The sequence below is a fragment of the Parerythrobacter lacustris genome (assembly GCF_024626475.1).
GTDB classification, from domain to species: Bacteria; Pseudomonadota; Alphaproteobacteria; order Sphingomonadales; family Sphingomonadaceae; genus Parerythrobacter_A; species Parerythrobacter_A lacustris.
Genome location: NZ_JANKHH010000007.1, coordinates 169956 through 284055, shown reverse-complemented (window position 1 = coordinate 284055; position 114100 = coordinate 169956). Strand labels below are relative to the sequence as shown.

The window sequence follows — 114100 nt, the reverse complement described above, 5'->3', positions numbered from 1 at the left end:
TTCGCGCTCGAGGGCAATGATCTCGCGCTCCGCGAGACGAACCTCGCTCTTCACCGCATTGACCCGAAAAGTAAGCAGGACGAAGCCCGCGACGCAAACGGTCAGCACCACGGCCCATCCGATCTGTCGCAAGCGGGATCCTGCCGCGATCATGCCGCCTGCCTCGCAGGCTCGGCGGTACGAATGGCTGAACGCAGGGTCGAGGACCGGGCGCGCGGATTGCGGGAAATCTCCGCTTCGGTCGGGCGAATGCCCTTCGATACACGCTTATAGACGGGCTTTGCTGCATCGACTTGCGGCAGGTGGCGCGAACCGCCAGCAACCGCCGAAGCATCGCGCAGGTAACGTTTGACGATCCGGTCTTCCAGGCTGTGGAAGCTGACCACGGCGAGGCGCCCACCTTCGCGCAGCAGGTGCTCGGCGGCGACGAGCCCCTCTTCGAGTTCGTCGAGTTCGCCGTTCACATGGATGCGAACCGCCTGAAAGCTGCGCGTTGCCGGATCCTTCGGCGCGCCGGCGCGGTAACCGAGCGCCTTGCGAACGACGCGCGCCAGGTCGCCGGTGGTCGAAAGCGGTCGGGCGGCAACGATCGCACGCGCGATGCGGCGGGACTGGCGCTCCTCGCCATAGCGATAGAGCACATCCGCGATGGCCGCCTCTTCGGCTGTGTTGAGGAAGTCGGCGGCGCTTTCGCCTTCCTGACTCATTCGCATGTCGAGCGGACCATCGCTGGAAAAGGCGAAACCGCGTTCGGTCTGGTCGAGCTGCATCGAGGAGACGCCGATGTCCATCGTCACGCCGTCGACCCGTGCGATGCCTGCTTCGGCAAGGCTGGCGACCATCTCGGAGAAGCGACGGGGATGGAGCACGAGGCGCGGGGGCTGCTCGTTCGTCTCGGGCCAGGTCCGGCCAGCGGCGATCGCGTCAGGGTCGCGGTCGAAGGCGTGCACGGTCGCGCCTGCGTCGAGCAGCGCACGCGTGTAGCCGCCGGCCCCGAAAGTTGCATCGACGATCACGTCGCCAGCCTGCGGATCGAGCGCGGCGATCACTTCGTCGAGGAGGACGGGGATATGCGGCGCGCCGGTCATTTCTTCTTCGACTCGTAGTCGGCGATCAGCGCATCGCACGCGGCCTTGGCGGCTTCCCATTCGTCACCCATCCGGCCGAGTTCGATCGGGTTCCAGATCGTGAAAAAGCGCCCGCCGCCGCGAAAGAAAAGCCCTCCATCTACATTACCGACCTTGGTCAGGAACGCGGGCATGACGAAGCGCCCGCTGTCGTCGAACGGCACCTTCTCGAAGCCGAACAGCTGCGAAGACCGCTCGTCATAGTCGAATTCGCGCCCTGCATTGAGTGCGGCATCGTACTCGCGGTCGAGTTGCTGCTGGAGTTCATCTTCGCGGTTGAGACCGAATCCGACGAGGCACTTCCATTTGGGGTGCTTGTCGAGGCACAGGACGCGGTTGCCGCCACTCGCCTCCTTCACCGCCTTGCGGAACAGCGGAGGCAGCGCGTAGCGGCTCTTTTCGCCTGCGGGCGAATAGGCCTGACCGCTGTAACTGACCCGCACTTCCGGCACTGTTCCCCGTTCCCCTCGACCGAACCTGCTCGCACACACGCCTTCCCCGCTGCCACCTGCGCAGCCGCGCGGGTGGCTAGCCTCGCCGTCGCGAGACTCGGCAAAAGACAACCTGTCCGATGGAAGGCGGTATTAACCCGCGAAAATGCGGGTTTAAAGGGAAAATTAAGGGAAATCTCGGGAAAAACTGCTAAACTTATGATCTATATGTATTTTCTTCCCTAACATCCTGCCGCAAGCCAAACCCTGAACGCTCGGAAACGCCAATCTTCCCGTCATTTCCCGCGCGCACGGGATCCTCCGGTTCGACGCATCCCGTGAAATCCCATGCCGGCATCATTGCGCGAAAGCCGAGTCGAGCAGAGCCTCCAAGCCTTCGCTATGCCCGGACTCTTCGGCGCGCTCGACTTGAAGCAATGCGGCATCGGCCAGAATCAGCGCCTGCCCCTTGCCGATCTGGCAAAGCGCTACCAATCCATCGTTCCCGATAGCACAGTTCGCCGCCTTCTCCGGGTTCTTCGCATCGATCAGTTTGCCCGGAAGTTCGACGACGATGCGGGCTTCGACCGGAGCGGCGAGCATAACCGTCCGGACACCTGTCTGCTGATCCGGATCGAATTGCAGGGAAAGTCCCCACCGCGCCAACAGCGGATCGAGCATGGCGATATCCTGCGGGCGGCGCCTGTCACCCAGCGCGAAATGGCTGTGCTCGGTCAGCATCGGATCGGACAGGATGAGCGCACGGCCGCCTTCGCGCAGCCAGCTGTCGAGCGCCACGAGATCGGCAGGCGGCAACGCATGCGGCTGGGCAAGCAAGAGCAGATCGAGTTTCTCCAGCGCAGGTGAAGGCGTGCCGTTGCCCATTTCGTCCGAGAGAACATCGAGCGGCACGAGCCGATAACCGACCTCGAGTTCGGTCCGCACCCAGTGCGGCGGGCTATCGCCCGAAAGCATATCCTCGATCGAACCCTCTTCGGGCCAATAAACCGGAAGCGAAGTCACCAACCCGAGCGAAGGCTTGTCCTCTGCGCCCCGGGCAAGCAGCCAGGCAGCGGCACTTCCGGCGCACAGCATCGCCAGCATACCCAGCGCAAGCTTACTGCGCAGCACCGCTTTCACGCGCATCGGGAGGGCTGGTCGGTGTTGCCCCGGCGCCCGGACCGGGCGAAGTCGGAAGGTCGGGCACGACACCGGCTTCGGCCAGCGGATCGTTCTTCGGGGCCTCGCCGGTTGCCGGCTCTACCGTAGCGGCTGCCTCGGGTACGGCGCTGGCTTCGCTTTGATCCGCCCGGGCAAGAATGGTGTCGGCCAGCGCGACAAGCAGCACCATCGCGGCGATACCCGACAATCCGATCTGCAAGCGATGTACCGTCTCCGAGCGCTTTCGCGCAGCAAGCGGGGCAAGGCTCGGCTCGGGTTCGCGCGGTTGCATTGCGCGTTCGAGGAAGGAATTCGCCATATCCCCAAGGCTACAGCCCCGGCGGCTCCAGTCAATTGCGTATGCTAGTCGGACAGCCAGTCGAACACTGGCAGGCCCTTCTGCTGCAACCACGCCGGATTGTAGAGCGAGGACAGGTAGCGGAACCCGATATCGCACAGGATTGTCGCCACCCGCGGATTGTCGCGCCCCTCGGCAACTAGCTGCTTGCCTAGCTCGACCGCGCCAGCGACGTTGATCCCGCTCGACAGGCCGAGGCACAGACCTTCCTCGCGCAGCAGGCGGGATACCCACTGCAAACCTTCTTCGTCGGAGATACGGAACTGCGTGTCAATCGGTGCACCCTCGAGATTGCCGGTTATCCGCCCCTGCCCGATCCCTTCGGCGACCGAGGAACCTTCGGCCTTGAGCTCGCCATGAGCGTAGTAGTTGTACAGCGCGGCCCCGTGCGGATCGGTCAGCGCAACGACCACCTTCTCGTCAAGTTCCTTGAGCCCCATGCCGACCCCGGCAATAGTGCCGCCGGTCCCCGCCGCACAGGTGAAGCCGTCGATCCGGCCTTCAAGCTGCTCCCACAACTCTTTCGCGGTACCCTCGATATGCGCCTTGCGGTTGGCGGTGTTGTCGAACTGGTTGGCCCACACCGCGCCCTCGGTCTCTTCCGCGAGGCGGCGCGAGGTGTGGACGAAGTGGTTGCAGTCGGCGAACTTGGTCGGCGGGACCAGCACCAGCTCCGCCCCGAGCGCGCGCAGTGTGTCCATCTTCTCGCGCGACTGGTTGTCGGGCATGACGATGACGGTTTTGTAGCCCAGCGCATTGGCGACCAGCGCGATCCCGATCCCGGTATTGCCAGCGGTCCCTTCGACCACCGTCCCGCCGGGCTTCAACTCGCCGCGCGCCTCTGCATCGCGGATAATCCACAGCGCCGCCCGGTCTTTCACCGAGCCACCGGGATTGGCGAATTCGCACTTCCCCCAGATCTCGCATCCGGCGGCCTCGCTCGGCCCCATGAGCAGGACAAGCGGGGTGTTGCCGATCAGGTCGATGGTATTCGCGCGCTTGGCAGGAGCAATCATGCAGCTGAACTAGGTAGCGGCCACCTCGGGTGCAACGCAAATGCGCTACACCGGCTGCAAATCAATCTTCCGGTGCGATCGTGACCTTCAGCCCGTCCAGTTCCGGGGTGAACGGCAGCTGGCAGCTGAGGCGCGAATTGGCCTCGCGATGGTCGGACGATTCGAGCAGGTCGTCCTCGTCTTCGCTCATCGCCGGCAGCTTGTCGACGAAGGCCGGGTCGACATGCACGTGGCAGGTGGCGCAGGAACAGCAACCGCCGCACAGCGCGAGCAGCTCGTCGAACCCGTTGTCGCGGATCGCTTCCATCACGGTCAGCCCGTCGCCAACCTGGACTTCGCTTTCCTCACCGGCGCGGTCGACGACAATCAGCTTGGGCATGGTGGCTTTGCTTTCCGTTTGCTTTCGACCAAAAGGCCATCGGACCGCGCAGCTAAGGAATGACTGCGGGTTTGGCAAGAGACGGGGTAGCAGCATGGGTTTGAGCGCCGAAGCATTGCGCAGCGGGATCGATCACGTGGCGGCGATCGAGCCGGGGATCGCCCGCGCGCTGGACCTGGTCGGCTATCCCGAGCCGCGCATCCGCCCGACCGGATATATGACCCTGCTGCGCACCATCGTCGGCCAGCAGGTCTCGGTCGCTGCGGCGAGTTCGATGTGGAACAAGCTGGAGGCCGAACTGGGCGAGAATTTCACTCCCACCTGCCTGCTCAAACGCGATTTCGACACGCTGCGCGCCTGCGGCTTGTCGCGCCAGAAACAGGGCTATGCCCGCTCGTTGTGCGAGCTAGTCGAGGGCGGCGCGCTCGATTTCGACAGCCTGCCCAAAGACGACGAGGAGGCGATCGCCCAGCTGACGCAGATCAAGGGTATCGGGCGCTGGTCGGCGGAAATCTACCTCTTGTTCGCCGAGGGTCGGCCCGATATCTGGCCGGCGGGGGACCTCGCCGTGCAGGCCGGGATCGGCAAGATCCTCGGCCACGAAGAGCGCCCGAGCGAGAAGGCCACCCGCGCCCTCGCCGACCCGTGGAGCCCCCACCGCGGCGCCATCGCGATCCTCACCTGGCACAGCTACAACAACCCGGCGCTCTAGCCCTGCAACTTCATGGTTTCCCTCGTCATCCGAAGGGGGTGTTGACACTTGTGACACTGACTCGCCGGTTCTGTCATAACCTTGCCGGTCATCCTGTGTTATAGGCCGTTCATCGATTCATGATGGCAAGCTTGCTTTGCAGTTTGCAAAGGTCGCTTGTCAAATCAACGGAGGGAATTCCATGATACGTCGCACCACCGGCAAGTTTCTCGTCACCGCCGCCTCGCTTGCGCTGGCCGCAACCGCCCCCACATCTGCGTGGGCCGACAATCACGCCGCTCAGCTTGCCACACACGGAGCATCGATGAACCACACTGCCGAAGCCGCCGCCATGATCCCGCGCGAGGCGCTGTTCGGGAACCCGACCAAGGCCGGCGGGCAGATCAGCCCCGACGGAAAATGGCTCAGCTGGCTCGCCCCGAAGGACGGCGTGCTCAACGTCTGGCTCGCTCCGGTCGCCGACCCCGATGCGGCGAAGGCGATGACTTCGGCCACCGACCGCCCGATCCGGCAGTATTTCTGGGCCCCCGACAGCCAGAGCCTGCTGTATATTCAGGACAAGGGCGGCGACGAGAATTTCCTGCTCTACGGCATCGATATTGCGAGCGGTGAAGAGCGGACGCTGACCCCGTTCGAGAAGACCCGCGTGCAGGTGTTCGGCACCTCGCAGACGATCAAGGACAAGATGCTCGTCGGGCTGAACAACCGCGATCCGCGCTTCCATGACGCGCATCTGCTCGATCTCAAGACCGGCGAGCTGACGCTGGTCCAGCAGAACGACGGCTATGCCGGGTTCCTGGCGGACGACAACCTCAAACTGCGCATGGCGCTGCGGCCCAATGCGGCGGGCGGGATGGACTTCTTCCCGATCGAGGGCGGCACGATCGCGGCGGAGCCGAGCGGCAGCACCGGGCTGGAAGACAGCCTGACCACCCAGCCCGCCGGCTTCACCACCGATGGCAAGACGATGTACTGGATCGACAGCCGCGGGCGCAACACTGCCGCGCTGATCGCGGAGGATGTCGCGACCGGCGAGCGCACGGTGATCGCCGAGAACGACAAGGCGGACATCAGTGGCGCGCTGGCGAACCCGAAGACGGGCAAGATCGAAGCCTACAACTTCAACTACCTCAAGAGCGAGTGGACCGCGATCGACCCCGCGATCAAGGCCTCGCTCGACTGGCTCGACAGCCAGCTCGAGGGCGAGTTCGGGGTCCAGTCGCGGACCGAGGACGACACCAAATGGATCATCGGCAACGATCCGCTGATCGCACCCAGCCAGACCTTCATTTACGACCGTCCGACGGGCACGCTGACCAAGTTCTACACCTCGCGGCCCGAGCTTGAGGGCGCGCCGCTGCAACCGATGCACCCGCTGGAAATTACCAGTCGCGACGGGCTCACCCTGCCCTCCTACCTGACCCTGCCGCCGGGCAGCGATGCCGATGGCGACGGCGTGCCCGAGGCGCCGGTGCCGATGGTGCTGGTGGTGCACGGCGGCCCATGGGCGCGCGACGGTTACGGCTTCAACAGCTACCACCAGTGGCTCGCCAACCGCGGCTATGCAGTGATGAGCGTCAACTTCCGCGGCTCGACCGGGTTCGGCAAGGCGTTCATCTCCGCTGGCGACCTCGAATGGGGCAAGAAGATGCACGACGACCTGATCGATGCGGTCGACTGGGCGGTCGAGCAGGGCGTGACGAGCGAGGACAAGGTCGCGATCATGGGCGGCTCCTACGGCGGCTATGCCACGCTGGCCGGGCTGACCTTCACACCCGAGACCTTCGCCTGCGGGGTGGACATCGTCGGCCCGTCGAACCTCGAGACGCTGCTCCAGTCGATCCCGCCCTATTGGGAACCGCTGATCGCCCAGTTCCACGAGCGGATGGGCAACCCCAACACGCCCGAAGGTCTGGCGATGCTGAAGGAGCGCAGCCCGCTCTATTCGGCGGACAAGATCACCAAGCCGCTGCTGATCGGCCAAGGCGCGAACGACCCGCGGGTTAACAAGGCGGAGAGCGACCAGATCGTCGAGGCGATGAAGGCGGCGGGCATCCCCGTCACCTATGTGCTGTTCCCCGACGAAGGCCACGGCTTCGCCAAGCCGAACAACAACATCGCCTTCAACGCGGTGACCGAGAACTTCCTCGCCACCTGCCTCGGCGGGCGGGCCGAGCCGATTGGCGGGACGGTCAAGAGCTCGACGGCCGAAATTGTCGAGGGCGCGGATTTCGTGGCCGGCCTGTCCGAGGCGCTGGCCGACTGACATCAGTGTTAATAGCTGACAAGCACGCCGCGCAGGGTTACCAGCTCTGCGCGGCGATGTTTTTTGGAGGGGACGGACGGCCATGCGCAAGGCTATTTTCATCACCGGCGGCGGCTCGGGCATCGGGCGGGCCATCGCGCAGAAATTCGCGAAGGAAGGCTGGTTTGTCGGCCTCGGCGATATCAGCGAGAGCGGCATGGCCGAGACCGCGCGGCTGATCGGGGAAGGCAACTGCTTCTCCACCCCGCTCGACGTGCGCGACCGTGCTGCGTGGGACGATGCGCTAAGCGCTTTTTCTGCGGCGGCAGGCGGGCGGATCGATGTGCTGGCCAACAATGCCGGTATCCCCATCGGCGGCTCGCTGAGCGAGAACAGCGTCGACGAGATCACCCGCTGCCTCGACATCAACTTGAAGGGCGTGCTGTTCGGCGCCCAGGCGGCGCTCCCCTATCTCAAGGCGAGTGCTCCCGGATCGTGCCTGCTCAACACCGCCAGCGCGGCGGGCATTTACGGCAGTGCGGGCGGATCGGTCTATTGTGCGACCAAGTTCGGCGTGCGCGGGATCACCGAAAGCCTCGACGGCGAATGGGTACCGTACGGGATCAGGGTCTGCTCGCTGATGCCGAGCTTCATCGACACCCCGTTGCTCGACATGGTGCCCAACGCCGGGACCAACGAGCATATCCGCGCCCGGGTGCAGCAGTCGGGGCTGGAGATCACCCCGGTCGAGGATGTCGCCGAGGCGGCATGGGACGCGGTGCATGGCGACAAGCTGCACTGGCCGGTCGGCAAGACCGCCAAGCGCATCGCCTTCGCCACCCGCTGGATGCCCGGCCGGGTGCGCAAAGAAGCGCGCGGGCGCGGCATGATCCAGTTGCTGGGGGAATAGGACCTATCGCTGCGCGCGCTCGCGCAGCGACTTGCCCGCATCGCTGAGGAACGGCTCGAGCTCCTCCCACGGAAGCAGGATTTCCTCTTCGCAGGCGGTCATCACATGCGGGAAATCGGGCTGGAACAGGATCCCCTCCCGCCGGATCTGGTAGCTCCACCATTGCTGGTCGAGCGCGTAGCCCGAGCATTCGTCCGGCTCGCCTTCATACTCCGGCCAGCGGGCGACGATCAGCTCGCGCAGCGGCTGTTGCATTGTCTTGAGCTGGTATTCGTCGGCCGCGATGCCGCGCTCGTTGAACCAGTCGGCGGGGTCGAGCTTCGCTCCGGTCTGGCGGTCGAAGGTGGCGTATTCCTGCCAGTAGTTGGGATGCGCCCCGCCGCAGTAATCGCCCTGACTGCGGGTGAGCGAGAGCAGTTCGGGATTGGCGAACACCGGGGTGACGCCCATGTCGTAGTCGCCATCCACGCCGTGCACGGCGAGTGCGCCGGCCATGCACTGGATGTATTCGTCTTCGGTCGTCCCCTTGGGCATTTTCTCTTCCACCCAGGCGAGGATCGCCGCATCGCCGGGCTGGCTCGGCTCGAAGATGAAGCCTCCGATCGCGACCTCGGGGAAATGCTTGGGCGCTGTGAATTGCAGCTCGGTGTAGACCAGCCCGTCGATCGTTTTCCCCGTACGGACGAACTCCGGCTTCACCACCCTCGGCTGGAGAAAATTGGCCGAGGCGCAGGGCGACCACGCATCCTCGCCGCCTTCGGCTACCCGGCCAAGCGCTATCGGCAGCGATTTGTCGCCCCCGGTCCAGGTCCCCCGGATGGTGTCCGCCTCGATGGCATCGAGCTGCCACAGCGGCTTGGGTTCGCCCGGGCCGGTCCGCGCGAACCCGCCCTCGCTCCATTCGGCGGGCGGTGTCTCGCTGCCGAGATCGATCGGCACGAGGTGTTTCAGATAGTAATAGCTGCCCTGCCCGCCCCTGCCGTACCGCGTATCGAGGCAGGCGACGATCGGATAGCTGCCGATGGTGCCTTCCCACACCCCGACCCATTCCGGTTTGGGTTCATCCTCCTGCGCAAGCGCGGGCGCTGGCAGCGCTACCACCAGCAGCGCGGCGAGCCAGCGCGTCATGGCACCATCGCGTCGATCGCTGCGGCCATTGCGACGTCGCGCACCGACAGCCCGCCTGCGTCATGCGTGGTCAGGGTAATCTCGACCTTGTTATAGACGTTGAACCATTCGGGATGGTGGTCGTGCTTGTCGGCGATCAGCGCGACCCGCGTCATGAAACCGAAGGCCTCGTTGAAATCGGCGAACTGGATGGTCCGATCGATCGCCTTGCCCTCGCGCGACAGGGTCCATTTGGGATGGGTGGTCACCAGCGCATCGCGTTCGTCTGCGGTCAGTTCGGCGATGCTCATTCGTGTCTCCTTGTCGCTGCAAGACGTTTCGCCTAACGCTTCGCTCCATGCAAGAGTGCAGCCTAACCGCGCGTGAACTGGCCTGTCGGCGCGGGGACCGGCTGCTGTTCCGCGGGCTTGAGCTTGCGCTCGTTCCGGGCGACGCGATCCACATCGCCGGCCCCAACGGGATCGGCAAGTCGAGCCTGATGCGCATCCTCGCCGGATTGATGCAGCCCTATGCGGGCAGCGTCGAGCGGACCGGCAGCATCGGGCTGGTCGACGAACGCCCCGCGCTCGACGAACATGCCCCGCTCGGCAAGGCGCTCGGCTTCTGGCAGCGGATCGACGGTGCGGCGGACAACGAATTCGCCCGGCTTGGCCTCGCCGATCTGCTCGACGTTCCGGTGCGCTATCTTTCGACCGGGCAACGCAAGCGCGCGGCCTTCGCCCGCCTGCTCGGTCAGAGCGCGCCGATCTGGCTGCTCGACGAGCCATTGAACGGGCTGGACCGCGATGCGGTCGCGCTGGTCGAACGGATCGTGGCCGAGCATTACCACGGCGGCGGTATAGCGGTGATCGCCTCGCACCAGGCGATTGCAATCGAGGGCGGGAAGACGGTCGCGATCGAGGATTTCGCGAAGTGATCGTCCGCCTCCTCCTGCGCGATCTGTCGCAACTCCTACCCGGAGGCCGCCGCGGCGGGAGCATGCTGCCGCTACTGTTCTTCCTCGCGGTGGCGATGCTCTATCCCTTCGCGGTCGGCCCCGATGCACCGCTGCTGGCGCGGACCGGCGGCGGGGTGATCTGGGTCGCGGCCCTGCTCGCCAGCATCCTCCCGCTCGACCGGCTGGTCGCGCCCGATTTGGAGCAGGGCGTGTTCGACCAGCTCGCGCTGCGCGGGGTGGCCGAGGAAGTGGTGATCGCGGTGCGCGTGCTCGCCCACTGGCTGAGCTTCGCCCCGCTGCTGCTGCTGGCGAGCGTGCTGGCGGCTGCCTTGCTCAACCTGTCGGGCGAGACCCTGAAGCTGGTGCTGGCGGGATTGCTGGCCGGCACCCCCGGCCTCGCCGCCATCGGCGTGACCATCGCCGCGCTGACCGCCGGTTTGCGCACCGGCGCGGCGCTCTCCGGCTTGCTGCTGATCCCGCTCGCGGTGCCGGTGCTGATCTTCGGCGCAGGCGCGCTCGAACGGGCGGACTACGGCGCGATAGCGCTATGCGGCGCGATCAGCCTGGTGCTGGTGGCGATCGCACCGTTTGCAGGCGGCGCCGCGATCAGGGCCGCGCGGGAGGGTTAGTGGCCAAGAGGAGACCATTTGTTGACTGGCTTTAATCACTACGCAAATTGCATGTGTGGCTGGTGTATTGGCGGATATCGGGGACACCGAGTCGCTAAACCTGCTCCTGTTCAAAAACCGCCAAAAGTCACCTTTAGCAGCATCACAATTCCGAATGCACGATGCCCAGTGTGCGGCGATATAGTGTTCTTCTATCAGAACGGATTTGGAAGCAGGGTTTTCTTCGATGATCTGGGCCCACCGTGGCCCAAGCATCCGTGCACTGACAACTCAGATCATCTAAGTCCGCGAGGTCAAATTCAGATTATCCCCGCTGAAGAGCGAATGCGTTCAAGCCCAAAATGGAAAGAGGGAGATTGGATCGCGCTGAGGTTAGACAGGCTAATAATAGAAGAAGAATGGGTCTTGATGCGCTGTTACGAATTGGAAAGCGGAGACCTAGTGAGGGTGCTCCTTGCAAAGACAATTTCTCCATGCCAAGATTTCCCTATTTTCATGAGATCTTGGGACACCAGCGGCACGACAGCAATTGAGTACATAGACAATGAGCTTGAAACCCAAAAAACATCGGGATATCAATTCTCCCTATGGTTCATGAAAGCACCGCCGGAATCTTAAGCGAGTTTGTTGGCTCGACTTAATAATCCCCCGGCTTGTTCCACCCCTTCGGGCTGCCGGTGAAAATCTCGTTCCCCGTCTCGGTAATCCCGATCGAGTGTTCGAACTGCGCACTCAGGCTCTTGTCGCGCGTCACTGCGGTCCAGCCGTCGCTCAGCAGCTTCACCCATGGCTTGCCGAGGTTGATCATCGGTTCGATGGTGAAGAACATGCCGGGCTTGAGTTCCGGCCCCGTCCCCGCTTTCCCGGCGTGGACCACCTCGGGCGCGTCGTGGAACAGGCGCCCCAAGCCGTGGCCGCAGAATTCGCGCACCACGCCATAACGATACTGCATCGCATGCCGTTCGATCGCCGCACCGATATCGCCCAGCCGCGCGCCGGGCTGGGCTTTCTCGATCCCGATCATCAGGCATTCGTAGGTCACCTCGACCAGCCGCCGCGCCTTCAGAGGCACGTCGCCGACAAGGAACATGCGGCTGGTGTCGCCGTGCCAGCCGTCGAGCAGCGGAGTGACATCGATGTTCACGATGTCCCCGTCCTTCAGCACCTTTTCGCTCGGAATGCCGTGGCACACCACGTGGTTGATCGAGATGCAGCAGCTGTGGGCATAGCCGCGATAGCCCATGGTCGCGGGCACCGCGCCGCCCGCCAGCGTCAGTTCGCGCACCTTGTCGTCGAGCTCGGCGGTGGAGACACCGGGCTGCACCAGCGGGGTGATTTCATCGAGGATGCGCGCGGCGAGCTGGCCCGCCTTGCGCATACCCTCGAACCCCTCCGGCCCGTGGAGCTTGATGGTGCCGTCGCGGTGGATGGTGTCGCGGCTGTCGATCAACTGATATTCGGTCATGCCCGCCATGTAGCGAGCCACGCTCCGAATTGCGAGCTTGGAACGCGGGAGCTTTCCTCTATCTGTGTCGCATGACCGATTTCACCACCCTGATCCAGCCCGACCGAGGGCAGGACGCCACGCCAATCCATCTCGTCAATGCCGACGTTTTCGCCGACTGGGCCAAGACGCTTTCGGGCGGACAGCGCGCTGCGCTCAAGGCGCAGAAGTTCGATGGCGGCGGCTACCAGGTCGGGATCGTTCCCGATGGCGATACATGGTTCGCGGTCGGCGGGGTGGCCAATCCGGAGAAACTGTCGAGCTTGTGCCTCGCGCGGCTGGCCGAGGTGCTGCCCCAAGGCACCTACCGGCTCGCCAATGCCGAACCCGGCCCCGCGCTGCACGGCTGGCTGACCGCGCAATACCGCTTCGAACGCTACAAGAAGGATGAAAAGGCGCAGGGGCCGCGCGTGCTGGTGACCGGGCAGGTCAAGGCGATTGAACCGGCGGTGGCGGAGGCGAGCGCGGTCGCGCTGGTGGCAGACATGGTCAATACTCCGGCGGAAGACATGGGCCCGGCCGCGATCGAAGCCGAAGCGGAAACCATCGCCAAGCGCCACGGGGCGACCTTCACCGTCACCAAGGGGGACACGCTGGAGCAGGAGTACCCGATGGTCCATGCGGTCGGCCGCGCCGCTGCGCGCAGCCACGCACCGCGCATGATCCGGATGGAATGGGGCAATGAAAAGCACCCCAGGATCGCTATCGTCGGCAAAGGGGTGGCGTTCGATTCCGGCGGGCTCGATATCAAGACCGCAGCGGGCATGTTGCTGATGAAGAAGGATATGGGCGGCGCGGCGCATGCGCTGGCGCTGGCCGGCCTGGTGATGGGCGCGAAACTGCCAGTGCGGCTGCACGTGCTGGTCCCGGCGGTCGAGAACGCGATATCGGGCAACAGTTTCCGCCCCGGCGACGTGCTCAAATCGCGCAAGGGGCTGACGGTGGAGATCGGCAACACCGATGCCGAAGGGCGGCTGGTGCTCGGCGATGCGCTGACCCGCGCGAGCGAGGATGCACCCGAATTCATCGTCGATTTCGCTACGCTGACCGGCGCGGCGCGGGTCGCGCTTGGCCCGGAGTATCCCGCGTTGATGACCCGCCGCGACGAAACGGCGCAGGAACTGATCGCTGCGGGCAAGGCGCATGACGACGAGGCGTGGCGAATGCCGCTGCCCGAAGCCTATCGCGAATGGCTCAATTCCGACATCGCCGATATGAACAACACTCACACCACCGGCTTCGCCGGGGCGAGTGTCGCCGGCTTGTTCCTCGACCGCTTTGTCGCAGAAGGCATCGACTGGGCGCATTTCGACACCTTCGCCTGGCGGCCCGTCGCCAAGCCCGGACGGCCCAAGGGCGGCGCGGCCTATGGCCTGCGTGCGGCGTTCCATATGCTCAAGGCGCGCTACGGCAAAGCCTAGCGCATGGCGTGAACTTGCCCTTAGGCTTTCCAGCGGATAAGCGCGCGCATCCGCTTGTGCGGGCCGTGCAACAGGGGCAGACGTTTCCGCCGTGAGTGACGTGACGCAATACCAGGTTCCGACCGGGCAGCTCGGCCTGTCCGGTCCGGTTGCGCGCCCCGCTCCGGGCACGCTGCCGCTGCGCGGCGACATCGCGCATATTGCGCTGGCCGACCGCTATCTTGTGCCGCATTACGCGGTGCCGCAGGTCCGCTCTGTCGGCGAAGAGGCGGTGACCCTGCGCCTCAATCCTGGCGACGATGCCGATCCCGTAACCGAGCTTGCGGCAGGCAGCCGGTTCGAACTGCTCGATACCGCCGGTGCGTGGTGCTGGGGCGCGGTCGGCCCCGAAGGGCCGAGCGGCTGGCTGCCCGCCGCCGCGCTCGCTCCGCTCGGGCAGTGACGACCTCGGTCTTTATCGACGGGGCCGAAGGGACCACTGGCCTCGAAATTCGCGACCGACTGGCCGGGCGGAGCGAATTTTCCGTGCTCGCGCTCGAAGGCGATGCCCGCAAGGACATCACAGCGCGGCGGCAGGCGATCAACGACTGCGATATTGCGATCCTGTGCCTGCCCGACGACGCGGCGCGCGAATCCGTCGCCCTGATCGAGAACGATACGACCCGCGTGATCGACGCCTCCAGCGCCCACCGTGTTGCCGAAGGGTGGACCTACGGTTTCCCGGAGCTGGTCGGGCGCGAGGCAATCGCCGATGCCCGCTTCGTCAGCAATCCGGGGTGCTACCCGACCGGATTTCTCGCGCTCGTCGCGCCTTTGGTGCGCATGGGGCACTTGCCCGCCGACTGGCCCTACACCGTCAACGCGGTGTCCGGCTATTCGGGCGGAGGCAAGGCGCTGATCGCGCGGTTCGAGGCCGAGGGCGCGCCTGCCTTCCGCGCCTACGGCTATGATATGGCGCACAAGCACCGCGCGGAAATGAAGCTCCATGCCGGGCTGGTCCACGAGGTGATCTTCGCCCCTTCGGTCGTCCCCGCCTATCGCGGGATGGTGGTCGAGGTACCGCTCCACCTGGGGGCGATGGCAGGCGGGCCGACCGCCGATACCCTGCGCGCCGCATTACGCGAATTCTATACCGGATCGCCGATGGTCTCGGTCGCCGAAGGTCCCGCACCCGCAGAGCTGCTGCTCGAGCGCGACGCCCCGCCGAGCGACCGGATGGAGCTGTTTGTATTCGGCAACGAAGGCGGCTGGCACGCCCGGCTGGTCGCCCGGCTCGACAACCTCGGCAAGGGCGCGAGCGGTGCGGCGGTGCAGTCGCTCAACCTGATGTGCGGATTGCCGGAGGAAGCCGGTCTGTCGCTGACTGCCTAATTATTGGGCAAGCTTTGCCGCAAATCCGGGCAAGCGCAGCACCTCGTCACTTGCGTGCGGCCCTTTAAACGGCAACCCTGGCACAGCGAGTCGGAGAGATTCGCAGCAAGCGCTCGAAGCCGGGGAACGCGGCCAGTTTGGCACGCTTCTTGGATAAGCTTGGGTATCGAAAAGCCGCCGTGCCGACCCGCCCTGCGGAGTCGGCCCGAGGCGCAGGGGCAAGGCGGTGCGCCGCCAATTCCCGCCGGAAGAAGAGGGACCGCGTGAAAAAGATCGAAGCGATCATCAAGCCCTTCAAGCTCGACGAGGTGAAGGAAGCGCTGCACGAAGTCGGCGTTTCGGGTATCACCGTGACCGAAGCCAAGGGGTTCGGGCGGCAAAAGGGTCACACAGAGCTTTATCGCGGCGCCGAATATGTCGTCGATTTCCTGCCAAAGGTTAAGCTCGAGGTCGTCGTCCCGGACGCGATGGCCGAGCAGGTGGTCGAAGCGATCGCCGCCGCCGCGCAGACCGGGCGGATCGGCGACGGCAAGATTTTCGTCTCCCCGATCGAAAGCGCGCTGCGCATCCGCACCGGCGAGAAGGACAACGACGCGATCTGAATTCTCCCCCTCCCGCCCGCGGGAGGGGCCGGGGGCAGGCCGGAAACGGCCACCACCGGACTTGCCCACCCCTAGACCCTCCCGCATGCGGGAGGGGGACTGACAAAGGAAGACTCAATGGCCAAAGCAAAAGACCTGGTTAAGCAAATCGCGGATGAAGGCATCGAGTGGGTCGACCTTCGCTTCACCGACCCCAAGGGCAAATGGCAGCACCTGACCATGGTCGGCAGCGTGATGGGCGAAGACGAGTTCGAGGACGGGCTGATGTTCGACGGTTCCTCGATCGCCGGATGGAAGGCGATCAACGAGTCCGACATGATCCTCAAGCCCGATCTCGAGCGGGTTTATATGGACCCGTTCAGCGCGACCCCGATGATGATCGTGTTCTGCGACATCGTCGAGCCTTCGACCGGCGACTGGTACAGCCGCGACCCGCGCACCACCGCCAAGCGCGCCGAGAACTACATGAAGACGCTGGGCATCGGTGACACCGTCTATGTCGGCCCGGAAGCCGAATTCTTCATGTTCGACGATGTCCGCTTTGAAGACGGCTACGCCGGTTCGGGCTTCGCGATCGACGATATCGAACTGCCGACCAACACCGGCAAGGAATACGAGAGCGGCAATCTGGCGCACCGTCCGCGCGCCAAGGGCGGCTATTTCCCCGTCGCGCCGGTCGACAGCGCGGTCGACATCCGCGGCGAAATGGTCGCCACGATGCTCGAAATGGGCCTGCCGTGCGACAAGCACCACCACGAGGTCGCCGCCGCGCAGCACGAGCTGGGGCTGACCTTCGGCAAGCTGGTCGAAACCGCCGACCGCATGCAGATCTACAAATATGTCGTGCACCAGGTCGCGCATGCCTATGGCAAGACCGCCACTTTCATGCCCAAGCCGATCAAGGACGATAACGGCAGCGGCATGCACACCCACATGTCGATCTGGGACAATGGCAAGCCGACCTTCGCGGGCAATGGCTATGCCGGCCTGAGCGACAACTGCCTCTATTACATCGGCGGGGTGATCAAGCACGCCAAGTCGCTCAACGCCTTCACCAACCCGACGACCAACAGCTACAAGCGGCTGGTCCCGGGCTTCGAGGCACCGGTGCTGCTCGCCTATTCGGCGCGCAACCGCTCGGCTTCGTGCCGCATTCCCTACGGCGCGGGCGAGAAGGCGAAGCGCGTCGAGTTCCGCTTCCCCGATGCGATGGCCAACCCCTACCTCGCCTATGCCGCGCTGCTGATGGCCGGCCTCGACGGGATCCAGAACAAGATCCATCCGGGCGAAGCGATGGACAAGAACCTCTACGACCTGCCCCCGGCAGAGCTCGCCGATGTTCCGACCGTCTGCGGAAGTCTGCGCGAGGCGCTCGAGAGCCTCGAAGCGGACCACGAATACCTGCTCAAGGGTGATGTGTTCACCAAGGACCAGATCGATGCCTACGCCGAGCTGAAGTGGGAAGAGGTCTCGCGCTGGGAAACCACCCCGAGCCCGGTCGAGTTCGACATGTATTACAGCATGTAACGAGCGATTGCTGGTAGCACTCGAAGGCCCCGGCAGGAGCGATCCTGCCGGGGCTTTTCGTATTCGGTCCATGGACTTGTGCGGCAAGTTTCGCCTTGCGCTGGCGTGAAGCAGGGGACACAAACAAACGGACATTTGCGGGAGGGGACACTGCATGCGAGCCTATCGGAATCTCTTTGGAGCGGTCGCTGCGGCGGCTTTGGCGTTCCAGAGCCCTGCCTATGCCCAGAGCGGCGAAGCGATCGCCGCGCTGATCGAACAGGGCAAGGCGGGCGAGGCTGAAACGCTCGCGCGGCAGGCGCTCGCTGCCGCGGAAGCCGCCAGCGGCAGGCAATCCGCCGAGGCTGCCGAGGCCCAGCTCACTCTGGCCTATGCGCTTTTCGCGCAGGAGAAATGGGACGCATCGATCGCCGCGATGGAGCGCCGCGCGGCAATCTATGAAGCCATCGCCGGTGCGGATAGCGAGCAGGCGGTCTCTGCGGTGAGCGACCTGACCAGCGCTCTGATCGCCGTCGCCGACCGCGCCGAAGAAGCAGCCGATTGGACCCTTGCCGAGGCCTCGCTCGAGCGGATCGTAACGCTTTATGCAAAGTTCCGCGAGCCTTCCGATCGCGATGCCATCGGCTACCGGCGGCGGCTTGCCACTGCAATCAAGAATCAGGGTCGTCCGGTGGATGCCGAACCGATCCTGCGCCAGACGCTCGATCTCGCCGAGTCCACTTACGGTTCCGGCGACAAGCTGACTCTCGACCTGATCAACGACCTTGGCCGCACGCTCGAAGCGCAAGGGAAGCACGATCTCGCGGGCGAACTCTATGCCGAGGCTTTGGAAGCCGGCCGCAAGGCCTTCGGCCCCGACGATCCCGGTGTGCTGGTCTACGCCCAGAACATGGGCGCTTCGCTGATGTACCAGCAGCAGTTCGACGCGGCATTGCCGGTGATCAAGGACACGCTCGAACGGCGTACCCGCGTGCTCGGCCCGGACGCAGCGCATACGCTGTTCAGCATGTCCGACATGGCGACCGTATTGACCTTCAAGGGCGATGCCGGTGCTGCCAGGGCGATCTGGGAAGACCTGGTCCCGCGCAGCGAGCGGGTGTTCGGGCCCGAACATCCCTATACCGCGCAGATCCGCAACGGCTACGCGCTCTATCTGGATCGTGCGGGGAATGATCCGGCGAAGGCGCTACAGGAAGCGCAGCTCGCCGCAGATCTGGTCCGCGCGCGGCGCGAAGTCGTGGGGCTGGACCCGCGCGGCCAGCGTACGCTCGCCACCTTTACCGAGGAAGATGCGTTCTATTTCGAATTGTGGCTCCACACCCTGCACCAAGCGGGGCAGCAGGAAGGTCTGCCGCAGATCAACCGGATCGTGCTGTTCTACGAAGCGATCGGCGCGATTCAGGAGGCGATGGAAAGCCCTGCCAATATGGCGGTGATCCGACGCGCCGCCGAGCGTGCGGCAGAGGTCGAAGGGCCAGAGCTAGCCGCGCTCGCCAAAGAACGGCAGGAACTCAGCCAGCAATGGCAAAACCTTGCTGTGACCCGCTCGACGCTGATGAGACAGAACGCCGACAGCACACAACTGACTCAGGTCGAGGGCGAACAGGGCAGACTGGAAACGGCGATCAAGGCGATCGACGCGCAGTTCCTCGAGAAATTTCCGCAGTTCTTCAATCTCCTGAGACCGCGTCCGGTCGATGCGCCGGACCTCCAGCAAATGCTCAAGGGGCGCGATGAAGCCGTGCTGATCGTGCTGCCGACGGCGCTTGGCACACATATCATGGCCATTTCCGGCAGCGACATGGACTGGCACGTCTCAAACCTGCCCGCGAGAACGATCGACGAGGTCGTCCGGCGGCTGCGGTGGGATCTGGGTGCCTCGGTCGAAGCGACGCCGGAAGAAAAGGCTGAATGGATCGCCGAGGGACAGGGCCTGGGCCCCTACCCGTTCGACCGGCGGCTAGCCTGGGCACTTTACAACCAGATTGTTGCGCCGGTCGAATGGGTGCTGGAAGGCAAACGCCATGTCTTCGTCGTCGCTGGTGGCAGCCTCTCGGCCCTGCCCTTCAGCGTGCTGGTGACCGACGAACCGCAGGGGCTGGACGGCGATCCGGCCGCCCTGCGCGCCACCGGATGGCTGGCGGACAAATATGCGCTGGCGCAGCTTCCCTCGGTACAATCGCTCGCCTTGCTGCGGCAATTCGGCAGCGACAGCGATGATGCCGATGGCTTCATCGGCTTCGGCGACCCCACCCTCACAGGGGTGGCGCAGCCCCGTGGCGGAGGCCAGGATGTGCGCGGGGGAACGCGTGACGGCGGCGCAATCCGTGCGATCGGCTTCAGCCAGGCCTATGTCCCCTCAACCGACGCCGACGGATTGCCCAAGGTCAATATCGAGGCCCTGCGCGGGATGGCGCGGCTGCCCGGGACGGGAACCGAGCTGGAGGCCATGCGCAAAGTGCTGGGCGCACCCGCCAGTGCCATCATGACCGGTGACCGGGCGACCGAAGCCGCCGTGAAATCGGCGGACCTGTCGAAAGCCGCGATCGTGACCTTCGCGACCCACGGGCTGCTGGCCGGCGAAATCGACGGATCGAGCGAACCGGGCCTCGTCTTCACTCCCCCAAAAACCGGGAGCGCGTCGGACGACGGGCTGCTCACCATGACCGAGATCGCCATGCTGCGGATGAACGCGCGCTGGGTCATCCTGTCGGCCTGCAACACCGCTGCGGGTGACGGCAGCGCGGGAGCATCCGGCCTGTCGGGCCTCGCCAAGTCGTTCTTCCTAGCCGGGGCACAAAGCCTGCTCGCGTCGCACTGGCCGGTGCGCGACGCGGTGGCGGCGGAGCTGACTGTCGGGGCGATCTCGGCGCAGCGGGACAACCCTGCGCTCTCGCGCGCCGAAGCACTGCAAAAGGCGATGCGCGATATCCGCAACGACGCCAGCCACGACACCGACAAGGACACATGGGCGCATCCCAACGCCTGGGCCCCGTTCACGCTGGTGGGGGATGTCGAGTAGCAGGCCGCTCGCTCAGCGCGGCATCAGCATGCCGCGCTTGCCGACCACGATAAAGGCGGCGACCATTGTCAGCGACCAGAACATGGTCAGCCAGTCGAGCGGTGCGGGGCCGTTTGCGAATCCGAGATGCGCGGCCAGCGCCCAGCCGCCCCCGAAGAGGCCCACGAGGCCCAGCGCCATGGCTCCTGCCTCATGGCCAAGCGCGCGCATCAGTTCGTCCTGGTATCGATTGGAAACGAGCGAGAGGACCACACCGATGACCAACAAGCCGATGGTGGTAGCCAGCGCGGCAGCAGGGGCGAAAATCCCCCCCGGCCCGCCCAGCGCAGCAATCGCCAGCGCCGCACCAAACGCAAACATCGTTGCAGCGCTATAGCCCAGCATCGGGCGCTGCTCCTCAATCTCTTCCGCATCCTCGACATTGAGGAATGCAGCCCCGGCCTTGGGACGTGCCAACCCGACCCCGATCGCCAGGCCGACGATCACATAGAGCATGCCCACTACTGCCGCGACCGTTTCCGAAAAGCCCAACGCGCCGAGCGCGCCGTTCTCGGCAAGGTGCAGAAATCCGAAGGTGGCGGCAAATCCCACAACCGCACCCAGCGCCGACGATAGCAGCACTTTCTTCCACTTCCGGGGCTTTGTCGCAGCTTCGCTTGTCATCGTCGTCATCCTTCCGGCTCCCACTGGTCGATGAACAATTCGGGCACGCTGACCGAAAAGAGCTTCGCCATGCGCAGCGCAAGCGGCAGCGACGGATCGTATTTGTCCGTCTCCACCGCATTGATCGTCTGCCGCGAAACGCCCAGCCGGCGGGCGAGTTCGCCCTGGCTCCAGCCATGCCGTTCGCGGTAAATCTTCACATGGTTCTGCACCGAATCATCCAGTTACCTGTAAAGAGCTCTTTACTGTAAAGACCTCTTGTCAGTCAAGAGCTCTTTACAGCCTTCGTGAGCAGCCTTTCAGGGTTCTGCAAGAACCGCACTGGCCTGCCATTTTCTTGTGTGACGAACACGCAAGGCACTGGAGCCTCGCTGGGGGCCGGTCCGGTCATTCCGGTCAGCCTGACGAAGATAATCGCACTGGTCAGCCGAAACGATTTTCCTACACGCGAAAAATCTGCATGATGCCTTCGCCTCTCGACCCCGCAGGAGGCAGCATGACAATTCCTCAGAACCACCGATCGATTTTCGACAGCATTCGCGACCTTGTGGCGCGCGGGATGCAGGTGGCCCACTCCGTTCAAACCGCTGACATCGGGTCGGAGACGCCGGTTACGGATAAGGCGAAAGATGATCCGCCAACCAGCAGCAAGCACCGAGCCGTTGGCCCGCAAGGCATCGCTCTGATCAAGCGGTTCGAAGGCTGCGCGCGGCTGCGGACCGACGGCATGGTCGAAGCCTATCCCGACCCCGGGACCGGCGGCGATCCGTGGACCATCGGCTGGGGCTCGACCGGCCAAGACCAATACAGCGGCGGGAGGATCGGTCCGGGCACCGTCTGGTCGCAGGAGCAGTGCGACGCCAGACTCGGGCGTGACCTGGTCCGCTACGCGAACGACGTGGATCGCGCCCTCGGCGACGCGCCGACCTCGCAGCAGCAATTCGATGCGCTTGTCAGCTTCCACTACAACACCGGAGCTATCGGCCGGGCGACACTCACCCGCCTCCACAAGGCGGGCGAAGTTGCCGTAGCGGCGCGCGAGTTCGCGCGCTGGAACAGGGCAGGTGGGCGCGTGCTCAAGGGCCTCGTGCGCCGCCGCGCGGCGGAAGCGGCGCTCTATCTCGCTCAGTAATCCCGGCTGATCTCCGCCCGCACACTTTCACGCCCGATGGTCGAGACCGAGGCGAGCAGGGACAGCCAGCTGGTTACGCGGAACTCCACCTCGGTGGCGCTGTAGCCGCGCCCGTCGGTGACGATTTCGACGTAGAACCTGCGCCCGAAGTTCTTGCCCACGGCAACCCCGGTACCGCGCCCGAGCGCAGGATCGGCGGCGACGATGCGCAAGCGGTCGAGCCCGATCGCGCTGCGCAACTGGTTGATCGGGTCCAGCCCTGCACCCCCGCGCAGCGATGCAAGCGCGGTGCCGAGCTGGAGTGCGTCGGTCGCCGAGAGTTCGGTAATCGATCCGCCGAACAGCAGGCGGGAGAGGATTTCCTCCTCGGGCAGAGCGGGCGAGGAGGTGAAGGTGATCTCGGGCGATTGCGCATTGCCGCGCACCGCCACCGTCACATCGATCCCCTGCCGGTCGGTCTCGGCAAGGATGTCGAGCCGCGGATCGATCGGCCCGCTGGCGTCGAAAGCGATCCCGCCACGGGTCAGTTCGAAGCGTGTGCCGGCGAAGCTGTACCAGCCGCGCACGACCTGCGCCTCGCCGCCGATGCGCGGATCGTCGGTCGTGCCCCGCAGGGAGATATTGGCCGCCCATTCGCTGTCGAGACCCATTCCGTCGACATTGATGCCGCCGCTGGTTCGGGCATCGATGAGGTAGCGCCATGGCGAAGATCGGGCGCGTGGCGGACGAACGTCGGCGGGAAGATTGATTTCGCGCGTGCGGATCTGCGGCAGCCGCGTCGCACTGGATGCCGTTCCCAGCCGCCAGCTTGCCTCGTCGACCGAAAGCCTTCCTGCAATCGTGCCCCCGATACCGTTGCTGACGATCCGCAGCGGCCCGGTGACGGTGGCCTCGAGCCCGTTGGCATCGACCACCTTCGCGTTTCGCGCCGCTATGCGGATATCCATCTGCGGCCCTCGTTCGCCGAGGTTAGCGAGATCGATAGTTCCGCTGCCGGAGACCGTGCCGCCGCCAACGGTCTCGCCCGCGAACCGCGTGAGGCTGAGGCGGGAGCCGGAGAACCGCCCGCGCGCGCTGACATTGCGCACATCGGTCCCCGAAATCAGGCTCTGCACCCGCAAATTGTCGCTCGCCAGGGTTCCGTTGATGCGCGGGTTGGCGAGCGTTCCGGTCGCATTGGCCGACACCGCGAGCGGCCCGGTCAGGTCGAAGCCCTCGATCGCCGCGAGCCGCCACAGCGCATCGGCAGGGCCGTTGTAGCGCAGTTGCGCAAACAGCCGCCCGGTCCGGAGCCGCTGGGCCAGTCCGCCCGCCCGCGGCATGTCGCTGATGCGCGCTTGCACCCTTCCGCTGCGTGTGCCGCCCTCCTCGAACACCGCGCGCGCGGCGAGTTCGCTTTGCGACAGCTCGGCAACCAGCGCGAGATCGACCGGACGCGACGTCAGGACAAGGCCTGACCGGGTCAGGCCGTCGACGGTTACCCGCGCGCTGCCGGTCGGCAAACCACCCGCCGCCGCACTGTAGTCGACCGTGCCCGAAACCGTTCCGCCCAGACCGATATCCGCCACCGCCAGATCGACCAGCGACAGCGGCATGTCGAGCATCTGGAGCGTCAGCGTGGTCGAGCCGCCGCCGAACGCGCCGGAGAATATCGTGCCGCCCTCGCCATAGGTCAGATAGCTGCGCTCGATCACATACCCGCCGTCGTCCTGCACCCGGATCACCGCGCGCCGGGGCAAGCGGATCGCCTGGTCGCCGAAATTGCCTTGCCCGGCGATGGCAATGCTGGCCGGTGTGACATCGGCCTGGAGCTGCATGGCAAAGCGGCTGCCCCGGCGACCGGTGACCGAGGCCGTGACATCGCCCGTTCCGCCGCGCAGGTCTGCCTTTGCCGCCAGCCTGCCAAGGAACAGCTGGCCAAAGTTGACGCCTTCGGCATAGATGCTGCCTTCGATCAGCGTATCGCGCGAGAGCGCGCGCCTGCCCGGGATGAACCCCCGGCCCTCGATATTCGCGCGCGCGATCTGCACCGGTATCGATCCGCCGAAGCTGGCGTTGTTGGCGTTGAAGTCGATGGCGAAGCCTTGCCCGCCGTCGCGCGCCGCTAGGCCGATCCGCCCGTCGAGACCGCCGCCACTCACCACCAGCCGCCCGTTCGCGCCGTCGCCCACCAGGGTCAGCGTGCCGCTCACCCTGCTCTTCCACACATCGAGGCGCTCGATGGCAATCCGGCTCGGCCCGCCTTCTGGTGCGATGAATTCGAGCACGCCGTCGAACGGTCCGAGCAGCGACTGCCCGCGGGTATCGATCGCGAAGCCCTCGGCGCTCGGGGCAATCGCCACACGAACGTCTTCCAGACCCGCTGCGGGCAAGGGTGAGGCGAACACCAGCACCGCGCGCGGCCCGTCCCCGCCCAGCTCGGCTTCGACGGTGAACGCGCCATAGTCTGCCTGTTGACCCCGCCCGACGATCGCCGGCTGCCCGTTCGCGACCGAACCGCCGAGCGTCATGCGCAGCTTGTCGGATACTAGCGATGTATCGGAGAAGCGGATCGGTGCGTCGCCCGCGAGCGCGACATTGCCCTTGATGGCAATCACCGGGCCGGCAAGATTGACGATGGTGCCGTTGGTTACCTCGGTGATCCGCGCGTCGACCCCGACATCGAGCCGCCACGGCAGCCGGTCGCGCAGAGCAAGCCGGATCCGGCCTGTGCCGCTAAGCGATCCGATGTTCCGCAATTCGAGGCCGCGGACGCTTACCGGTCCGGCAAGCGCGTAGTCCCCGGCCGCTGTGTCGCCCTGGAGCGAGAGCGTAGCAGTCGCATCGGGGAAGGCGATCCGGAGATCGTCGGAGAGCAACTCGCGCCCGGTGAAGAGCATTATGCCCCCGATCCGGCCGTTGGCGAGTTTCGGGTCCGCCCATGCATTTCCTGTCGTGACCCTACCTACGCTGCCATAAAGCGGGAGCAACCAGCGCGACCCGTCGTATGTCGCCACTCCCTCTTGCGAGATATCGCGCAGCTCGGTCGAGCCGGAAACCAGCCGAGCAATCACCAGGTCATGATTGACTGCAAGATCGCGAAACGCACCATCGACCGTGCCCGAAAGACGGGTGCCCTCCAGCCGCAGGCTCTCCCCGAACAACTCGGGATCGAGCAATTGGGCAGCGAATTGCACTTCGTCGACCTCGTTGTTTGCAAGATCGATCGCGCCTTCGGTTCGCAGGTCCAGTGCGGCACTCTTCAGCTTCAACTGCCCGTCGAGCACATTATCGGCAAGCGTTCCAACTGCGCCGAACGACAGCACCGGACCCAGCGCATCGCCTGCCAGGCCATCGATAGCACCGCCCGGCCGCAATTGGCCGAGCAGGCCATAGCGACCGGCGCGGTTCTTGATCGTGAATCCGAGAAACCGCTGGCCGTCGCGGCGGGCCACGAAGGCACCATCCCACTTGCTCCAGGTTCCATCCCCCACCAGCCGGGCCGTGTAGCCGGCGTCCGCGCCGATCAGCCCCGCCAGCACGCCCCCCTTGGGCGCGCGATAGTCGAGATCGGCGTCGAACCGATCGCCGTCGGGTTCGGCTGCGAGCGCGAGCCTGAAGCTGTCCCTGCCTCCGAACCGTCCTTCCCCGCGCAGCGTGACCAGCCCCTGGCGGATGTTCGCATCTGCCGTGAGGTCGAGCGGATGGGCTCGGTCGTCCACTATACCTTCGGCAATGGTGATTTTCCTAAGTTCGAACCGGTCGATGCGGATATCGAAATCGGGCAGGGTCGGCGCGTCCGGATCGCCGGGCACGAGTTCGGGCAGGCGCGACAGGCGTCCGCGTTCCGCCACCAGCTTGCGCACATCGAGCCCCGACCACAGCCAGCTGAGCGGTCGCCAGTCGACTTCGGCACGGGGGATGGTGAGAAACTCGCCCTTCGGGTCGGACAGCACCACATCGTGCAGCACGGCACTTCGGAACACGTCGCCTTCGATCCGCCCGACCTCGATGCGCAGGCCCGAAGCAGGGGCAGCTGCCGCAATCTGGTCGGCGATGAAGCGCTTGCCGATCGGCGTATTCAGGAACACCAGCCCGGCGGCAATCAGCAGGACGATGCTCAGCAATACCCCGCCGGTCCAGCGCAGCCAGCCGCCACGCTTCCTTCGCGCCGCCGGCAATTCGCCTTTCGCAGGGGTCAGCTCGTCATCGGCCATCGGTCAGAATGCCTGGCCAAGCGAGACATAGACTGCCACCGGACTGTCGAACAAAGGATTGCGATTGAGCGGGACGCCGACATCGACCCGGATCGGGCCGAAACCGGTCTCATAGCGCACGCCGACCCCGGCACCGTAGCTAATGAAACGAAAGTCGGGGGTCGATCCGAGCGAGACCGAACCCGCGTCGAGGAATGGCACGACCGACAGCGCGCCATCGAAAAAACCAGTCCCGATGCGCGCTTCAATCGAGGCTTCGACCAGCGAGCCGCCACCGGTCGGCTCACCCAGGTCGTTGCGCGGGCCGACCGCCTGGTAGCCATAGCCGCGGATCGACCCGCCGCCGCCGGCATAGAGCCTGCGCGAGGGCGCGATGCGATCGATCGGCGCGCCCTGGATGGTCGCCGCCCGCAGTCTGCCTGCCAGCACGATATCGTCCCCTACCAACTGGTAGGAGCTCGCGTCGGCTTGCAGACGGACGTAGTAGTCGCTGCTGCCTGCGCTGCGCGAAACCTCGGGCGCGACAAACCCCGTCAGGCGGAAGCCGCGCTGCGGATCGAGCAGCGAATCGGTGGTGTCGATCATCGCCCGGCCGAAGACCGAACCGACGAAATAGGTCTGCCGCGGCCGGGGAATCCCGCCGATCACCCGGTTCCGCTCGTCGGTCGCGAGTATCTCGGCACCCAAGGCCCAGCTGAATGGCTTCTGGAACAGCAGGTTCGACAGCCGTTCGTAACTGCCGCGCAAGGCCACGGTTCGCGCATCATAGGCTTCAGTGTCGACCGCCGAAGCATAGGCATCGATGGTCAGCACCTTATCGCGGCCGCCGAAATTGTTGCGTTTGAAGCTGACGCCGCCCAACTGCTCGCGCGTACCCAAGATGCCGCGCACCTTGAGCGCGCCTTCGGGCGGGAACAGGTTGCGATGTTCCCAGCTCGCCTCGACCCGGAAGCCTTCCTCGCTGCCGTAGCCGATCGCCCCCGCGACAGTGCGCAGCTTGGCCTGGGTCATCGCGACATCGAGCACCACTTCGCCCGGCGTGCCCGATGTCGGCGGGGCGACTTCACGCGGGGTGACCGTCACCGACGACACGAGCCCGGTGGCAGTGACGGCCCGGCGCAGGTCGAGCTCGAGACTGCGCTGGTAGATGTCGCCTGTCTCGAAGCGGCCGATCGTTTCGAGGTGCTCGCCCGAAAGAAAATCGGGCAGGTTGGAGTTGACCCCGGCGATCACATATTTGCCCTTGGGCCGGACTGCCATGGTCAGGTCGCCGCGCGTCTCGCGATGGTCGATCAGCAATTCGGGGGCGTCGATCTCGGCAAAGGGATAGCCAGTTTCGCCCAACGCCTGATCAAGCGCGAACTGCTGTTCCACGATCCGGTCGCTCGACAGCGGATCGCCGGTTTCGATGGCAAAGGTCTCCCGCAAGGCCGGTCCGTCGGGAGCGGTCGACAATTCACCGAGGTCGATCTGCCCAAATCGGTAGCGGACGCCCGGAACCACGTCGAACCGGACAACCGGGCCGCCATCGGCATCCGGCTCTCCCGTCTCCATGCCGCCGACCGAACGTATGACCTGCGAATCGTAATAGCCATAGACCCGCAGCAGTTCGATCAGCAGTTCCTCGTCCGCTCGCGCGCGGGCGGCAAGCTGGGCTGCATTGGAATCGCCGTTCTCCAGCGCCTCGATCGTCGAAAGTCCGTCGAAGCGGTCGACGAAAGCATCCCGTTCGGGAAAGAACTCCGTGTCCTGCGGCAACGCAAGGACCAGCTGGCTGTTCACCTCGATCAATTCGGAATCGGGCAGCATTGGCAGCAAGGGCACCGCCTCGAGTGCCATCTGCGCATCGGGATCGGCGGCCGGAGGCTCGAAGGGTGGCAGCTCGACTTCGTCCGGCCAGTCGAGATCCATGTCCGCCAGTTCGTCCATCGGCGCATCGGGGTCGAGTTCGGTCAGGTCGGCTGCGGGATCGGCTACTTCATCGGCAGCAGGTGGCGAGCCATCGAACTGCGCCGCCCAGGCTTCGGGATCTTCGACCGCGCTGTCGGGAATTAGGTCCTCGAGCGTCGGGTCGGCCGACTGCGCTTGCGCGGCAAGCGGAGCGGCCAATGCCGCGAAACAGGCGGACAGCAGGAGCTTGCGCAGAGGGCCGCGCTCCGAACTACTGAACGAAGCTGTGGCTCTTGCCGCTGCTGGATTCGGCGTGCTCGGCATTTCCGCCAGCGAAGACCTTGCGAACGAGCGCCGCCTGCTCGTCGCCGGGCATGCGCTCCCACCCTGCCCGGGTGAGCCGTTCGATCGGGCGATAGCGGATCTTGTACTGCATCCGGTCGGACCCTTCGACCCAATATCCGAGATACACGTATGGCAGGCCCTGCTCAGCCGCGCGCCGAATGTGATCGAGAATGATGTAATTCCCAAGTCCTGACCTTACTTCATGCTCCGGGTCGTAGAAGCTATAGATCATCGACAACCCGTCACCCTGCCGATCGGTCAGGCACGCACCCACCAGGCGCCCCTGTTGCGACCCGTCGGAAGGCTCACGATATTCGGTCACATAACTCGTGACCGGCGTGTGCTCCACCATGTCGGCATAGTCCATCTCTTCCATCGAAGCCATACCCCCGTCGGGGTGGCGCGAGCCGAGATAACGCTGCAACAGCTCAAACTGTTCCTCAGTCGCCCAGGGGCGGCATTCGGTGGTGACGAGATCGCTGTTGCGGCGCAGGTTGCGACGCTGGGTGGTGCTCGCCCCGAATTCCCCGGTAACGACGCGGACCGAAACGCAAGCCTGGCAATCGGCACAGCTGGGACGATAGGCAACCGTCTGGCTGCGGCGGAATCCGATTCTGCCGAGCGCCTCGTTGAGCTGGTCGGCATGGGGCCCCTTGAGCTCGGTGAATACTTTCCGCTCGGTCCGGCCCGGCAGGTACGGGCACGGCGCAGGTGTGGTTACGAAGAACCGGGGAAAGCGGACGGGTGCCGACACGAGCGTTGCCTGGTCCTCTGCTGACAAGAATCGTCGGACGACGGGAGGCAGCGTTATGCCCGCGGATCGCCTGCGGTAAAAGTCCCTTAACCATCAATCATGGTTTACAGGCGATTACTTTGCACAGTGCCCCGGCGAACCGAGGGCTCCCGGCGGATCAGTTGAGTTCGACCATGCTGACCGAATATCCCGCCCCGCGCAGTGACGCGATCAGCGCATCGAGTTGCTCGCGATCGCGTGCTTCGCATTCGATATCGGTGATCAGCCCCTTCGCGGGAAGACTCGTGAAAATGCGCTGGTGATAGATCTCGATGATGTTGACGTTGTGCTCATGGAACAGCTTCATCACCTTGTAGAGTGCACCGGGCCGGTCCTGCAGGGTGACCCTCAGCCGGGCGAGCCGACCCGAGCGGGCAAGATCGCGCAAAAGCACATTGGCCAGCAGGCGGGTGTCGATATTGCCGCCGCACAGCACCAGCCCGACCTTCTTGCCCTCGAACCGCTCCGGGTAAGTGAGCAGCGCGGCGAGCCCTGCGGCGCCGGCCCCTTCGACCACCGTCTTCTCGATCTGAAGCAGCAGACTGACGGCTTCCTCGAGGCTGGGTTCGTCGACCAGCACGATATCGTCGACCACCTGCTCGATGATCTGCTGGGTGAACTTGCCCGGTTCCTTGACCGCGATGCCTTCGGCCAGCGTGTCGCCGCCGCAGGGCAGGTTCTCGCCCTTGTAAGCATTCCACGACGATGGATAGAGCCGCGCTTCGACACCGATCACCTCGACCGGCGGATGCTGCGCCTTCGCAACCGTTCCCATGCCGGAGATAAGACCTCCGCCGCCGATCGGCACGACGATGCAATCCAGTCCGGGCGCGTCTGCGAAGAGTTCGAGAGCAACGGTACCCTGCCCCGCAGCGACATCGGGATCGTCGAACGGATGGACGAAGGTCAGCCCGAGTTCTTTCTCCAGCAGCCGAGCATGCGCGGAAGCCTCGTCGAAAGTCTCGCCCTCGAGCACGACCTTGCCGCCGACAGCCTCGGTCTGCATCACTTTCACGGTCGGTGTCGTGCGCGGCATCACGATGGTGACGGGCACGCGGAGGCGCCGCCCATGATAGCTCAAACCCTGCGAGTGGTTGCCGGCCGAAGCCGCGATGACCCCCCGGCTGCGCTGCTCGTCAGTCAGCAGCAGCAAGGCGTTCAGCGCCCCCCGCTCCTTGTAGGCGGCGGTGAATTGCTGGTTCTCGAACTTGAGCCAGATGTCCGCGCCGGTGATTTCCGACAGGGTGATGCTGTGCAGCGTGGGTGTGTGGACGACCGATCCGGCAATGCGCGCTGCCGCAGCGCGCACATCATCGAGGGTCAGGCTGGCGGAAACTTGCTCGGTCATGGCCGCGCGCCCTAAGGGAAAAGGCCGGTTGGGGGAACCGAATCTTGCCTTGCCCGAGGTCAAGCATTTGCATCCTGTCCAAACTGCCTTACTCCGCCGGTTCGAAATCCCGATTGTTGCCTATAGGATCGCCCCCATGACACGCCTGCTTGCGGCCGTGACCGCTTCCGTCATCGCTCTCGCCGCCGCCCCAGCCGTGGCCGATACGCTGGTCGACAACATCGAAGGCATCCGGATCGACGAAGACGGCAAGATCGACCGCTTCACCGGCATCTGGATCGACGACGACGGGCGCATCCGCCAGATTCTCGATCGGGGCGACAAGCGACCTGCCGGTGCCGAATACAGGGTCGACGGCAAAGGGCAGTTCGTCATTCCGGGGATGATCGATTCACATCTCCATGTGATGGGCCTCGGGCTATCTGCCCTGACCCTCGATCTCAGCGAGACCGCTTCGCTGGAAGAGGCGCAAGCAAAGATTGCGCAATATGCAGCGGACAATCCCGGACGCCCGTGGATCCTCGGACGGGGCTGGAACCAGGAGAAATGGGGGCTTGGCCGCTTCCCTACGGCCGCCGAGCTCGACGCCGTCGTCAGCGACCGCCCGGTATGGCTCGAACGCGTCGACGGGCACGCTGGCTGGGCCAACAGCCGCGCGATGCAGCAGGCGAAGATTACCGCAGAGACGCTATCCCCGGCGGGAGGGCGGATCGAGCGGCTCGCCGGATCCAGGCAACCCTCGGGAATCTTCGTCGATGCAGCCAGTTCGCTGATTCAGGCGGTCGTGCCCGAGCCGACTCCGACCGACCGCGATATCGCGCTGCTGAAGGCGCAGCAGATTCTGCTCGGCATGGGTATAACGGCAGCCGCCGACATGGGGACCACGATAGAGGACTGGCAGGCCTACCGGCGGGCAGGAGACAACGGCTCGTTGCAGATGCGGATCATTTCCTACGCAGCCGGCACCGAAGCGATGGAACTGATCGGCGGCCCCGGTCCGTCGCCCTGGCTTTACGACGACCGCCTGCGCCTCAACGGAGTGAAGCTCTATCTCGACGGTGCGCTGGGATCGCGCGGGGCATGGCTCAAGCGCGACTATGCCGACGATCCGGGCAATACCGGCCTGCCGCTGCAGACCGCAACGAGATTGCGCAATCTAATGAGCCGTGCCTCGCTGGACAATTTCCAGATCGCTGTGCACGCCATCGGTGACGCAGCCAATGCGGAAATCCTGCAAGCCGTCGGCGAGCTCAGCGAGAGTTACACAGGGGACCGACGCTGGCGAATCGAACACGCACAAGTCGTCGATCCGGCCGACATCGCGAAGTTCGGGGAGCATGGCATTATCGCCTCGATGCAGCCCGTTCACCAGACTTCGGACCGGCTGATGGCCGAACAGCGGCTCGACGAGGCGCGGCTGAAAGGCGCATATGCTTGGCAATCGATCAGGCAGACGGGTTCGCGGCTGGCGTTCGGGTCGGATGCGCCGGTCGAATCGGCAAATCCCTTCCACGGCCTTGCGGCGGCCTTTTCGCGCACCGGCCCGGACGGTCAGCCGTTCGGCGGGTGGAGGCCCGAAGAACACGTACCGCGCGAGGAAGCGCTTGCCGCTTTCAGTGCCAACGGGGCCTATGCAGCATTCGCCGAGGGACGATTCGGGCGCCTGGTGCCCGGAGAAAGGGCGGATTTCCTGATCGTCGACAGGGATATCATGCTCGCGCCGCCCGGCGATTTGCGCGACACCCAAGTGCGGCAGACGTGGGTCGGGGGCCAGTTGGCTTTTTCAAACGAGAGCCGTTAAGCCAGCAACGACTCATCGCGCCAATCGTTCATCCTGCCGAAAAAATGCTGCGTTTGCGAACCGTTAATCGAATTGTAACCTTCGCCTCGCAATGGAGCAACTAAGTGGGAACCATACTGGAATCAGTGGGTTTGGAAGGCGGACGGTTTTCCGTTCGGACATAGATTAACTGCGATAAGTGTTACAATTCGGTAACATATCGGACATTCCGTTACCATCTAGGGGCTTGCCACCAGCAGCCCGTTGCCGTATCGGAATTGAGTGTTTTGAACTAATAAGAGCTCTGAGGAGACCAAATCGATGAAGTTCCGTAACCTACTCGCCGCGACCGCGGCAGTCTCGCTGGCGGCATCGCCGGCTCTCGCACAAAGCGGGAATGCCGACCGTGCCTCGGCGCCGGCCGCCAAGGAAAACCGGCTCGGCGGTAGCGGAGACGGCAGCGGCGCAGGGATCATCCTTGCGCTTCTCGCAGCCGCAGCCATCATCGCCGGCATCGTCATTGCCGCTGGCAACGAAGACGACACTCCCACCAGCCCGTAACGGCTGACGGAAACCGAGTTACGAACGGGGCCTTCGGGCCCCGTTTTTGTTTGTGCGGCGATTTTTGTGCCGGGCCGCGGGCCTGTGGCCACTGCCAAACCCACTTTCTGTTACGGTTCGGTCGAACCGTCCCCGTCTGTGCTGTCAGCCGCTATGGCATCGTCCGTGATCCGCCGCCGCTCCGTGATTCGCATGAACAGCAGGGACCCTTCGAACAGCAGCAGCAATGGTATGGCCAACAGTATCTGCGAGCCGGGATCAGGCGGCGTAATGATGGCTGCAAGGATGACGATCCCGACGATGACATAACGCCGCGCACCTGCCATTTGCTTGCGTGAGACAATTCCCGCCTGATTGAGCAGGATCAGCAAGACCGGCATCAGGAAACTGATTCCGAATGCCAGGATGAACTGCATCACCAAACCCAGATAGTCGTTTGCCGCCGGGAGCGCTTCGATCGTCACTCCTCCCGCTTCGCCCTGAAATCCCAGGAACCATTCGAACGCGGTCGGCATCACGACGTAATAGGCCAAGGCCGCACCGAGGGTGAAGAGGATCGGAGTCGCCACCAAAAACGGCAGGAAGGCCTTTTTTTCCTTGGCATAGAGGCCAGGCGCAATGAACGCCCAAAGCTGGTTCGCAATGATCGGGAAGCTGATGAAGAAGCCAGCAAACAGCGCGACCTTCAGCTCGACGAAAAACACTTCGTAGAGCTTGGTGAAGATCAGCTGCGCCTTGCCTTCGGGAAATGCCGCCTTGAGCGGCTGGAGCAAGAATCCGAGGATATCATCGGCAAAGTAGAGGCTGATCGCGAAGGCGAGGCCCAGAGCTATGACGCAGCGCAGCAGCCTGCCGCGCAGCTCGATAAGATGGTCGATCAGCGGAGCCTGAGTCTCATCGATATCGGAAAGCTTGAGCGCCATCCCTACTCGTCACCCACGGGGGGCTTTGTCGGAGTAGGATTGGCTGCAGTTTCCGCCGTATCGATGGCTGCTTCGGCAGATGCTGACGTGGCCTCCGGCAGCGGAGCCATCTCGTCCTTCGGCGTCTGCGCCATGATTTGCGCGTTCTGCTCCTTCCACTTTCGCTCCATCTCTTCCAGCTCGGCCTCGCGCACCATGGCATCGAAGCCAGCCCGAAAATGCGCGGAAGTGCGGCGAATCTTACCGACCCAGCGGCCGGCTGCGCGCAAGGCTGCGGGCATGTCCTTCGGTCCGATGACGAGGATCGCGACAACCACGATTACCAGCAGTTCGCTTGCGCCGATTTCGAACATAAGCGGCGACTCTCGCCGAGGTTAGCGCGGAGTGTCGGAGCTATCGGGCTGCTTCACGGGATCGACAGTGCCATTTTCCGCTGGCCCCTCGATCCGCGGTGACGGCGCGGCAGACTTGCTGTCCGTATCCGCCACGCCCTCTTTGAAGCTTTTGATTCCCTTACCGAAATCGCCCATCATTTCGGAAATCCGCCCACGCCCGAACAGGACGAGGATGACGAGGGCGATGATAATGATCTGCCAGGGGCCGAGCGACATGGTGCACCTTTCGAATAAGTCGGAAGCAATATAGGGACTATCGGGGGCGAGCGCCAGCGGCGCTTCTAAGTGCCGTGTCGCAATTCGTCGTCTTCGCTATCGTCATTCGGCGGCTGGGCAGCATCATCGACAGCGGAATCCTCGATCATCATCGCGTCGAACGCATCATCGACCGGATCGAGCAGGCCGGAGGCGCGCAGTTCATCGAGGCCAGGAAGGTCTTTGCGCGATGAGAGGCCGAAGTGCTGGAGGAAGTCGGGCGTCGTGGCATAGATCACCGGGCGGCCGGGCACCTCGCGCCTGCCAGCGACTCGCACCCAGCCGGCCTCCATCAGAACATCGAGCGTTCCCGCCGATGTCTGCACCCCGCGGATCGATTCGATTTCCGCGCGGCTGACGGGTTCGTGATAGGCGATAATCGCCAGGACTTCGGTCGCCGCGCGGCTGAGGCGGCGCACCTGCTCGCGCTCGCGCCGCAGCAGGTGGGCCAGATCGGGCGCGGTCTGGAAATGCCACCGCTTGGCCCGCTCGACCAGCTGGATACCCCGCCGCGCATAATGCGCTTGCAGCGAGCCGAGCGCATCGCGCACCGCGCCGACTTCCGCATCGCCAAGGTGACCGGCGATCGCCTCTGCGGTCATCGCTTCCTCGGTGGCGAACAGGGTCGCTTCGACCGCGCGCTCCAGATCGTCGGGCACCGCGCTCATGCGGTCACCCTGCGCAGGCGCATCGGTCCGAACACCTCGTCCTGGGCAATCTCCGCCTTGCCGAGCCGCGCCAATTCCAGCGCTGCAACGAAACTCGACGCCATAGCGGAGCGCCGCAGGCGCGGGTCGGCATGCGGCGGAAGGAACTGCTCGAGCGTCATCCAGTCGAGCGTCACGCCGAGCATCGCCGATACCCGCTGGAGCGCGCTGTCGAGCGTCATCACCGGGCGTTCGCGCACCATGTGGATCGCCGGGGCCGTCCGCGCCTTGACCCGGCCATAGCCCTGCACCAGCGCATACCAGTCACACTGCCACAGGATTTTGCGATCGGTGCGCAGCCCCTCCGGTGCAGCCCGCAGAAAGACATCGCGGCCGAGCCGGTCGCGCGCCAACAGCCTTGCCGCCGCCTCGCGCATCGCGCCGAGGCGTTGCAGACGGAGCTGGAGACGCATTGCGAGTTCTTCGGGGCTCGGGTCCTCCTGCTCTTCCTTGGGCAGGAGCATGGCCGATTTGAGATAGGCCAGCCATGCCGCCATCACGAGATAGTCTGCTGCCAGTTCGAGCTTGAGCGCCTCGGCGGTCTCGATGTAGCCGAGATACTGGTCAACCAGCGCGAGGATCGAAATAGCGCGCAGATCGACTTTCTGCCGCCTTGCGAGGTCGAGCAGCAGGTCGAGCGGGCCTTCCCACCCGTCGAGTTCGAGGTAGAGAGGATTGTCCTCGGACGCAGCGGGTGCCTCGACCCAGTCCTCGTCCGACGAGCGGCCGGTACCGGAAAGCATCAGCGGTTCCCCGGTCATGCCGCCTGCTCGACCAAGGCAAGCAAGCTGTCCCGCTTGGCGAGGAGTTCGTGCTTGTCGGATGCAGCGGCAGAAATGCGGGTGTCCGCGAGCGCCGCATCAAGCCTCGCTGCGGTCCTGTCGCTCATGCCCGGCAAGCGTTCGACGATGGCGGTCATGTCTTCAATCTTGGCCCAGCAATTGAGCACGATATCGCATCCGGCGGCGATGGCGCGCTCCGAGCGTTCGGGAACGGTGCCGTCGAGCGCTTCCATGTCGATGTCATCGGTCAGCAGCAATCCGTCGAAGCCGATCCGCTTGCGGATGATTTCCTCGATCACAAAGCTCGAAAGCGTGGCCGGGTTCTCCGCATCCCACGCGGTGAACAGCAAATGCCCGGTCATCCCGATCGGTGCCGAATTGAGCGCCTTGAACGGGGCGATATCCTGTTCCAGTTCTTCATCGCTGGCGGTAACGGTCGGCATTTCCTTGTGCGTATCGGTCATGGTCCGCCCATGGCCCGGCATATGCTTGATGCATCCGGCCACCCCGGCCCGCGCCAGCCCGTCGAGGATCGCTCTGCCCAAGGCCGCGACCTGCATCGGTTCCGAACCCAGAGCGCGGTCGCCGATCACGTCATGCGCGCCCGGTTGGCGCACGTCGAGCGGAGGATGGCAGTCGACCGTGATGCCGGCCTGCGCGAGTTCGATGCCCATAGCCTCTGCATTGGCCCGCGCCGCCTCGATCGCGCTTGCAGGAGCAAGGCGGTACAGGCGGTCGAATGCTTCGCCCGAGGGAAACCCCGACCAGTGCGGCGGCCGCAGTCGCGCCACCCGGCCGCCTTCCTGGTCGATCGAGATGAGCAGACGTTCACGCCCGTGTATGCTGCGCAGATCGTCGGTCAGCGCACGCAGCTGGTCCGGCGTTTCGCAATTGCGGCCGAACAGGATATAGCCCGCCGGGTCCGCCTCGGTGAAGAAGGCGCGCTCATCGGCAGACAAGGTCTTACCGGCAATCCCGAAGATGGCGGGCGTCATGGGGCCGAGCGTCGCATCTCGATGCGGGCGAAGCAAGCAGGCCTGCCTCGCGCATGTGGAAAATCAGGCGGCGGTCACGGCTTGACCTGGCAGGCGATCCCTTCGGCCTTCAGCGCATTGCACAATGCGCGGGCCGAGGCGAGGTCGCCCCCCACTGCCTGAAGCCGGTAAACTGTGCTGCCATCGACCTGTGCCTGTTCGACGCGATGGCTGACGCCGGACAGTCGCGCGCTCTTGCGAGTGAGGGTCGCCCATCCCGCTTCCGCACTCTCGCGCGAAGAGAATGCGCCAACCTGAACGCCTACGCCGCCGGCCGATGCCGCCTGCGTGGCAGTCGCAGCCGGCTTCCCTGTCGTGCTGACAGCTGCATCGATGCTCGGCTTCGGATCCGATCCGTCTGCCAAGCGGCCTTCGCGGGTTTCGCCTTCGCCCACTGCCGGGGCGACATTGCCAGTGCCTTCGAACTGCTTGCCCCCGGCATCATCCGGCCGTTCCTTGATCGGGCCAGCCGGTGCTTCGATGGTGCTCCCGTCGGCGACCAGCTCGGGATCGGGCCCGCGATTGTTGAAGAGCCAGAACCCGACCGCACCGAGCCCGATGACGAGCAAGCCGAGCATGGCGATCCCGATCAGCCGCCCGGTATCGTAGCCGCCCTCTTCTTCATCTTCATAGTCGGAATCGAGCCATGGCAGGCTTTCCTCGTCATCGGCGAGTTCGAGTTCCTGCTCCACCACATCATCCGCAAGATCATCGTCATTGCGCCCGTCGATCATGCTCATGACCTACATCTCCTCCACGGCATCGACCCCGAGCAGGGCGAGCCCATTGCGGATAACCTGCCCTATCTGGGTCGCGAGGAAAAGCCTCGCACCGGTCAATTCAACATCCTGTGTCAGGATGACCCGCTTCGTCGGGTCGTCATTGCCGAGGTTCCAGAATGCATGGAAGGCTCCTGCGAGGTCGTACAGGTAGAATGCGATCCGGTGCGGCTCGCGCGCCTTGGCTGCTGCTTCCACGATACGCGGGAATTGTGCGGCTTCCTTAACCAGTGCCAGTTCCTCTGCGCCGAGGCGATCGAGCGAGCCATCGGATGGGCCGATCCCCTCCACCGCCGCCTTGCGCAGGGTCGAGTGAATGCGCGCATGGGCATATTGCACATAAAACACCGGATTGTCCTTCGATGCCTCGACCACCTTGGCGAAGTCGAAATCCATCTGCGCTTCGGGTTTGCGGGTCAGCATGGTGAAGCGGACCACGTCCTTGCCAACTTCCTCGACCATATCGGCGATGGTGATGAAATTGCCCGAGCGTTTGGACATCTTCACCGGCTCCCCCGCCCGCATCAGCTGGACCATCTGCACCAGCTTGACGTCGAACGGGATCGGCTTGCCCTCTCCCTCCGACAGCGCAGCAACGGCGGCCTTGATCCGTTTGACGGTGCCCGCGTGGTCTGCCCCCCAGATATCGATCAGTGCATCGGCGTGCTCCGCCTTCTGCATGTGATAGGCGAGGTCAGCGCCGAAATAGGTCCAGCTGCCATCCGACTTCCTGATCGGACGATCCTGATCGTCACCGAACCGGGTCGAGCGGAACAGCGGCAGCTCGACCGGCTCCCAGTCTTCCGGGGTCTTGCCCTTGGGTGCCTCCAGCACGCCGTCGTAGACCAGTTCGTGCTGCCTGAGCCATGCCTCCGCCGCTTCGGGCTTGCCCGCTGCCTGCAGCGCGGCTTCGGACGAGAACAGGTCGTGGTGGATACCGAGCAGAGCAAGGTCCGACTTGATCAGCTCCATCATCTGCGCGACCGCTTCGGCGCGGAAGACCGGCAGCCACTCGTCCTCGGGCCGGTCGCGGTAACGCTCGCCCAACTCCTTCGCGAGGTATTGACCGACCGGAACGAGGTAATCGCCGGGATAGAGGCCTTCGGGTATCTCGCCGATATCCCCGCCCAGCGCTTCGAGGTAGCGCAGGTAGGCCGAACGGGCGAGCACATCGACCTGGCCGCCGGCATCGTTGACGTAGTATTCGCGGGTGACCGCATAACCGACATGTTCGAGCAATGCGGCAAGCGCATCGCCGACAACTGCGCCGCGGCAATGGCCCATATGCATCGGTCCCGTCGGGTTGGCCGAAACATACTCGACATTGACCCGCGATCCGCCGCCGATGGTCGAACGTCCGTAGTCATTGCCCAGCGAGGCGATTGCCGCGAGTTCCTGCAACCAGATTCCGCGCGACAGACGCAGGTTGATGAAACCCGGCCCGGCAATTTCCGCGCTCTCAACCGAAGGATCGGCGACGAGCTTCTCGACCAGTTTACTTGCCAGGTCGCGCGGGTTGGTGGCGGCGGGCTTCGCCAGCACCATGGCGGCGTTGGTCGCCAGATCGCCGTGCGAAGGATCGCGCGGCGGTTCGACCGTCACATTCGCGCGCGAGACGCCCTGCGGCAATGCGCCATCGGCCTCGAGCGCATCGAGCATGGCATGGATTTTCGCTGCGAAACCGGCGTGCAGGGTGGTGGTATCGGACATGCAGGCGCGCCTAGCCGAATTGGCCGGAATCGCAAGCTTTCAGCAGGCGCGGGTCGCCCTCAGCGCGTGGCGTTGTAGGCCAGCTGGTCTTCGGTCAGCTGGAAACCGATGAGCAGTTCGAAAGTCGCACGGTCGAGCGCGGCGCGAACCTGCGGATCGGCCAGCGGGTCGAGCGCGGCGTCGGGGTCGCCCGCCTTGCGTTTGCGAGTGATGCGTTCGCGAATGTCCGCCGGCAGCGTCGCCGCCGCGCGGTTGACGAAGGCCCCGGCTTTGCCTTGGGCGCGGGCGCGAGCCTGCCCGTCGGCGAACTGGACCGTGACCGAACCGATGCGCTTGGCCTGCACCGCCGATCCGCCCTGCAAAACGGTCGAGAAATAGGGCACCGTCACCGTACGCGCGCCGCGCGGGTCGCTGCGGCTGACCAGGATATCGAAGCTCGCCTCGGTATAGACGTTTTCGGCGCTGTCGCTGCAATTGCTGCGCAGATTGGTCATCGCGGCGGTGAAATCGACATTCGCGGCGCTCTTGTCACCAGCCTGTCGAAACACCGTTACATCGCCCGTGTAATCCGGAATGCCGACCGCCGGGCACGCCGAGCGGATCGCGGTAATGCCAACCCCGTCACCGACAACGAGTTCCCCTTCGCTGGCACACCCGGCCAGCGCGACTGCCATGATCGATGCAGAGAGGATTTTGCGGCGCACGGTCATTACGGGAGGTCCTTCGAATTTCGCTCGGCATGGCCCTAGCGGCCCTCGCGAGGCTGCGCTAGAGGCTTGGACATGAATGCCCCCTTTCCGTCCGAAACGACTGCGGTCGACAAGCCGCCTCTGAAAGTTTTGATCGCCGCGCCGCGCGGGTTTTGTGCCGGCGTCGACCGTGCGATCGAGATCGTCGAGCGCGCGCTGGAGCGGTTTGGGCCGCCGGTCTATGTCCGTCACGAAATCGTCCATAACCGCTATGTGGTTGAGGAACTGCGCGCCAAGGGTGCGGTGTTCGTCGAGGAGCTCGATGAAGTGCCCGACGATGCGCCGGTGGTGTTCAGCGCGCATGGGGTTCCCAAGTCGGTTCCTGCCGAGGCCGAGCGACGCAAGCTGTTCTACGTCGATGCCACATGCCCGCTGGTCAGCAAGGTCCATCGCCAAGCCGAACGCCAGATCGAAAAGGGCCAGCACATCATCTTCATCGGCCATGCCGGCCACCCCGAAGTGATCGGGACGATGGGGCAGGTGCCCGAAGGTCGGATGACACTGGTCGAAACGGTCGAGGATGTCGCCGGGCTGGACCTGGCCGACGATAGCAATCTCTCGTTCCTGACCCAGACGACGCTGTCGGTCGATGACACGGCGAAGGTGGTGGAAGCGCTCAAGGCGCGCTTTCCCTCGATCGTCGCTCCGCGGGCGGAAGACATCTGCTATGCCACTTCGAACCGGCAGGCTTCGGTCAAGGAAATCGCGCCCAGCTGCGACCTTGTGCTTGTCATCGGTTCGCCCAAGAGCTCGAATTCGCTGCGGCTGGTCGAAGTGTCGGAAAAATGCGGTACCGATGCCAAGCTGATCCAGCGCGCTTCGGAGATCGAGCCCGAGTGGCTCGAGGGCGTCGGTACACTCGGGCTGACAGCGGGCGCATCGGCCCCGGAAAAGCTCGTCCGCGAAGTGATTGAGAAGCTCGGCGAGTGGCGCGTGGTCGAGGAACAGACCCTGGTCACCACGGAAGAAAAGATGGTGTTCAAGCTCCCGCGCGTCCTGACCGACTGACTGCCGTCTCATGGCAGTCTATACCCATCTTTCGGCGGAAGACCTGGCCGCACTGATCGCGCAGTACGATGTCGGCGAACTGGTATCCGCCAAGGGTATTGCCGAGGGTGTTTCCAACTCCAACTGGATCCTGGAAACGACAGGGCAAGACGGCAACGGGGCCCGGTTCATCCTGACGATGTACGAACGGCGCATCGACCTCGCCGAGCTGCCGTTTTTTCTCGACCTGCTCGATCACCTTTCGTCGCACGGCCTTCCCGTGCCGCACACGATCCACGACCGGCACGGCGCATCGTGGCGAATGTTCGATCAAGACAAAGCGGTTGCCCTGATCGAGTATCTGCCGGGCGTGTCCGTCGATCGGCCGACGCCACAGCAAGCCCATGCGGTCGGGGCATCGCTGGCACAAATGCATATTGCGGCCCTGGAATTCGGAGAGACCCGCGAAGACAAGCTGAATGTCCTCCACAACCTGACAGCGCTCCAAAGCTGCCGGGAAGAGCTGGCGCACATCGATCCCCGCCTGCCGGAGATGATCGAGCGTGGCCAGCGAATCTGTCGCGACTGGCCGACATCGCTTCCCGAGACGATCATTCACAGCGACCTGTTTCCCGACAATGTCCTGATGCTGGGCGAAACGGTCACTGGCCTGATCGATTTCTACTTCGCCTCCAATGGGGCCATGGCCTACGATCTGGCGGTGACCCATGCGGCCTGGTGCTTCGACCGGGACGGGTCGAAGTTCCACGCCGATGTCGGCGACGCGCTTATGCAGGGCTATCAATCGGTGCGGGCGCTCGAACCGCGCGAGAACGCCGCCATGCCGATCCTCGCGCAAGCGGCCTGCCTGCGCTTCGTCGCCAGCCGTGCACAGGACTGGATCGATACGCCGCCCGATGCCCATGTCACCCGCAAGGACCCGATGGACTTTGTCCGACGGTGGGACGTTTACGCCGAAATGGGCGATCGTCTCTTCGCCTGACCGCCAAGAGCCGCTACACCGCGAAACTCATGAAACAGGTAGAGATATTCACCGACGGGGCGTGCAAAGGCAACCCGGGGCCCGGCGGCTGGGGCGCGATCATGCGGATGGGCCGCCACGAAAAGGAACTGTCGGGCGGCGATCCCGATACCACCAACAACCGGATGGAACTGACCGCCGCGATCGAGGGGCTCAACGCCCTCACCGAACCCTGCGCGGTCGATCTTTATTCGGACAGCAAATACGTTCTCGACGGCATCACCAAGTGGGTCCACGGGTGGAAGAAGCGCGGCTGGGTCAATGCGAGCAAGAAGCCGGTGCGCAATTCCGACTTGTGGCACGACCTGATCGAAGCCGCCGCGCGTCACAAGGTCGATTGGCATTGGGTGAAAGGTCATGACGGCCACCCCGAAAACGAACGGGCCGATGCGCTCGCCAGCGCCGAAGCGGAGAAAGCCCGAACATAGAGCGGGCGCGGAATCGTTCCGCGCCCGCCCGGTCTATCCCGTCATGCCGGTTCAATCGGTCGCGTCGACCACTTCTGCGCCGGGGCCGTTCTTCAGGATGGATTCGATCGCGTTCTTGGCACTCGCCTTCGAGCTGTAGCCTTCGGTCCACCAGATCGTTTCCGAATTGTAGATGAAATAGGAAACGAACTCGCCCTTCTTGTTCTTACGTATTTCGAAACGATGCGCCATCGGCTCTTCTCCTGTCGAACGACCCGCCCGCAGTCTAACCTCTCGCTGGCAGAAATCTAGCCGAAGCGCGTCGGCAGATAGAGCGATTGGTCGATCATTCGCACCGCCCCGGACGGCGAGCGGCTCAGCAGGATGTCGGCCATCAGCATTGCCGCTGCCGGGGCGGTCTGGATGCCGTAGCCGCCCTGCCCGGCGAACCACGCAAAGCCCTCGACCGCACCGTCGAAACCATAAACCGGTGCGCGATCGGGTGCGAAACTGCGCAGCCCGGCCCATTTGCGCTCGACCCGCCTCACCTTCCAGTCGACCACCTGCTCGAACCGGTCGATCGCTTCGGCCACCGCCAGTTCTTCGGGTGCAGCATCGTGCGGAATTGTCGGCGTCTCGTCGTGCGGGCTGAGCCAGACCCGGCCATTGTCGGGCTTGAAATAGAAGCCGCCCGATATGTCGAGGACCAGCGGCAGGTCGGCGGGCGCGGATGGCTCCACATCGATCTGCACGACGGTGCGGAGGAGCGGGTTGATGCCGAGTGGTTTCGCTCCCGCCAATTGCGCGACCGGATCGGCCCAGGCGCCTGCGGCGTTTACGAGGATCTGCCCGCCGAACTCGCGGCCGTCCTCGCAGCGGAGTTGCCAGACGTCGGACCTGCGCTCGGCGCGAGCCAGCCGCGCTCGCAGCGCAATCTCGGCCCCTCCCCGTCGCGCACGCGCCAGATAGTGAGCATGAAGTCCCGCCACATCGATATCGGCGCAGGCCGGTTCCCACACTGCGTCGCACCAATCATCGCGCAGTCCCGGCACCCGCTCAAGCAATCCCGAGCGGTCGAGCCGCTCGATGGTGACCCCGGTGTGGCCGAAGCGATCAAAGAAGGCGTCGATCTTGAGCCGGTCACCTGCCCGCCCGACATAGAGCGCACCGCGCGGGCTTAGGAAGCCGCCCTCGCGCAGCATCGCCCCCGAGGCGAGCGTCAGCGGAACAATCTCAGGTCCGCCATAGCACTCCTCCCAGAATGCTGCAGAGCGGCCTGTGGTATGATAGCCGGGCTGGTCTTCCGCTTCGAGCAGCAGGACGCGCGCATCGCCGACCAATTCCGCCGCGAGGCTCGCGCCCGCCATCCCGGCCCCGACAATGGCGAAATCGAACTGCCGCATGGTCAAGCGGACTTTGCCATCCCGTCGAGAAACGCATCGATTTCGCCCAAGGCGCGATCGCGCACCGGGTCGACCTCTCGCAGGATTTCATGGTGGGCTTCCTTGCCGAAGCGGACCAGCCGGGCATTGGGCAAGCGCGCGGCGGCCCGTTCGATGGCCTTTATCGCGACCAGCTTGTCGTTCGAAGTGCCGAGGATCAGGAGCGGGGTCCGCACCTTCTCCAGCGCCCCGTCGCCGAAGATCACCTGCATCGACGCATATCCGCGCTCCACCCATCGCCAGCTGCCCGGGCCCATCACGATCTCGGGACGTGCCTCGCGCCACCACAATTCGTCGGAATACCGATCCTTGTCATGCGTCAGCAGATTGATCCGCCCGACCGGAATTTCGCCCGGCTTCTCGCTCCATTTCCATGCCGGCCGCGCCGGATCGCCGCGCCGCATGATTGTCTGCGCGATCGAGCGCATCACGCCGAGCGGCAAGACCGTACCGTAAAAGCCCAGCATCGGCGCGACCAGCATCGCGCCATCGGGATCGACCGCGTCTTCCACCAGTGCGCGCAGGATCAAATGGCCGCCCATCGAGTGGCCGGCCAGCACGTGCGGCCCCGGAGTCTCCGCCTTCCATTCGGCCCAGAACCGGCAGAGGTCCGCGATCCAAACAGAATAGTCTTCGATGTGCCCTGTCACCGGATCATTGCCGAGCCGGCCCGATCCCGCCTGCCCGCGCCAGTCCATCGCGGTGACCCGCCATCCGCGCGTGTGCCAATAGCCGAGCGTCTCGAGATACTTCTCGTAATTGTCCCCCCGACCGGGGAAGAACAGGATCGATCCCGGCGGCGTGGCCGAACCCGGCCAGTCGATCCGCCGGATCGGGTGTCCGTCGGCGGCGTGCCACAGGCTCTCGCTCGCCGCTGCAGTGATTGCGCGGCGATCGAATTCGCTCCCCGCCGCATCATGCTTCACGGCGGCTTCCCCGGCTTGGCTAATGCTGACCTCCTGCGGTTGGTTACTTTTTGGTAAGCCCTGTTCTGTAGCACCGCTCCCATAGGGGACCTTTGGGGGCAAGAATGCTGGGCGAATATCTCCACTACGGACTGCTGCTTGCCTTGGCAATCGGGCTGCTTGTCGCCGCGTTTACCGACATTCGCCGGCGCCAGATCGATAACTGGCTGACCGCCGCCATAGCCCTTGCCGCGCCGCTGTTCTGGTGGTCGAGCGGTCTCGCCCTGTGGCCCGACGTCGCGATCCAGTTCGGCGTGGCACTTGCCGCATTTGCAATTCTGGCAGGCCTCTTCGCGCTGCGCATGATGGGCGGAGGTGATGTCAAATTGCTGACCGCACTCGCGCTATGGATCGCGCCCGGCCTGTTCCTCAAACTGATCATCATCATGGCGCTGCTCGGCGGAATCCTGACCATCGTCATGGGTGCATGGCACGTCATGCGCCGCCAGCGCGACAAGCTCGCGATTCCCTATGGCGTCGCCATCGCCGCTGCGGGCCTGTGGGTCCTCGGCACCGACTACCTGCCTGCGGCAGGCGCAGCCGCCGGATTCGGGTGAACCTGATTTTAACCACTCGCCACGTAAGCGACGCAATCACAATTGCCCGCAATCCCGCCGGGCCGAATTAAGGGGGCTTGAAAAGCCATGGACAGGAAAAAGCTGGTTCTGCTGCTCGGAGCGCTGATCATCGCGATCGGCACCGCCATGGCGGCACGGAGCATGTTTGCAGGAGCCGCCGCGCCGGAGGCCGAGGCTGCACCGCCCGTCCCCAAGGGGCCCAAGGTCCTTGTTGCACAGCGCAGCCTGCCCGTTGGCACGATCATCACCGCCGATGCAATCAGCTTCCAGCAGTGGCCGGAAGAGCTGGTCCAGGATGCCTATTTCATCGACGGTGAATCGGATGTCTCGCAATTGATCGGGACGGTTGTCCGCTTTCCCATCACTGCGGGCGAACCGGTGACGCAGGGCTCGCTGGTCAAGCCGGGAGACCGCGGCTTCCTCGCCGCTGCCCTCGGCCCGGGCATGCGTGCCGTCACCGTCCCCGTTTCGGACAAGACCGGCGTTGCCGGCTTCGTCTTCCCGGGCGACCGCGTCGACCTCGTCCTCACCCAGTCGGTCAAGGGCGACGAAGACACGTTGCGCGCATCGGAAACCATCCTGTCCAACCTGCGCGTCCTTGCGACCGACCAGTCGACCACCCAGGACACCAATGAAAGCGGCGGCACCGTCGTCCGCACCTTCCGTACTGTCACGCTCGAAGTAACCCCGCGCATCGCCGAGAAGATCGCGGTTGCACAGACGATCGGTACGCTCAGCCTCTCGCTGCGCTCGATTTCCGACAACCAGAGCGAGCTCGAGAAGGCGATCGCCTCGGGCGATATCAAGATCCCGGACAACGCCACGCCCGAGCAGGAAGAAAAGATCCTGCGCGCCGCCATGTCGCGTCCGATCGACAAGAGTACGACTTACACCACCGGTGGCGACGTGTCCCGCTTCCAGCGCTCGAGCATGCCGCCGAAGGATACACGTTCGATCGGTGGGAATACCGCCCCGATGGGTCCTGCACCACAGGCAGCCGCCCCGTCGTCTCCCGTGCCGCAAGGCCCTTCGGTTCGCGTGACCCGGGGCAAGACCACGACCGAAGTTCCGGTCAGTGGCGGCAGTAACCTGGTCAGCCAGCAGCGCAAGGGCGTGCAGGACGCAGCCAGCGTCATGCCTGCCGCGCAAGCCACCGTGATCCGTTGAGGCGCGACATGAACAACATCGCAATCACCCGCATCGACGCCGCCATGACGAAGGCAATCCAACCGAAGGGCAGGACTATGAAACGCCGTCTCACCGCAACAGTGCTGCTCGCCAGCCTGGCCATGGCGCCGCTCGCCGGAATTCCGGCTGGCACTGCCACCGCACAGTCGGTCGTTAGTCCGCAGCAGGAAATCGTCCTGTCGATCGGGCGCGGCGAACTGGTCAACGTGCCGGGTGCCATGGCCGACGTGTTTATCGCCAACGACGCGATTGCCGACGTCCAGGTCAAGTCGCAGCGCCAGCTCTATGTGTTCGGCAAGGCCGGCGGCGAAACAACAGTCTATGCCAGCAACGCCCGTGGCGACATCGTGTGGTCGGCCAATATCCGCGTCGGATCGAACATCGGCAGCGTCGACCAGATGCTTGCCCTCGCGATGCCCGAAGCGCAGATTTCGGTCGCAACCATGGGTAGCAACACCGTCCTGCTCACGGGTACGGTTGCCGCCCCCGAGGACGCAGCCGAGGCCGAACGCCTCGTGCAGGCCTTCATGGGTGACAATGCCAATGTGATCAGCCGCCTGAAGATGGCGACGCCGCTTCAGGTCAACCTGCAGGTGCGCTTTGCTGAAGTCAGCCGCTCGCTGGTGCGCAACATCAGCTCGAACCTGGCGACCGCCGATTCGACCGGCGGCTTCCAGTTCGGCGTGACCAACGGCCGCGGCATCAGCGGCCCGCAATGGACGCCGGGTGGACCGGTCGGTGTCGGTGTGACCGAAGGCGCGGAAGGAACGACTGTCATCACCGGAAGCGGTGGCGGCACCACTATCGCCGGACTCGGACGACTGCTGGGTCTCGACCTGCTGGGCACGCTCGACGCGGGCGAAACGCTGGGTCTTGTGACCACGCTGTCGCAGCCCAACCTGACCGCACTGTCGGGCGAAACCGCAGACTTTCTTGCCGGTGGCGAATTCCCGATCCCGATCAGCCAGGGCCTTGGTGCAACGGCGGTCGAGTATCGCAAGTTCGGTGTCAGCCTGGCTTACACCCCGACAGTGCTGGCGAACGGCCGGATCTCGATCCGGGTCCGGCCCGAGGTGTCCGAGCTTTCGAGCCAGGGTGCGGTGACGCTGAACGGCTTCCAGATCCCTGCCCTGACGATCCGCCGCGCGGAAACCACGGTGGAACTGGGTTCGGGCCAGAGCTTCATGATTGCCGGCCTGATGAGCAACAATGCGCAGAACACGATCGACAAGGCACCGGGTGTCGGGGACATTCCCATCCTGGGCAATCTGTTCCGCTCGCGCTCGTTCCGCAGGGGCGAGACCGAGCTGGTGATCGTAGTGACCCCCTATCTGGTCAAGCCGGTCGACGGCAACCAGATCAAGTTGCCGACCGACGGCTTCAACTCCGCCAATGCGCTCGAGGGTCTGCTCGGCTACCAGCAGACCACCGAAGGCCCGGTTTCCGAACGTCCGGTTCCTACCGTGCGTGACAAGGACGCCCCGCCGCCTGCAGTGTCGCGGATCGATCCGGCGGCGGTCCTGCCGCCGGGCAGTTCCAGCGAACGCAGCGCCAAGAACGGCGAAACCAAACCCAACGGCGAACGCCAGGCCGATGCCTCGGCGGCTCCCGGCTTCAGCCTCAAGTGAGAAAGGTGAGTACAATGCAACTTGCACGGAATCGCAAATTCGCAGGCGCGCTCGCCCTCTCGCTCGGCCTTGCGCTGGGTGCGTGCGGCGGCATGCCCACCAACCCGAGTCTCTACAGCCTCAAGCAGCCGGTCGTCGAACGGACCAATTTCACCTTCGACGTTCAGGCGGGCGGCGGCGGGCTGAGCATTCCCGAACAGCAGCGGCTGTCTGCGTGGTTCGAAGCGATGGAACTGGGCTATGGCGATCGCCTGTCGATCGAGGATCCGATGATGAGCGCGGTAACGCGCGAAGCCATCGCCAAGCTTGCCGCACGCCACGGTGTGCTGCTGAGCGAGGGTGCTCCGGTTACCGCAGGCTATATCCAGCCCGGCAGCGCCCGGATTGTCGTGACCCGTTCGAGCGCATCGGTGCCCGGTTGCCCCGATTGGTCTGCTTCGTCTGACATGAACTACAACAATGCGACTTCGCCCGGCTACGGTTGCGCCACCAACAGCAATCTGGCGGCGATGGTCGCCAATCCGGAAGATCTGATCACCGGTCAGACCGGCAGCGGCACCACCACGGTATCGACGTCGAACAAGGCGATCGGCAGCTATCGCGAGCAGGCACCGACCGGCGAAGGCGGCCTGACCCAGAACAGCACGAACAGCGGCGGAGGCAACTAAACCATGAACGCTCCCTGGAAACCGGCTGGCGCGGGCAACCGCGATCCGTTCGCCGCCTATATCTGCGACGAGGCCGCGCTCGATGTGCTGCGCCCGGTCGTCATCGAAATGGGCTGGCAGCCCGAGAAGTGCAACAAGGGCGGTCTGCGCAATGCGGTCCAGTCGCTGTCGGTCTCGGCCAGCCCGAACATCCTGATGGTCGACCTGTCGGAGAGCGGCGATCCGCTCAATGACATCAACGCGCTGGCCGAGGTTTGCGAACCCGGCACGGTGGTTGTGGCGATCGGCCAGGTCAACGATGTGCGCCTGTACCGCGATCTCGTATCGAGCGGCATTCACGACTACCTGCTCAAGCCGCTTTCGGCCGGGCAGCTGCGCGATGCACTGAACCAGGCACAGGCGGTCTTTGCTGCACCCCGCGCGAATGACCCGGATACCGCCAAGCGGCACATCTCGACGGCAGTCGTCGGGACTCGTGGCGGCGTCGGCGCATCGACGCTGGCGACCTCGCTGGCGTGGATATTCAGCGCCGACAAGAAAATGCCGACCGCCTTGCTCGACCTCGATGTCCACTTCGGGACCGGCGCGCTCGCGCTCGACCTGGAGCCGGGCCGCGGCCTGACCGATGCGATCGACAACCCCAGCCGTATCGACGGCCTGTTCATCGAACGCGCCATGATCCGCGCAAACGACAATCTCGCGATCCTCTCTGCCGAGGCACCGATCAGTGCCCCGCTGATGACCGACGGTTCGGCGTTCCTCCAGTTGGAAGAAGAATTCCGCGCTGCGTTCGAGATGACGATGGTCGACTTGCCGCGCAACATGCTGATCAATTTTCCGCACCTGCTTGCCGACATCAACGTCGTTGTGCTGGCGACCGAAATGACGCTCGCTTCGGCGCGCGACACGATCCGCATCCTGTCCTGGCTCAAGACCAACGCTGCCCATGCGACGCCGCTGATTGTGGCCAACAAGGTGCAGGGCACGATTTCGGAGATCAGCAAGGCGGACTTCGAAGCCTCGATCGAACGGAAGATCGACTTCTCGATCCCCTACGACATCAAGGCGGCGGCCAATTCGGCGAAGCTAGGGCAGACGTTCGTCGACGCCAACCGCGGGGCCAAGGCCACTTCGGTCATCAAGCAATTGGCGGATCGCATCCTCGGGGCTTCCGAAGAGGCAGCCGAAGACGACAGTCCGGAGAAGAAATCTTTGCTCGGCGGGTTCGACCTCAAGTCGCTCCTCGCAAAGAAGTCTTCGAAGGGCGCAAAAGTCGCCGCTCAATAGCCCGGGTGCCGGTGCATTTCCGTCAATCGGAGAGCGCCGGCAGGATCAAGAATTGAACGAGTAAGGAAAGGCAGGTCGAGCGCATGAGCATCCTACAGCTCCTGCTGTTTGGTGGCGGACTGATGGCTTTCATGGTCATCGGTTACACCGCGCTGTCCGGCCCTTCGGCCGCGAAAGAGAGCCAGCGCCGGCTCCAGTCGGTCCGTTATCGCCATTCGCAAAGCACCGACACCAAAGTCGAATCGCAACTCAAGAAAGCGATCGCCGCGCGCAAACCGAAGACCTTCAAGATGGCCGGCGCGGGTTCGCGCTCCGAAGCCCTGGCCGGACGTCTTGATCGTACCGGCAAGGGCTGGACGATCACCCAGTACATCTACGCCTCGCTTGGCCTGACAATTGGTATCGCGCTGATCGTCTACCTTCGATCGGGAGCCTTGCCGCTTTCGCTTGGCATCGGGGCGGTGATCGGTGGCGGCTTGCCCCACCTGGTGGTCAACCGCTTCATCAAGAAGCGCACCAACGATTTCAATGCCAAGTTCCCGGATGCGATCGAACTGCTGGTCCGCGGTCTGCGTTCGGGCCTGCCGGTGACCGAAACGCTCGCCGTAGTGGCGCAGGAAGTGCCCGGCCCGGTCGGGCTCGAGTTCAAGGGCGTCGTCGAGCGGATCAAGATCGGCCGCTCGATGGAGGAATCTCTCCAGGAAACCGCAGACCGCCTCGGAATCCCGGAATTCAATTTCTTCTGCATCACCCTCGCGATCCAGCGCGAAACGGGCGGCAACCTCGCAGAGACACTGTCGAACCTCGCCGACGTGCTGCGCAAACGCGCGCAGATGAAGCTCAAGATCCGCGCGATGAGCTCGGAATCCAAAGCCTCGGCCTATATCGTCGGCGCGCTGCCCTTCATCGTTTTCGGGATGATCTGGTGGATCAACCCGGGTTACGTCGGCGGCTTCTTCGAAGACGATCGCCTTATCGCGACCGGCCTTGGCGGCATGGTCTGGATGGGCATCGGCGCCTTCATCATGGCCAAGATGGTCAGCTTCGAAATCTGAGTCGGGGACACAGAACATGATCAGTCAAGGTTCCGGACCAACGCTCCTCGGTTTCGATGTCATCTTCGTCGGCACGATCCTCGCAGGCGTAGCTGCCCTGGCGGTGATGCTGGCAATCTATGCCGCCATCACGGTCAAGGACCCGATGGCCAAGCGGGTCAAGGCGCTCAACGAACGGCGCGACGAGCTCAAGGCGGGCATCGTCAAGTCGCAAGGCCGCAAGCGCACCAGCCTCGTTCGCAAGACCGAAGGCACGGAGAAGATGAAGGACACGCTGAAGGGCATGAAGGTCCTCCAGCAGAGCCAGGTCGAGGTCATCCAGCAAAAGCTGGCGCACGCCGGGTACCGCAACAAGGAACTCGCGGTGATGGTCATCGCGGCCCGCATGGTACTGCCGATCGTGCTGGGGATCGGTGCCTTCATCATGTTCTATGTGGTCGAAATCTATCCCGACTGGCAGATGAAGCGTGTCGCCGCGCTCGGCTTCGCCGTATTCATCGGCTACAAGGGTCCCGAACTGTTCCTCAAGAACAAGGCAGGCAAGCGCACGACCGAAATCCGCAAGGGTCTGCCCGACGCGCTCGACCTGCTGGTCATCTGTGCCGAAGCCGGCCTGACCGTCGATGCCGCGTTCAACCGCGTGGCCAAGGAACTGGGCCGGGCCTATCCCGAACTGGGCGACGAGTTTGCGCTGACCGCAATCGAACTGTCCTTCCTCAGCGAACGCAAGATGGCATTCGACAACCTTGCCTATCGTGTCGACCTGGAATCGGTGCGCGGGGTGGTCACCACCATGGTGCAGACCGAACGCTACGGTACGCCGCTCGCATCGGCGCTGCGCGTGCTGTCGGCCGAATTCCGCAACGAGCGCATGATGCGCGCCGAAGAAAAGGCCGCGCGCCTCCCTGCGATCATGACGGTGCCGCTGATCCTGTTCATCCTGCCGGTGCTGTTCATCGTCATTCTCGGCCCGGCGGCCTGTTCGATCAGCGATGCGTTTGCGGCGAAGCCGGGGCGCTAGCCAAAATTACCCGACCCCAAAGGGCAGTGGTTCGGCCCCGGAGCCTCGATCAGGCTTCGGGGCCGAATTGCGTCGCCTGCTCGCGAATTCGCCCGAGGATGTCGCGAAACGCATCTTCGCGCTCGACACCCAGCGCTTCCAGCAGGCTCGCTTCGATCGCGCGCGCGCGCGGTACGATCTTGCCGTGCATTGCCACGCCCGCTTCGCTTAGCTCGAGCATGTGCGAACGTCCGTCACTGGGATTGGGCCTGCGCCGGGCCAGATCGCGATCCTCCAGCACCTTGCACGCGCGGTTGACTGCCACCTTATCCATCACCGTGCGTTCCGCCAGTTCGCGCTGGGTCAGCGCGCCAGCATCCCCCAGCATGGCCATGACCCGCCACTCGGTAACCTTGAGCCCGAACTCACGGTGATAGACCTGCGCGATCCGGTTGCTCACCGCATTCGACGCGACCGATAGCTGGTACGGCAGGAAGGTCGCAAGATCGAAATCGGAGGCGTCGGCGTTGCTCATCGCACCGGTTACTAAGGAAACCGGTTTCGATGGCAAGCGCTCATCCGGCGACTTTTGCCGCGCAAACTATTCGTATCCCGGCTCGTCCCACCAGGGATAGAAATCGGGCATATCGGCGGAGACCGTGTCGGGATAGGCTGGGGCGCGCTTTTCGAGGAAGCTTGCCACGCCCTCTTTCGCGTCGTTGCTCCGGCTGAGGCGATAGATCGCACGGCTGTCGATCCGGTGCGCATCCATCGGGTGCCCCCCTGCCCCGATCCGCCACAGCATTGCACGGGTCATCGCGACCGATACTGCCGAGGTGTTGTCGGCGATCTCGCGGGCAATGCCGATAGCCGCGTCCATCAGTTCGGCCTGCGGATGGACCGAGCGCACAAGGCCAGCGTCGAGCGCTTCCTGCGCATCGAAAATCCGCCCGGTCATGCACCATTCGAGTGCTTTCTGCATCCCGACCAGCTTGGGCAGGAACCAGCTCGACGCGGCCTCGGGCGTAATCCCGCGCCGCGCGAATACGAAGCCGAAACGCGCGTTGTCCGAACACAGGCGGATGTCGAACGGCAGTTGCATGGTCGCGCCGACACCCACCGCAACGCCGTTGCATGCCCCGATCAGCGGCTTTTGCGAATTGAACAACCGCAGGGTCAGCCGCCCGCCCCCGTCGCGTACGCGCTGGTCCGAAAGGTCTTCGACCGGGTTGGGATCCGAGAATACGTGACCTCCGCCTTCGGGCGTCAGGTCGGCCCCGGCGCAGAAGGCCCGGTCGCCATGGCCGGTCACGATCACCGCGCGGACGCTGTCGTCGGCATCGGTCACGTCCAGCGCCTCGATGAATTCCTGCATCATCGTGCGAGTGAAGGCGTTCATCTTCTCCGGCCGGTGCAGCGTTATGGTGGCGATGCCATCGGCAATGTCGAGCTTGATCTGGGTGAAGTCGGACATGTCTCTCTCCTTTTCCTCCCCATGAACTGGTCATGGGGAGGTCGCAGCGCGAAGCGCTGACGGAGGCGCAAGGCGAAACCAGCCCCTCCACCACCAAGCCTGCGGCTTGGCGGTCCCCCTCCCCATCGCAAGTCGATGGGGAGGATATTCTTCAGCGCGGCGCCATGCGGATCGCGCCGTCGAGGCGCACGTCCTCGCCGTTGAAATAGCCGGTCTCGATCATGCACATCGCCAGTCTGGCGTATTCTTCGGGATAGCCGAGGCGCTTGGGGAACGGCACCGATGCGGCCAGCGCTTCCTTCACCTGCGGCGGCGCGGCGTTCATCAGCGGGGTGTTGAAGATGCCCGGCAGGATGGTGTTGACGCGGATGCCTTCGCTCATCAGGTCGCGCGCGATCGGAAGGGTCATGCCGACGACGCCGCCCTTCGACGCCGAATAGGCCGCCTGCCCCATCTGTCCGTCTTCCGCCGCCACCGATGCGGTATTGACGATCGCGCCGCGATCACCGTCTTCGCTCAGCGGGTCGAGCGTCAGCATGCCCGCCGCCGACTTGGCGATGCAGCGGAAGGTGCCGATCAGGTTGACCTGGATGATGAATTCGAACGCCGACAGCGGGAAGTGCTTGATGCTGCCGTCTTCCTTGCTGCGGCTGGCGGTTTTCATCGCGTTGCCGATCCCGGCGCAGTTGACGAGGATGCGTTCCTGCCCATGCGCTTCGCGCGCCTTGGCAAAACCGGCATCGACGTCTTCCTCGCTGGTCACATTGACCTTGCAGAAGATGCCGCCGAGCTCGGCGGCGACCGCCTGGCCCTTTTCCTCGTTCATGTCGAAGATGGCGACTTTCGCGCCCTTCGCGGCAAGCGCGCGGGCGGTTGCTTCGCCAAGGCCCGATGCGCCACCGGTGACGACGGCCGGGGTATTGCTGCTGACTTCCATTGTTCTCTCCAAACTGTCCTTCGGGACTCGGGCATGCGCCCTCGCTCCTCAGGATGAACGGGCTTCGAGACGCTCGGGCTTGCACCCTCGTTCCTCGGGATGAGCGGGTGTCCAATCCTACCTCCGCTCATCCTGAGGAGGTGAGGACATAGTCCGAGCCGTCTCGAAGGACGGGTTAGAGCGCCTCGATAATCGTGACGTTGGCGACACCGCCGCCTTCGCACATCGTCTGCAGGCCGTATTTCTTGCCGCGCGCACGCAGGGCGTGGACCAGCGTCGCCATCAGCTTGGTGCCCGATGCTCCCAGCGGGTGGCCGAGCGCGATCGCGCCGCCGTTGACGTTGAGCTTTTCCGGATCGGCTCCGGTGTGCTTGAGCCAGGCGAGCGGCACAGGTGCGAAGGCCTCGTTGACTTCATACAGGTCGATGTCGCCGATTGTCATGCCCGCACGCTCCAGCGCGCGGTCGGTCGCGAACAACGGTTCCTCGAGCATGATCACCGGGTCGCCGGCAGTCACAGTCAAATTGTGGATGCGCGCGAGCGGGGTCAGGCCATACTGCTTGAGCGCGCGTTCCGACACCACCAGCACCGCGCTCGATCCGTCGCAGATCTGGCTGCTGGTTGCAGCGGTGATCGTGCCTTCCGGGCTGAGCAGCTTGACCGAGGAGATGCTTTCCAGCGTCGCATCGAAGCGGATGCCCTCGTCCACCGTGTGCATCGCGCTGCCTTCGGACGTTTCCACCTCGACCGGCACGATTTCGGCCGCGAACGCTCCGCCCTGCGTGGCCTCAATCGCCTTATGGTGGCTCGCGAGCGCAAAGCGGTCGAGGTCATCCTTGGTGAAGCCGTGCTTCTTCACGATCATCTCGGCCCCCATGAACTGGGACCACTGGATGCCGGGGTATTTCTCCTCGAGGCCGGGCGATTTGTAGTTCCCCAGCCCTTCCTTCATGTGGAACATCGCAGTCGAGCCCATCGGCACGCGGCTCATGCTCTCGACCCCGGCCGCGATCACCACATCCTGCGTGCCGCTCATTACCGCCTGCGCGGCGAACTGTACCGCCTGCTGGCTGGAGCCGCACTGCCGGTCGATCGTCACCGCGGGAACGCCCTCGCCGAGACGCTTCGCTGCGAGCACCGCGTTGCGTCCGACCTGCATCGCCTGCTCGCCGCCCTGGCTCACGCAGCCCATCACGACATCGTCGACCGCGCCTGCTTCGAGCCCGCTGCGCTCCATGATCGCGTCGAGCGACCGGGCGGCGAGATCGACCGGATGGACCCCCGCGAGACGTCCCCCGCGACGCCCTCCGGCGGTGCGTACGGCTTCGACGATATAGGCTTCGGGCATCGGGGGCTCTCCTGCAGGACTCGGAAATCGCGGTTTCCGTTTGCGTAAGCGTTAAGCGCCGCCCTCGGGGTGGTCAAGCATCAAGCGATCCGGCGTGCGGGATGGCGTGGGGGAGAGTTCCGACGTTCCCTCTTGCGGGTCAAGGCGGGATGCCTATCGTGCCCGGGCAATGGAAAAGCCACTCTTCGCAATCAATCCTGCGCTCGACCGGGCCGCGCTGGCGGACCGCTTTGCCTGCAATGGACGCATTCAGGTGCGCGATGTGCTGACCCGCGAGACTGCGGAAGAAGTCCGCCTGATCCTGCAGCAGCACACCCCCTGGGGGCTCGCTTTCAAGGCGGGTGACGGCCCCGGGATCGAGCCACAGCAAGTGCTGGCGCAGGAAACCCGTTCGTCTGAGGGCCAACAGAAAATCCAGCAGCTTTACCGACAAACCGACGATGCGGCGCGTGGGGGCGACTATGCCTTTCGCTATGGCCAGTACTCGCTGGTGCAGGCGGTGCAGGAAGGCTGGAACCCGGGCGGACCGCACGAACTGCTGCTCGAACATCTCAACGCGCCGGATTTCATGGATCTGGTGCGCGAGATCACAGGCCTGCCCGAACTCGTCAAGGCCGACGGGCAGGCGACGCTCTACGGGCCGAACCACTTCCTTGCCAGCCACAGCGACAGCCACGTCGCCGAAGGCTGGCGGATCGCCTATGTGCTCAATTTCACGACCGACGAATGGCAGCGCGACTGGGGCGGCTATCTCGTCTTCTACGATGCGGATGGCGATATCGTCGAGGGCTTCCGGCCCCGTTTCAACGCGCTGAATATGTTCGCTGTGCCGCAGGATCACGCGGTGCTCTATGTCCCGCCGTTCGCGCCGGTGGGCAGGTTCGCGATTACAGGCTGGTTCCGCGACCGGTGAGCGGACTGTCGCCTGCCCAGTGGCGCGACCGCGCGCTGGCTGCGCTGCAGGCCGGGCGCGGCGAAAAAGTTCGCCAGATCCTCGCCGCCGCCGCGAGCGAACACCCGCTGGATGCAGCGCTGCACAACAGTGCGGGCAACATATTGCTCAAGCTCGGAGACAAGACCCAAGCCGAGGTACAATTCCGAGCGGCGGCAAGCCTCGCACCAACATCGGTCGAGTTTGCCGTGAATCTGGCCATTACCTTGTCCGGGCTCGGCCGACACACGGAAGCCGTCGCCGTATTGCTGCCTGTCGAAGCGCAGGGGCGCGCGAATGCCGTCTATTGCTCGACCCGCGGGACAGTCGAACGCGGCGCGCACAACCCTGCGGCAGCTGCGCTATGGTACGATCGCGCGCTGGCCATCGAGCCCAAGCGCGCGAAGGCTTTGCACGGTCGCGCCAGAGTGGCAATCGAACGCGGCGAAAGCGATGCACTGGCGCGTGTCGACCATGCCTTGTCGGTCAATCGGAACGATGCGGACCTGTGGCTTGCCCGCGCACAGACGCTCGACGTGATGGGGGATATCGCCGGTGCCCGAAACATTGCCGAGCAGTTGGTGGAGGCGATGCCGCAGTGGGACGAGGGCCTGAAGCTGCTGGCGCAATTGCGTCTGGCCATGGGCGAAGCGAACTTCGCGTCGCATTATGAGCGGGCAATGGAACGCGTCACGGATGACCGGTCGATCCCGATTGCCTGGGCCAACATCCTCGCCGGTCTCGATTTTCATGCCGAAGCCGCTGACGTGGTGGCACAGGCGCGCAGGCGCTTCCCCGATGACGAGCAATTTGCCCTGCTCGAGGCGATCCATTCCGGCGCGTCGGGAGACGACGACAGGGCAGATCACATCTACGCCCGGCTTGCGGTCCAGTCGCCAGATAGGTGGCAGCAGGAAGCGCGCCACCGGATCAGGCGGGGTGAATACGATCGTGCCGCAAGCCTGCTGGACAAGGCCATCGCCATCCGACCGGATGCGATCTTTCCCTGGGCACTGCGCGGTATTGTCTGGCGGCTTGCGGGCGATCAGCGCGCAGAATGGCTGCACCATCAGCCCGGGATGCACCGGCTGCGCCCGCTGCACGATGCGGAAAAGGTGCTCCCGCCGGCGATCGAGCTTCTGCACCGCCTGCATGACAATTCGCCCATGCCGCTCGGCCAGTCGCTGCGCGGTGGGAGCCAGACACGCGGGCTGCTGTTCGACCGGGTCGAGCCCGAACTGGCGGCGCTACACGATGCGATCTTGGCGACGGTGGAGCAGCATCGCCGCGAGATGCCGCCGGTCGACCCCGATCATCCGATTTTGCGCCATCGCGACAAGCCGTGGCACATTTCCGGGTCGTGGTCGGTGCGCCTGTCGGGGGGCGGCGACCATCACACGGCGCATATCCATCCGCAGGGGGTCATCTCCTCGGCGCTCTACTGCCTGCTCCCGCGCGCGCGCGGGGAGGATCCGCAAGCGGGCTGGCTGGAGCTCGGGCGCCCTCCGCCCGACCTGCGACTCGATCTCGGACCGATCGCGACGATCGAGCCGGAGGAAGGGCATCTCGCGCTGTTTCCGAGCACGCTCTACCACGGCACGCGCCCGTTTGCTGGGGATCGACGGATGACGGTGGCATTCGACGTCAGTCTGGCGCATGGAGCCGCTCCATGAGTGTCGACCACCGCAGCGCATGGAGCGATTTCTGGGCGCAGAACCAGCAGTCGGGCAGTGGGTGTCTGCCCAAGGCGTGGCAGGGCATCGATACGGCCCAGCGCGAGGCATGGGCCGGTTTTGCTCGCAAACTGCCGAAGAACGCGCGGGTGCTCGATCTCGCCACCGGTGATGGCCTGGTGTTGCGCTGGTTGGGGGGTTTCCGGAGCGATCTCTCGCTCCTCGGGGTCGATCTGGCCGACCGTTTGCCCGCTGCGCCGCGCGGGACGAAGATACGTTCGGGCGTCGCCATGGAACGGCTGCCCTTGCCCGACGGGCGCTTCACTGCTGTCGTCAGCCAGTTCGGGTTCGAATACAGCGACCTGCCGAAATCGGCCAGGGAAGTCGCACGGGTGCTGCGCAAGGACGGCATCGTCGGCCTGATCACCCATCGTCAGGATGGGCCTATTCTGGCCTACAACCTCGACCGGCAGGAGCAGATCCGGTGGGTTCTCGAGGATTGCGATCTACCCGCTATCGCCAGGCGCAGCCTCTCGATGCCGGGTCTCGGGACGAGGACGATCCCTCCGGCGATCACGCAGGCCCCGGTGGAGGGCGCCAAGCGGTTCGGCCCGCAATCGGCGGCATGGGAGATTGCCGAGGCGATCCGGCAATCGCTGGTGCTCGGCCAGCGCGACGCGCCCGGGAATGTGATCAAGCTGATCGAATCCATCACTGCCAAGGCGGGCAACGAATTGGCGCGCATCGCTTCGCTCGAGGCGGCTTGCCGGCAAACCGCCGACGAGGCGAAATTCGCCGCGGCGCTCGAATTGGCTGGTCTGCAAGAGATCGAGCGATCACCGCTCCACGACCGCGCATACCCGGCACCCTTTGCCGATTTCCGGCTGATCAGGCACCGCTAGTAAGACCGTTCAGTACGCTGTTGAGCCGGTTGGGCCGCCACTTCACGGAATTGACAACCCGGTTGCATCGCTTGCGGGCAGAGCGCCTCGTCCCTTCGCACTCTCGCACTTCTGTCATTCCCGCGAAGGCGGGAATCCATGAAACTGGTTGCACTTTGGATCCCCGCGTTCGCGGGGATGACAGAGTTTGAGATGGACCCAATGGCCACAGAAAAAGGGCGGCAGACCGAAGTCCGCCGCCCCTTTCTTTGCGTTGCTTCGTAACGGAGCGTCTTAGAACTTGACGCGAGCCGAAGCGAAGAAGTCGCGACCGATCACGTCGTACGTGCCAGGATAGGTGTTGGCCTGTTCCTGGTTCGAACCGATCACCGGCGGTGCCTTGTCGAAGATGTTGCTGACACCCATCGAAAGCGTCAGGTGCTCGTTCGCTTCGAACGAGAAGGTGAGGTCGAGATAGTCGGCCGCCGGGAGACGCTCGACAATGAAGTCGGTCGCATCGTCGTCGTCGTCAACCCCGCTCACATGGCGCCAGCGCACCGAGGTGGTCAGCGGGCCGTCGATGAAGGTGAAGCGGCTGGTCCACTTCCACTTCGGGGTCGGCTCGCCACAGGTCAGGCCGAAGCGGCCTTCGCACTCGTTCACATCAGGCAGACCGACGATCGGGATGAAGTAGGAATCATGCGTGTAGGTCCCGAGGAACGACACGTTGAAGTCCTGCTCGCCCGTATCGGTCAGCAGCGAGAACGGGATCGTGGTCGAGTAGTTCATCTGAACGTCGAGACCCGCAACGCCGAGCTCGGCGATGTTGGCGTTCGAGATCAGCGGCGGATTGTCGACCGTGATGCTGCCCGAACCGTTACGCACGGTCGAACCCGCACCGTTCGGGAAGAACGGCGAGCAGATGCCGGCATTGGCGTCCTGAACCTGCTGGAAGCAGACGTTCAGGGCGTTCTGCAGACCGCCGCCCAGCGCGGAAATCGCATCGTCGATCACGATGTCGAACCAATCGGCAGTGACCGTCAGACCCGGGATGAAGCTCGGCTCGAGCACGACACCGACCGTCCAGGAGTCCGAAGTTTCCTCAGACAGGTTCGGGTTACCGCCGAACAGCGCCGGGATCTGCGAGTTGCCGAGCTGGAGCGCGAGGCCCGATCCGACCGCACCTGCCGGTACCCCGTTGGAGATACAGAACTGGCCGATTGCCGAAGTCGGGGTCACGCCAGCAGTACCGCACGGGTCCTGAGCAGGCGGGAAGCCGATCGACTGTCCACCGAACAGCGTGGCCACGTTGGGCGCGCGAATTGCACGCTGATACTGGCCGCGCAGGGTGATGTCGGGGATCGGAGCGAACTCGATGCCGCCGGCATAGGTCCACACACCGCCAACCGCGTCGAGCGAGTAGTCGGAGTAACGGGCCGCACCAGTCAGCTCCAGACGCTCGATACCCGAATCGGGCCCGAGGATCGGGATGTTGAGCTCGGCGAACACTTCCTTCGCATTATACGCACCTGCGGTGGCCTGACCGGCGTTGAAGCCGATCACGTCGCCCGACGAGAGCGCGGTGTCGGGAATGAACTCCGAACCCTGCTTGCGGTATTCGGCACCGATCGCGAAACCGATGTCGCCACCGCCCCAGCCGAGATTGCCGAGGAAGCCCGAAACCGAAGCGTTGGCCACTTCGAGCGTCGAGATATCGCCATTCTGCGCAAGGATCGAGATCTGCTCGACCATCGCCGGAGTCAGCGTGTTGGGACCGAAGACGTTGATCGCCGGGCCCGAACCATCGAGACCGCGCTGGAACGCCGAACGCGAGATGTTGCCCGCCTGAACGTTGGCATTACGCGTACGTGCATACATGTAATATGCATCGTAGTTCAGCCAGTCGGTGATCTCGCCACGCACGCCGCCGAGAACGCGGAACGCGTTACGCTCGTCGAGCGTGTTGCGCGAACCGGTTTCGGTCACACGCCGCTGGAAGAACGCATTGATCACGCCCGGCTGGAGGGCTGCAGCCGCAGCACCAGAGTAGAGCGGAGTCAGGCCGTTTGCGATACGTGCGGCGTTGGCAGCCGTTTCGCGCTGGTCGTAGGTCACCAGTTCCTGGAACGCGGCAGCCGAAAGGAACGGCTGAATGGTGGCCAGGTTGAAGTTGAACGAGCCGGTAACCGGAGTTGCCGCCAGTTCCTGCGCCACGCGGTTGTTCACGAACGACACTTCGGTGTAGAAAGTGTGGCCGTCCTGGAACTCGTAATCCGCGAAACCGCCGAGCAGGTAGCGCTCTTGCGGGATCTGCAGATAGTTAGCCGGAGCGTAGTTGTACGACAGGCCCGTGCCATTTGAGAGCACACCCGGGGTCAGGAAGAGACCGTTGTCGATCAACAGGCCCGCGCCTGCCGGAAGCGTCGTCCCAGGCCCGGTGCCGTTAGCAACCGTAAAGTTGGTGGCGACGTTGAAGCGGCCGTCAGGAGTCGTCGATGAACCCAGCGGAATGAGGCTGGTTGCACCATCGCCCAGCGCTTCGCGCGAGAAACCGCGATCCGACTGGAAGACCGACGAGCGGTTGTAATACTCGGCATAGACCGTGACGCTGCCGCGACCATCGTCGAATTCGGTGCCGATAGCGCCGTGCATCCCGTAGCGATCGCCGTCACCGCGTTCGGTGATCGAATACTGAGCGCCGAGTTCGACGCCCTGAACGCTCTTGAGACGGAAGTTGACGACGCCCGAAAGCGCGTCCGAACCGTAAACCGCCGAAGCGCCGCCGGTCACCACGTCGACGCTGTCGAGCAGGAACGAGGGGATGGTGTTGAGGTCGACGATCTGGCCGGTATCGTAGAACATCCAGCGGCGGCCGTTGACCAGCACCATGGTGCGGGTCGCACCGAGGCCGCGCAGGTTCAGCGTGGCAGTGCCGGTGCCGGGGTTGTTCGAGTTCGAGGTGAAGCCCGGAACAACCTGCGGGAGCGTGTTGATCACGTTCTCGACGTTGACGGTACCCGAAAGTTCGAATTCCTCGCTATCGACGACTGCGATCGGTGCGGCGGTTTCGACATTGACTCTGCGAGCGATACGCGAGCCGGTGACGACGATGAAGTCATCTTCCGACGCGCCGGCGTCATCCTGCGCATAGACCGGCTGGGAAACCATGGCGCCTGCCATGACGGTCCCGGCCAGCAGCGAAGCCTTGGTAAAACGGTTGGACATTCCAATCCCCTTGTTCATGCACGCCACCGTGGCGCGCATAGTGATAGGTACGAAGTTCAGGCGCGAAGCCCGAATGTGCGCGGTCTAGGCCAAAGCCCGCCACTTTCGCAATCTTCCAGCGCCGTTCATGGCAGGGAAACGCGAGTGTGTGTCTTTCCTGTTACAGTTGGCGGAACGCGCGCGATCTGTCAGCTAGGCGGCCGTGAAACCGGCATTGGCGAGGAGTGACATTGTGCGCATTCGGAGACCCGTTCTAGTCGCGGCGGCGACAGTTGCAGGCATTGCTTTCATGGCACCCGCTATCGGACAGGACGATGCTGCCGCTCCGCCTGCCGTCAATTATCTGGAAAACCTCAAGCAATGCCAGGCGATCGAAGCCGATGCGGACCGGCTGGCGTGCTACGATCAGGCGGTCGGGCGCGTGGTGACGGCCTCGGAAGAGGGCGAGGTGCGACTGGTCGACCGCGAGGATGTTCAGAAAACGCGCCGCCGCCTGTTCGGCTTCACCATCCCCGACCTGGGAATTTTCGGGGGCGACGACGAAGGCGATATGGCGATGCTCGAATCGACCGTAAAGCGGGTGGTTTCCATCCGCCGCGACACGATCGTGTTCGAGATCGAGGAAGGCAGCATCTGGCAGATCGACGATGCCCCGCCGCGCGTCCTTCGGCGGCTGGATTCTGGCACGCCGGTGGTGTTCAAGAAGGCTGCGCTGGGTAGTTATTTCATCCGGGTCGATGGCCAGACGGGGGTCAAGGGCAAGCGCATTCAGTAGCATCCGCGCGATTTCGCGCAGGGGTGTGTCGCAGGCTGCGCTGCTGGCCTCTCAAGCGCGTAGCCGTCTGGCCCGGCTGGCAATTATCAGAGGCCTACAATCTCGTGGCAGATCCCCGAACGCAAAGCGGCCCCGGACCGAAGTCCGGGGCCGCCTGCTTTCAGACCATCAGGTCAGGCTTAGAACTTGACCGAAACCGTGCCGAAGAACTCGCGCCCGTTGAGGTCGTAGCCGTTGCCGATCGGAATGTTGTTGATCCCGAACACTTCGCTGGTGTCGATCCGCGGCGGGTTACGGTCGAAGAGGTTCGTCACACCGAGGCGGATGTCGAACTTGTCGAAATCGACCCGGACCGATGCGGTGCTGATGAAGTATGCATTAGCAAAGCCGACATCGCGGCAGAACACCCCGTCACCGGCGACGAAACCGGGCTGACCCTGCGGGATCACCTGACCGCGGTTGGGACCCGACGTAAAGCGGGCACCATTACCAAGACAGGTGTCGCCGAACTGGGTCGGATTGCCTGCCGCATTGGGCAGAACCGGGAGGCCGTCGGGGCCGTAACCGAACGCGTCGGCCAGCGGATCGATACCTTCCGGGTCCTGCTCGGTGCGCCCGATCATCCGGGTCTGCCACGAGAAGGTCACGTTATCCACCGCCGCAGTAAAGGTCGCGCGACCCGTCCAGTACGGGAAGCCGAACTCACCCGCCTGCTCGGTGATCGAGGGCACGCCCTGGTCATCGAGGAAAACGGTGTCGCGGGTAATCAGGTGGTTGGCGCGCAGATTGAGCCCCAGCCGAACATCCTTGCCGAATGCTGCAACATCGGTTCGGAAGTCGGCGTTGAGATCGATCCCCTCCACCTTTTCGGAGTTGATGTTGACGAAACCGGCGAACACATCGCTGATCAGCTGGCGCCCATCGGGCGCATATTCAACGAAGTCGCAGAAGTTCGACCGAACGCCATCGTCGCGCGTGAAGCACTGGTTGACAATGAACCCCCCGGTCGGTTCGGCGATCGCACCTTTGAGGTTGATTTTGTAGTAGTTGAAGTTGAACGAGAAATCGATCGGCCCCAGATTTTCGGCAAACGCAAACCCGGTGGTGAACGAGGTCGACGTTTCCGGATCGAGAGCCAGGCTGCCGCCCGAAGTCACCTCGACGCTGGCGTTCTGGGCCGTCGTCGCCCCATCGGTACCCACGACGGTCGGGTCGCGACCTTCGCGGATACAGTTAGCCAGGACCAGCGCATCACGGTTGTCGAGTGAGGCATTGTAGCCCCCGGCCAGTGGTGCGTAGGCCGCTGTCGGGACCGCGCATGGGTCGAAAATCGTCGCGAAACCCGATTGACCGGCGAGGAACAGTTCGCGCAGGTTCGGCGAGCGGAACGAGGTGCCGTAGGACGCTTTGATCAGCAGTTGCTCGAACGGGCGCCAGCCGAACTTGATCGAATAGGTCTCGTTGGTGCCGTAGAACTCGTCTTCGGTGATACGACCCGAAAGGTTGAGCCGGAGATCTTCGACGAGGGTCTTGCCCGACATCAGCGGGAGGTCGACCTCGGCGAAGGCCTCGTAGATATCCTTGCTGCCGAAGCCGCCGGAGTCGGAGAAGAAGCCCCAGAACAGACCGTTTGCGGCGATATCGTCCGGCATCGAGTTGAGCGTATCGTCGCGATACTCGACGCCAATCACACCCTTTGCGGTGCCGCCAGCGAGCTCGAACAACGAGCCCTGGACGAATGCGGAGATGACCGTTTGTTCATAGGTCGTGTCGAAGTCCCGGCTGTCGAACAGGTAATCGCGTTCCGCCTGCGTCGCGAAGTCACCGACTGCAGTCCGATAGAGGCTCGGCGCGAACAGGTTCACCGGCACACAACCATCGGTCACCGACGAGGAAACACTACCGGGCGTCCGGATACCTGCGAGGTTACAAGGCGTCCCCGCTGCCACTCCGGGGGTTGCCTGCAGCGTAACCGGATTGGCCACGCGGGTCAGACCCGCAACCGACGGGTCGATACCCAGCGCGAATGCCAGACGGTCTTCACGGATACCGAGGCGCGATGACTTGCCCTCCGACCGCGAGTAGCTCCCCGACAGTTCGAACGTCCAGTCGTCGCCCGCACCGAAGTCGATGAACGGCAGGTTGCCCTTCAGGCCGAAGACACCGCGATACTGTTCCTGCACGGTTTCCACCGTGCTTCGGTCTCCTTCAACACCGACCACCACCTGAACCGCTCGGCTCAAGCCGAGCGGACGCGCATTGACCGTCCCCGTCAGTCCGTCAAACTGGTTCTGTGCAAGACCGCAATCGACTGCGCTCGGGTTGATCCGGGTACCGTTGAAGCTGCTGATGTTACATGGGTTGAACGGGTTTGCTGCCGGGATGATCGGGAACAGCTGGCCCTGGCGTCCGCGAGCCGAGCTCTCGGCGCGCGAATAATTCGCTTCGAAGAACGGCGTGATCGCCATGTCGCCATCGAACGTGTATTCGCCATAGGCCATGACATTGTAAAGATCCTGGCCGCTGATCAACGACGGATCGAGATCGGTACCGTTGCGGGTTACCTGACCGAAGTCGACATCAAGCAGACCGTCCCCGTTGCGATCGACCGGACGACCGAAAGCGTCGAGCGAGTCGGTGAAGTTCGGGATGAACGAGTTGCCTGCTTGCCCCGTGGAGGCGAAGGTTCGCTCGTCGTAATAGATACTGCTAAAGAACAGACCGCCCTGCGGTATGATGCGCGCGGTCGCGGCATCGATGGTGCAGCCGTAAAGCGGTTCGCGAATCGCGCCGTTCGAAAGTCGCCGCGTGTTCGCATCGGAACGCAGGTCGGTCGTCAGGACATTGCCGTCCTGATCGATTTCGTACGGTGTGTTACAGCCGGCGAGGAACGCGCGGTCGCGATACTTCACCTCGTCGCGGCGGGCGAATTCCGCACCGATGCCGAAGTTGAAGTTCGAGCCGGTCTTGCCCCATGCGCCGGACACCTGCCAGTCGTCACCGCCGCCCTGCTCGTTGTAGTTGCCGGAGGCGAAAAGCTCGACACCGTCGATATCCCGGCGCAACACGATGTTGCCCACGCCCGCAACCGCGTCAGAACCGTAAACCGATGAGGCGCCATCGAGCAGCAGGTCGTAGCGAGCCACGAGCGAGGACGGGATCAGGTTGATCGACGGATTGGTCGGTGCGCCCTCGACGCCGGCGGGCGCAAGGCGGCGACCATTGACCAGCAGCAGGGTGCGGTCCGCACCGAGGCCGCGAAGGTCAAGCGTCTGCGAACCCGGGCCGTTGTTCAGCACGAAGCCCTGGAAGGTCGCGTCGATCTGCTGACCGGCAGCTGATTCGGACTGCTGAAGGATAGCCGCAGCGTCGAATTGGCCGGTGTCCTGCAGGCTCTGGGTTTCAAGGATCTGAAGCGGAGAGATCGAATTGTAAGTGCTGTTGCGCTGAATGCGCGATCCGGTGACGACGATCCCCGCTTCACCGTCGACTTGTCCGTCGGCACCGACGATGGTTTCCTGACATTCGGCCGGGATCGGCAGGTCGGCGTCGAGGTTGTCACAGTCGACTTCCGCGTCCTGCGCAAAGGCCGGTGCGGCGACAACCATCGCCAGGGCGGATGCCGAGTAGGCCAGGCCCTTGAGCGCGCGTGCTTCAAACTTTTTCATAATTTCTCCAGTCGCGACAACTAAAGACTGGGAGCGAACCCCGAAGGCTGCATTTCCGGCTAAAGTCCCCTGCCGGCAGATGCATGATTCGCTTGCAAAGGGGCCCCAGTCCCTAAGGTGGACCGGTTGTGCAAAAGCGCGGATGGCGTGTCAAAGTGGTTTGACGGATTTATGGCAAATGAACGGGGGACTTGTTGCTCAAATCCCACAGCTTTTGCGATGACCCGAATGCGGTTGTTCGAATCTTGCCTTGGTGCCGGTTTCAATTGAAACAAAATGACGCGCCGCCTGTCGGAGAAAACGGGCGGCGCGATCAAATGGCGGGCGGTCAGGCGATGGCTATCTGCAATTCGCCGTCACCCTCGTCGATCCGGACCGTCGATCCATCGGGCACCTCGCCTTGCAACATTCTGTCCGCCAGCGGGTCCTGCAAATAGCGCTGGACCGCACGCTTCAGCGGTCTTGCCCCATACACGGGATCGTAGCCCACCCGCCCCAACCAGCGCAGCGCGGCATCGGTCAGCTCGAGTGTAATCTTGCGATCCTTGAGCAGTTTCTGCACCCGCGCGACCTGGATCTCGACGATCGGCGCCATATGTTCCTGACCCAGCCGATGGAACAGGATGATCTCGTCCAGCCGGTTGAGGAACTCGGGCCGGAAATGCCCGCGCACCACATCCATCACCTGCGGCTCGACATCGGCAACCTGCTGATCGTCGGTCATCTGGCTGAGATACTGGCTGCCCAGATTGCTGGTCAGGATGATCAGCGTGTTGGAAAAGTCCACCACCCTGCCCTGCCCATCGGTCAGCCGCCCGTCGTCGAGCACCTGCAACAGTATGTTGAACACATCCGGGTGCGCCTTCTCGACCTCGTCGAACAGCACCACCTGATACGGGCGGCGACGAACGGCTTCGGTCAGCACCCCGCCCTCCTCGTAGCCGACATAGCCTGGAGGCGCGCCGATCAACCGTGCTACCGCATGCTTCTCCATGAACTCGCTCATGTCGATGCGGACCATCGCGCTGTCGTCGTCGAACAGGAAGCCGGCGAGCGCCTTGGTCAGCTCGGTCTTGCCGACGCCGGTCGGCCCAAGGAACAGGAAGCTGCCGAGCGGACGGCCCGGATCCTGCAGCCCGGCGCGTGAGCGGCGCACTGCCTTGGCGACCGCCTGGACCGCCGCTGCCTGCCCGATCACCCGCTTGCCGATGATGTTTTCCATGTCGAGCAGCTTCTCGCGCTCGCCTTCCATCAGCTTGTCGACCGGCACCCCGGTCCATTTCTCGACCACGGCGGCAATGTCTTCCTCGGTCACTTCCTCGCGCAGCAAGGCGTTTTCCGCCTGCGCTTCGGCCTCGGCAAGTTGCTTTTCGAGGCCCGGGATCGTTCCGTAGGACAGCTCGCCCGCCTTCGCGAGATCGCCGGTACGCTGCGCCTGCTCGAGTTCGAGCCGCGCATGGTCGAGCGCTTCCTTGATCTTGCCCTCGGCGGCGATCTTGTCTCGCTCGTTTTGCCAACGGGTCGTCAGTTCCGACGATTGCTGTTCGAGATTGGCCAGTTCCTCGCGCAGCGCGGCCAGCCGGTCCTTCGAGGCCTGATCGGTCTCCTTGCCGAGCGCGGATTCCTCGATCTTCAGCTGGATGATCCGCCGGTCGAGCGCCTCGATTTCCTCGGGCTTGGACTCGACCTCCATCCGGATGCGCGATGCGGCTTCGTCCATCAGGTCGATCGCCTTGTCGGGCAGGAAGCGGTTCTGGATGTAGCGGTTGGACATCTGTGCTGCCGCGACGATCGCCGCATCGGTGATCCGCACCCCGTGGTGCAGCTCGTATTTGTCCTTGATCCCGCGCAGGATGCTGATCGTATCCTCGACGCTGGGCTCCTGGATATAGACCGGCTGAAACCGCCGCTGGAGCGCGGGGTCCTTCTCGACATATTTCTGGTACTCGTCGAGCGTGGTCGCGCCGATGCAATGCAGCTCGCCGCGGCTCAGCGCAGGCTTGAGCAGGTTCGAGGCATCCATGCTGCCCTCGCTCGCGCCTGCCCCGATCAGCGTGTGCATCTCGTCGATGAACAGCACGATGTGCCCATCCGAATTCTTGACCTCGTCGAGCACCGATTTGAGCCGTTCCTCGAACTCGCCGCGATACTTCGCACCAGCGATCAGCGCGCCCATGTCGAGCGACATAAGTGTGCGGCCTTTAAGGCTGTCGGGCACGTCGCCATTGGCGATGCGCAGCGCGAGGCCTTCGGCGATCGCGGTCTTGCCGGTGCCGGGCTCGCCGATCAGCGCGGGATTGTTCTTGGTGCGCCGGGCGAGGATCTGCACCGTGCGGCGGATTTCCTCGTCGCGGCCGATCACCGGATCGAGCTTGCCGTCGCGCGCCGCCTGGGTGAGGTCGCGGGCGTAGCGCTTCATCGCGTCATAGGCTTGCTCGGCATTGGCGCTGTCGGCGGTGCGGCCCTTGCGCAGCTGCTCGATCGAAGCGTTGAGCGCCTGCGGGGTGACATTGGCAGCCTTGAGCGCCTCGCCCGCACTGGTCGTCGTCGCCAGCGCCAGCGCAACCAGCAGCCGTTCCACGGTAACGAAGCTGTCGCCCGCCTTGTCCGCGATCTGTTCGGCCTGGTCGAGAATCCGCACCGCGTCATTGTCGAGACCCGGGGTCTGCTGCGCTCCGCCGCCCGACACCGCAGGAATCTTCGCCAGCGCTTCATCCACTTTGCCGACCGCCAGCCCGGCATTCCCGCCCGCGCGCTGGATCAGCCCGGCAGCCATGCCTTCTTCGTCTTCGAGCAAGGCCTTGAGCAGATGCGACGGCGTGATCCGCTGGTGGCTCATGCGGATTGCAACGGTTTGCGCACTTTGCAGGAAGCCCTTGGCGCGGTCGGTGAATTTTTCGAGATTCATTCGGGTACCCCCAACTGGATTGCCGCCAGAATATAGTGTTGCCAATTGGCAACACAAGAGCCTCAGCGCAATAGGTGTGTTACCCGACTAGTTGGGTTGTCCGGCGGCGACTGCAAGCCCCCGCCGAACGATCCGGAATTTCCCTATTCAGGCTGCCAGCTCCGCGCCATTTCGTCGAGCAGCATCACACCGTAGCCGCTCGCTCCGGCGGGGACGAGCGGACGGTCCGAACTGGTGCGATCCATCGAGGCCATGTCGATATGCAGCCACGGCAGGTCCTCGGGCACGAAATACTCGATGAAATGGGCCCCGGCGCTGGCACCGGGTGCGGGCGACGCATCGGAGTTCTTGACGTCGGCAATGTCGGATTTGACCGCGTCGCGGTAGGTAGGGTGGAGCGGCAGGCGCCATAGCCCTTCGCCGGTCTTTTCCGCCGCCGCGAGGGCTGCATCGGCAAAGGCATCTTCGCGCGAGAACAGACCCGCATATTCGCCTCCGAGGGCGCCCACCTGCGATCCGGTCAGCGTGGCGATATCGATCAGCGCAAAGGGTTTCTTCTCCTGCACGGTGTATTCGATCGCATCGGCGAGCACGAGCCGACCTTCGGCATCGGTCGAACGGATTTCGATCGTCTTGCCCGACATGGTGCGCACCACATCGCCCGGACGCTGGGCATTGTCGCCCGGCATGTTCTCGGCCAGCGCAGCGACAGCAACCACATGCACCGGCGCACGCGATTTTGCGAGGCTGAGGATCGCGCCGGTCACCGCAGCCGCGCCCGACATGTCGCCCTTCATTTCCCACATTCCCGCGCCGGGCTTGAGCGAAATACCGCCGCTGTCGAAAGTGATCCCCTTGCCCGCCAGCGCGATCGGCGGCCCGTCCGCGCCACGATAGGTGATCAGCATCAGGCGGCTGCCGCGCGGGCTGCCCTGCCCGACGCCGACAATCGCACCCATGCCGAGGCGGCGCATCGCGGTTTCGTCGAGCACCTCGATCGTGACGCCTGGCACCCCGCGCAGCGCGGCACGCGCGCTCTCGACGAAGCTGGCAGGGTAGATCACGTTGGCGGGCTCATTGACCAGGTCGCGCGCCAGCGTCACCCCTTCAGCAAGGTGGCGATGGCGGCCAGACCACATGGCACTCGCCGCATTTGCGTCGGCACCGACGAGGGTGATGGCCTGCGCGGGCGGATCGGTCCGATCGCTCTTGTAGCGGTCGAAACGGTATTGGCCCAGCTGCGTACCGAGCGCCGCATCCGCCATTGCTGCCGCATCGGGCAGACCGGCGATTGCGACCGAAGATTTCTCGCCGTCCATCGCCTGCGCAATCCGCCCGCCGAGCGATCTCCAGTCGGGCATCTCGCCTTCTTCGGCCGCAGCGCCGAACAGCATGATCGGCGGCGCGCCGGGACCAGCCGGGATCGCCAGCCTCTCGCCCGCCTTGCCGGTATAGTCGCTCGCCGCGACATAGGCTGCGGCGTCCTGCGGCAATGCGCCGTTCTGGGGGAGGTCGGTCCCGATAGTAACCACCGCCAGAGCAGCCCCGTCCGGGATCACGGTGGAAAACTCAACCGGGCGCGCTGTGCTGTTCACAGCGTTGGATGGTTCGATCCCCGATCCGACGACGGTTTGAGCCAGGGCCGGAGCTGAAAATGCGGTTGCCGGCAGCGCCGTGGCTGCCAGAGCGAGCGTAAGAGTCCGAGTAAGGATGGTTGTTCTCCCCTTATTGCGAATGGAATGCGTCGGTTGACCTGACCGATGCGAACGGCAATTGTCGAGCAACTAATCGACCGGGGAGTGAATGTGTTCCGCAAATGGCTTTCGCGCGGCGGCTGGACGCTGCTGACGCTGCTGATCGTGGCCTTCGTCGGCCTTGCAACCTGGGAACCGTTCTTTGCCCATCCGGCGAGGGCCCCCGCCGGAGACTCCGCTCGCACCGCCCCACAAGGCTACACCGCCGAGATCGTCCGCAGCGAATTCGGCGTGCCGCATATCTATGGTGAGACCGATGCTGACGTCGCCTATGGCGTCGCGATTGCGCATGCCGAGGATGACTTCCATACGCTGCAGGATGTCGTTGCCATGGCACGCGGCCGCTACGGCGCGATTGCCGGCGAGGAAGGGGCGCAGGTCGACTTCGTCTATCACCTGCTCGATGCGCGCGGAACGGCGGAACGGCACTACAAGCAACTGCCTTCGGACACCCGCGCATTGTTCGAAGCCTATGCTACGGGGCTGAACCAATACGCTGACGAGCACCCTGGCGAACTCAAGCTGGCAAACCTGTTCCCGGTCAACGGCGAGGACGTCGCGACCGGTTTCGCGCTGCGCCAGCCATTCTTCTTCGGGCTCAACAATGTCATCGGCCCGCTGGTGGCGGACGAGCCGATGGTCCCCGAATACGGCCCGCCGATCCCCAAGGAGGATCTGGGCGAGCAGCCCGCTGCCGAACCGATCATGCAGCCCGAAGCGCACCAGACGACGACGGCTTATCGCAGCCCGATGCCGATCCCGATGGGCGGAGATGCACTGTCCGGGTCCAACGCCTTCGCCATCGCCCCGCAGAAATCGGGCGACGGGGTGACGCGCCTCGTGTCCAATAGCCACCAGCCGCTGCGCGGCGGGGTCGCGTGGTACGAACTGGTGGTCGAGAGCAACGAGGGCTGGCACTATGCCGGGGCCAATTTCCCCGGCAGCCCCTTCCCCTTCCTCGGCCACAACGAAGAAATCGGCTGGACCAATACGGTCAACCGGCCCGACATGGTCGATGTCTACAAGCTGGAGCTCGACAAGAGCGGCAAGCAGTACAAATTCGACGGCGAATGGCGCGATCTCGAAAGCAAGACCGTTACCCTGCCGGTACGCTTCGGACCGGTGGTGCTGCCGATCCGCCGCACGGTCCACCGCAGCGTCCATGGCCCGGTCATCATCAACAGCAAAGGCGCCTTCGCCATCCGTTACGGCGGGATGGACAATCTCGGCCAGCTCGATGCCTATTACCGGCTCAACAAAGCGAAGGACCTGACCGAGTTCAAGGCGATCCTCGCGCGGATGGACATTCCGAGCACCAATTTCCTCTATGCCGACAAGCAGGGCAACATCGGCATGTTCTACAATGCGGCGATCCCTGACCGGCCGAAGGGCTACGACTGGCGCGGCGTGCTGCCGGGCAACACCAGCAAGGCGCTGTGGACCGGGACGGTCGACTTTGCGGCGATCCCGCAACTGGTCAATCCGGCGAGCGGCTGGCTGTTCAACGCGAACAATTCGCCCTTCTCCGCCGCGGGCACGGGCAGCGATCTTTCACCCGACAGCGTGCCGCCGGAGATGGGGGTCGAACTCAAGACCACCAACCGCGCGCGCCGTGCCGCGAAGTTGATGGAAGCCACCCCGGTGATCGACCGCGCCAATTTGGAGCGGATCAAATACGATACCGGCTATGAACGCGCCGGCTATGTCGCGCGAATGATGCGCGAGGTTGCCGCGCTCGATCTCAAGCGCGAGCCCGAGCTGGCGAAGGCGCAGGCCTTGCTCGCAAAGTGGGACTGGACCGCCGACAGCAAGGGAAGTGCCGATGCGATCGCCTTGTTGATGATCAAGCCGTTCATGTCGGCGGAATATCTCAACAAGCCGTGGCCCGACGCGCGGGAGGAGTTGAAGCGCAGCGCCGACCATCTGACCGAATATTTCGGCCGGCTCGACCCGCCGATGTCGGACCTCCTCCGGCTGCGCCAGCCGCTCGGGCCCTATGCGGTCGACCTGCCGCTCGACGGAGGCAGCGATACTCTGCGCGCCTCGACCACCTGGGACGAGGACGAGGACGGGCGATTGTCGATCAAGCATGGCGACAGCTTCCTGATGTTCGTCGAGTGGGAGCCCGGTCAGCGCGTCCGATCGCAGTCGATCCAGCCGTTCGGCGCCGCGACCACTCGCACGCGAAGCCGGCACTATTCCGATCAGGCCAAGCTGTTTGTGCGGCACGAATTGAAACCGGTGCACTTCTGGCGCGTTGATGCGCTGGAGAACGCCACTCGTCGAAAAACGGTGAGCAATCGGCGCTGAGCCGCTAGGGGCGATCCAGACGGACTGAATTCGATAAACGGGGACTATTGCATGCGTTACACTTTCGCCACCGCCAGCCTTGCGGCGCTTGCCCTCTCGCTCGGTGCATCACCTGCCTTTGCCGACAACCACGCGGGCGACGCGATGGAAGCCGATGCCGCGGCCATGCCCGAACCGGCACCGCTGGCCGAGCTGATCGAACAGGTTTCGATCCCCTACGAGAGCTTCAAGCTCGACAATGGGCTGACGGTACTCGTCCACACCGACCGCAAGGCTCCGGTGGTCGGCGTCAGTGTATGGTACGGTGTCGGCTCGAAGCACGAACCGAAGGGCAAGACCGGATTCGCGCACCTGTTCGAACACCTCATGTTCAACGGCAGCGAGAACGCGCCGGGCGATTTCTTCGAACCGTTGCAGCAGGTCGGCGCGACCGACTTCAACGGCACCACCTGGTTCGACCGGACCAACTATTTCGAAACCGTCCCCACCGGCGCGCTCGACCGGGCATTGATGCTCGAATCCGACCGTATGGGGTATCTGCTCGGCGCGGTGACGCAGGAAAAGCTCGATAACCAGATCGGCGTGGTCCAGAACGAGAAGCGGCAGGGCGACAACCAGCCTTATGGCCTCGTCGAGTACGAGCAGCTGGAAAACCTCTATCCTTCGGGACATCCCTATCACCACTCGACCATCGGTTCGATGGATGACCTGTCCAGCGCGACGCTGGAAGACGTCAAGCAGTGGTTCCGCGACAACTACGGCCCCAACAACGCGATCCTGGTGCTCGCTGGCGATATCGATACCGCGACCGCGCGGCAGAAAGTGACCAAGTGGTTCGGCGCGATCCCTGCCGGCCCTGCGGTTCCAAAGCTGGATGTCTCCGTCCCGATGCTGCCCGAGGCCGCGAGCAAGACGATCTACGATCAGGTCGCGACCACCCGCATCTATCGCATGTGGGCGGTGCCGGGACTGAACAACCCCGATTACCTGCCGCTCTCTGCCGGTGCGATCGTGCTCGGCGGGCTCGCCTCCTCGCGGCTCGACAACGCGCTGGTGCGCGAACAGCAGATGGCCGTGCGGGTGGTCGCGAGCGCCGATATCTTCGCGCAGGCAGGGCAACTGGTGGTCTACGCCGATGCAGCACCCGGCAAGGACCCCGAAGACGTGGCCGCCGCGCTCGACGCCGAGATCGCCAAATTCATGATCGAGGGCCCGACGCAGGACGAGCTCGACCGCGCGCTGACGACCTATGCCGCGGGCCAGATCCGCGGGCTCGAGCAGGTCGGCGGCTTCAGCGGCAAGGCCCCGACACTGGCAGAGGGCCTGCTGTACCAGGGCGATGCCTCATCCTACCGCAAGGAGCTGGAACGAGCAGCGAAGCTCACCCCGGCGCAGGTGCGCGACGTCACCGCCACCTGGATGGCGCGCCCGGTGTTCGAACTGCGGGTCGAACCCGGCGAGCGCAAGGAAGGCGGCGAAAACCGCGGCGGCTATATCTGGGCGGGCGAGCAGTCCGGCCTTGCCGGGCCTGCATTCTACAGCAACCCGCTGATGCTGCAGGGCGCGGGCGCGGCGGCCAAGGTGCCCGAAGCCGACCGCTCGAAGCTGCCCGAAGTGGGCGAACTCAAGCCGCTCGACTTCCCCGATATCGAGCGTGCGACCCTGTCCAACGGGATCAAGGTCTATTTCGCCCGCCGCGCCGCTGCACCGGTGGTCAGCGTCCGGGTGCATTTCGATGCCGGCTATGCCGCCGATCCGCGCGACAAGCTGGGCATCACATCGATGATGCTGCAGGCGATGGACGAGGGGACGACGCATCTCGATTCCACCGCACTTGCCATCGCCAAGGAACGCTATGGCGCGCAGCTGGGCGGCGGTGCGGATGCCGACAGCACCTTCTTCACCCTGGGCGCGCTCGCTCCTAACCTAGCACCGTCGCTCGACCTGCTGGCCGATTATGTCCGCAGCCCGGCCTTCGGCGAGACCGATCTGGAACGTGTGCGCACCCAGCAGCTGACCCGGATCCGCAACGAGATGAACAATCCCGGCGCGATCGGCCAACGCGTGCTTTCGCCGATCCTGTTCGGCAGCGACCATCCCTATGGCATGCCGCCCAGCGGCACTGGCGACCCGGCGGTGGTTGCCGCGCTGACCGCGCAGGATCTGCGCGATTTCCACGGCATGTGGCTGCGCCCCGACAAGGCGCAGATATTCATCGTGGGTGACACCACACTTGCTGAAGCGACCGCGCAGCTCGAACAGAGCTTCGGCAAGTGGCAGGCACCAGCCGTCACTGCCCCCGTGAAGAGCTACGATGCGCCGATCCCGGTCCAGACCGGCTCGCGCATCGTGCTGGTCAACCGCCCCAACTCGCCGCAGTCGGTGATCATCGGCGGGCGCGTACTGGAGGGCAAGGGAACCGACGACAACCTGTCCATCGCCGCTGCCAACGAGGTGTTCGGCGGCAGCTTCCTCAGCCGCATCAACATGAACCTGCGCGAGACCAAGGGCTGGTCCTACGGCGTGCGCAGTCTGTTCCAGCAGCCGCAGGATCGCACCAGCTTCCTGATCTACGCCCCGGTACAGGCCGATCGGACGGGCGATTCGATCGCCGAGCTGCGCAAGGACCTCACCGCCTATGTCGGCGGCCAGGGCGTGACCGGTGAAGAGCTGACCCGGCTGATCAACGGCAATGTCCGCGAATTGCCGGGCAGTTTCGAGACCAGCGGCAGTGTGCTCGGCGGGATTGTCAACATCGTCACCGACAAGCGGCCGGACAATTACTACGAAACGCTCGCCGCGAAATACGAAGCGCTCACAGCCGACCAGCTCGACGCACAGGCACGGGCCAACTTCAAGGGCGACGACCTGGTGTTCGTGATCGTCGGCGATGCCAAGGTGGTCGAGCCGCAGCTTGAACAACTCGGCCTGCCGGTCGAAGTGCGGGAGATGCCCAAGGCCGAAGGCGAGTGAGCTTGTTGACATTGATGTAAGCAGGGGCGATGCACGCCCCCGCGAAATTGAACGCAAACCAGAGGAGATACGGATGTCTGTTGGAGGAACCTACGCAACTTCGATCAAGAGCCCGATGGGCGAACAGGCCGGCACCTTCACCGTGGTCGATGGCGGCGACGGCACCTTCACCGGCAGCATCTCCGGTGCGCTCGGCTCGATGGATGTGAACGACGGCAAGGTCGACGGCAACACGCTGACCTGGTCGATGAACATGACCGTGCCGATGCCGATGACGCTCAATTGCGAAGCGACCATCGACGGCGACGCGCTGACCGGCAAGGTCAACGCCGGCGCGTTCGGCGACATGCCGCTGTCGGGCACCCGCCAGGGCTGACCGTCCGGCTCCGGCCGTAGCGAAGAAAAAGGGCGCCGAGGGAAACCCCGGCGCCCTTTTTTTCTTGATAATGGGTGCCAGACTACTCGACGCCGAAGGCAAATACTCGTGCACCTGCAGTGCCCGCTTGCCCGATTCCTGGCCCCACCCCTCCGCCAAGCGGGAATATGAAACCGTATTGACCTTCCTCCATGGCGGCTCCGATGGTCACCTTGAACACGCCGGGTTTGAGTTGTTCGTAGGTGAAAGGAATTTGATCCTTGTCCATCACGCCAGCCTTGGCACCCGCAATGTTCATGCTCCCGATGCGAGCCTCGCGTCGCCCCTTCTTTTCGGCAAGCCGAACGAGCGAGAATTCGTTGGGCGACTGAATCGACGCGCCAAACCCGGTAGAGAAAGTTCCGCTCGAAGCGTCGCCGGGAGCATCCAGATAGATATAGAATGTCGGGTTACCATTGGGAGTCGAGATTTGGGCCGCCTCGCCGGGGATGACCGCCTTGACACTCGCCGATGCAATGCCGCCTGTGATGGCATACCCGAGAATGCCGCCCGTCTTCGTTTGGGTGCTTGCAGTCGGATCGATTCTCCACATTCGAGCCACCGGAGACCAGTCATCCATCAGATAGACGCCGGGGAAATGGGGAACCAAAGGATCAGGTGAGCTGTCCGACAATTCGGGCTCGACCACCGATCGCTTGAGCATAGCGGCAATGACGGAACTCGGCACTCCCCGGCTACGCAAATCCAGAAGTGCCGAGGTGTCGGTAATGTAGTTGCCATCGGCGGTTTCGATCTTCGCGATCACCGCCTCTTCGCCCAAACCTGCTTCGAGCAGCATGACCACGTCATCATTGCTCAGCGTCTCCGCCATACTCGGTGAGGCGACTGCCCAAACAAAAGGCAAAGCAAGTGCAGACCAGACGCGAATCCGTTTCATGAAATCGACCCCCAAGAAATTTACCTCTCAGCGAATGTTTACCGGCATTCTCGGTGGTCGCAATTGTATTCGAGCGAAATTGAACCGTCGCTTCAATTACCTGCTCCAATTCCCCCGCACCGCCTGATACGCCGCCGCCGCAACCGTGTTGGCGAGGTTCAGCGAGCGGACCTTGTCTGACCGCATCGGCAGGCTCACCATCTGCGCGCGGTGGGCTTCGACGATCTCGGGGGGCAGCCCCTTGGTCTCGCGCCCGAATGCGAGGTAGGCATCGGGCGGATACTCCGGCTCGTAAAAGCTGCGCGGGGCATATTCCTCGAACAGGAACAGCTGGTCTTCGCGCGGCTGGCGCTCTGCCAGAAACGCGTTCCAGCTGTCGAATTCGACCAGCCGGATATGCGGCCAGTAATCGAGGCCGGATCGCTTCACCCGCTTGTCGGTGATCTGGAAGCCCAGCGGGTGGATCAGCACCAGCTCCATGTCGAGCGCGACGCAGGTTCGCCCGACTGCGCCGGTGTTGCCGGGAATCTCGGGCCGGACGAGGACGATGGCGGTCAAGCGCGCCTAGCCGGCACCAAGGATGCGGCTCTCCCGCACATAGCCGAAAGCGCCCTCGCCCGACCAGTTCTTGCCGTCGGGATAGCGCAGTTCGATGCCCGCAAGCTCCGCTTCATCGGCAAGTCCGAGATTGACGCCCATCATCGTGTCGCCATGCACCGCCACCGCCGCATCTGTCAGTCGGAAATGGGTGGTGGAGCCGCAGGTGGCGCAGAAATGGACATCGACGGCGGGCTGCGCCTTGTCGTGGCGGCGATAGTTGGCGCTTCTTCCCGTCACCGAAACTTGCGCCGGATCGAAATAGCCCCAGCGCGCTCCGGCCTTGCGGCACAGGTCGCAATTGCAGGCATGCACGAATCCGGGCCTGCGCGCGGCCGCGACCTGCACCCCGCCGCAAAAGCAGGTCAGCGTCATCAGCCCAGCTTATCCTTCAGCAACTCGTTCACCACGCCGGGATTGGCCTTGCCCTGCATCGCCTTCATCGTCTGGCCTACGAAGAAGCCGAACAGCTTGTCCTTGCCGCTGCGGTATTCCTCCACCTTGTCGGTATTGGCGGCGATGATCGTGTCGATCGCGGCCTCGATCGCGCCGGTGTCGCTGACCTGCTTCAAGCCTTCGGTATCGGCGATTTCCTGCGGATCGCGGCCGGTCCTGAGGACGAGTTCGTAGATTTCCTTCGCCTGCCCGCCGCTGATTTCGCCCTTGTCGGCCATCGCAAGGATGCTCGCCTGCGCCGCGGCGGTGGCGTTGGCCGGATCGGCCTCATCCCCCAACGACTTGATTACGCCTGGCGCGACCGAGAGCGACCAGTTGGCGACCGGGGTGGCGACGTCGCGCTCGGCCTTGCCGATGGCCTTGGCGGTCGCAGCGAGCAATGTCTCGAACCGCGCGAAAGTCTCGACCTCGGCGGTCAGCTCGCGCGCATTGTACTCGGTCAGGCCGAGGTCGACTTCATAGCGCGCGCGCTTGGCATCGGGCAGTTCGGGCAGCGAGGCACGGCATTCGTCGAGAAAGCTGTCCTCCAGCTCCAGCGGCAGCAGATCGGGATCGGGGAAATAGCGATAGTCATGCGCATCTTCCTTGCTGCGCATCGAGCGGGTGGTTCCGCTGGCAACGTCGAACAGGCGGGTTTCCTGCACCACCGTGCCGCCGCTCTCGATCAGCTCGACCTGGCGGTTTGCCTCGTACTCGATCACCTGCATGACGAAACGGACCGAGTTGACGTTCTTGGTCTCCGTCCGTGTGCCGAATTCTTCGCCGGGCTTGCGAACCGAGACGTTCACGTCGGCGCGCATCGAGCCTTCTTCCATATTGCCGTCACATGATCCGACATAGCGCAGGATGGTGCGCAGCTTACGGACATAGGCCCCCGCCTCGGCGGGCGAGCGCATGTCGGGGCGGCTGACGATCTCCATCAGCGCCACGCCGCAGCGGTTGAGATCGACATAGGACATGGTCGGGTGCTGATCATGCATCAGCTTGCCCGCATCCTGTTCGACATGGATGCGTTCGATCCCGATCACCTTGTCTTCCGGAATCCCGGCCTTCTCGTCCGCCTCGATCGTCAGCGAACCTTCGCCCACCAGCGGATGGTAGAGCTGGCTGATCTGGTAGCCCTGCGGCAGGTCGGCGTAGAAGTAATTCTTGCGATCGAACCGGCTCCAGCGGTTGATCTGTGCCTCGATCGCCATCCCGGTGCGCACCGCCTGACGGATGCATTCGCGGTTGGGCACCGGCAGCATCCCCGGCATCGCCGCATCGACGAGGCTGACGTTGCAGTTGGGTTCTGAGCCGAACGCAGTCGAAGCGCCGCTGAACAGCTTGGCGTTGGAGGTGACCTGCGCATGGACCTCGAGGCCGATCACGACCTCCCATTCGCCGGTTGCGCCATGGATGCGGTAGGTAGATTCAGTCATTTTTTGCCTGCAGTGGATCGATCACTTCGATCTCGGGAAAATAGGATGCAAAGCGCTTAGAATCACGCGTCAGAATTGGCCAGCCTCGATTGGCCGCCTGCCCGCCAATCAGGAAATCGGGCAATATCGACTGGCGAGGGCCTCCCTTGCGCCGGTACTCCCTGAACGCCAATCCCGCGCGGAAAGCATCGTCGAGCGAAAGGCCCGCAATCTCCAGATCAAGTTGCTCGACCGCGCGTTCTGCAGTCTCGCGCTTAGTGAACCGGGAACACGTTTCCGCAAACACCACCAGATTGATGCGCAAGACATGCGAACGTGAGAGCCGGCTAAACACCTCGACCACCCGATCAGCATCGGGGCAATCGGGGTTGAGGATGTCGATCAGCACATTCGAATCGACGATCATACTTCCGGCTCTGGCCCCCGGACGGCAGCGAACCAGTCGGCATTGCTCATTCCCGACATCGGATCCTGCGCCTTGAACGCGGCTTGCACTTCGCGCACCCGTGCGAGACGAGCCTCGTGCTTAGCTTCCGGGCTTGCCCGGAGTATCCGCACATCGCCGTCGTTGGACATTTCGATCTGGACCTTCTGCCCCGGCTTCAGCCCGAGCTGATCGCGAACATCCTTGGGCACGGTGATCTGCCCCTTAACCGTCATATTGGTTTCGTAACGCATAGGCAGGTATTACCTTGAAATGGTAATACCGTCAATCTGTTCAGGCGGCGATGCGCACGCGGGCTGCGAGGGCGATCACGACCTACCGTTCGTCTGCTTTGCCCCGAATGCGGTAGCTACTCATTGTCGATAATCTTTCCGTTCTCATCGAACCGCGTTTCACCGTGAGCGACATTCTTGCGGACCCAGTTCGCAATCATGAAGGTCACCGGAACTGCCAGGATCAGTGCGATCCCTACAATGGTCAAAGGCGCATCTGCGTTCACCACCACTTCTCCGGCTTGGCCACGAACCCGGCGCGCTGCTGGATCGCGAGGCCTGCATCGAGCACGCTCTGCTCGTCGAACGCCTTGCCGACCAGTTGCAGGCCGAGCGGCAGGCCATCGGAATTGAGCAACGCCGGCACGCTCATCGCGGGCAGGCCGGCGAGCGACGCAGGCACCGCGAAGACATCGTTGAGATACATCGCCAGCGGATCGTCGGTCTTGTCGCCGAGCGGGAAGCTGGCGGTCGGCGTGGTCGGGGCGAGGATCACGTCGCATTGCGCGAAAGCCTCGGTGAAGTCGCGGCTGACCAGCGTGCGGACCTTCTGCGCCTGGGTGTAGTAGGCATCGTAGAAACCGGCACTTAGCACATAGGTGCCCATCAGGATGCGGCGCTTGACCTCGTCGCCAAGGCCCGCCTCGCGGGTGGCGGCATACATGTCCTGCAGGCCCGCGCCATCGGGCAGGTCGCGCAGGCCGTAACGCACGCCGTCATAGCGCGCGAGATTGCTCGAAGCCTCCGCCGGCGCGACGATGTAATAGGCGGGCAGCGCATACTTTGTGTGCGGCAGGCTGACGTCGACGATCTCTGCCCCCGCGTCGCGCAGCCAGGCCTTGCCCTGCTCCCACGAGGCGAGGATTTCCTCGTCGGTGCCGTCCATCCGGTATTCGCGCGGGATGCCGACCTTCTTGCCCCTGAGGTCGGCCGAAAGCGCGGCTTCCCAACCCGGCACCGGCAGGTCGAGGCTGGTCGCATCCTTGGGGTCGAAGCCCGCCATAGCCTCGAGCATGATCGCGCAATCCTCGACGCTCCGCGCCATCGGCCCGGCCTGGTCGAGACTGCTGGCGAAGGCGACTACGCCCCAGCGGCTGCACCGGCCATAGGTCGGCTTGATCCCGCAAATGCCGGTAAATGCGGCAGGCTGGCGGATCGATCCACCGGTGTCGGTGCCGGTCGCAGCAGGCGCGATCCGCGCAGCGACCGCGGTCGAGGAACCGCCCGACGAGCCGCCCGGGCTCATCGCCGCGTTGCTGCCCGCCTTCTTCCATGGCGAGATGACATTGCCAAAATAACTTGTCTCGTTCGACGAGCCCATCGCGAACTGGTCGAGGTTGAGCTTGCCCAGCATCCCCGCCCCCGCATCCCACAGGTTCTGCGAAACGGTGCTTTCGTACTGCGGCTTGAACCCTTCGAGGATGTGGCTGGCGGCGGTGGTCTGCACGCCGTGGGTGGCGAACAGGTCCTTCATGCCGATCGGCACGCCGGCCATTGTGCCGAGCGCTTCGCCCCTGGCGCGTGCGGCATCGACCGAGTCGGCCGCAGCGAGCGCATGGTCGGGCGTGGTGACGATGAAGGCATTGAGGCTGGCGGCATCGGCCACCGCAGCATTGAACGCCTCCGCCACTTCACGCGCGGTGAAGGTGCCGGACGCGACGCCATCGCGGATGGCCTTGACGCCGAGGTTGGTGAGTTCGTTGGTCATAATTTGTCATTCCCGCGAAAGCGGGAATCCAGCTTCCCTTTGTTTCTGGATCCCCGATCGGTCGCGGCTGCGCCGCTGTCGGGGATGATCGAATGAACTCCTGCGGATTTCATTCGATCACCTTCGGCACACCGAAAAATCCATGCTCGGCAGCAGGGGCATTGGCGAGGATGTCCTCGCGCCGGTTGCCGCCGGTCAGCGGGTCGGCATCGACCACGTCGGCGCGCAGCCGCAGCGTGTTGGGGATCACCGCGGTCATCGGCTCGACTTGCGAAGTATCGACCTCGCCCAGTTGCTCGACCCAGTTCAGGATGCCGTTGAGTTCGGGCACCATCCGTTCAAGCTCGTCGTCACCCATCCGGATGCGGGCCAGCGCGGCGATCTTCGCCACTTCTTCGCGTGTAATCGACATGGCCTGCGCCCTAGCGAGCGCGGGGCGGCGCTTCAAGCGCGATGGTGCGGCGCAGCACTATTCGAAGCGCGGGCCGCTCGGTTCCTCGCCGATGTATATCTGCCTTTCCCGCGAGGGCGCGACCCGCACATCGCCGCCTTCGATGGCGCGACGCTCCCTTGCGAGAGCTGCGCGCTGTTCGTCCTCGCTCTTGGATGGCATCGGCGGCTCGGCTTCGAGATACTGCCACTGCCCGTCGCGCAGGCCGTAAGGATCGACCCGGATGCTGCAATCCCGGCCCGGCTCGACCGCAGCGTCCGCGTCGAACTTCGGCGGGACGCAGGCGTCGGATAATACCGCTGCGGTTGCGCCATCGGGTTGCAGGTAGACGCGGCAAACCACATCGCCCCGGCAGATCTCGCCCAACTCGATCGCGGTTCGCAGTGCATCGGGCAATTCGGCCCCATCAGGATACACCGCGAAACGATCGGTCACCGCCGGGCGCCCGTCCTCGAAATTATTGTAGCGATACACACGCTGCTTCTGCGCCAGTGCTGCCTTTGCCATCGCTGCCACCTGTGCGTCGGGGTTCTTGGCCAGCCGCGCCAGCGCCCTTCGCCCGGCGTCACCGAAGTCCCACCGTAGCGCATCGAAGTCGAACCGGTCGGCGGCGACCTTGCCTGCCTGCAGCCGAGCGATCTGGTCGCGCGCCGAAATCGCGCCGAAGTCGAACAGCGGCAGCGCGAGGATAAGCGCGAGCACGCAGGTGCCTATCGCCAGATGCATGTTCGCCCCGCGCACGCCCTGCATCCAGCCGGCCATCCATCCGCTCGCCCGCCCGCGGATCGGAGCGACGAAATAGGCCACGCCATAGGCCACCGCGACCGCGACTGCGATCAGGCCCCAGATGCGTTCGGGGCTGAGCCCGTATTGCCCGATCCGCGTCCCCGTCGAAATCGCCGCCATCACCGCGAGCGGCAAAATGCCGAGCGCCAGCAGCAGGCCTGCGATTCGCAGCACCCGGTTGGCGGAGGCTTCCTCATCGCTGTCGCGGGCGACCGAATTGACCAGCACGAAACACGCCGCCGCGCAGGACAGAAGCAAGGGGGTCGGGCTCTGGGTCGCATCCCACAGCACGTCGATCCCGCTCAGCAGCACTGCAAAGAGGAACACCGTCAGCGCGAGCGCAAACGGCACCGCGATCAGCGAGAACACCAGCAGCACGACCGATTGCAGCGTGCCGATCACCTTGAGCTGGTTGCGCAAGGTGCCGAGTGCCGCGCCGAAAGCTACCCCCGAAAACAGCCAGCCGAACCACGATTCGTCCATCAGCTCGCGCAGGAAGGTGATCTTGATTGCGGCAAACAGCTCGGACAGCAGCACCAGCAGCAGCCACGACAGCCCGAGAAAGGCGAGCGAACCGGCTGCGCTGATCGCGTCGGTCCACACATGGTAATGCGTGTCGCGGTAGGAGGTGCGCCAGCGAAGGCGGTGGAACCCGGCCTGGAACAGCGGCAAGGCAAGTCCGGTGGCGACGACACCAGCCGCCAGCCAGAACTCCGCACCGGCATAGCGGTCTCCCGCGCTGGCCACGCGCCATGCTATGCCCGCCATCACCAATCCGGCAAGTCCGGCAAAGGCGAGCGGGGCTTTCCAGCGATCCCGCTCCAGCGTCACCGCCAGCACGAGCGAGCCGAAGAAAGCGAAAGCCGCCAGCGCCGCGCGCCACGGTTCCTGATCGGCGGCGTCCCACTCCATCGCCGCGTTGACCACCAGCGCAGCGAGGCCGAGCAAGGCGGCGAGCACCCACGGCCGCCATGGCCAGTCTTCGAGCCGGGCGGTCTCGGCGTGTTCCATCAGCGGTTTTGCCGGTTCCTTGGCCTATTGCGGCGGGATCGGCGGTGCACCTTGCGGAGCGCCTTGCGGGGCACCTCCAGGCGCGCCACCGTCCTGCTGTTGCTGCTGCATCATCTGCTGCATCATCTGCATCCGCATCTGGTAGTCCTCGGCGCTCATGAATTCGAGCAATTCGACTTCGAACACCAGATCGGAGCCGCCGGGGATAACGACCTCGCCAGTCTGCGGATTGCGCTTGTCCTCCGCGCCGTAGCCCTTGTCCGACGGGATGGTCAGCTCGTACTTGCCGCCCTTCTTCATCTTGACCACGCCTTCGCTGAAGCCGGGGATCATCTGGTCGAGCTGGAGCGGGACCGCTTGCCCCTCGTCGAACACCGTGCCGTCCGCCAGCTTGCCGGTGTAGTTGATCAGCACCACGTCGGTCGCACCCGGACTCGGGCCGGTGCCTTCGGTCAGCGCCTTGACCTCGACCCCCGCGGGGACCGCCGCCCATGCCAACCCTGCGCCCGCCAGCACGGCGAGGATCACCCCGAGCCACAGCTTGGTCAGCGAGCCCTTGGCGATGGGCTGGATCGGTACGCGGGTGACTTCGGTCATGGGTCGGGTCCTGTATGGCGTTACGCGCATGCAAAAGGGCGCGGAATCATCCGCGCCCTGATGGCTCAACAATGCTGTGGGTTCAAGCTGTCTTACTTGGTACCGTCGCGTTCCATCCGCTTGCGCTCCATCTTGCGGGCGCGGCGGACGGCGGCGGCCTTTTCACGGGCGCGCTTCTCGCTCGGCTTTTCAAAGTGGCGGCGCAGCTTCATTTCGCGATACACCCCTTCGCGCTGCAGCTTCTTCTTGAGCGCGCGCAGGGCCTGGTCGACATTGTTATCGCGAACGATGATCTGCATAAAATCCACTACCTCACAGCAACCGGCCAGAGCCCGCATAAGCGCGGGATACACCGTTATAAATACAACGGAAAACGGGCCGAATCCGTTCCGGATCGGCTCGAACTGGGGCGCACCTAGTCGAATCGCGCCCGATTTGCAAGGCTTTGAGGGAATACCGTCATCCCAGCGAAAGCTGGGATCGCCTCCTGCAGGCAATGCGCTGGCCGACTGCGATCCCGGATCAAGTCCGGGATGACGCGAGAGGATAACCCGTCTAAGGGAGCCGCCATGTCCTCGCTTTCCCCCCTCGCCGCCACCGCAAACGTCGCCATCGGCGGCGCGATCGGTGCCGTGCTGCGCCACCAGACCGGCCGGTTGATGACCCATTGGCTGGGGGCCAAGACGGTGACCGCATTCCCCTGGGCCACGCTGACTGTCAATGTCGTCGGCAGCCTGCTGATGGGGGTGCTGGCCGGATGGATGGCGCGGCAAGGCACCGGCGGCGAGCAGATGCGGCTGCTGCTGGGTGTCGGCCTGCTCGGCGGGTTCACCACCTTTTCCAGCTTCAGCCTCGAGATGATGCTGCTGATCGAGCGCGGACAGATCGCCCCCGCCATGACCTATGCGCTGGTATCGGTGCTGGCAGGGCTTGCCGGCCTCTATATCGGGCTGATCGCGATGAGGCTCGCGGCATGACCCTTGGACAGGCTCAGGGCGCATCGAACGAAGTCCGTCAGTTCACTGTCTGCGAAGACGACGACGGCATCCGGCTCGACCGCTGGTTCAAGCGCCATTTGCCTCAGATCGGCTTCGCCACCATCAGCCGCTGGGCGCGCACCGGGCAGGTGCGGGTCGATGGCGGGCGGGTCAAGCCCGACGACCGGCTTAGCGCGGGCCAGGTCCTGCGCGTGCCGCCCGGCGGGGAGGCGGCGCACAAGGCCCCGAAGGAGAAGCGCGAACTCAGCGCCGAGGAGATTGCCGAGGCGCAGGCCATGGTCATTCTCGAGACGAAATCGGCGATCGTGCTCAACAAGCCCCCCGGCCTTGCGACGCAGGGCGGAAGCAAGACGACCAAGCATGTCGACGGCTTGCTCGATGCTTTCGTTACCGGCGACGGACCGCGTCCGCGCCTCGTCCACCGGCTCGACAAGGATACGTCGGGCGTGCTGCTGATCGCCCGCACCCCCGGCAGCGCGGCGCATTTTTCCAAGCGGTTTGCGGGCCGTTCGGCGAAGAAGATCTACTGGGCGCTGGTGGTTGGCGTGCCCGATGTGAAGGAAGGCACGATCGACGCGCCGCTCGCCAAGCAGCCGGGCAGCGGCGGCGAGAAGATGCATGTCGACATGGAAAACGGCGCAGCGGCCAAGACGCGCTATCGGGTGGTCGAAAAGGCCGCCCATGCCGCCTGCTGGGTCGAGCTCGAGCCGCTGACCGGCCGCACCCACCAGCTGCGCGTCCATCTGGCGGCCATCGGCCATCCGATCGTCGGCGACAGCAAATATGGCGGGCGGGACGCTTTCCTGACCGGCAGCATCAGCCGCAAAATGCACCTGCATGCGCGCCGCCTGATCATCGACCCGCCGAAGGACGACAAGGCGAAGATCGGCAAGATCGACGTCACCGCCGAACTGCCCGAACATTTCGCGGCGAGCATGGAACAGCTCGGCTTCGACCCGGCGTTGAGCGATGCCGAGCCCGAAAAGGGCCCGCCCGAACGCTCCAAGGAAGAGAAAAAGCAGGCCGCGCGCCAGCACGCCAAACAGTACCGCAAGGACCAGCGTGCGCCGCGCCGTACGCGCGGAGCGGCACCGGCGAAGAAGAAGAAGCCCGCCGCTCCCGGAAAGGGCGGCAAACCCGCGCGCCCGCCCAAGGGCACGCGCTGATGCACCCCAACCCGCTCTTCCGCAGCGAAGACCGGGCGCTGCTCGAAACATTGATCGAGCAGATCGGCTTCGGAATGGTGTTTCACACCACGCCCGAAGGGCCGCGCGTCGCCCATGTGCCCTTGCTTCCGACTGGAGACGGAGCCGTCCAGTTCCACCTCGCGCGCGGCAATGCGCTGACCAAGCACCTCGACGGCGCGACCGCGCTGGTGGTGGTCAACGGCCCCGACGCCTATGTCAGCCCGCGCTGGTACGATGACCGCGCGACGGTGCCGACGTGGGACTATGTTGCGCTTGAATTGGAAGGGCGGGTGCGGCGGATGGATGACGACGGGCTCGAAACCCTGCTCCATGCGGTGATCGCGAAATTCGAAGCGCGGCTCGGCGGCGAGCAATGGAGTGCCAGCGAGACGCCGGATGATATGTGGGGCAAGCTGTTCAGGGGCATCGTCGGCTTCGAGCTGGAAGTGCTGGCGTGGCGGCCGACGCTCAAACTGTCGCAGAAAAAGTCGCCTCAGGAGCGCGAGCGGATCGCGAGCGGGCTCGCCGAACACGGCTCCCCGGCGCTCGCCGAACTGATGCGGACCCTCGCACCATGAGGCTCGCAGTGTTCGATTGCGACGGCACTCTGGTCGACGGGCAGGCGAGCATCTGCGAGGCGATGGAAACCGCCTTCGCCGCCGCCGCCCTCCCCGCACCCAGCCGGCACACCATCCGCCGTATCGTCGGCCTCAGCCTGCCGCAGGCGCTGCGCATGCTCGCGCCCGACGCGAGCGACGACCAGCACGCCATCGCGCTGCAGGCTTACAAAGACGCCTTCTACACCAGCCGCATCGAGGGTACGCTGGAAGAACCGCTGTTCGCCGGAATGGCCGAACTGCTCGACGCCCTGCGCGCCGACGGCTGGCTGCTCGCGGTGGCGACCGGAAAATCGGATCGCGGGCTGGCCAGCTGCCTTGCGTCGCACGGGCTGACGGACCATTTCGTCAGCCTGCAGACCGCCGACCGGCATCCTTCGAAACCCAATCCGGCGATGCTGGAGGCCGCGCTGTTCGAAGCCGGTGTTCAACCGGCGGATGCGGTGATGATCGGCGATACGACCTACGACATCACCATGGCGCGCATCGCCCGGGTGCGCGCGTTCGGGGTCGATTGGGGTTATCACACCGCCGCCGAGTTGCTCGCCGAAGGGGCCGAGGCGGTGGCGAGTGACTGCAACCATCTGAGGGAGTTGCTGCGATGAGCGACGATCCGGCCAAGGCCCGCTTTTTCCTGATTTCGCTCAACCGGCTGTTCGGCGCGGTGATGGTGATCGCGGGGATTCTCGGCGCGAGCGGCCTGCTGCCGGTCGATGACTGGTTCGGCTATGCGCTGATCGCGGTCGGCGCGATCGAATTCTTCGTCGTGCCGCAGATCCTCGCGCGCGCGTGGAGAAGCCCGAAACCATGAAGCGCTTCTACAAGGACGTCACCGTCGGCGCAGTCGACGGCGGCTTTGCCGTGCTACTCGACGGGCGGCCGGTCAAGACCCCGAAGCGCGCGCCGCAAATCGTGCCGACGCGCGGGCTGGCCGAGGCGCTTGCAGCCGAATGGGCCGCGCAGGGCGAGACGCTCGACCCCCGCGCCTTTCGCTTTCGCGACCATGCCGACTATGCGCTCGACATCGTCGGCACCGACCGCGCGGAGACCATCGCCCAGCTGCTCACCTTCGGCGAAACCGACACGCTGTGCTACCGCGCCGAGCCGGGAGAAGCGCTGTTCCGGCGGCAGGAGGAGCGGTGGGAGCCGCTGCTGCAAAGGCTCGAAGCGCGCGAAGGCGTGCGGTTCATCCGGATTAGCGGCGTGCTCCATCGCCCGCAGCCGCCGGAGTCGCTCGCAAAGTTGCGCGAGCGGCTCACCGCATTCGACGATTTCACCCTTGGCGGTTTGTTTGCGATCGTCTCGCTCGCCGCGTCGCTAGTCATAGGGCTGGAAGCACTCGAAGCGGGCGCCAATCTGGACGAGCTTTTCGCCTTGGCGGAGCTGGAGGAGGCGTGGCAGGCCGAGCTATGGGGCCGCGATGCCGAAGCCGAAGCGCGAACGGCCAAGCGCGCGGCAGACTTCACTACGGCGCATGAATTTCTGCGATTGGTGCGCGCGCGCCGTTAGGTCAGCTTCCCGCCAGCCATTGCGCCACTTCGCCCGCTACATCGTTGGCTGCGCGGTTGAGCGCTTCGCCGACCGGGCCGGACTCCGCGACCACTCCCGGCACCACGCTTTCGAACCGCCGGGTCTCGATCGGGCCATCCTTGCTGTCGCGCACCGCGTCGAACTGGACCACGACTGACGAAGTCTGTGCATCGTAGCCGAATTTCCCGAGCGTCCCGCGCAGGCGATGATCGGCGAGGATGGTCGGATCTTCGCCCTCCACCACCAGCCGGCCCGACTGCGCGCTGACCGTCTGGATCAGCAGGCGGCGAAACAGGCGCGAAGGTTTGTCGACCCAGACAGCATCCTGCAGATAGGCGATATTGGTCGCGTCGACCTGGACGGGCACCCGGGTAACATTGATTTCCTGCGGTACCGCCGGTTCGTAGATCGCCAGTGCCGTCGCCTTGCTTCCGGTGGTTGCCGCGCCGGCCGGGACGCTGTTGCGGGGGGTCAGCGTCAGCAGGCTGGTCGGTGGGTCGCCCCCAAGGCTGATGCAACCCGTCAGGGATAGCGCCACGGCTGCAAGGGCCATCGTCATAGGTCGCATCATCTTATCTCCGGAGCGCGCGCTCATTGTTCGTAGTCCGGCAGCGGCGGCTTGCCGAGCAGCGAACCGGCCCCTTCGTTCTCCAGCCGCTCGGTCACCTCGCGCAGGGCCTTGCTGGTCGCGCGCAGATCCTGCAGCGTGGCTTCGGCGGCGGGCAAAGTGCTTTCCGTCAGCTGGCGCGTGGCAGGCCGGGCATCGTCCAGCGTGGCCGACAGCGAATCGGCCGCCGCGCTGGCCGACCGCAGCGTCGAGCGCAATTCCGCCGCGAGGGCCTGGCCTTCCTGGTTGATCATCTTATCGGTCGAATTGGTCACCTTCTCAAACGCGTCGAGTGCCTGGCTCGCTTCGGCCAAAGTGCCCTCCAGCTCACCCAGCGTGGCGCGAAGCTGCGGCCCGGTGGCGGCCAGTTCGGCGGTCATCTGGTTGGTGTTGCGCAGGATGCCGCTGATCTCGCCCTGGTTCTCGTCCGACAGCAATTGGGTCATCCGCTCGGTCAGCGTCGCCAGCCGCTGGAGCAGCAGCGGCGCATCGGACAGCAGCGCGTTGAGCCCGCCATCCTTCGGCGGAATGACCGGCTTTCCCGCAGGGCATGCAGTGGTTTCGCAGGTGATGGCGGGCGCCCCGTTGCGCGCGCCGTCGAGCAGGATGGTCGATACCCCGGTAAACGAGCCCTGGATCGTTGCGGTCGTCCCGACGAGGATCGGCACCTCGTCCTTCACCGCGATACGCACGCGGACGAATTCGGGGTCTTTCTCGTACAGGCGAATCTCCGATACCTGCCCGACCGGCACCCCGGCGAACGAGACCTGCGAACCCTTGGCGAGGCCGGAAACCGACTGCTGGAACAGAATGTCGTATTCCTTCTGCGTCCCGCGGCCGAGCTGGGCGAGCCAGACGATCGCGATCGCAAGCCCCGCAATCAACGCCAGCGTGACGACCCCGACCCACAAATGATTGGCGCGTGTTTCCATTGGTTTGCCTCTATGCCCTGCGGTTGCCGGGGTTGTCCATCTCAACCCTTGCTTTCAGCACGCGTCTGCGTGCCTTGCGCCGCCCTGCCACGGGGGCCGTTGAAATATTCCTCGATCCACGGATGCCCGGTTTCGAGCAGTTCCGGGATCGTGCCGACCGCGATCACCCGCTTGTCCGCCAGCACCGCCACACGGTCGCAAATGGCATACAGCGTGTCGAGATCGTGAGTGATCAGAAACACCGTCAGGCCCAGCGTGTCCTGCAGTTCCTTGGTCAACCGGTCGAACTTGTCCGCCCCGATCGGGTCGAGCCCGGCGGTCGGTTCGTCGAGAAACAGCAGTTCCGGATCGAGCGCCAGCGCGCGGGCGAGGCCGGCGCGCTTCCGCATCCCGCCCGACAGTTCGGACGGAAACTTGTTTGCCGCCTCTTCCGGCAGGCCGGACAGCATGACCTTGTAACGCGCAATCTCGCGCCTCAGCGCGGGCGAGATTTCGGGATAGAACTGGCGCAGCGGCACCTCGACATTCTCGCCCACCGTCAGCGTCGAGAACAGCGCGCCGCCCTGGAACAATACGCCCCAGCGGTTGCGCACACCGATATTTTCGTCCGGCTCGGCCTCGGTGATCGAGCGGCCGAACACCTCGATATTGCCTTCGGTCGGCTGCTGCAAACCGATGATCGAGCGCATCAGCACTGACTTGCCGGTGCCCGATCCGCCGACCACGCCGAGGATCTCGCGCCGCCGAACGGTCAGGTCGAGGTTGTCGTGCACCACTTGCTTGCCGAACTTGTTCTGCAGTCCTTCGACCACGACCGGATAGTCGCCGCGGAAGCGCTCGTGCCGACCGAGTGCAGGCCGTTCGCTGTCCATCAGCCCCACCCGATTTCGGTGAAGAACACCGCGAAGAACGCATCGATCACGATCACCGCGAAGATCGCCGAGACCACCGCCATGGTAGTGCGCCGCCCGACCTCTTCCGAATTCCCGCTGACCTGCATCCCGTGATAGCAGCCCGCCAGCGCGACGATCAGCCCGAACACCGGGGCCTTGATCAGGCCGACCCACATGTCGTGCGGCGGCACCACTTCCTGGATTCGCGCCAGGAAAGTCCAGAAGGGAATGCCGAGCATCAGATCGCCGACCACGGCGCCGCCGATGATCGCGACCACCGAGGCATAGAAACCGAGCAGCACCATCATGAAGGTGCAGGCGAGAATCCGGGGGATGACCAGCGCCTCGATCGGGTTGATCCCGATGGTGCGCATCGCATCGATCTCTTCGGTCAGCTTCATCGTCCCGATCTGCGCGGCGAATGCACTGCCGGAACGGCCCGCGACCATGATCGCCGTCATCAGCACGCCCAGTTCGCGCAAGGTGATACGCCCGACGAGGTTGACCGTCAGCGTTTCCGCGCCGAACTGCTGCAACTGCACCGCGCCCTGCTGCGCAATCACGATCCCGATCAGGAAGCTCATCAGCCCGATGATCATCAGCGCGTTGACCCCGACCAGCTCGAGCTGATGGACCAGAGCCTTCGGTCGGAACCGTCCCGGATGGCGGATCAGCGCGCCCGCAGCCACGACGATCTGGCCGAGGAAGGCAATCACGCTGAAAATGCCGCGCCGTGCGCTGTAGACCTTGGCCCCGACCTCGACCGGGACGCGCAGGCGCAGCGGCAGGCGCGGCGCGGCGAGCGGTGCATCGCTGTTCGCGCCCTCGATCGCCTTGAGCAGACGCGACGCGCGCTCGTTCGCTCCGGTTATCTCGGCATTGAGCCGGGTGGCCAGCCGACAGGCGATCCACGCCCCGGCAGTGTCGATCTCGCTCACCTGCGAGAGATCGATTTCGCCCACCTCGTGGTCCAGCTTGCGCAGCTCGGTATCGATCCCGCCGACGGTCGAGACGAGATAAGGCCCTGAAAGTACGAGCCGCGCAGCGCCGCTTTCGCTGCTTTCTAGTTCGAATTGCGCCCCTTCACTCATCGGTCGGGGTATGCGGGCAAACGGGCCGCGCCACAAGTGATTGCTTCGCAAACGCAGCACTGGCAAGGGGGCGCCACTATGAGCACCGAACTGCCAAAGACATTCGATCCCGCCGAAATCGAAGCGCGCTGGTACGCGCATTGGGAAGACAACGGCCTGTTCCGGCCCGCGCGCCCGGATGCCGAGCCGTTCACCATCGTCAACCCGCCGCCCAACGTCACCGGGTCCCTGCACATCGGCCATGCACTCGACAACACGCTGCAGGATATCGTCATCCGCTACGAGCGGCTGCGCGGCAAGGATGCGCTGTGGGTGGTCGGCACCGACCATGCGGGGATCGCTACGCAGATGGTGGTCGAGCGGCAGATGGAGCTGCGGCAGGACAAGCGCACCAACTACTCGCGCGAGGATTTCGTGCAGAAGGTGTGGGAGTGGAAAGAAGAAAGCGGCGGCACCATCACCCGCCAGCTGCGCCGCCTCGGCTGCTCGATGGACTGGAGCCGCGAGCAGTTCACCATGGACGAACACTTCAGCGCCGCGGTGCTCAAGGTGTTCGTCGATCTCTATAACGACGGGCTGATCTACCGCGCCAAGCGGCTGGTGAACTGGGACCCTGCTCTCAAAACCGCGATCTCCGACCTCGAGGTCGAGAGCCGCGAGGTGCAGGGCCACATGTGGCACTTCAAATACCCGCTCGAAGGCGGCGCGACCTACACCTATGTCGAGCGCGACGCGGACGGCAACGTGGTGCTGGAGGAGGAGCGCAACTATATTGCGATCGCCACCACCCGGCCCGAAACCATGCTGGGGGACGGCGCGGTGGCGGTGCATCCGAACGATGCGCGCTATGCGCCGATCGTCGGCAAGATGTGCGAAATCCCGGTCGGGCCCAAAGAACACCGCCGCCTTATTCCGATCATCACCGACGACTATCCCGATCCCGATTTCGGCTCGGGCGCGGTGAAGATCACCGGGGCGCATGACGAGAATGACTACGGGGTGGCGCAGCGCAACGGCATCCCGATGTACCGCCTGATGGACGAGGTCGCCGCGATGCGCGCCGACGGGGCACCCTATGCCGAGGAATCGGCCAGGGCCCGCGCCATCGCGCGGGGCGAATTGTCAGCAACCGCTGCCGAGATCGACGCGATGAACCTCGTGCCGGAGGAATATCGCGGGCTCGACCGCTACGAAGCGAGGCTGCGCGTTGTGGCCGATATCGACGCCGAAGGCCTGATGATCGCCATCGAGGACAAGCTCATCATGCAACCCTTCGGCGACCGGGGCGGGGTGGTGATCGAACCGATGCTGACCGACCAGTGGTATGTCGATGCCGAGAAGCTGGCGCAGAAACCGATCGAAGCCGTCCGCTCGGGCGAAATCGAGATCGTGCCCAAGGCTTGGGAGAAGACCTTCTTCAACTGGATGGAGAACATCCAGCCGTGGTGCGTGAGCCGCCAGCTGTGGTGGGGGCACCGGATTCCGGCGTGGTATGACGAGGACGGCAAAGCCTATGTCGCGCTGACCGAGGCCGAAGCGCAGGCGCAGGCCGGCGAAGGCGTCGCCCTGGCGCAAGACGAGGACGTCCTCGACACCTGGTTCTCGAGCGCCCTGTGGCCCTTCGCGACGCTGGGGTGGCCCCAATCCTCCCCAACGCAAGTCGTTGGGGAAGACAATGCGTCCTCCAGCCTCCTCGCCCGGCATTACCCCAACGACCTGCTGATTTCCGGCTTCGACATCCTGTTCTTCTGGGACGCGCGGATGATGATGTGGGGGTATTACAACATGGGCGAGCGCCCGTGGAAGAAGCTCTACCTCCACGGGCTGGTGCGCGCGGCGGACGGCAGCAAGATGTCCAAGTCGAAGGGCAATGTGGTCGATCCGCTCGGCCTGATCGACCGCTACGGCGCGGACGCGCTGCGGTTCTTCATGGCGGCGATGGAGAGCCAGGGCCGCGACATCAAGATGGATGACAAGCGGGTCGAGGGATACCGCAACTTCGCGACCAAGCTGTGGAACGCGACCCGCTTTTGCCAGTCGAATGGCATCGGTGCGAGCAAGACGATTGCCGCACCCGCCGCCACCAGTGCGGTCAACCGCTGGATCATCGGCGAGGTGGTCGAGACGCTGGCCGCGCTCGACAAGGCGATGGCCGAACTGCGCTTCGATGCCGCAGCAAACACGGTGTACCACTTCGTATGGGACCGGTTCTGCGACTGGTATCTGGAGCTGATCAAGGGATCGATCGACGACGAAACCCGCGCCGTCGCCGGGTGGGTGCTCGACCAGATCTACGTTATGCTGCACCCCTTCATGCCCTTCATCACCGAAGAGCTGTGGTCGAAGCAAGGCGACCGCGCCAACTACCCGCTGATCACCGCGAAATGGCCCGAGCCGCAGGCGAGCGTCGATCCGGCGGCCAAGGCGGAGGTCGACTGGGTTATCGAATTGTTGGAGAACTTGCGGTCAATCAGGGCCGAGGTTTCTGTGCCACCAGGGCTTAGAATTATCGTCGGTCCTGATCGGCGGAAGCTTTCTGATGGCCAATACCAAGAACTCGTAAATCGATTCACGAAACACGGTCCAGCGCTTGCACGTATCGGCAAGCTCGAAGCAGTAATTTTCTTCAATTCAGGGACACGTATCAACCTATCAAGTGGAGACTGGGAAGACCGGGTCGAAGAATCACTAACAAGCTACGCAGTCCCTGGTTCGGCGGTCCCATTCATTGCCGGTGGGGTCGAGTACGTTTTCGGTCTCGAAGGCGTGATCGACCTCGCCGCCGAAAAGGCCCGCCTCGCCAAGGCGCTCGAAGCCTCGCAGAAGGAAGCGAAGTCGCTCGAAGGGCGGCTCGCCAACCCCAGCTTCGTCGAGCGCGCCAAGCCCGAAGCAGTCGAAAAGGCCCGCGCCGACTATGCGCATCACAGCGCCGAAGTCGAGCGGCTTACGGCAGCGCTGGCGCGTTTGGGATAGAAGAGCGGCAGACTACTAAAGCGCCGCAATCGAACCTATCTTTGAGCCATGTCGCCCTGGCTGATCCTCGCCGTCCCGCTGCTTGTCATCGCCTTCCTTCTCTATCGCGGGCACTTGCGGCGGCGCAGGCGCGCGCAGCTCCTTGCCACCCCGCTGACGCCGGAACAGCGCGCGGTGGTCGAGCGGCTGGTACCTCTGGTGAAACGACTGCCTGCAGACCTGCGGACCGCGCACGAGGGCAAGATGAACCTGCTGCTCGATCAGGTGACGTTCCGCGGCTACAACGGCGTCGAAGTCACCGAAGAGATGCAGCTGTCGATCGCGGCGCAGGCCTGCCTGCTGATCGTCAACAGCCCGGTATGGTACGACACGCTCAGGAACGTGCTGCTCTACCCGTCCGCATTCCTCACCGGCCACGCGAGGCAGGACGGCCAGTTCGTGCATCAGAACAACCACGGCACGCTCGGCGAAAGCTGGGCGCGCGGGCCGGTCGTGCTGTCGTGGGACGATGCGCTGTATGGCGGCCTCAACATGCACGACGGGCAGAATGTCGTACTCCACGAGTTCGCCCACCAGCTCGATGCGCTGACCGGGGATACCGATGGCATCCCGATCCTGCGCAAGGGGCAGGCCTATGCCGGGTGGGAAAAGGCGATGCTCGATGCCTACAACGACCATGTCGAACGGCTCGAACGCGGCGAATACACGCTGATCGATCCCTATGGTGCGACCAACCACGAAGAGTTCTTCGCCGAAGCGATCGTGACCTTCTTCGAACGGCCGCAGGAACTGCGCCGCGAAGAACCCACGCTCTATGCGCAACTGGCACAGCTGCTCGCGCTCGATCCGGCGCGGTGGGTCTAGGCGAGCATCGCCGCACATTCGCGGCCCTCGACGGCAGGTTGATAGGATTTTCCTACATCGCCCGAATATGCCATGGATTCGGGCGATGATAATGGCCGCCGCTTCTGCTGTGCATGACGCAAATTCAGGGACCATGTTTGCTGCACATGTGTCGCCCTGCAGGGAACGTATTATTCTTTCTTTTTCAGGTAATTATGAAATTCATCAGGGCGACAGGTGTCGCCTTTGCCCCACCGATGCGCGTGCCATGATATGCCGCTGATCCTCGCCACCGACGACACCGGCGGGCCGGAGATCTTCAATTCCGTGCAGGGCGAAGGGCCGAGCGCAGGAACGCCCTGCACCTTCGTGCGGCTGAGCCGCTGCAACCTCGCCTGCGAATGGTGTGACACCGCCTACACTTGGCACTTCGAGGGCGACGAGCGCCCGCACCGTTCGGGCGCAACCTTCGATCGCAAGGCCAACCAGATCACGCTGGACGTCGCAGAAGTGGCAGAGCGCATCCTCGCGATGGGGCAGAAGCGGCTGGTCGTCACCGGCGGCGAACCCTTGATGCAGGGCGGGCCATTGGGAGAACTTCTCGACTTGCTGCCCGATCACCGGGTCGAGATCGAGACCAACGGCACCACCACCGCCCCCGCGCGGGTCGATATCCATGTCGACCAATACAACGTCAGCCCCAAGCTGGCGCACAGCGGCAATCCGGCGGAGCTCGCGTTGATCCCCGAACGGCTGCGCAGCTATTCGCTCGACGAACGGGCGTGGTTCAAATTCGTCATCGCCTCGCCGGGCGATGTCACCGAGGTGGAGGAGCTGGTGCGCGCCCATGCCCTGCCCCGCCAGCGCATCTTCCTGATGCCGGAGGGAACCGACAGCGCAACCCTGCGTGCGCGCGAGGCATGGCTGGTGCCGCTCTGCGTCGAGCACGGCTTTCGCCTGAGCGACCGGCTGCATATCCACCTGTTTGGAGACACGCGGGGAACGTGATTTGCTGCGCCCTCAAGCGCCGGGCGGCGGACATCCGTCCGCCTTGGCTACGCGGCAGGGGCCGCGACGGCCAGTCGGCCTTTGGCTGCCGCAATTGGGACTGCGGAAGCGGGATTTGGTGGCTTACACGCCCTGGGAGCGCCAGCGCTGGACGGTGCGCCAGACGGCTTCTTCCTCGCCGCCGGATTTGCTCCACAACTGGACGAAGCTCGGGTCTTCCGATGCGGGGCGCTTGACCTCTTCGAGGTTGTCGAAGCTGACCCGGACCGGGATCGACACGCCCTCGCCGCAGATGATGCATTCGCGGTTGCGCAGGGCCGGGATGCTGTCGAGGAAGCCGCGCGCGCCTTCGGGCATGGCGGCCTTCACGAAGGCCTGGTCGCGGTCGTTGTTGAGGCGCATCGAGATGATCGTGCCGCACTGGGACAGCACGCCTTCGGCGAGGTCGGAGGGGCGCTGGGTGATCAGGCCGAGGGAGATGCCGTATTTGCGGCCTTCCTTGGCGATGCGGCCGAGGATGTTACCGACCGAGGAACCGTCGGCGTTCTTCTCGTTGGGGACGTAGCGGTGGGCCTCTTCGCAGACGAGGAGGATCGGGCGGGTCTGCTCGTCGCGGCCCCAGATCGCGAAGTCGAACACCAACCGGCTGAGCACCGCGACCACCGTGCTGGTGATATCCGACGGCACGCCCGAGACGTCGATGATCGAGATCGGCTTGCCCTCGCCCGGCATGCGGAACACCTTGGCAAGGAAGTCGGCCATGGTGTCGCCCACCAGCATGCCGGAGAACATGAATTGATAACGCGGGTCGCCCTTCAATTCGTCGAGCTTGCTCTTGACCCGCATATAGGGCGCGGTGTTGGTCGCCTTGTCGAGCTTGCCCATCTCGTCCTGGATCGCATTCGACAGGTCGGACAGCAGATAGGGGATCGGCGAATCGACGGTGATCTTGCCCATCGTCTCCGCCAGCCGGTTTTTGCTCCGCGCCCTGAGCAGGCACTTGGCGAGGATGTCGGCATCGGTCTGGCGGTCGTTGCCGTGCGACGTCAGCAGGACCTCGCAATGCTCCTGGAAGTTGAGCAGCCAGTACGGCATCTGCAGGTTCGAAACGTCGAGGATCAGCCCGTTGGTCTTGAACGCCGCCGAATATTCCCCGTGCGGGTCGATCATCACGATATGCCCGTCGGGTGCGGCCTCGCAGATGCGGTGGAGGATCAGCGCGGCGCTGGTCGACTTGCCGGTGCCGGTCGAGCCGAGCAGCGCGAAGTGCTTGCCCAGCATCGCGTCGATATAGATGCCCGCGCGAATATCCTTGGTCGGATAGACCGTGCCTACCTGGATGTTAGACCGGCCGTCGCTGGCGTAGATCTGCTTCAGGTCGGAGGTGGTCGCGGGATAGATCAGCGCGCCGGGAATGGGATAGCGCGTCACACCGCGGCGGAAGCCGTGGATGCGCCCGGTGAGCTTCTCTTCCTGCCCTTCTCCGAGGAAATCGATATTGGCGATAATGCCGCCCGCGCGGCGATCCTGCCGCTGGTTGCGGACGCTGGCAAGCAGCCACGAACTGCCGACCTTGATCTTGACCTGGCTGCCGACCTGACCGGCAAGCGCGATCGACGGGTCGGCATCGGCCATGCATTCGTTCAGCCGCTCGAGGTCGAGCGCGATCTGCGAGCCGGAGCCCGCGATCTCGAGGACAACGCCGATCGGTTGGGATGCGTTGTCGGCCGGCGGCTGAACCGAGACCCCGCTCGGCTGCTGCGAAGCAGGCTGCGCCTGCGCGCCGTCGAAGTTCCGGTTGCCCAAATCACCCATGTGTCGCGCCCATTCCCCTGCATTGGTCACGCGGGGCGTAGCGGGAAAAGGGTTAAGATCGCGTCAACCGTGTGGCGATCAGACGAGCGCGAACAGGCGGCCGGCCATCCATCCCATCGCGATCGACAGGCCCACTGCCATGAGCCCGTAGAGAAACGACCAAGACCGCGAAAAATCCTCGATTGCCCGTTCGAAACCGACCTTTCGGACCTCGATCTTGGCGACCGCCGATGCGATGACCCGCCCGTTGGCAATGGCGAAGGTTTCGGCGGTGTAGGTGCCGGTGGTCACGCTCGAGGGCAGCGACAGCCGGGCCTGGTACAGGACATCCTCGCTGATGGTCACGCCGCCGGTCTTTTGTTCGTAGAGGCCCTGCCCTTCGCGCAAGGCAACGAGGCCGGCGGTGAAGCGCTCCTGCTCTTCTGGGTCGATCGCGCCGCTCGGCGAAAGCTGGATGAACCGTGTTCCCAGTTCATAAATTGCTGCGGTCCGGTCGTCGACGATCTGGTCGATCGGTGCGGAGGAAGCGACTGCGAAATAGGATGGCGCGCTGCGGAAATCGGTGCTCGCGGCGTTCATCCAGATGCCGCCGATCTGCTCCTTCTCGCGCACCCGGATAGGGCTCGCCGGACCCTTGAGGACCACGACGATATCGTAGCCCGAAGCGGCACGGGCGCCCGAAGGGTCGAGGATCGCGCCGAACAGTAGCAGTTCGGTGCCGGTAAATCCCTGCCGCACCTGGACTTCGTCCTGCGAAACCTCGGGCACCAGGATGGGATCGGCCTGTGCCGTCAAGGCGAAGAAACACAGCAGGCCAAGCAGTATCCGGCTCATATCGGCACCACGGTATAAATTTCATCGGGTTGCACGCCGAGCCCGTAAAGCATGCGCAGCGCGATCAGCAGGACGATCGCTGCAAGGATCAGGCGGAGCAACTCGGGCTTGGCCTTTTGTGCGATCTGACTGCCGATCTGCGCGCCGGAAACCGAACCGAGCAGAAGCAGCGCAGCGAGCACGATGTCGACCGCCTGGGTCGTCAGCGCGTGCATCATCGTCGTCGCCATGGTGACGAACAGGATCTGGAACAGCGAAGTTCCGACCACCACATTGGCACTCATGCCGAGGATATAGAGCATGGCCGGAACCAGGATGAACCCGCCGCCCACGCCCATGAGCATCGTCAAGGCACCGACGCATACGCCGAGGATGAGTGGTGCCAGCGGGGAAATGTACAGCCCGGAGCGGTAGAATCGCCACCGCAGCGGCAATGCGGTCACGAACGGATGATGCCGCCGCTTCTTCGCCTTGCGGGGCGTCCCTTCGGGCGACGGACGCAGGATCGTGATGGCCTCGCGCATCATCAGCACGCCGATCGCACCGAGCATGATCACGTAGAGGATGTTGATCACGATATCGATCTGGCCGATCGACTGGAAAAAGCGGAACAGCAGCGCGCCGATACCTGTCCCGAATATTCCACCGACGACGGTTACCCCGCCCATCTTGTAGTCTACCCCGCCTCGGCGGCGGTGCGCAAAAACGCCCGAAACGCTGGCTCCGGTGACCTGGGTCGAGGCCGACGCGGCAGCCACCGTCGGCGGTACGCCGTAGAAGATCAGCAACGGCGTCGTCAGGAACCCTCCTCCCACGCCGAACAAGCCTGACAGTATGCCGGTGATGCCCCCCAAAGCCACAATCACCAGCCCGTTGACCGAGAGGTTTGCAATGGGAAGGTAAACATCCATCGGACCGTCCTAAACCGACCCCAAGGAGCTTGGAAGCCGCTGGATTCAGAAACCGACCGAAAAGGTGACGGCAACTCCCGATCCGGGCGCAGCATCGCCTGCCAAACGCTCGCGATAGTCGACTGACAGCCGGGCTGGAACTTCGCCGACCCGCGTATGGATGGAAGCGGTGGGTCCGACATCGAGCCGGGCTGCGCCGTTCTGAGCACCGCCCCACAGCCCTGTACCGACATCCACTTGGCCGAGTTCGATCTTTGCCACTTCGCGGGTGATCCGTGCTTGGCCGTCGACAAAAGGCGTCGCAAAATCTCCGCCGACATAGCCAGCCTGTGCGTAAACTTCGCCTCGAGCGCCCAGCGGCAACTTGACAGGCGTCATTTCGGACACCGCCACGATGGCAGGACGCAGGCGGTTGTCGCCACTCACCCGTTGAACCCGCATCTCCGCCATGGCTCTTACGGGTATCGAGGGGACCGGCCGCGCCGAAAGACCGAATGCCGCCTCTGTCTCGCGAGCGCCAACAAGCGCCTGGGTGCCCCGAACATATATCCTGGGAAGATGTCGATCCGTCGGTGCTAGGCTGAAGTTCACCACAACTCCCGCCTGACTAGCGCCATAACTCGTCGGAATGCCTCCCGTGAAACCGGGGGTGCCGCTATCGGGACGATAGAGCATCCAGCCGTCGAGCGACCATCGATTCTGTCTGGTCACGGTCGGTCGCTCGAAACCCGCATTCGCATCCTCAATGTAGGCCGGAAAGCTTGTCTGACGCAGAAGGGCTGCCACATCTGAAGACACCGGAAACTGAGACATCGCCGCCATCCACATCATCTGGTGTCCCGCCAGCACTTCGACCGAGCGGTGGCGGGACACCAGCATCCCTCGTTCTGCCGGCGTGCCTGTCTCCGCCATAGTCTTCAGAGCAAAGAACTGCTCCGCCTGAAGCGGGTCACTCAAGGCGGCAGATGGACCCTCTTCGGAACTAGTCTGGGAGCCTACTGCGACCGCGATTTCTGCCGAGCGCTGCATGAAATCCGTCCAAGCTGCAGGCAAGGGGAACGGCGATTGCCAAAGCGCCGTACGTGCCACAACCCATAGGCTCAAGATGAGCCCCAGTATAACGAGCGGCTGCCCGCGCCGGCGCCTTCGGTTGCCACCTTCGCGGATTGGACTCACGATGCGGTTGCCGTGCGCTGCATGGTCACAGATCGTGCAGGGTGGTAGCGATGTTCGGTCTTGTCCCACGTCGGGGCCCACCCGCGAAGCGACCGGATATAGGCCAACACTGCCCGGCGGCCGGCCATGATCGCAATGATGTTGGTGACTGGAATGCGCAAGATCGAACGCAAGCCCTCCGCCCACCCATATTCGCGGGCGGTGAACCCAAATCGCCAGACGATGCGCCAGGCGAGGCTCGCGAAATTGAGCCACAGGACGATCTCGAGAGCAGGCGATGTTTCGATCGGCGCGCCGAACCCGAGCCCGCCGAGCACCCAGACAATCGTCGAAACGATCAGCAGGGCGTAAGCCATCGAAAGGACGAACGCCGCAAGCGGACCGCGCCTGTCGCGCATCCGCATCCACACTTCGGCAGGGCGACTGCGCCACCCCAGCCGGTCCCACGCCTGGAATGCGATGCCGTGTATCCAGCGGGTCTTTTGCCGAACCGCAGTTTCCAGCTCCGAGGGGAAAAAGGCCCGAGTTGCGACCAGGCTGCCGTCGGGATGCCGATAACGGAGAAAGCGTGCCCTTCCTCCCCAATCCGCGACGCTCAAGCCGAGTTCGTAGTCCTCCGTAAGGCAATCCGCAGCGAAGGGCGTACCGGACGGATCGCGTTCGGCGAGCCGCTCCAGTGCTGCTCGCGCGATCGCGCATCCGACGCCGGCGAGTGGAATTCCCGCCCCGAGCGCGTCGCGTACGACCATTGCCTTGCCATGCGCCTCGGCAAATTCCTCGCAGTAATGGCTGCCGATCCAGCGGGAACCCGCTTGCGGCATGGGCAGGACCGGAATTTGCGCCAGCTCTGCCCCATTCAGCGCTTGGTCGAGCAACACAAGTGCAGCAGGATCGACCATGTCTTCCGCGTCGTGAAGCACGACCATTCGCGCGCTTCTGCCCAGCCGCGATTCGTCGAGGCAAAGCGCGCGGTAAAGCCGGTTGAGGCAGTCGGCCTTGGTCGTCGGACCTGCGACGTCGTGGACCACAAGCCGGACGCGAGCGTCGGTTTGCACCGCCCCGAGCAGTGCGCCAATCGTTGCGCCATCGTTGCGGTAACAGCCGACGTAGATCGTCAGCTCGTGTTGTCGCCAGACCTCGAGGGCATGGTTTACGGTCGCGCCGATGACTGCGGCTTCCTGCCACGTCGGAATGAACACTGCCCCCGGCCCCGTGAGAGGTTCGTCCGATCTGGCTTCGCTGCACGCCGGGGGCTCGCGCAGCCTCCCGGTCAGCTTGAGCCAGAGCCAAGAACAGTCGACAAGGATTTCATCGATCGAACCAACAAGGAAAAAGATACCAGCAAATAAAAGCATCTCGTGCTGGACAAGCACAAGCCAATGCCACGCCGTGAATTCTGCGATATTCACCCGCGATTACCCCCTTAATTCGTTGGAGACTATCCAACCTCGACAAGGCTTGCAACGGGCAAAGAAATCCGAAATGGCGGGGATTATGGCAGAATCGAACCCCCCCCTCGCTCCGCTCAGTCAGCTGATCGCTCCGGTTCGCGCGCTATTCGTTGGCGATGCCTCGGCCGGCATATTGCTCATATTCGTTGCTGCGGCGGCGATGGTTGCGGCAAACTCGCCCTTCGCAGGCGAGTACAAGTCATTGTTTTACGGGGAACTGGCTTGGACCCCCATCCCAAAGCTGGACGACCTCCACCTGTGGATCAACGACGGTCTGATGGCGGTCTTCTTCTTCGTCGTCGGGTTGGAGGTCAAACGCGAGTGGATCGAGGGCCAGCTATCGACGGCCGAGCAACGCCGGCTTCCGGTGCTCGCCGCTGCGGCCGGGATGATCGTCCCGGCACTGGTGTACTACGCCGTCGTCAGCGCCGAGGATGCCGACAGCCTGCTGCGCGGCTGGGCGATCCCTGCTGCGACCGACATCGCTTTTGCGATGGGGGTCCTTGGCCTGCTGGGCAATCGGGTCCCGGCCTCGTTGCGGCTGTTTCTGCTGACGGTCGCGATCGTCGACGATATCGGCGCGGTGCTGGTGATCGCGGCGTTCTACACCGCCAATATCAAGCTGGTGTGGCTGGTGATCTCGCTTGCCGTCGTGGCGGTGATGTACGCTCTGAACCGGTTCAAGGTCTCTGCCTACTGGCCGTTCATCCTGCTCGCGCTGGTGCTATGGTATTGCGTTCTCAACACAGGAATCCACGCCACAATCGCGGGCGTGGTCGCTGCGTTGACCATCCCGATGCGCGGGAAGGATAACGACACCATGCTCGAACATCTCGAGCACGGCCTCGCCCCCTGGAGCGCCTATCTGGTGGTGCCGATCTTTGGGTTCGCCAATGCCGGGGTGGATTTTTCCGGCATGACGATGGACGAAGTGCTGGCGCCCTTGCCGATCGCCATTGCTGCCGGTCTGTTCCTCGGCAAGCAGATCGGTATCTTCGGTATCATCGTGGCGGCGGTAAAGCTCGGCATCGCCCAGCCACCCGAAAGGGCAAACTGGGTCGAAATCTGGGGCGTCACGATCCTGTGCGGAATCGGCTTCACCATGTCACTGTTCATCAGCGGACTTGCATTCGCGGGGCAGGATGTGTTGATCGACGAGGCCAAGATCGGTATTCTCGGCGGCTCGCTGCTATCTGCGGTCCTAGGCTACACCGTCTTGCGGATGACTACGACGCATCCGCAGGAAGAATAAGCCCCCGCCCGCCTACCAGCTTCCCGTATTGGGCATGCTCGCCCAAGGTTCCTGCGGCGGGAGATTGCCTTCCTGCAGCAATTCCACGCTAATCCCGTCGGGTGAGCGGACGAAGGCCATATGCCCGTCGCGCGGGGGCCGATTGATGGTCACCCCGGCATCCATCAGGCGCTGGCAGGTCTCGTAGATGTCGTCGACCCGGTATGCCAGATGGCCGAAGTTGCGCCCACCGTCATAGGTCTCAGGCTCGCTCCCGTCCTCGGGCGGCCAGTTGTAGGTCAATTCGACCTCGGCAACACCCGCCTGTCCGGGCGCGGCCATGAAGATAAGCGTAAACCGGCCTGCCTCGACGTCGAACCTGCGAACCTCCTCCAGCCCGATCAGGCTGAAGAAGCGCACACTCGCCTCGGGGTCGGTTACACGGATCATGGTGTGCAGATATTTCACAATGGGGCTTGTCCTATTCAAAATCAGTTCATCTACAGAAATGCACAACTCATCGGCAGAAACCGGGCTAGAGGGATTGTGCCATGGACGAAGTTTCCGACAAGCCAAATCATGCGCGCAGTCTCCGGTTCCCAACCGATCCGGTTGGCCTGCGATGGTTCGCCTCAGCCTCGATCCTTTCGTTCGGCCTTATCGTCGGAGGGTACCTGCTGGGCAATGGCCTGTTGCGCGCCAAGGAGGCGGAGCGATCTGTCACCGTCCGCGGGCTTGCAGAACGAGACGTGACCGCCGATCTGGCGACGTGGACGATCTCCTACTCCGACAGCTCGACCGATCTTGCGCAATCGCAGGCAAAGGTGCGGCAGGATACCAAGGCGATCGAGGAATTCTTCGCCGAGCTCGGCTTTCCCAAGGATGCGCTGCAACCGATCGGAGCCAATGTGTCGAGCTATGTCGATAATGGAATGACCCGGTTCACCGTTCGCCAGCGGCTCGCCCTGCGCACAAACGATGTCGCGCGCGCACAGAAGGCAGCGGCGCGGCAGTTCGATCTGGTCAACCAGGGCGTCATGCTCGAGGAAGGCTCGGCCATCTCCTACACCTTCACCCGGCTCAACGATATCAAGCCCGAAATGGTTGCCGAGGCGACCAAGGATGCGCGTGCGGCTGCCGAGCAGTTTGCCAAGGATAGCGGTGCCGATGTCGGGACGATCAAGGACGCGACCCAGGGCTACTTCACCATCGAAGGTCGTGACGGCGACAGCGAAGGCTGGGGCGTCGCCGACTCGCCCTACAAGAAAGTTCGTGTGGTAACGACGGTCGATTTTTCGCTCAGCTGACCATTGATGCCGCACACAGAAGGGGCCCGCACCGACATTCTCCCGGTGCGGGCCCCGATTTCCTCCTGCCAGGAAGTATGGTCTTACATGCTGTAGCCGAGGGTGAAGAAGAAGCCGGCGTCGGTGAAATCCTCGATTCCCGGACCTTCGGTATCGACATAGTTCACGCCGAGACTGAGGCTGTCGGTGATGGCATAGGATGCACCAAGCCCCCAGTCGAAGCTGTCACCGCTCGCGGTGGTCGCGAATACACCATCGGAGTAGCCGAGGTGCGCGGTCAGCGTCAGCGGGGTTTCGGGAATGCCGACTTCGAAATCCGTATAGACGTAGAAGTTGTCATTCCCGCCAAGCGAATCCTGCTCCCAGGCGTAAGCGACGCCTAGGGTGGCACCGACCGGGCCGAGCGTCGTACCGATGGAGGCATAGGGCTCGAAATAGTCGGTTTCGGAACCTGCCACATCACCCGTCGGGTAAATGTAGTAGAGCAGCCCGACATCGAACGTCAGACCATCTGCAAGGTCGCCGCTCCATCCGGCGTAGACATCGAGTTCGACTTCACCAAATGCCGTACCGCCCGAAATCGATGATGCCCAGGTGCCGACATAGAGGCCACTCGAGTGCGCGAGGTCGATCCCGCCTTGGAGAGCCGGATCGCCATCCGAGAACGAAACCCCGCGGAAGCGATAATCGCTCACCAGCGCGACATTGCCTGAAATTTCGATACCGGATTCCGCCCCGAGAGCGCTTTCATCCGCGACCGACACGGGTGTCGACACCCGCAGAACGCCAGAGGCCTCTGCTTCGCGCGAAAGCTCTGCGGCCTCAAGGGCACCGACCTTTACATCCTGCAGGACGATATCCGTGATATCGACATCGGCAATTTCGACAGCCGAAGCTTCGGCGGATTCGTCGGTGAGGTCGGCGGCGAATGCCGGGGTCGCAAAAAATGCGGATCCGGCAAGAAAAGTTGCGGCGCGAATGCCGCGGATGGACGTGAGCATAACCAAACTTCCTTTGATTGTGGTGTTGCTTCGTCCCACCTGCAATTCGCCGGCCGCCGTCTTTCGGTGTGCGATCTCTTGCGAATATGTAACGAAGTTGCCGCACGATGCTGCGCTGCACAAGGAATATTGCGACAGGTTTGACCGGAAAGGCCGCAGTGTTGATTTTCTGCATCACCCCAACCGATGCGACCGGCTTACACGGCGGTTGCTCTGCCGGTGCCGCTGACCTATGTCGCGGCGCGTAAGCCGGACCCTAGTCACTTCCATGTTCGAACCGTTTCGCCAGATGCTCGCCCGCAAGGGTGCGAAGAACCGGCCCCGTGTGCCGGAAGGCGAGCGTGTGTATGTCATCGGTGACATTCACGGGCGGCTCGACCTGTTCGAGCGCCTGATCGAAGCGATCGAACAGGATGATGCCAACGCGGGCGCGGCGAGCACTACGGTCATCTTGCTCGGCGACCTGGTAGACCGTGGGCCGGATAGCGCGGGTGTCGTGAAGCGTGCAAGGCGATGGGGCAAAGAGCGCAGCATCCGTTGCCTTGCAGGCAACCACGAGGAAATGTTTCTCGAGGCTTTCGACAGCGCCGAAGTCATGCGCCATTTCCTGCGCCATGGTGGCCGCGAAACGCTGCTCAGCTACGGGATCAGCCGCAAGGACTTCAACCGCGCGTCGATCGCGGAATTGCAGGCGTTGATGCAGCGGGCAGTGCCGGAAAAGGATTTGCGGTTTCTGGCCAGCTTCGAAGACATGATCGCGATCGGCGATTACCTCTTCGTCCACGCCGGAATCGACCCTGAGCGGCCGCTCGGGGAACAGAAGCCCCGCGACATGCGGTGGATCCGCGAGCCTTTCCTGCGCCACCGTGCGCCGCATTCGCATATCGTGGTGCATGGGCACACGATCTTCGAGGAAATCGACGAACGCAAGAACCGCATCGGCATCGATACCGGCGCCTATCGCTTCGGCAAGCTCACCGCACTGGTGCTGCAGGGTGACGAGCGTCGTTACATCCAGGCGGTCGAGAAAGCCAAGACGGGCAAGCTGGCGATCAGTCACAGGGGTAGCGAGCTATGAAGATTGCAATGGTCGGTTCGGGCTATGTCGGCCTTGTCTCGGGCGCGTGCTTCGCCGATTTCGGTCACGACGTCGTCTGCATCGACAAGGACCAATCAAAGATCGACGCGCTGCATGCGGGCGTGATGCCGATCTACGAGCCGGGGCTCGACGCGCTGGTCGAGAGCAACGTCAGGGCCGGCCGCCTCAGCTTCACCACCGATCTTGCCGCAGGCATCGCGGGCGCGGCAGCGATCTTCATTGCGGTCGGCACGCCCAGCCGCCGGGGCGATGGCCATGCCGACCTGTCCTTCGTCCATGCGGTGGCGAAGGAAGTCGGCGAGCACCTGGCGAACGACGCGGTCATCGTCACCAAGTCGACCGTCCCGGTCGGCACCGGGGACGAGGTCGAACGGATCATCGCAGCGAGCGGCACGGCACACAGGTTCGCCGTCGTCTCCAACCCCGAATTCCTGCGCGAAGGCGCGGCGATTGGCGATTTCAAGCGGCCCGACCGGATCGTGATCGGCGCGGAGGACGAATTCGGCCGCGAGATCATGCGCGAAGTCTACCGCCCGCTTTTCCTCAACGAGTCGCCGATCCTGTTCACCAGCCGCCGCTCGAGCGAGCTGATCAAATACGCCGCCAACGCTTTCCTCGCGACCAAGATCACCTTCATCAACGAGATGGCCGACCTGTGCGAAAAGGTCGGCGCCGATGTGCAGGACGTCAGCCGAGGCATCGGGATGGACGGACGCATCGGATCGAAGTTCCTTCACGCCGGCCCGGGCTATGGCGGAAGCTGCTTCCCGAAGGATACGCTGGCGCTGCTCAAGACCGCCGAGGATTACGACAGCCCGGTGCGCATCGTCGAGGCGGTGGTCAAGACCAACGACAGCCGCAAACGCGCGATGGGCCGCAAGGTGATCGAGGCCTTGGGCGGGTCGGATGCGGCGCGGGGCCGGAAGGTCGCGCTGCTCGGCCTGACCTTCAAGCCCAACACTGACGACATGCGCGACAGCCCGGCGATCGCTATCGCGCAGACGCTGGCCGACGCGGGGGTCTCCGTCGCGGCCTACGATCCGGAGGGGATGGAACAGGCCCGCCCGATCATGCCCGAGGTCGCCATGTGCGACAGCCCCTATGCCGCGATCGAGGGCGCTGATGCCATCGCTATCGTGACCGAATGGGATGCGTTCCGCGCACTCGACCTCGGCCGCGTGAAGGAACTGGCCAAGGCCCCGGTGCTGGTCGACCTGAGGAACATCTACCAGCCCGACGACGTTCGCGCGGCGGGCTTCACATACCACAGCATCGGCCGCGCCTGATCCGCGACTGCGCAGTCATTCGCGTCCAATGCCGTGACTGTCGTCCATCGCATGTTTGAGAGCCAAGACCGCCCGGAACATGTCACGCGATTTCGCGCCAGTGGCTGCGGAAAGTGCGTTGGCGATTGCCTTGGTTGGCACCCCCCCAGCAACCAGGCTGGTGGCCATCCGGACCAATTCATCGCCTAGATCCGCCTTCTCGACCGATTCAACCGGGGCGATGACGATAGTGAACTCTCCGCTGATCGTTGGCCAACTGGCGACTTGGTCGAGAACTTCGTCGGCAGGACCGCGAAGCACGACCTCGCCCGGACCGGTCAGATTTCGGCAAAGTGCGATTCTGCGCTGCCCCAGCAAGCGCGCAATGTCGCCAAGCGCTTCCCGGAGCCGATGAGCAGCTTCGAACACGACTGTCGTGTGCTCGGCAAAACCCAGCTTCTGAAGGGTACGCCCTCGGGCGCTGGACTTGGCCGGGAGAAAGCCCGCAATGCGCACGTCGGTCGTTGGAAACCCCGCGACCGCAAGCGCTGCACTGGCGGAACCCGGTCCAGGCACCACGCCTATCGCAATGTCGCGATCGATCGCCGCACGGAGCAAAGAGAAGCCCGTATCTGAGTTCACCGGCATTCCGGCACGCGAAATCAGGGCGACCCGGCATCCTTCATCCAATGCAGCCAGCACCTCCTCCGTCCTTTCCGCTTCGTTCTGCAAATGGAACGAGACCATCCTGCCACGAACATCGCCGAGGATACTCGATGCAGTGCGCGGGTCTTCTGCCAGGATCAGATCGACACTCGCGAGAGTTGCGATGGCGCGAGGCGACAGGTCCAATGCGTTTCCAATCGGCATGCCGACCAGGAACAGCGCTCCGGACCGGTCACCGTCGATCTCGCTTATGGTGATATCCAGTTGCGCATCGGGGCTACGGAGGGCGGCGACCAAGCGGCGATCCAGCGACGCCGATCCTTTATCTGCATCGATGCACAGGCTCCTGTGCTGGGCCTGCGGATTGGTGCGTATTATGAGCGGGTCCGATGCGATGTAGAACGGGTTGATCCGTGCGTGGACGACATCGTGACAACCGCCACAGGCCAGCTCGATGCGCACTTGGCCGCGCAAGCGCAGCAATGCTTCCCGGTCGCAAAGGGTGCTGACCCCGACGATGCAGGTTCCCGATTCAGTGAGGTCGGACTCCGGGACGAGTTCGAACGTGCGCTTGTGCGTGGCCTTGATGTTCGTGTGCCCTTGCGCGCGCATCAGGGCGGTTAGAGGTTCGACACTCTTGGACAATCTAGCCCTTTCGGATCACTACAAATGGTGATGTCGGCTTGCGCATCCCCGAATGCAACACCGTATGCGCCGCAAAGGCCATGCTCTCCCAGGCAAAGCCATAAAACGGCCTTTCCCGGTTGACAGAAAGTCTCCAGAACCCGCTCGTCTGATGCTATCGGAAGACCATAACTTTGCACGAAGGTCGAGATCAAATGGAATCGGGTGATGCCGACGGGTTCAGGCAACTCCGTCACAAGCCGGTGCTCACGCCGTCTTCGGACGCCGAGCTCATCGTCGCATGCATGCAAATGCGCACCAACGCCAACTTCTCGTCGATCCTGCGCACGGCGAGCTGCTGCGGTCTGCGGCGGGTCATTGTTGAGGGACAGGCATCGATCGAGAAGAGGATTGCCCGGGACGGCGCTCAGACCATCGAGGTCGAAAGACGGCGATCGCTTGAACCGGTGCTGCTGCAACTTCGCAAGGAAGGCTATCGGCTCATCGGACTCGAACAGACCACCAACTCTGTATCCTTGCACGAATACAGATATCCGCAGAAGGCGGTCATCGTGATCGGCAACGAGCGCACGGGCATCAGCGAAGGGCTGCTGGACATACTTGACGATGTGGTCGAGATTCCGATGTACGGCGTACCCTACAGCTTCAATGCGGCGACGGCGACATCGCTGGCGCTCTATGAGTTTCGCAGACAGCACAGGTAACGTTGGCCGCGATCACGCGAGATGCCGTCGCGTGCAGCTATCTGATGCGGGTCGACATATGGAGCGACTGGCGATCCGCTCCGCGCACCAATTGGCGTCCCCATTGGCTCTTGAACGGAGGGTCCCCCTTGAAGACCTTGAGTCGGGGTAACGCGAACCCGGCATCGACATAAGCCTCGAGCATTTCCGGATCATTGGCCGGATCCGCAGATACGGGAAACCCGAGCCTTTCCAGATACTGCGGATCTTCGAAGGTGCTGTAATTCAGATATATCTCCACGTCCGCATTGGGCTTGCCACATTCCCTGATGCGTTGAAGATGCGCCTTCACAGGCAGGGCGACGATCTTCAGCAGCGAGCCCCATGGATAGTTGATGGTTATGCAGTCGGCCAGGTTTTCCAGCGGCCCCGGCAGGCTTTCGGCGGCCGCGCGGATGAAGATGGCATTGGGAACGCCGCCGCGTTTGACGCTGCTCTGCGCGACGCGCGCGGATTTCGCCATATTCTCCTTCACCGGATCGAGACCGATCCACAGCCAGTCCGGTCGTTCGCGGGCGGCGGCAATGACGAAGCGACCGTCACCCGTTCCGATATCGAGCGCGACGCCGGCATAACCACCGGCGCGTTTTTGCA

At 64.1% G+C, this 114100-nt stretch carries 106 protein-coding genes (2 of these 106 only partly in view); 45 read left to right on the top strand and 61 right to left on the bottom strand.

Annotated elements, in window-relative coordinates:
* The 7 genes from NSO95_RS13240 to NSO95_RS13210 all read right to left on the bottom strand — a co-directional run.
* A protein-coding gene (locus NSO95_RS13240) for a hypothetical protein (protein WP_257596767.1) crosses the window boundary here: on the bottom strand, positions 1-153 show its 5' portion. It extends 375 nt beyond the left edge of the window; only the first 153 of its 528 coding nucleotides appear in the window; the start codon lies at positions 151-153; its stop codon lies off the left edge, out of view.
* Positions 150-1088, bottom strand: coding sequence for a 16S rRNA (cytosine(1402)-N(4))-methyltransferase RsmH (rsmH, locus tag NSO95_RS13235; protein ID WP_257596766.1), 939 nt, complete (start codon positions 1086-1088; stop codon positions 150-152). Before rsmH ends, NSO95_RS13240 begins: the two co-directional genes overlap by 4 nt.
* Positions 1085-1579 carry a division/cell wall cluster transcriptional repressor MraZ gene (locus tag NSO95_RS13230; protein ID WP_257596765.1) on the bottom strand — a complete coding sequence of 165 codons (495 nt, stop codon included), beginning with the start codon at positions 1577-1579 and terminating at the stop codon, positions 1085-1087. The genes rsmH and NSO95_RS13230 overlap by 4 nt, the downstream gene beginning before the upstream one ends.
* 336 nt (positions 1580-1915) lie before the next feature.
* Positions 1916-2689, bottom strand: coding sequence for a GldG family protein (locus NSO95_RS13225; protein ID WP_257596764.1), 774 nt, complete (start codon positions 2687-2689; stop codon positions 1916-1918).
* Positions 2676-3038 carry a hypothetical protein gene (locus NSO95_RS13220; protein ID WP_257596763.1) on the bottom strand — a complete coding sequence of 121 codons (363 nt, stop codon included), beginning with the start codon at positions 3036-3038 and terminating at the stop codon, positions 2676-2678. The genes NSO95_RS13225 and NSO95_RS13220 overlap by 14 nt, the downstream gene beginning before the upstream one ends.
* A 44-nt stretch (positions 3039-3082) precedes the next feature.
* Complete coding sequence (locus tag NSO95_RS13215; RefSeq protein ID WP_257596762.1) at positions 3083-4093, bottom strand: cysteine synthase A; 1011 nt, start codon at positions 4091-4093, stop codon at positions 3083-3085.
* Positions 4094-4154: 61 nt separating this feature from the next.
* Entirely contained in the window at positions 4155-4472 is a 318-nt protein-coding gene (locus NSO95_RS13210) for a 2Fe-2S iron-sulfur cluster-binding protein (protein ID WP_257596761.1), read from the bottom strand.
* A gap of 94 nt (positions 4473-4566) precedes the next feature.
* Here NSO95_RS13210 and NSO95_RS13205 point away from each other — a divergent pair, with 94 nt between their 5' ends.
* From NSO95_RS13205 to NSO95_RS13195, 3 genes are all read left to right on the top strand, one after another.
* Positions 4567-5184, top strand: coding sequence for a DNA-3-methyladenine glycosylase family protein (locus NSO95_RS13205; protein WP_257596760.1), 618 nt, complete (start codon positions 4567-4569; stop codon positions 5182-5184).
* A 181-nt stretch (positions 5185-5365) separates the two neighbouring features.
* A complete protein-coding gene (locus NSO95_RS13200) occupies positions 5366-7450 on the top strand; it encodes a S9 family peptidase (RefSeq protein ID WP_366519011.1) in 2085 nt (694 codons plus the stop codon).
* A gap of 82 nt (positions 7451-7532) precedes the next feature.
* The gene (locus tag NSO95_RS13195; RefSeq protein WP_257596759.1) at positions 7533-8339 is read left to right on the top strand and encodes an SDR family oxidoreductase; all 807 of its coding nucleotides are present in this window, start codon (positions 7533-7535) and stop codon (positions 8337-8339) included.
* 3 nt (positions 8340-8342) lie between these two features.
* Here the strand turns inward: NSO95_RS13195 and NSO95_RS13190 are convergent, their stop codons facing one another.
* Positions 8343-9467 carry a hypothetical protein gene (locus NSO95_RS13190; protein ID WP_257596758.1) on the bottom strand — a complete coding sequence of 375 codons (1125 nt, stop codon included), beginning with the start codon at positions 9465-9467 and terminating at the stop codon, positions 8343-8345.
* Positions 9464-9757: a 4a-hydroxytetrahydrobiopterin dehydratase gene (locus NSO95_RS13185; RefSeq protein WP_257596757.1), complete on the bottom strand. Its 294-nt coding sequence runs from the start codon at positions 9755-9757 to the stop codon at positions 9464-9466. Before NSO95_RS13185 ends, NSO95_RS13190 begins: the two co-directional genes overlap by 4 nt.
* Positions 9758-9804: 47 nt before the next feature.
* Between NSO95_RS13185 and ccmA the strand changes: the two genes are divergently transcribed.
* Both ccmA and NSO95_RS13175 read left to right on the top strand, forming a co-directional pair.
* Entirely contained in the window at positions 9805-10383 is a 579-nt protein-coding gene (gene ccmA / locus NSO95_RS13180; RefSeq protein WP_257596756.1) for a heme ABC exporter ATP-binding protein CcmA, read from the top strand.
* Positions 10380-11033, top strand: a complete 654-nt coding sequence (locus NSO95_RS13175) for a heme exporter protein CcmB (RefSeq protein ID WP_257596754.1) — start codon at positions 10380-10382, stop codon at positions 11031-11033. Before ccmA ends, NSO95_RS13175 begins: the two co-directional genes overlap by 4 nt.
* 637 nt (positions 11034-11670) lie before the next feature.
* Here the strand turns inward: NSO95_RS13175 and map are convergent.
* Entirely contained in the window at positions 11671-12498 is an 828-nt protein-coding gene (map, locus tag NSO95_RS13170; RefSeq protein ID WP_257596753.1) for a type I methionyl aminopeptidase, read from the bottom strand.
* Positions 12499-12569: 71 nt separating this feature from the next.
* Here map and NSO95_RS13165 point away from each other — a divergent pair, with 71 nt between their 5' ends.
* The 6 genes from NSO95_RS13165 to NSO95_RS13140 all read left to right on the top strand — a co-directional run bounded on the left by NSO95_RS13165 (position 12570) and on the right by NSO95_RS13140 (position 20480).
* Positions 12570-13958 carry a leucyl aminopeptidase family protein gene (locus NSO95_RS13165; RefSeq protein ID WP_257596752.1) on the top strand — a complete coding sequence of 463 codons (1389 nt, stop codon included), beginning with the start codon at positions 12570-12572 and terminating at the stop codon, positions 13956-13958.
* 91 nt (positions 13959-14049) lie between these two features.
* The gene (locus tag NSO95_RS13160) at positions 14050-14400 is read left to right on the top strand and encodes a hypothetical protein (protein WP_257596751.1); all 351 of its coding nucleotides are present in this window, start codon (positions 14050-14052) and stop codon (positions 14398-14400) included.
* A complete protein-coding gene (gene argC / locus NSO95_RS13155) occupies positions 14397-15329 on the top strand; it encodes an N-acetyl-gamma-glutamyl-phosphate reductase (RefSeq protein WP_257596748.1) in 933 nt (310 codons plus the stop codon). Before NSO95_RS13160 ends, argC begins: the two co-directional genes overlap by 4 nt.
* 263 nt (positions 15330-15592) lie before the next feature.
* The gene (locus tag NSO95_RS13150) at positions 15593-15931 is read left to right on the top strand and encodes a P-II family nitrogen regulator (protein ID WP_257596746.1); all 339 of its coding nucleotides are present in this window, start codon (positions 15593-15595) and stop codon (positions 15929-15931) included.
* Between the two features lie 117 nt (positions 15932-16048).
* Positions 16049-17458 (top strand): type I glutamate--ammonia ligase, encoded by a 1410-nt coding sequence (gene glnA / locus NSO95_RS13145; RefSeq protein ID WP_257596745.1) that lies wholly within the window; start codon positions 16049-16051, stop codon positions 17456-17458.
* 154 nt (positions 17459-17612) lie between these two features.
* Positions 17613-20480, top strand: coding sequence for a CHAT domain-containing tetratricopeptide repeat protein (locus NSO95_RS13140; RefSeq protein ID WP_257596744.1), 2868 nt, complete (start codon positions 17613-17615; stop codon positions 20478-20480).
* 12 nt (positions 20481-20492) lie between these two features.
* On the opposite strand, the gene NSO95_RS13135 is transcribed toward NSO95_RS13140, so the two are convergent.
* Positions 20493-21152 carry a hypothetical protein gene (locus NSO95_RS13135; protein ID WP_257596743.1) on the bottom strand — a complete coding sequence of 220 codons (660 nt, stop codon included), beginning with the start codon at positions 21150-21152 and terminating at the stop codon, positions 20493-20495.
* Positions 21149-21343, bottom strand: a complete 195-nt coding sequence (locus NSO95_RS13130; RefSeq protein WP_436278039.1) for a helix-turn-helix transcriptional regulator — start codon at positions 21341-21343, stop codon at positions 21149-21151. The genes NSO95_RS13135 and NSO95_RS13130 overlap by 4 nt, the downstream gene beginning before the upstream one ends.
* A gap of 296 nt (positions 21344-21639) precedes the next feature.
* Between NSO95_RS13130 and NSO95_RS13125 the strand changes: the two genes are divergently transcribed.
* Positions 21640-22275, top strand: a complete 636-nt coding sequence (locus tag NSO95_RS13125; protein WP_257596739.1) for a lysozyme — start codon at positions 21640-21642, stop codon at positions 22273-22275.
* Here the strand turns inward: NSO95_RS13125 and NSO95_RS13120 are convergent.
* The 4 genes from NSO95_RS13120 to NSO95_RS13105 all read right to left on the bottom strand — a co-directional run bounded on the left by NSO95_RS13120 (position 22269) and on the right by NSO95_RS13105 (position 30847).
* Positions 22269-26471 carry a translocation/assembly module TamB domain-containing protein gene (locus NSO95_RS13120; protein WP_257596737.1) on the bottom strand — a complete coding sequence of 1401 codons (4203 nt, stop codon included), beginning with the start codon at positions 26469-26471 and terminating at the stop codon, positions 22269-22271. The two genes, NSO95_RS13125 and NSO95_RS13120, sit on opposite strands and share 7 nt — an antisense overlap.
* 3 nt (positions 26472-26474) lie before the next feature.
* On the bottom strand, positions 26475-28580 hold the full coding sequence (locus NSO95_RS13115) for an autotransporter assembly complex protein TamA (protein ID WP_257596735.1): 2106 nt from the start codon (positions 28578-28580) through the stop codon (positions 26475-26477).
* A 52-nt stretch (positions 28581-28632) separates the two neighbouring features.
* Positions 28633-29460: an arginyltransferase gene (locus NSO95_RS13110; RefSeq protein ID WP_257596734.1), complete on the bottom strand. Its 828-nt coding sequence runs from the start codon at positions 29458-29460 to the stop codon at positions 28633-28635.
* 157 nt (positions 29461-29617) lie between these two features.
* The gene (locus NSO95_RS13105) at positions 29618-30847 is read right to left on the bottom strand and encodes a threonine ammonia-lyase (protein ID WP_257596733.1); all 1230 of its coding nucleotides are present in this window, start codon (positions 30845-30847) and stop codon (positions 29618-29620) included.
* A 136-nt stretch (positions 30848-30983) separates the two neighbouring features.
* On the opposite strand from NSO95_RS13105, the gene NSO95_RS13100 reads away from it, so the two are divergent.
* Together NSO95_RS13100 and NSO95_RS13095 are read left to right on the top strand one after the other, a co-directional pair.
* The gene (locus NSO95_RS13100) at positions 30984-32648 is read left to right on the top strand and encodes an amidohydrolase (protein ID WP_257596732.1); all 1665 of its coding nucleotides are present in this window, start codon (positions 30984-30986) and stop codon (positions 32646-32648) included.
* A 300-nt stretch (positions 32649-32948) separates the two neighbouring features.
* The gene (locus NSO95_RS13095; RefSeq protein ID WP_257596731.1) at positions 32949-33188 is read left to right on the top strand and encodes a hypothetical protein; all 240 of its coding nucleotides are present in this window, start codon (positions 32949-32951) and stop codon (positions 33186-33188) included.
* A 110-nt stretch (positions 33189-33298) separates the two neighbouring features.
* On the opposite strand, the gene tatC is transcribed toward NSO95_RS13095, so the two are convergent.
* The 9 genes from tatC to NSO95_RS13050 form a co-directional block, all read right to left on the bottom strand.
* Positions 33299-34111, bottom strand: coding sequence for a twin-arginine translocase subunit TatC (gene tatC, locus NSO95_RS13090; RefSeq protein ID WP_257596730.1), 813 nt, complete (start codon positions 34109-34111; stop codon positions 33299-33301).
* Between the two features lie 2 nt (positions 34112-34113).
* Positions 34114-34464, bottom strand: coding sequence for a Sec-independent protein translocase protein TatB (tatB, locus tag NSO95_RS13085; RefSeq protein WP_257596729.1), 351 nt, complete (start codon positions 34462-34464; stop codon positions 34114-34116).
* Positions 34465-34485: 21 nt separating this feature from the next.
* Positions 34486-34722 (bottom strand): twin-arginine translocase TatA/TatE family subunit, encoded by a 237-nt coding sequence (gene tatA, locus NSO95_RS13080; RefSeq protein WP_257596728.1) that lies wholly within the window; start codon positions 34720-34722, stop codon positions 34486-34488.
* 65 nt (positions 34723-34787) lie between these two features.
* The gene (scpB, locus tag NSO95_RS13075; protein WP_257596727.1) at positions 34788-35429 is read right to left on the bottom strand and encodes an SMC-Scp complex subunit ScpB; all 642 of its coding nucleotides are present in this window, start codon (positions 35427-35429) and stop codon (positions 34788-34790) included.
* On the bottom strand, positions 35426-36229 hold the full coding sequence (locus NSO95_RS13070; protein ID WP_257596726.1) for a segregation and condensation protein A: 804 nt from the start codon (positions 36227-36229) through the stop codon (positions 35426-35428). Before NSO95_RS13070 ends, scpB begins: the two co-directional genes overlap by 4 nt.
* Positions 36226-37245 (bottom strand): beta-N-acetylhexosaminidase, encoded by a 1020-nt coding sequence (gene nagZ, locus NSO95_RS13065; protein WP_257596725.1) that lies wholly within the window; start codon positions 37243-37245, stop codon positions 36226-36228. Before nagZ ends, NSO95_RS13070 begins: the two co-directional genes overlap by 4 nt.
* A gap of 74 nt (positions 37246-37319) precedes the next feature.
* Positions 37320-38024 carry an SPOR domain-containing protein gene (locus NSO95_RS13060; protein WP_257596724.1) on the bottom strand — a complete coding sequence of 235 codons (705 nt, stop codon included), beginning with the start codon at positions 38022-38024 and terminating at the stop codon, positions 37320-37322.
* Positions 38025-38027: 3 nt separating this feature from the next.
* A complete protein-coding gene (argS, locus tag NSO95_RS13055) occupies positions 38028-39773 on the bottom strand; it encodes an arginine--tRNA ligase (RefSeq protein WP_257596723.1) in 1746 nt (581 codons plus the stop codon).
* A 59-nt stretch (positions 39774-39832) separates the two neighbouring features.
* Positions 39833-40483 carry a hypothetical protein gene (locus tag NSO95_RS13050; protein ID WP_257596721.1) on the bottom strand — a complete coding sequence of 217 codons (651 nt, stop codon included), beginning with the start codon at positions 40481-40483 and terminating at the stop codon, positions 39833-39835.
* Positions 40484-40555: 72 nt separating this feature from the next.
* Here NSO95_RS13050 and ispH point away from each other — a divergent pair, with 72 nt between their 5' ends.
* From ispH to rnhA, 3 genes are read left to right on the top strand one after another with little or no spacing between them, the layout of a single operon-like run.
* Positions 40556-41530, top strand: a complete 975-nt coding sequence (ispH, locus tag NSO95_RS13045; protein ID WP_257596720.1) for a 4-hydroxy-3-methylbut-2-enyl diphosphate reductase — start codon at positions 40556-40558, stop codon at positions 41528-41530.
* Between the two features lie 10 nt (positions 41531-41540).
* The gene (thrB, locus tag NSO95_RS13040) at positions 41541-42512 is read left to right on the top strand and encodes a homoserine kinase (protein WP_257596719.1); all 972 of its coding nucleotides are present in this window, start codon (positions 41541-41543) and stop codon (positions 42510-42512) included.
* A 29-nt stretch (positions 42513-42541) separates the two neighbouring features.
* A complete protein-coding gene (gene rnhA / locus NSO95_RS13035) occupies positions 42542-42979 on the top strand; it encodes a ribonuclease HI (RefSeq protein WP_257596718.1) in 438 nt (145 codons plus the stop codon).
* Positions 42980-43030: 51 nt separating this feature from the next.
* On the opposite strand, the gene NSO95_RS13030 is transcribed toward rnhA, so the two are convergent.
* From NSO95_RS13030 to NSO95_RS13020, 3 genes are read right to left on the bottom strand one after another with little or no spacing between them, the layout of a single operon-like run.
* Positions 43031-43210 carry a YegP family protein gene (locus NSO95_RS13030; protein WP_257596717.1) on the bottom strand — a complete coding sequence of 60 codons (180 nt, stop codon included), beginning with the start codon at positions 43208-43210 and terminating at the stop codon, positions 43031-43033.
* Between the two features lie 56 nt (positions 43211-43266).
* Positions 43267-44361 (bottom strand): NAD(P)/FAD-dependent oxidoreductase, encoded by a 1095-nt coding sequence (locus NSO95_RS13025; protein ID WP_257596716.1) that lies wholly within the window; start codon positions 44359-44361, stop codon positions 43267-43269.
* 2 nt (positions 44362-44363) lie between these two features.
* Positions 44364-45326 carry an alpha/beta hydrolase gene (locus NSO95_RS13020; RefSeq protein WP_257596715.1) on the bottom strand — a complete coding sequence of 321 codons (963 nt, stop codon included), beginning with the start codon at positions 45324-45326 and terminating at the stop codon, positions 44364-44366.
* Between the two features lie 104 nt (positions 45327-45430).
* On the opposite strand from NSO95_RS13020, the gene NSO95_RS13015 reads away from it, so the two are divergent.
* The 7 genes from NSO95_RS13015 to NSO95_RS12985 all read left to right on the top strand — a co-directional run bounded on the left by NSO95_RS13015 (position 45431) and on the right by NSO95_RS12985 (position 52790).
* A complete protein-coding gene (locus NSO95_RS13015; protein ID WP_257596714.1) occupies positions 45431-45922 on the top strand; it encodes an A24 family peptidase in 492 nt (163 codons plus the stop codon).
* An 87-nt stretch (positions 45923-46009) separates the two neighbouring features.
* A complete protein-coding gene (gene cpaB / locus NSO95_RS13010; RefSeq protein ID WP_257596713.1) occupies positions 46010-47110 on the top strand; it encodes a Flp pilus assembly protein CpaB in 1101 nt (366 codons plus the stop codon).
* A gap of 77 nt (positions 47111-47187) precedes the next feature.
* Positions 47188-48759 carry a type II and III secretion system protein family protein gene (locus tag NSO95_RS13005; protein WP_257596712.1) on the top strand — a complete coding sequence of 524 codons (1572 nt, stop codon included), beginning with the start codon at positions 47188-47190 and terminating at the stop codon, positions 48757-48759.
* Between the two features lie 14 nt (positions 48760-48773).
* Positions 48774-49427: a CpaD family pilus assembly protein gene (locus NSO95_RS13000; RefSeq protein WP_257596711.1), complete on the top strand. Its 654-nt coding sequence runs from the start codon at positions 48774-48776 to the stop codon at positions 49425-49427.
* Between the two features lie 3 nt (positions 49428-49430).
* Positions 49431-50714 carry a pilus assembly protein CpaE gene (locus tag NSO95_RS12995; RefSeq protein ID WP_257596710.1) on the top strand — a complete coding sequence of 428 codons (1284 nt, stop codon included), beginning with the start codon at positions 49431-49433 and terminating at the stop codon, positions 50712-50714.
* A gap of 83 nt (positions 50715-50797) precedes the next feature.
* A complete protein-coding gene (locus NSO95_RS12990; RefSeq protein ID WP_257596709.1) occupies positions 50798-51769 on the top strand; it encodes a type II secretion system F family protein in 972 nt (323 codons plus the stop codon).
* A 16-nt stretch (positions 51770-51785) separates the two neighbouring features.
* Positions 51786-52790, top strand: coding sequence for a type II secretion system F family protein (locus tag NSO95_RS12985; RefSeq protein WP_257596708.1), 1005 nt, complete (start codon positions 51786-51788; stop codon positions 52788-52790).
* Positions 52791-52839: 49 nt separating this feature from the next.
* Here NSO95_RS12985 and NSO95_RS12980 read toward each other — a convergent pair whose 3' ends face one another.
* The 4 genes from NSO95_RS12980 to NSO95_RS12965 form a co-directional block, all read right to left on the bottom strand.
* On the bottom strand, positions 52840-53304 hold the full coding sequence (locus NSO95_RS12980; protein ID WP_257596707.1) for a MarR family winged helix-turn-helix transcriptional regulator: 465 nt from the start codon (positions 53302-53304) through the stop codon (positions 52840-52842).
* A gap of 66 nt (positions 53305-53370) precedes the next feature.
* Positions 53371-54243: a crotonase/enoyl-CoA hydratase family protein gene (locus tag NSO95_RS12975; protein WP_257596705.1), complete on the bottom strand. Its 873-nt coding sequence runs from the start codon at positions 54241-54243 to the stop codon at positions 53371-53373.
* 151 nt (positions 54244-54394) lie between these two features.
* A complete protein-coding gene (locus tag NSO95_RS12970) occupies positions 54395-55180 on the bottom strand; it encodes an SDR family NAD(P)-dependent oxidoreductase (RefSeq protein WP_257596703.1) in 786 nt (261 codons plus the stop codon).
* 175 nt (positions 55181-55355) lie between these two features.
* Complete coding sequence (locus tag NSO95_RS12965) at positions 55356-56528, bottom strand: acetyl-CoA C-acetyltransferase (protein ID WP_257596702.1); 1173 nt, start codon at positions 56526-56528, stop codon at positions 55356-55358.
* Positions 56529-56697: 169 nt separating this feature from the next.
* On the opposite strand from NSO95_RS12965, the gene NSO95_RS12960 reads away from it, so the two are divergent.
* Genes NSO95_RS12960 through NSO95_RS12950 form a run of 3 tightly spaced genes read left to right on the top strand, consistent with a single transcriptional unit; the run spans position 56698 to position 60034 of the window.
* Positions 56698-57441: a 2OG-Fe(II) oxygenase gene (locus NSO95_RS12960; protein ID WP_257596700.1), complete on the top strand. Its 744-nt coding sequence runs from the start codon at positions 56698-56700 to the stop codon at positions 57439-57441.
* Complete coding sequence (locus NSO95_RS12955) at positions 57438-59132, top strand: 2OG-Fe(II) oxygenase family protein (protein ID WP_257596699.1); 1695 nt, start codon at positions 57438-57440, stop codon at positions 59130-59132. The genes NSO95_RS12960 and NSO95_RS12955 overlap by 4 nt, the downstream gene beginning before the upstream one ends.
* Positions 59129-60034 carry a class I SAM-dependent methyltransferase gene (locus NSO95_RS12950; protein WP_257596698.1) on the top strand — a complete coding sequence of 302 codons (906 nt, stop codon included), beginning with the start codon at positions 59129-59131 and terminating at the stop codon, positions 60032-60034. The genes NSO95_RS12955 and NSO95_RS12950 overlap by 4 nt, the downstream gene beginning before the upstream one ends.
* 273 nt (positions 60035-60307) lie before the next feature.
* Here the strand turns inward: NSO95_RS12950 and NSO95_RS12945 are convergent, their stop codons facing one another.
* Entirely contained in the window at positions 60308-63238 is a 2931-nt protein-coding gene (locus NSO95_RS12945) for a TonB-dependent receptor domain-containing protein (RefSeq protein ID WP_257596697.1), read from the bottom strand.
* Positions 63239-63527: 289 nt separating this feature from the next.
* On the opposite strand from NSO95_RS12945, the gene NSO95_RS12940 reads away from it, so the two are divergent.
* Complete coding sequence (locus NSO95_RS12940) at positions 63528-64013, top strand: hypothetical protein (protein ID WP_257596696.1); 486 nt, start codon at positions 63528-63530, stop codon at positions 64011-64013.
* A gap of 179 nt (positions 64014-64192) precedes the next feature.
* On the opposite strand, the gene NSO95_RS12935 is transcribed toward NSO95_RS12940, so the two are convergent.
* The 3 genes from NSO95_RS12935 to NSO95_RS12925 all read right to left on the bottom strand — a co-directional run bounded on the left by NSO95_RS12935 (position 64193) and on the right by NSO95_RS12925 (position 72184).
* Positions 64193-67681 carry a TonB-dependent receptor domain-containing protein gene (locus NSO95_RS12935; protein ID WP_257596695.1) on the bottom strand — a complete coding sequence of 1163 codons (3489 nt, stop codon included), beginning with the start codon at positions 67679-67681 and terminating at the stop codon, positions 64193-64195.
* Positions 67682-68009: 328 nt separating this feature from the next.
* A complete protein-coding gene (gene clpB / locus NSO95_RS12930; RefSeq protein ID WP_257596694.1) occupies positions 68010-70589 on the bottom strand; it encodes an ATP-dependent chaperone ClpB in 2580 nt (859 codons plus the stop codon).
* Between the two features lie 143 nt (positions 70590-70732).
* Positions 70733-72184, bottom strand: coding sequence for a leucyl aminopeptidase family protein (locus tag NSO95_RS12925; RefSeq protein ID WP_257596693.1), 1452 nt, complete (start codon positions 72182-72184; stop codon positions 70733-70735).
* A 165-nt stretch (positions 72185-72349) separates the two neighbouring features.
* On the opposite strand from NSO95_RS12925, the gene NSO95_RS12920 reads away from it, so the two are divergent.
* From NSO95_RS12920 to NSO95_RS12910, 3 genes are all read left to right on the top strand, one after another.
* Positions 72350-74653, top strand: coding sequence for a penicillin acylase family protein (locus NSO95_RS12920; protein WP_257596692.1), 2304 nt, complete (start codon positions 72350-72352; stop codon positions 74651-74653).
* Between the two features lie 51 nt (positions 74654-74704).
* Positions 74705-77626 (top strand): M16 family metallopeptidase, encoded by a 2922-nt coding sequence (locus tag NSO95_RS12915; protein WP_257596691.1) that lies wholly within the window; start codon positions 74705-74707, stop codon positions 77624-77626.
* A 73-nt stretch (positions 77627-77699) separates the two neighbouring features.
* Positions 77700-78002 (top strand): hypothetical protein, encoded by a 303-nt coding sequence (locus NSO95_RS12910; RefSeq protein ID WP_257596690.1) that lies wholly within the window; start codon positions 77700-77702, stop codon positions 78000-78002.
* Between the two features lie 82 nt (positions 78003-78084).
* On the opposite strand, the gene NSO95_RS12905 is transcribed toward NSO95_RS12910, so the two are convergent.
* The 12 genes from NSO95_RS12905 to rpsU form a co-directional block, all read right to left on the bottom strand.
* On the bottom strand, positions 78085-78873 hold the full coding sequence (locus NSO95_RS12905) for a hypothetical protein (protein ID WP_257596689.1): 789 nt from the start codon (positions 78871-78873) through the stop codon (positions 78085-78087).
* A 162-nt stretch (positions 78874-79035) separates the two neighbouring features.
* Positions 79036-79497 carry a tRNA (cytidine(34)-2'-O)-methyltransferase gene (locus NSO95_RS12900; RefSeq protein WP_257596688.1) on the bottom strand — a complete coding sequence of 154 codons (462 nt, stop codon included), beginning with the start codon at positions 79495-79497 and terminating at the stop codon, positions 79036-79038.
* 6 nt (positions 79498-79503) lie between these two features.
* A complete protein-coding gene (locus NSO95_RS12895; protein WP_257596687.1) occupies positions 79504-79911 on the bottom strand; it encodes a GFA family protein in 408 nt (135 codons plus the stop codon).
* Positions 79911-81413 (bottom strand): Asp-tRNA(Asn)/Glu-tRNA(Gln) amidotransferase subunit GatB, encoded by a 1503-nt coding sequence (gene gatB, locus NSO95_RS12890; protein WP_257596686.1) that lies wholly within the window; start codon positions 81411-81413, stop codon positions 79911-79913. Before gatB ends, NSO95_RS12895 begins: the two co-directional genes overlap by 1 nt.
* On the bottom strand, positions 81406-81819 hold the full coding sequence (locus NSO95_RS12885; RefSeq protein ID WP_257596685.1) for a type II toxin-antitoxin system VapC family toxin: 414 nt from the start codon (positions 81817-81819) through the stop codon (positions 81406-81408). Before NSO95_RS12885 ends, gatB begins: the two co-directional genes overlap by 8 nt.
* The gene (locus tag NSO95_RS12880) at positions 81816-82091 is read right to left on the bottom strand and encodes an AbrB/MazE/SpoVT family DNA-binding domain-containing protein (protein WP_257596684.1); all 276 of its coding nucleotides are present in this window, start codon (positions 82089-82091) and stop codon (positions 81816-81818) included. The genes NSO95_RS12885 and NSO95_RS12880 overlap by 4 nt, the downstream gene beginning before the upstream one ends.
* 116 nt (positions 82092-82207) lie before the next feature.
* Positions 82208-82357 carry a glutamyl-tRNA amidotransferase gene (locus tag NSO95_RS12875; RefSeq protein ID WP_257596683.1) on the bottom strand — a complete coding sequence of 50 codons (150 nt, stop codon included), beginning with the start codon at positions 82355-82357 and terminating at the stop codon, positions 82208-82210.
* Positions 82354-83838 carry an Asp-tRNA(Asn)/Glu-tRNA(Gln) amidotransferase subunit GatA gene (gene gatA, locus NSO95_RS12870; protein WP_257596682.1) on the bottom strand — a complete coding sequence of 495 codons (1485 nt, stop codon included), beginning with the start codon at positions 83836-83838 and terminating at the stop codon, positions 82354-82356. The genes NSO95_RS12875 and gatA overlap by 4 nt, the downstream gene beginning before the upstream one ends.
* 109 nt (positions 83839-83947) lie before the next feature.
* Complete coding sequence (gene gatC, locus NSO95_RS12865) at positions 83948-84250, bottom strand: Asp-tRNA(Asn)/Glu-tRNA(Gln) amidotransferase subunit GatC (RefSeq protein WP_257596681.1); 303 nt, start codon at positions 84248-84250, stop codon at positions 83948-83950.
* A gap of 57 nt (positions 84251-84307) precedes the next feature.
* A complete protein-coding gene (locus NSO95_RS12860) occupies positions 84308-86086 on the bottom strand; it encodes a DUF4153 domain-containing protein (RefSeq protein ID WP_257596680.1) in 1779 nt (592 codons plus the stop codon).
* 24 nt (positions 86087-86110) lie between these two features.
* A complete protein-coding gene (locus tag NSO95_RS12855; RefSeq protein ID WP_257596679.1) occupies positions 86111-86683 on the bottom strand; it encodes an FKBP-type peptidyl-prolyl cis-trans isomerase in 573 nt (190 codons plus the stop codon).
* Positions 86684-86775: 92 nt separating this feature from the next.
* A complete protein-coding gene (rpsU, locus tag NSO95_RS12850; RefSeq protein ID WP_257597048.1) occupies positions 86776-86982 on the bottom strand; it encodes a 30S ribosomal protein S21 in 207 nt (68 codons plus the stop codon).
* A 270-nt stretch (positions 86983-87252) separates the two neighbouring features.
* Between rpsU and crcB the strand changes: the two genes are divergently transcribed.
* The 6 genes from crcB to NSO95_RS12820 are packed head-to-tail and all read left to right on the top strand — an operon-like array spanning position 87253 to position 90994.
* On the top strand, positions 87253-87660 hold the full coding sequence (crcB, locus tag NSO95_RS12845) for a fluoride efflux transporter CrcB (RefSeq protein WP_257596678.1): 408 nt from the start codon (positions 87253-87255) through the stop codon (positions 87658-87660).
* On the top strand, positions 87657-88847 hold the full coding sequence (locus NSO95_RS12840; protein ID WP_257596677.1) for an RluA family pseudouridine synthase: 1191 nt from the start codon (positions 87657-87659) through the stop codon (positions 88845-88847). Before crcB ends, NSO95_RS12840 begins: the two co-directional genes overlap by 4 nt.
* A complete protein-coding gene (locus tag NSO95_RS12835) occupies positions 88847-89446 on the top strand; it encodes an FMN-binding negative transcriptional regulator (protein ID WP_257596675.1) in 600 nt (199 codons plus the stop codon). The genes NSO95_RS12840 and NSO95_RS12835 overlap by 1 nt, the downstream gene beginning before the upstream one ends.
* Positions 89443-90090 carry an HAD-IA family hydrolase gene (locus NSO95_RS12830; RefSeq protein WP_257596673.1) on the top strand — a complete coding sequence of 216 codons (648 nt, stop codon included), beginning with the start codon at positions 89443-89445 and terminating at the stop codon, positions 90088-90090. The genes NSO95_RS12835 and NSO95_RS12830 overlap by 4 nt, the downstream gene beginning before the upstream one ends.
* The gene (locus tag NSO95_RS12825) at positions 90087-90296 is read left to right on the top strand and encodes a hypothetical protein (protein WP_257596672.1); all 210 of its coding nucleotides are present in this window, start codon (positions 90087-90089) and stop codon (positions 90294-90296) included. The genes NSO95_RS12830 and NSO95_RS12825 overlap by 4 nt, the downstream gene beginning before the upstream one ends.
* Positions 90293-90994, top strand: a complete 702-nt coding sequence (locus NSO95_RS12820; RefSeq protein WP_257596671.1) for an ATP12 family chaperone protein — start codon at positions 90293-90295, stop codon at positions 90992-90994. Before NSO95_RS12825 ends, NSO95_RS12820 begins: the two co-directional genes overlap by 4 nt.
* A 1-nt stretch (position 90995) precedes the next feature.
* Here the strand turns inward: NSO95_RS12820 and NSO95_RS12815 are convergent, their stop codons facing one another.
* From NSO95_RS12815 to NSO95_RS12800, 4 genes are read right to left on the bottom strand one after another with little or no spacing between them, the layout of a single operon-like run.
* Entirely contained in the window at positions 90996-91574 is a 579-nt protein-coding gene (locus tag NSO95_RS12815) for an ABC-type transport auxiliary lipoprotein family protein (RefSeq protein ID WP_257596670.1), read from the bottom strand.
* 32 nt (positions 91575-91606) lie between these two features.
* Positions 91607-92554: an MlaD family protein gene (locus NSO95_RS12810; RefSeq protein ID WP_257596669.1), complete on the bottom strand. Its 948-nt coding sequence runs from the start codon at positions 92552-92554 to the stop codon at positions 91607-91609.
* A 41-nt stretch (positions 92555-92595) separates the two neighbouring features.
* The gene (locus tag NSO95_RS12805) at positions 92596-93426 is read right to left on the bottom strand and encodes an ABC transporter ATP-binding protein (RefSeq protein ID WP_257596668.1); all 831 of its coding nucleotides are present in this window, start codon (positions 93424-93426) and stop codon (positions 92596-92598) included.
* Positions 93426-94538 (bottom strand): ABC transporter permease, encoded by a 1113-nt coding sequence (locus NSO95_RS12800; protein ID WP_257596667.1) that lies wholly within the window; start codon positions 94536-94538, stop codon positions 93426-93428. Before NSO95_RS12800 ends, NSO95_RS12805 begins: the two co-directional genes overlap by 1 nt.
* A gap of 78 nt (positions 94539-94616) precedes the next feature.
* Here NSO95_RS12800 and NSO95_RS12795 point away from each other — a divergent pair, with 78 nt between their 5' ends.
* From NSO95_RS12795 to NSO95_RS12785, 3 genes are all read left to right on the top strand, one after another.
* A complete protein-coding gene (locus NSO95_RS12795) occupies positions 94617-97511 on the top strand; it encodes a valine--tRNA ligase (protein WP_257596666.1) in 2895 nt (964 codons plus the stop codon).
* 48 nt (positions 97512-97559) lie between these two features.
* A complete protein-coding gene (locus NSO95_RS12790; protein WP_257596664.1) occupies positions 97560-98375 on the top strand; it encodes a M90 family metallopeptidase in 816 nt (271 codons plus the stop codon).
* 252 nt (positions 98376-98627) lie between these two features.
* Positions 98628-99362 carry a 7-carboxy-7-deazaguanine synthase QueE gene (locus NSO95_RS12785; protein WP_257596663.1) on the top strand — a complete coding sequence of 245 codons (735 nt, stop codon included), beginning with the start codon at positions 98628-98630 and terminating at the stop codon, positions 99360-99362.
* Between the two features lie 123 nt (positions 99363-99485).
* Here NSO95_RS12785 and NSO95_RS12780 read toward each other — a convergent pair whose 3' ends face one another.
* From NSO95_RS12780 to NSO95_RS12760, 5 genes are all read right to left on the bottom strand, one after another.
* Positions 99486-101177: an ATP-binding protein gene (locus NSO95_RS12780; RefSeq protein ID WP_257596662.1), complete on the bottom strand. Its 1692-nt coding sequence runs from the start codon at positions 101175-101177 to the stop codon at positions 99486-99488.
* Between the two features lie 78 nt (positions 101178-101255).
* Positions 101256-102011, bottom strand: a complete 756-nt coding sequence (locus NSO95_RS12775) for a TIGR02186 family protein (protein ID WP_257596661.1) — start codon at positions 102009-102011, stop codon at positions 101256-101258.
* Complete coding sequence (locus NSO95_RS12770; protein WP_257596660.1) at positions 102008-102922, bottom strand: sulfite exporter TauE/SafE family protein; 915 nt, start codon at positions 102920-102922, stop codon at positions 102008-102010. The genes NSO95_RS12775 and NSO95_RS12770 overlap by 4 nt, the downstream gene beginning before the upstream one ends.
* A 45-nt stretch (positions 102923-102967) precedes the next feature.
* Positions 102968-103951, bottom strand: coding sequence for a hypothetical protein (locus NSO95_RS12765; RefSeq protein ID WP_257596658.1), 984 nt, complete (start codon positions 103949-103951; stop codon positions 102968-102970).
* A gap of 143 nt (positions 103952-104094) precedes the next feature.
* Positions 104095-105507 carry a glycosyl transferase family protein gene (locus NSO95_RS12760; RefSeq protein ID WP_257596657.1) on the bottom strand — a complete coding sequence of 471 codons (1413 nt, stop codon included), beginning with the start codon at positions 105505-105507 and terminating at the stop codon, positions 104095-104097.
* 85 nt (positions 105508-105592) lie between these two features.
* Between NSO95_RS12760 and nhaA the strand changes: the two genes are divergently transcribed.
* Positions 105593-106801 carry a Na+/H+ antiporter NhaA gene (nhaA, locus tag NSO95_RS12755; protein ID WP_257596656.1) on the top strand — a complete coding sequence of 403 codons (1209 nt, stop codon included), beginning with the start codon at positions 105593-105595 and terminating at the stop codon, positions 106799-106801.
* A 12-nt stretch (positions 106802-106813) separates the two neighbouring features.
* Here nhaA and NSO95_RS12750 read toward each other — a convergent pair whose 3' ends face one another.
* Positions 106814-107251 carry a VOC family protein gene (locus tag NSO95_RS12750; RefSeq protein WP_257597047.1) on the bottom strand — a complete coding sequence of 146 codons (438 nt, stop codon included), beginning with the start codon at positions 107249-107251 and terminating at the stop codon, positions 106814-106816.
* A gap of 80 nt (positions 107252-107331) precedes the next feature.
* Here NSO95_RS12750 and NSO95_RS12745 point away from each other — a divergent pair, with 80 nt between their 5' ends.
* Positions 107332-108087, top strand: a complete 756-nt coding sequence (locus tag NSO95_RS12745) for an SIMPL domain-containing protein (protein WP_257596654.1) — start codon at positions 107332-107334, stop codon at positions 108085-108087.
* An 83-nt stretch (positions 108088-108170) separates the two neighbouring features.
* On the opposite strand, the gene NSO95_RS12740 is transcribed toward NSO95_RS12745, so the two are convergent.
* Positions 108171-109088: a TorF family putative porin gene (locus tag NSO95_RS12740; protein ID WP_257596653.1), complete on the bottom strand. Its 918-nt coding sequence runs from the start codon at positions 109086-109088 to the stop codon at positions 108171-108173.
* Positions 109089-109356: 268 nt separating this feature from the next.
* On the opposite strand from NSO95_RS12740, the gene NSO95_RS12735 reads away from it, so the two are divergent.
* Both NSO95_RS12735 and NSO95_RS12730 read left to right on the top strand, forming a co-directional pair.
* On the top strand, positions 109357-110166 hold the full coding sequence (locus tag NSO95_RS12735) for a metallophosphoesterase family protein (protein ID WP_257596652.1): 810 nt from the start codon (positions 109357-109359) through the stop codon (positions 110164-110166).
* Complete coding sequence (locus NSO95_RS12730; protein ID WP_257596651.1) at positions 110163-111473, top strand: UDP-glucose dehydrogenase family protein; 1311 nt, start codon at positions 110163-110165, stop codon at positions 111471-111473. The genes NSO95_RS12735 and NSO95_RS12730 overlap by 4 nt, the downstream gene beginning before the upstream one ends.
* A 15-nt stretch (positions 111474-111488) precedes the next feature.
* On the opposite strand, the gene rsmI is transcribed toward NSO95_RS12730, so the two are convergent.
* Complete coding sequence (rsmI, locus tag NSO95_RS12725) at positions 111489-112730, bottom strand: 16S rRNA (cytidine(1402)-2'-O)-methyltransferase (RefSeq protein ID WP_257596650.1); 1242 nt, start codon at positions 112728-112730, stop codon at positions 111489-111491.
* A gap of 227 nt (positions 112731-112957) precedes the next feature.
* Here rsmI and NSO95_RS12720 point away from each other — a divergent pair, with 227 nt between their 5' ends.
* The gene (locus NSO95_RS12720) at positions 112958-113467 is read left to right on the top strand and encodes a TrmH family RNA methyltransferase (RefSeq protein WP_257596649.1); all 510 of its coding nucleotides are present in this window, start codon (positions 112958-112960) and stop codon (positions 113465-113467) included.
* A gap of 37 nt (positions 113468-113504) precedes the next feature.
* On the opposite strand, the gene NSO95_RS12715 is transcribed toward NSO95_RS12720, so the two are convergent.
* Positions 113505-114100: the 3' portion of a class I SAM-dependent methyltransferase gene (locus NSO95_RS12715; protein ID WP_257596648.1), read on the bottom strand. Its footprint extends 61 nt past the window's final position; 596 of the gene's 657 nt are visible here — the last part of the coding sequence; its start codon lies off the right edge, out of view; its stop codon occupies positions 113505-113507.

Excerpts from the sequence above, each read along its gene's own strand:
- NSO95_RS13185 (WP_257596757.1), bottom strand. The coding sequence starts at position 9,757 with ATGAGCATCGCCGAACTGACCGCAGACGAACGCGATGCGCTGGTGACC.
- tatC (WP_257596730.1), bottom strand. The coding sequence starts at position 34,111 with ATGGCGCTCAAGCTTTCCGATATCGATGAGACTCAGGCTCCGCTGATC.
- NSO95_RS12985 (WP_257596708.1), top strand. The coding sequence starts at position 51,786 with ATGATCAGTCAAGGTTCCGGACCAACGCTCCTCGGTTTCGATGTCATC.
- NSO95_RS12965 (WP_257596702.1), bottom strand. The coding sequence starts at position 56,528 with ATGCCCGAAGCCTATATCGTCGAAGCCGTACGCACCGCCGGAGGGCGT.
- tatA (WP_257596728.1), bottom strand. The coding sequence starts at position 34,722 with ATGTCGCTCGGCCCCTGGCAGATCATTATCATCGCCCTCGTCATCCTC.
- NSO95_RS13025 (WP_257596716.1), bottom strand. The coding sequence starts at position 44,361 with ATGCGGCAGTTCGATTTCGCCATTGTCGGGGCCGGGATGGCGGGCGCG.
- NSO95_RS13015 (WP_257596714.1), top strand. The coding sequence starts at position 45,431 with ATGCTGGGCGAATATCTCCACTACGGACTGCTGCTTGCCTTGGCAATC.
- clpB (WP_257596694.1), bottom strand. The coding sequence starts at position 70,589 with ATGAATCTCGAAAAATTCACCGACCGCGCCAAGGGCTTCCTGCAAAGT.
- gatC (WP_257596681.1), bottom strand. The coding sequence starts at position 84,250 with ATGTCGATTACACGCGAAGAAGTGGCGAAGATCGCCGCGCTGGCCCGC.
- NSO95_RS12820 (WP_257596671.1), top strand. The coding sequence starts at position 90,293 with ATGAAGCGCTTCTACAAGGACGTCACCGTCGGCGCAGTCGACGGCGGC.
- tatB (WP_257596729.1), bottom strand. The coding sequence starts at position 34,464 with ATGTTCGAAATCGGCGCAAGCGAACTGCTGGTAATCGTGGTTGTCGCG.
- gatA (WP_257596682.1), bottom strand. The coding sequence starts at position 83,838 with ATGACCAACGAACTCACCAACCTCGGCGTCAAGGCCATCCGCGATGGC.
- ispH (WP_257596720.1), top strand. The coding sequence starts at position 40,556 with ATGAATGCCCCCTTTCCGTCCGAAACGACTGCGGTCGACAAGCCGCCT.
- NSO95_RS13125 (WP_257596739.1), top strand. The coding sequence starts at position 21,640 with ATGACAATTCCTCAGAACCACCGATCGATTTTCGACAGCATTCGCGAC.
- NSO95_RS12745 (WP_257596654.1), top strand. The coding sequence starts at position 107,332 with ATGGACGAAGTTTCCGACAAGCCAAATCATGCGCGCAGTCTCCGGTTC.
- NSO95_RS12975 (WP_257596705.1), bottom strand. The coding sequence starts at position 54,243 with ATGTCCGACTTCACCCAGATCAAGCTCGACATTGCCGATGGCATCGCC.
- NSO95_RS12730 (WP_257596651.1), top strand. The coding sequence starts at position 110,163 with ATGAAGATTGCAATGGTCGGTTCGGGCTATGTCGGCCTTGTCTCGGGC.
- cpaB (WP_257596713.1), top strand. The coding sequence starts at position 46,010 with ATGGACAGGAAAAAGCTGGTTCTGCTGCTCGGAGCGCTGATCATCGCG.
- nhaA (WP_257596656.1), top strand. The coding sequence starts at position 105,593 with ATGGCAGAATCGAACCCCCCCCTCGCTCCGCTCAGTCAGCTGATCGCT.
- NSO95_RS12935 (WP_257596695.1), bottom strand. The coding sequence starts at position 67,681 with ATGAAAAAGTTTGAAGCACGCGCGCTCAAGGGCCTGGCCTACTCGGCA.
- NSO95_RS13000 (WP_257596711.1), top strand. The coding sequence starts at position 48,774 with ATGCAACTTGCACGGAATCGCAAATTCGCAGGCGCGCTCGCCCTCTCG.
- NSO95_RS13030 (WP_257596717.1), bottom strand. The coding sequence starts at position 43,210 with ATGGCGCATCGTTTCGAAATACGTAAGAACAAGAAGGGCGAGTTCGTT.
- NSO95_RS12995 (WP_257596710.1), top strand. The coding sequence starts at position 49,431 with ATGAACGCTCCCTGGAAACCGGCTGGCGCGGGCAACCGCGATCCGTTC.
- NSO95_RS12810 (WP_257596669.1), bottom strand. The coding sequence starts at position 92,554 with ATGGAAACACGCGCCAATCATTTGTGGGTCGGGGTCGTCACGCTGGCG.
- NSO95_RS12880 (WP_257596684.1), bottom strand. The coding sequence starts at position 82,091 with ATGCGTTACGAAACCAATATGACGGTTAAGGGGCAGATCACCGTGCCC.
- NSO95_RS13220 (WP_257596763.1), bottom strand. The coding sequence starts at position 3,038 with ATGGCGAATTCCTTCCTCGAACGCGCAATGCAACCGCGCGAACCCGAG.
- NSO95_RS13140 (WP_257596744.1), top strand. The coding sequence starts at position 17,613 with ATGCGAGCCTATCGGAATCTCTTTGGAGCGGTCGCTGCGGCGGCTTTG.
- NSO95_RS12720 (WP_257596649.1), top strand. The coding sequence starts at position 112,958 with ATGGAATCGGGTGATGCCGACGGGTTCAGGCAACTCCGTCACAAGCCG.
- NSO95_RS13120 (WP_257596737.1), bottom strand. The coding sequence starts at position 26,471 with ATGGCCGATGACGAGCTGACCCCTGCGAAAGGCGAATTGCCGGCGGCG.
- NSO95_RS12785 (WP_257596663.1), top strand. The coding sequence starts at position 98,628 with ATGCCGCTGATCCTCGCCACCGACGACACCGGCGGGCCGGAGATCTTC.
- NSO95_RS13190 (WP_257596758.1), bottom strand. The coding sequence starts at position 9,467 with ATGACGCGCTGGCTCGCCGCGCTGCTGGTGGTAGCGCTGCCAGCGCCC.
- NSO95_RS12855 (WP_257596679.1), bottom strand. The coding sequence starts at position 86,683 with ATGACCGAAGTCACCCGCGTACCGATCCAGCCCATCGCCAAGGGCTCG.
- NSO95_RS12775 (WP_257596661.1), bottom strand. The coding sequence starts at position 102,011 with ATGAGCCGGATACTGCTTGGCCTGCTGTGTTTCTTCGCCTTGACGGCA.
- NSO95_RS13060 (WP_257596724.1), bottom strand. The coding sequence starts at position 38,024 with ATGAGCATGATCGACGGGCGCAATGACGATGATCTTGCGGATGATGTG.
- NSO95_RS13200 (WP_366519011.1), top strand. The coding sequence starts at position 5,366 with ATGATACGTCGCACCACCGGCAAGTTTCTCGTCACCGCCGCCTCGCTT.
- thrB (WP_257596719.1), top strand. The coding sequence starts at position 41,541 with ATGGCAGTCTATACCCATCTTTCGGCGGAAGACCTGGCCGCACTGATC.
- NSO95_RS13095 (WP_257596731.1), top strand. The coding sequence starts at position 32,949 with ATGAAGTTCCGTAACCTACTCGCCGCGACCGCGGCAGTCTCGCTGGCG.
- NSO95_RS12860 (WP_257596680.1), bottom strand. The coding sequence starts at position 86,086 with ATGGAACACGCCGAGACCGCCCGGCTCGAAGACTGGCCATGGCGGCCG.
- NSO95_RS12765 (WP_257596658.1), bottom strand. The coding sequence starts at position 103,951 with ATGCAGCGCTCGGCAGAAATCGCGGTCGCAGTAGGCTCCCAGACTAGT.
- NSO95_RS12825 (WP_257596672.1), top strand. The coding sequence starts at position 90,087 with ATGAGCGACGATCCGGCCAAGGCCCGCTTTTTCCTGATTTCGCTCAAC.
- NSO95_RS12835 (WP_257596675.1), top strand. The coding sequence starts at position 88,847 with ATGCACCCCAACCCGCTCTTCCGCAGCGAAGACCGGGCGCTGCTCGAA.
- NSO95_RS12920 (WP_257596692.1), top strand. The coding sequence starts at position 72,350 with ATGCGAACGGCAATTGTCGAGCAACTAATCGACCGGGGAGTGAATGTG.
- map (WP_257596753.1), bottom strand. The coding sequence starts at position 12,498 with ATGACCGAATATCAGTTGATCGACAGCCGCGACACCATCCACCGCGAC.
- NSO95_RS12895 (WP_257596687.1), bottom strand. The coding sequence starts at position 79,911 with ATGACGCTGACCTGCTTTTGCGGCGGGGTGCAGGTCGCGGCCGCGCGC.
- gatB (WP_257596686.1), bottom strand. The coding sequence starts at position 81,413 with ATGACTGAATCTACCTACCGCATCCATGGCGCAACCGGCGAATGGGAG.
- crcB (WP_257596678.1), top strand. The coding sequence starts at position 87,253 with ATGTCCTCGCTTTCCCCCCTCGCCGCCACCGCAAACGTCGCCATCGGC.
- NSO95_RS12740 (WP_257596653.1), bottom strand. The coding sequence starts at position 109,088 with ATGCTCACGTCCATCCGCGGCATTCGCGCCGCAACTTTTCTTGCCGGA.
- NSO95_RS12905 (WP_257596689.1), bottom strand. The coding sequence starts at position 78,873 with ATGGCGGAGACGCTGAGCAATGATGACGTGGTCATGCTGCTCGAAGCA.
- NSO95_RS12915 (WP_257596691.1), top strand. The coding sequence starts at position 74,705 with ATGCGTTACACTTTCGCCACCGCCAGCCTTGCGGCGCTTGCCCTCTCG.
- NSO95_RS12885 (WP_257596685.1), bottom strand. The coding sequence starts at position 81,819 with ATGATCGTCGATTCGAATGTGCTGATCGACATCCTCAACCCCGATTGC.
- NSO95_RS12800 (WP_257596667.1), bottom strand. The coding sequence starts at position 94,538 with ATGAGTGAAGGGGCGCAATTCGAACTAGAAAGCAGCGAAAGCGGCGCT.
- argS (WP_257596723.1), bottom strand. The coding sequence starts at position 39,773 with ATGTCCGATACCACCACCCTGCACGCCGGTTTCGCAGCGAAAATCCAT.
- NSO95_RS12980 (WP_257596707.1), bottom strand. The coding sequence starts at position 53,304 with ATGAGCAACGCCGACGCCTCCGATTTCGATCTTGCGACCTTCCTGCCG.
- NSO95_RS12790 (WP_257596664.1), top strand. The coding sequence starts at position 97,560 with ATGTCGCCCTGGCTGATCCTCGCCGTCCCGCTGCTTGTCATCGCCTTC.
- NSO95_RS12805 (WP_257596668.1), bottom strand. The coding sequence starts at position 93,426 with ATGGACAGCGAACGGCCTGCACTCGGTCGGCACGAGCGCTTCCGCGGC.
- NSO95_RS12940 (WP_257596696.1), top strand. The coding sequence starts at position 63,528 with ATGGCACCCGCTATCGGACAGGACGATGCTGCCGCTCCGCCTGCCGTC.
- rnhA (WP_257596718.1), top strand. The coding sequence starts at position 42,542 with ATGAAACAGGTAGAGATATTCACCGACGGGGCGTGCAAAGGCAACCCG.
- NSO95_RS12780 (WP_257596662.1), bottom strand. The coding sequence starts at position 101,177 with ATGGGTGATTTGGGCAACCGGAACTTCGACGGCGCGCAGGCGCAGCCT.
- NSO95_RS12735 (WP_257596652.1), top strand. The coding sequence starts at position 109,357 with ATGTTCGAACCGTTTCGCCAGATGCTCGCCCGCAAGGGTGCGAAGAAC.
- NSO95_RS12990 (WP_257596709.1), top strand. The coding sequence starts at position 50,798 with ATGAGCATCCTACAGCTCCTGCTGTTTGGTGGCGGACTGATGGCTTTC.
- NSO95_RS12910 (WP_257596690.1), top strand. The coding sequence starts at position 77,700 with ATGTCTGTTGGAGGAACCTACGCAACTTCGATCAAGAGCCCGATGGGC.
- NSO95_RS12770 (WP_257596660.1), bottom strand. The coding sequence starts at position 102,922 with ATGGATGTTTACCTTCCCATTGCAAACCTCTCGGTCAACGGGCTGGTG.
- rpsU (WP_257597048.1), bottom strand. The coding sequence starts at position 86,982 with ATGCAGATCATCGTTCGCGATAACAATGTCGACCAGGCCCTGCGCGCG.
- NSO95_RS13105 (WP_257596733.1), bottom strand. The coding sequence starts at position 30,847 with ATGACCGAGCAAGTTTCCGCCAGCCTGACCCTCGATGATGTGCGCGCT.
- NSO95_RS13215 (WP_257596762.1), bottom strand. The coding sequence starts at position 4,093 with ATGATTGCTCCTGCCAAGCGCGCGAATACCATCGACCTGATCGGCAAC.
- NSO95_RS12950 (WP_257596698.1), top strand. The coding sequence starts at position 59,129 with ATGAGTGTCGACCACCGCAGCGCATGGAGCGATTTCTGGGCGCAGAAC.
- NSO95_RS12795 (WP_257596666.1), top strand. The coding sequence starts at position 94,617 with ATGAGCACCGAACTGCCAAAGACATTCGATCCCGCCGAAATCGAAGCG.
- NSO95_RS13100 (WP_257596732.1), top strand. The coding sequence starts at position 30,984 with ATGACACGCCTGCTTGCGGCCGTGACCGCTTCCGTCATCGCTCTCGCC.
- NSO95_RS13195 (WP_257596759.1), top strand. The coding sequence starts at position 7,533 with ATGCGCAAGGCTATTTTCATCACCGGCGGCGGCTCGGGCATCGGGCGG.
- NSO95_RS12960 (WP_257596700.1), top strand. The coding sequence starts at position 56,698 with ATGGAAAAGCCACTCTTCGCAATCAATCCTGCGCTCGACCGGGCCGCG.
- NSO95_RS12815 (WP_257596670.1), bottom strand. The coding sequence starts at position 91,574 with ATGACGATGGCCCTTGCAGCCGTGGCGCTATCCCTGACGGGTTGCATC.
- scpB (WP_257596727.1), bottom strand. The coding sequence starts at position 35,429 with ATGAGCGCGGTGCCCGACGATCTGGAGCGCGCGGTCGAAGCGACCCTG.
- ccmA (WP_257596756.1), top strand. The coding sequence starts at position 9,805 with ATGCAAGAGTGCAGCCTAACCGCGCGTGAACTGGCCTGTCGGCGCGGG.
- NSO95_RS13135 (WP_257596743.1), bottom strand. The coding sequence starts at position 21,152 with ATGACGACGATGACAAGCGAAGCTGCGACAAAGCCCCGGAAGTGGAAG.
- nagZ (WP_257596725.1), bottom strand. The coding sequence starts at position 37,245 with ATGACGCCCGCCATCTTCGGGATTGCCGGTAAGACCTTGTCTGCCGAT.
- NSO95_RS12945 (WP_257596697.1), bottom strand. The coding sequence starts at position 63,238 with ATGTCCAACCGTTTTACCAAGGCTTCGCTGCTGGCCGGGACCGTCATG.
- NSO95_RS13050 (WP_257596721.1), bottom strand. The coding sequence starts at position 40,483 with ATGACCGTGCGCCGCAAAATCCTCTCTGCATCGATCATGGCAGTCGCG.
- NSO95_RS12840 (WP_257596677.1), top strand. The coding sequence starts at position 87,657 with ATGACCCTTGGACAGGCTCAGGGCGCATCGAACGAAGTCCGTCAGTTC.
- NSO95_RS13005 (WP_257596712.1), top strand. The coding sequence starts at position 47,188 with ATGAAACGCCGTCTCACCGCAACAGTGCTGCTCGCCAGCCTGGCCATG.
- NSO95_RS13210 (WP_257596761.1), bottom strand. The coding sequence starts at position 4,472 with ATGCCCAAGCTGATTGTCGTCGACCGCGCCGGTGAGGAAAGCGAAGTC.
- NSO95_RS13205 (WP_257596760.1), top strand. The coding sequence starts at position 4,567 with ATGGGTTTGAGCGCCGAAGCATTGCGCAGCGGGATCGATCACGTGGCG.
- rsmI (WP_257596650.1), bottom strand. The coding sequence starts at position 112,730 with ATGCGCGCGCAAGGGCACACGAACATCAAGGCCACGCACAAGCGCACG.
- glnA (WP_257596745.1), top strand. The coding sequence starts at position 16,049 with ATGGCCAAAGCAAAAGACCTGGTTAAGCAAATCGCGGATGAAGGCATC.
- NSO95_RS13070 (WP_257596726.1), bottom strand. The coding sequence starts at position 36,229 with ATGACCGGGGAACCGCTGATGCTTTCCGGTACCGGCCGCTCGTCGGAC.
- NSO95_RS12970 (WP_257596703.1), bottom strand. The coding sequence starts at position 55,180 with ATGGAAGTCAGCAGCAATACCCCGGCCGTCGTCACCGGTGGCGCATCG.
- NSO95_RS12830 (WP_257596673.1), top strand. The coding sequence starts at position 89,443 with ATGAGGCTCGCAGTGTTCGATTGCGACGGCACTCTGGTCGACGGGCAG.
- rsmH (WP_257596766.1), bottom strand. The coding sequence starts at position 1,088 with ATGACCGGCGCGCCGCATATCCCCGTCCTCCTCGACGAAGTGATCGCC.
- NSO95_RS13165 (WP_257596752.1), top strand. The coding sequence starts at position 12,570 with ATGACCGATTTCACCACCCTGATCCAGCCCGACCGAGGGCAGGACGCC.